105 protein-coding genes, 3 tRNA genes, 1 pseudogene and 1 riboswitch (1 of these 110 only partly in view) are annotated in these 110,672 nt (G+C 71.3%); of the genes and pseudogenes, 42 read left to right on the plus strand and 67 right to left on the minus strand.

The window, feature by feature from the left end; translation table 11 throughout:
* Positions 1 to 562, minus strand: partial view of an McrB family protein gene (locus NR112_RS16380; protein ID WP_256795376.1) — the beginning only. The gene continues 2,255 nt to the left of window position 1, outside the view; the window shows 562 of its 2,817 coding nt (coding positions 1-562); the start codon lies at positions 560 to 562; its stop codon lies off the left edge, out of view.
* A 557-nt stretch (positions 563 to 1,119) separates the two neighbouring features.
* Between NR112_RS16380 and NR112_RS16385 the strand changes: the two genes are divergently transcribed.
* Positions 1,120 to 1,542 carry a DUF6318 family protein gene (locus tag NR112_RS16385; RefSeq protein WP_256795377.1) on the plus strand — a complete coding sequence of 141 codons (423 nt, stop codon included), beginning with the start codon at positions 1,120 to 1,122 and terminating at the stop codon, positions 1,540 to 1,542.
* Positions 1,543 to 2,003: 461 nt separating this feature from the next.
* Entirely contained in the window at positions 2,004 to 2,456 is a 453-nt protein-coding gene (locus tag NR112_RS16390) for a hypothetical protein (RefSeq protein WP_256795378.1), read from the plus strand.
* A 97-nt stretch (positions 2,457 to 2,553) separates the two neighbouring features.
* Here NR112_RS16390 and NR112_RS16395 read toward each other — a convergent pair whose 3' ends face one another.
* The 3 genes from NR112_RS16395 to NR112_RS16405 form a co-directional block, all read right to left on the minus strand.
* Entirely contained in the window at positions 2,554 to 3,429 is an 876-nt protein-coding gene (locus NR112_RS16395; protein ID WP_256795379.1) for a hypothetical protein, read from the minus strand.
* Positions 3,426 to 3,665, minus strand: coding sequence for a hypothetical protein (locus tag NR112_RS16400; protein ID WP_256795380.1), 240 nt, complete (start codon positions 3,663 to 3,665; stop codon positions 3,426 to 3,428). The genes NR112_RS16395 and NR112_RS16400 overlap by 4 nt, the downstream gene beginning before the upstream one ends.
* A 158-nt stretch (positions 3,666 to 3,823) precedes the next feature.
* The gene (locus NR112_RS16405) at positions 3,824 to 4,258 is read right to left on the minus strand and encodes a hypothetical protein (RefSeq protein WP_256795381.1); all 435 of its coding nucleotides are present in this window, start codon (positions 4,256 to 4,258) and stop codon (positions 3,824 to 3,826) included.
* Between the two features lie 156 nt (positions 4,259 to 4,414).
* On the opposite strand from NR112_RS16405, the gene NR112_RS16410 reads away from it, so the two are divergent.
* Positions 4,415 to 5,845: an amidase gene (locus NR112_RS16410; RefSeq protein ID WP_256795382.1), complete on the plus strand. Its 1,431-nt coding sequence runs from the start codon at positions 4,415 to 4,417 to the stop codon at positions 5,843 to 5,845.
* A 103-nt stretch (positions 5,846 to 5,948) separates the two neighbouring features.
* Positions 5,949 to 8,327: a Tex family protein gene (locus tag NR112_RS16415; protein ID WP_256795383.1), complete on the plus strand. Its 2,379-nt coding sequence runs from the start codon at positions 5,949 to 5,951 to the stop codon at positions 8,325 to 8,327.
* An 18-nt stretch (positions 8,328 to 8,345) separates the two neighbouring features.
* Here NR112_RS16415 and NR112_RS16420 read toward each other — a convergent pair whose 3' ends face one another.
* The gene (locus NR112_RS16420; protein WP_256795384.1) at positions 8,346 to 8,726 is read right to left on the minus strand and encodes a VOC family protein; all 381 of its coding nucleotides are present in this window, start codon (positions 8,724 to 8,726) and stop codon (positions 8,346 to 8,348) included.
* A 140-nt stretch (positions 8,727 to 8,866) separates the two neighbouring features.
* On the opposite strand from NR112_RS16420, the gene NR112_RS16425 reads away from it, so the two are divergent.
* On the plus strand, positions 8,867 to 9,301 hold the full coding sequence (locus NR112_RS16425) for an SRPBCC domain-containing protein (protein ID WP_256795385.1): 435 nt from the start codon (positions 8,867 to 8,869) through the stop codon (positions 9,299 to 9,301).
* A 59-nt stretch (positions 9,302 to 9,360) separates the two neighbouring features.
* On the opposite strand, the gene NR112_RS16430 is transcribed toward NR112_RS16425, so the two are convergent.
* From NR112_RS16430 to NR112_RS16440, 3 genes are all read right to left on the minus strand, one after another.
* Positions 9,361 to 10,284: a universal stress protein gene (locus tag NR112_RS16430; RefSeq protein WP_256795386.1), complete on the minus strand. Its 924-nt coding sequence runs from the start codon at positions 10,282 to 10,284 to the stop codon at positions 9,361 to 9,363.
* Positions 10,285 to 10,458: 174 nt separating this feature from the next.
* The gene (locus NR112_RS16435) at positions 10,459 to 12,006 is read right to left on the minus strand and encodes a S8 family serine peptidase (RefSeq protein ID WP_256795387.1); all 1,548 of its coding nucleotides are present in this window, start codon (positions 12,004 to 12,006) and stop codon (positions 10,459 to 10,461) included.
* Positions 12,007 to 12,214: 208 nt separating this feature from the next.
* The gene (locus NR112_RS16440) at positions 12,215 to 12,652 is read right to left on the minus strand and encodes a ChaB family protein (RefSeq protein ID WP_256795388.1); all 438 of its coding nucleotides are present in this window, start codon (positions 12,650 to 12,652) and stop codon (positions 12,215 to 12,217) included.
* A gap of 235 nt (positions 12,653 to 12,887) precedes the next feature.
* On the opposite strand from NR112_RS16440, the gene NR112_RS16445 reads away from it, so the two are divergent.
* From NR112_RS16445 to NR112_RS23015, 4 genes and pseudogenes are all read left to right on the plus strand, one after another.
* Positions 12,888 to 14,351 (plus strand): MFS transporter, encoded by a 1,464-nt coding sequence (locus tag NR112_RS16445; RefSeq protein ID WP_256795389.1) that lies wholly within the window; start codon positions 12,888 to 12,890, stop codon positions 14,349 to 14,351.
* Positions 14,348 to 14,902 (plus strand): universal stress protein, encoded by a 555-nt coding sequence (locus NR112_RS16450; RefSeq protein ID WP_256795390.1) that lies wholly within the window; start codon positions 14,348 to 14,350, stop codon positions 14,900 to 14,902. The genes NR112_RS16445 and NR112_RS16450 overlap by 4 nt, the downstream gene beginning before the upstream one ends.
* Positions 14,903 to 15,043: 141 nt before the next feature.
* Positions 15,044 to 15,448 (plus strand): annotated as a pseudogene (locus NR112_RS23010) (nuclease-related domain-containing protein); the annotation flags it as partial.
* A gap of 528 nt (positions 15,449 to 15,976) precedes the next feature.
* Positions 15,977 to 16,372 (plus strand): hypothetical protein, encoded by a 396-nt coding sequence (locus tag NR112_RS23015; protein WP_256795476.1) that lies wholly within the window; start codon positions 15,977 to 15,979, stop codon positions 16,370 to 16,372.
* Between the two features lie 26 nt (positions 16,373 to 16,398).
* Here NR112_RS23015 and NR112_RS16465 read toward each other — a convergent pair whose 3' ends face one another.
* From NR112_RS16465 to NR112_RS16485, 5 genes are all read right to left on the minus strand, one after another.
* Positions 16,399 to 16,575 carry a universal stress protein gene (locus tag NR112_RS16465; RefSeq protein ID WP_256795391.1) on the minus strand — a complete coding sequence of 59 codons (177 nt, stop codon included), beginning with the start codon at positions 16,573 to 16,575 and terminating at the stop codon, positions 16,399 to 16,401.
* Positions 16,576 to 17,320: 745 nt separating this feature from the next.
* On the minus strand, positions 17,321 to 18,262 hold the full coding sequence (locus tag NR112_RS16470) for a universal stress protein (protein WP_256795392.1): 942 nt from the start codon (positions 18,260 to 18,262) through the stop codon (positions 17,321 to 17,323).
* Entirely contained in the window at positions 18,259 to 18,576 is a 318-nt protein-coding gene (locus NR112_RS16475) for a hypothetical protein (RefSeq protein ID WP_256795393.1), read from the minus strand. The genes NR112_RS16470 and NR112_RS16475 overlap by 4 nt, the downstream gene beginning before the upstream one ends.
* A 54-nt stretch (positions 18,577 to 18,630) precedes the next feature.
* On the minus strand, positions 18,631 to 20,088 hold the full coding sequence (locus tag NR112_RS16480; protein WP_256795394.1) for an aminotransferase class V-fold PLP-dependent enzyme: 1,458 nt from the start codon (positions 20,086 to 20,088) through the stop codon (positions 18,631 to 18,633).
* A 207-nt stretch (positions 20,089 to 20,295) separates the two neighbouring features.
* Entirely contained in the window at positions 20,296 to 20,460 is a 165-nt protein-coding gene (locus NR112_RS16485; protein ID WP_256795395.1) for a hypothetical protein, read from the minus strand.
* Positions 20,461 to 20,553: 93 nt separating this feature from the next.
* Here NR112_RS16485 and NR112_RS16490 point away from each other — a divergent pair, with 93 nt between their 5' ends.
* A complete protein-coding gene (locus tag NR112_RS16490) occupies positions 20,554 to 21,903 on the plus strand; it encodes an HNH endonuclease signature motif containing protein (RefSeq protein WP_256795396.1) in 1,350 nt (449 codons plus the stop codon).
* Between the two features lie 45 nt (positions 21,904 to 21,948).
* Here the strand turns inward: NR112_RS16490 and NR112_RS16495 are convergent, their stop codons facing one another.
* The 3 genes from NR112_RS16495 to NR112_RS16505 all read right to left on the minus strand — a co-directional run bounded on the left by NR112_RS16495 (position 21,949) and on the right by NR112_RS16505 (position 25,241).
* Positions 21,949 to 22,377, minus strand: coding sequence for a hypothetical protein (locus NR112_RS16495; RefSeq protein ID WP_256795397.1), 429 nt, complete (start codon positions 22,375 to 22,377; stop codon positions 21,949 to 21,951).
* A gap of 73 nt (positions 22,378 to 22,450) precedes the next feature.
* A complete protein-coding gene (locus NR112_RS16500) occupies positions 22,451 to 24,115 on the minus strand; it encodes a nuclease-related domain-containing DEAD/DEAH box helicase (RefSeq protein WP_256795398.1) in 1,665 nt (554 codons plus the stop codon).
* Between the two features lie 115 nt (positions 24,116 to 24,230).
* A complete protein-coding gene (locus tag NR112_RS16505) occupies positions 24,231 to 25,241 on the minus strand; it encodes an aldo/keto reductase family protein (RefSeq protein WP_256795399.1) in 1,011 nt (336 codons plus the stop codon).
* Between the two features lie 74 nt (positions 25,242 to 25,315).
* Between NR112_RS16505 and NR112_RS16510 the strand changes: the two genes are divergently transcribed.
* The 3 genes from NR112_RS16510 to NR112_RS16520 all read left to right on the plus strand — a co-directional run bounded on the left by NR112_RS16510 (position 25,316) and on the right by NR112_RS16520 (position 29,002).
* Positions 25,316 to 27,973 carry a LuxR family transcriptional regulator gene (locus tag NR112_RS16510; protein WP_256795400.1) on the plus strand — a complete coding sequence of 886 codons (2,658 nt, stop codon included), beginning with the start codon at positions 25,316 to 25,318 and terminating at the stop codon, positions 27,971 to 27,973.
* An 85-nt stretch (positions 27,974 to 28,058) separates the two neighbouring features.
* Positions 28,059 to 28,310, plus strand: coding sequence for a DUF4242 domain-containing protein (locus tag NR112_RS16515; protein WP_020144600.1), 252 nt, complete (start codon positions 28,059 to 28,061; stop codon positions 28,308 to 28,310).
* A 284-nt stretch (positions 28,311 to 28,594) separates the two neighbouring features.
* On the plus strand, positions 28,595 to 29,002 hold the full coding sequence (locus NR112_RS16520; protein WP_256795401.1) for a transferase: 408 nt from the start codon (positions 28,595 to 28,597) through the stop codon (positions 29,000 to 29,002).
* A gap of 12 nt (positions 29,003 to 29,014) precedes the next feature.
* On the opposite strand, the gene NR112_RS16525 is transcribed toward NR112_RS16520, so the two are convergent.
* Positions 29,015 to 30,400 (minus strand): NAD-dependent malic enzyme, encoded by a 1,386-nt coding sequence (locus NR112_RS16525; protein WP_256795402.1) that lies wholly within the window; start codon positions 30,398 to 30,400, stop codon positions 29,015 to 29,017.
* A 197-nt stretch (positions 30,401 to 30,597) separates the two neighbouring features.
* On the opposite strand from NR112_RS16525, the gene NR112_RS16530 reads away from it, so the two are divergent.
* Positions 30,598 to 30,942, plus strand: coding sequence for a hypothetical protein (locus NR112_RS16530; protein ID WP_256795403.1), 345 nt, complete (start codon positions 30,598 to 30,600; stop codon positions 30,940 to 30,942).
* 274 nt (positions 30,943 to 31,216) lie between these two features.
* Here NR112_RS16530 and NR112_RS16535 read toward each other — a convergent pair whose 3' ends face one another.
* From NR112_RS16535 to NR112_RS16550, 4 genes are all read right to left on the minus strand, one after another.
* Positions 31,217 to 34,144 (minus strand): vitamin B12-dependent ribonucleotide reductase, encoded by a 2,928-nt coding sequence (locus NR112_RS16535; RefSeq protein WP_256795404.1) that lies wholly within the window; start codon positions 34,142 to 34,144, stop codon positions 31,217 to 31,219.
* Between the two features lie 94 nt (positions 34,145 to 34,238).
* Positions 34,239 to 34,736, minus strand: a complete 498-nt coding sequence (nrdR, locus tag NR112_RS16540; RefSeq protein ID WP_020144585.1) for a transcriptional regulator NrdR — start codon at positions 34,734 to 34,736, stop codon at positions 34,239 to 34,241.
* Positions 34,737 to 35,230: 494 nt separating this feature from the next.
* Positions 35,231 to 35,659, minus strand: coding sequence for a Crp/Fnr family transcriptional regulator (locus tag NR112_RS16545; RefSeq protein ID WP_056776055.1), 429 nt, complete (start codon positions 35,657 to 35,659; stop codon positions 35,231 to 35,233).
* A 130-nt stretch (positions 35,660 to 35,789) separates the two neighbouring features.
* Entirely contained in the window at positions 35,790 to 36,548 is a 759-nt protein-coding gene (locus NR112_RS16550; RefSeq protein ID WP_256795405.1) for a hypothetical protein, read from the minus strand.
* 127 nt (positions 36,549 to 36,675) lie between these two features.
* Between NR112_RS16550 and NR112_RS16555 the strand changes: the two genes are divergently transcribed.
* On the plus strand, positions 36,676 to 37,953 hold the full coding sequence (locus tag NR112_RS16555) for a GAF domain-containing sensor histidine kinase (protein WP_256795406.1): 1,278 nt from the start codon (positions 36,676 to 36,678) through the stop codon (positions 37,951 to 37,953).
* Here the strand turns inward: NR112_RS16555 and NR112_RS16560 are convergent.
* From NR112_RS16560 to NR112_RS16575, 4 genes are all read right to left on the minus strand, one after another.
* Positions 37,850 to 38,542, minus strand: coding sequence for a hypothetical protein (locus NR112_RS16560; protein ID WP_256795407.1), 693 nt, complete (start codon positions 38,540 to 38,542; stop codon positions 37,850 to 37,852). The genes NR112_RS16555 and NR112_RS16560 overlap by 104 nt on opposite strands.
* Positions 38,539 to 40,284 (minus strand): alpha/beta hydrolase, encoded by a 1,746-nt coding sequence (locus NR112_RS16565; protein WP_256795408.1) that lies wholly within the window; start codon positions 40,282 to 40,284, stop codon positions 38,539 to 38,541. Before NR112_RS16565 ends, NR112_RS16560 begins: the two co-directional genes overlap by 4 nt.
* A gap of 29 nt (positions 40,285 to 40,313) precedes the next feature.
* Complete coding sequence (locus NR112_RS16570) at positions 40,314 to 40,616, minus strand: hypothetical protein (protein WP_256795409.1); 303 nt, start codon at positions 40,614 to 40,616, stop codon at positions 40,314 to 40,316.
* 262 nt (positions 40,617 to 40,878) lie between these two features.
* Entirely contained in the window at positions 40,879 to 41,283 is a 405-nt protein-coding gene (locus NR112_RS16575) for a LysM peptidoglycan-binding domain-containing protein (protein ID WP_256795410.1), read from the minus strand.
* A gap of 228 nt (positions 41,284 to 41,511) precedes the next feature.
* On the opposite strand from NR112_RS16575, the gene lexA reads away from it, so the two are divergent.
* Together lexA and NR112_RS16585 are read left to right on the plus strand one after the other, a co-directional pair.
* Positions 41,512 to 42,237 carry a transcriptional repressor LexA gene (lexA, locus tag NR112_RS16580; protein ID WP_256795411.1) on the plus strand — a complete coding sequence of 242 codons (726 nt, stop codon included), beginning with the start codon at positions 41,512 to 41,514 and terminating at the stop codon, positions 42,235 to 42,237.
* Positions 42,238 to 42,343: 106 nt separating this feature from the next.
* Positions 42,344 to 43,279: a hypothetical protein gene (locus NR112_RS16585; RefSeq protein WP_256795412.1), complete on the plus strand. Its 936-nt coding sequence runs from the start codon at positions 42,344 to 42,346 to the stop codon at positions 43,277 to 43,279.
* Positions 43,280 to 43,282: 3 nt separating this feature from the next.
* Here the strand turns inward: NR112_RS16585 and NR112_RS16590 are convergent, their stop codons facing one another.
* Positions 43,283 to 44,326: a phosphotransferase gene (locus NR112_RS16590; RefSeq protein ID WP_256795413.1), complete on the minus strand. Its 1,044-nt coding sequence runs from the start codon at positions 44,324 to 44,326 to the stop codon at positions 43,283 to 43,285.
* Positions 44,310 to 45,272, minus strand: a complete 963-nt coding sequence (locus NR112_RS16595) for a Sir2 family NAD-dependent protein deacetylase (RefSeq protein ID WP_256795414.1) — start codon at positions 45,270 to 45,272, stop codon at positions 44,310 to 44,312. Before NR112_RS16595 ends, NR112_RS16590 begins: the two co-directional genes overlap by 17 nt.
* 84 nt (positions 45,273 to 45,356) lie before the next feature.
* Here NR112_RS16595 and NR112_RS16600 point away from each other — a divergent pair, with 84 nt between their 5' ends.
* The 7 genes from NR112_RS16600 to NR112_RS16630 all read left to right on the plus strand — a co-directional run bounded on the left by NR112_RS16600 (position 45,357) and on the right by NR112_RS16630 (position 52,122).
* Complete coding sequence (locus tag NR112_RS16600; protein ID WP_256795415.1) at positions 45,357 to 46,304, plus strand: LysR family transcriptional regulator; 948 nt, start codon at positions 45,357 to 45,359, stop codon at positions 46,302 to 46,304.
* Positions 46,305 to 46,370: 66 nt separating this feature from the next.
* A complete protein-coding gene (locus NR112_RS16605) occupies positions 46,371 to 46,952 on the plus strand; it encodes a peroxidase-related enzyme (RefSeq protein WP_256795416.1) in 582 nt (193 codons plus the stop codon).
* On the plus strand, positions 46,949 to 48,472 hold the full coding sequence (locus tag NR112_RS16610; protein ID WP_256795417.1) for a gamma-glutamyltransferase: 1,524 nt from the start codon (positions 46,949 to 46,951) through the stop codon (positions 48,470 to 48,472). Before NR112_RS16605 ends, NR112_RS16610 begins: the two co-directional genes overlap by 4 nt.
* Before the next feature lie 304 nt (positions 48,473 to 48,776).
* Positions 48,777 to 49,019, plus strand: coding sequence for a hypothetical protein (locus tag NR112_RS16615; RefSeq protein WP_256795418.1), 243 nt, complete (start codon positions 48,777 to 48,779; stop codon positions 49,017 to 49,019).
* Positions 49,020 to 49,303: 284 nt separating this feature from the next.
* Positions 49,304 to 50,629, plus strand: coding sequence for a class I SAM-dependent methyltransferase (locus tag NR112_RS16620; protein ID WP_374512744.1), 1,326 nt, complete (start codon positions 49,304 to 49,306; stop codon positions 50,627 to 50,629).
* Positions 50,630 to 50,634: 5 nt separating this feature from the next.
* Complete coding sequence (locus NR112_RS16625; RefSeq protein WP_308337288.1) at positions 50,635 to 51,510, plus strand: DUF1295 domain-containing protein; 876 nt, start codon at positions 50,635 to 50,637, stop codon at positions 51,508 to 51,510.
* A gap of 9 nt (positions 51,511 to 51,519) precedes the next feature.
* Positions 51,520 to 52,122, plus strand: coding sequence for a cupin domain-containing protein (locus tag NR112_RS16630; RefSeq protein WP_256795421.1), 603 nt, complete (start codon positions 51,520 to 51,522; stop codon positions 52,120 to 52,122).
* 35 nt (positions 52,123 to 52,157) lie between these two features.
* Here NR112_RS16630 and NR112_RS16635 read toward each other — a convergent pair whose 3' ends face one another.
* Positions 52,158 to 54,641, minus strand: a complete 2,484-nt coding sequence (locus NR112_RS16635; protein WP_256795422.1) for a ComEC/Rec2 family competence protein — start codon at positions 54,639 to 54,641, stop codon at positions 52,158 to 52,160.
* Complete coding sequence (locus NR112_RS22685) at positions 54,638 to 55,675, minus strand: ComEA family DNA-binding protein (RefSeq protein ID WP_306217323.1); 1,038 nt, start codon at positions 55,673 to 55,675, stop codon at positions 54,638 to 54,640. The genes NR112_RS16635 and NR112_RS22685 overlap by 4 nt, the downstream gene beginning before the upstream one ends.
* A gap of 155 nt (positions 55,676 to 55,830) precedes the next feature.
* On the opposite strand from NR112_RS22685, the gene purU reads away from it, so the two are divergent.
* Both purU and NR112_RS16655 read left to right on the plus strand, forming a co-directional pair.
* A complete protein-coding gene (gene purU, locus NR112_RS16650) occupies positions 55,831 to 56,673 on the plus strand; it encodes a formyltetrahydrofolate deformylase (protein WP_256795423.1) in 843 nt (280 codons plus the stop codon).
* 72 nt (positions 56,674 to 56,745) lie between these two features.
* Positions 56,746 to 57,297, plus strand: coding sequence for a tetratricopeptide repeat protein (locus NR112_RS16655; protein ID WP_256795424.1), 552 nt, complete (start codon positions 56,746 to 56,748; stop codon positions 57,295 to 57,297).
* Positions 57,298 to 57,442: 145 nt separating this feature from the next.
* Here the strand turns inward: NR112_RS16655 and plsY are convergent, their stop codons facing one another.
* From plsY to NR112_RS16675, 4 genes are all read right to left on the minus strand, one after another.
* Positions 57,443 to 58,045 carry a glycerol-3-phosphate 1-O-acyltransferase PlsY gene (plsY, locus tag NR112_RS16660; protein ID WP_256795425.1) on the minus strand — a complete coding sequence of 201 codons (603 nt, stop codon included), beginning with the start codon at positions 58,043 to 58,045 and terminating at the stop codon, positions 57,443 to 57,445.
* The gene (locus NR112_RS16665) at positions 58,042 to 58,938 is read right to left on the minus strand and encodes a DegV family protein (protein WP_256795426.1); all 897 of its coding nucleotides are present in this window, start codon (positions 58,936 to 58,938) and stop codon (positions 58,042 to 58,044) included. Before NR112_RS16665 ends, plsY begins: the two co-directional genes overlap by 4 nt.
* Positions 58,939 to 58,971: 33 nt before the next feature.
* Positions 58,972 to 61,911 carry a leucine--tRNA ligase gene (gene leuS, locus NR112_RS16670; RefSeq protein ID WP_256795427.1) on the minus strand — a complete coding sequence of 980 codons (2,940 nt, stop codon included), beginning with the start codon at positions 61,909 to 61,911 and terminating at the stop codon, positions 58,972 to 58,974.
* A 208-nt stretch (positions 61,912 to 62,119) separates the two neighbouring features.
* Positions 62,120 to 62,767 carry a lysoplasmalogenase gene (locus NR112_RS16675; RefSeq protein ID WP_256795428.1) on the minus strand — a complete coding sequence of 216 codons (648 nt, stop codon included), beginning with the start codon at positions 62,765 to 62,767 and terminating at the stop codon, positions 62,120 to 62,122.
* Between the two features lie 110 nt (positions 62,768 to 62,877).
* Here NR112_RS16675 and NR112_RS16680 point away from each other — a divergent pair, with 110 nt between their 5' ends.
* Positions 62,878 to 63,252 (plus strand): thioesterase family protein, encoded by a 375-nt coding sequence (locus tag NR112_RS16680; protein ID WP_256795429.1) that lies wholly within the window; start codon positions 62,878 to 62,880, stop codon positions 63,250 to 63,252.
* A gap of 40 nt (positions 63,253 to 63,292) precedes the next feature.
* Positions 63,293 to 64,258 carry a hypothetical protein gene (locus NR112_RS16685; protein WP_256795430.1) on the plus strand — a complete coding sequence of 322 codons (966 nt, stop codon included), beginning with the start codon at positions 63,293 to 63,295 and terminating at the stop codon, positions 64,256 to 64,258.
* Here NR112_RS16685 and NR112_RS16690 read toward each other — a convergent pair.
* The 4 genes from NR112_RS16690 to NR112_RS16705 all read right to left on the minus strand — a co-directional run bounded on the left by NR112_RS16690 (position 64,246) and on the right by NR112_RS16705 (position 66,989).
* Positions 64,246 to 64,857: a hypothetical protein gene (locus tag NR112_RS16690; protein WP_256795431.1), complete on the minus strand. Its 612-nt coding sequence runs from the start codon at positions 64,855 to 64,857 to the stop codon at positions 64,246 to 64,248. The genes NR112_RS16685 and NR112_RS16690 overlap by 13 nt on opposite strands.
* 98 nt (positions 64,858 to 64,955) lie before the next feature.
* On the minus strand, positions 64,956 to 66,194 hold the full coding sequence (locus NR112_RS16695) for a neutral zinc metallopeptidase (protein WP_256795432.1): 1,239 nt from the start codon (positions 66,192 to 66,194) through the stop codon (positions 64,956 to 64,958).
* A 121-nt stretch (positions 66,195 to 66,315) separates the two neighbouring features.
* A complete protein-coding gene (locus NR112_RS16700; protein WP_256795433.1) occupies positions 66,316 to 66,675 on the minus strand; it encodes a multidrug efflux SMR transporter in 360 nt (119 codons plus the stop codon).
* Positions 66,675 to 66,989, minus strand: coding sequence for a multidrug efflux SMR transporter (locus tag NR112_RS16705; protein ID WP_256795434.1), 315 nt, complete (start codon positions 66,987 to 66,989; stop codon positions 66,675 to 66,677). Before NR112_RS16705 ends, NR112_RS16700 begins: the two co-directional genes overlap by 1 nt.
* 11 nt (positions 66,990 to 67,000) lie before the next feature.
* Positions 67,001 to 67,065, minus strand: a riboswitch (guanidine-III (ykkC-III) riboswitch).
* Between the two features lie 104 nt (positions 67,066 to 67,169).
* Here NR112_RS16705 and NR112_RS16710 point away from each other — a divergent pair.
* Both NR112_RS16710 and NR112_RS16715 read left to right on the plus strand, forming a co-directional pair.
* The gene (locus NR112_RS16710) at positions 67,170 to 69,470 is read left to right on the plus strand and encodes a CHAT domain-containing protein (RefSeq protein ID WP_256795435.1); all 2,301 of its coding nucleotides are present in this window, start codon (positions 67,170 to 67,172) and stop codon (positions 69,468 to 69,470) included.
* A gap of 14 nt (positions 69,471 to 69,484) precedes the next feature.
* Entirely contained in the window at positions 69,485 to 71,428 is a 1,944-nt protein-coding gene (locus NR112_RS16715) for a caspase family protein (protein WP_256795436.1), read from the plus strand.
* A gap of 57 nt (positions 71,429 to 71,485) precedes the next feature.
* On the opposite strand, the gene NR112_RS16720 is transcribed toward NR112_RS16715, so the two are convergent.
* From NR112_RS16720 to NR112_RS16745, 6 genes are all read right to left on the minus strand, one after another.
* Positions 71,486 to 71,558 (minus strand) — tRNA-Ala (locus tag NR112_RS16720).
* Positions 71,559 to 71,641: 83 nt separating this feature from the next.
* Positions 71,642 to 72,307 carry a histidine phosphatase family protein gene (locus tag NR112_RS16725; protein ID WP_256795437.1) on the minus strand — a complete coding sequence of 222 codons (666 nt, stop codon included), beginning with the start codon at positions 72,305 to 72,307 and terminating at the stop codon, positions 71,642 to 71,644.
* Positions 72,304 to 72,708, minus strand: coding sequence for a ribosome silencing factor (rsfS, locus tag NR112_RS16730; RefSeq protein WP_256795438.1), 405 nt, complete (start codon positions 72,706 to 72,708; stop codon positions 72,304 to 72,306). The genes NR112_RS16725 and rsfS overlap by 4 nt, the downstream gene beginning before the upstream one ends.
* On the minus strand, positions 72,705 to 73,331 hold the full coding sequence (gene nadD, locus NR112_RS16735; RefSeq protein ID WP_374512789.1) for a nicotinate-nucleotide adenylyltransferase: 627 nt from the start codon (positions 73,329 to 73,331) through the stop codon (positions 72,705 to 72,707). Before nadD ends, rsfS begins: the two co-directional genes overlap by 4 nt.
* Before the next feature lie 17 nt (positions 73,332 to 73,348).
* On the minus strand, positions 73,349 to 73,567 hold the full coding sequence (locus NR112_RS16740; protein WP_156023241.1) for a hypothetical protein: 219 nt from the start codon (positions 73,565 to 73,567) through the stop codon (positions 73,349 to 73,351).
* A gap of 74 nt (positions 73,568 to 73,641) precedes the next feature.
* On the minus strand, positions 73,642 to 74,250 hold the full coding sequence (locus tag NR112_RS16745; protein WP_256795440.1) for a DUF402 domain-containing protein: 609 nt from the start codon (positions 74,248 to 74,250) through the stop codon (positions 73,642 to 73,644).
* A gap of 108 nt (positions 74,251 to 74,358) precedes the next feature.
* Here NR112_RS16745 and NR112_RS16750 point away from each other — a divergent pair, with 108 nt between their 5' ends.
* The gene (locus tag NR112_RS16750; protein ID WP_256795441.1) at positions 74,359 to 75,507 is read left to right on the plus strand and encodes a glycosyltransferase family 2 protein; all 1,149 of its coding nucleotides are present in this window, start codon (positions 74,359 to 74,361) and stop codon (positions 75,505 to 75,507) included.
* Here the strand turns inward: NR112_RS16750 and NR112_RS16755 are convergent.
* Together NR112_RS16755 and NR112_RS16760 are read right to left on the minus strand one after the other, a co-directional pair.
* Positions 75,492 to 76,187 carry a class I SAM-dependent methyltransferase gene (locus NR112_RS16755; RefSeq protein ID WP_256795442.1) on the minus strand — a complete coding sequence of 232 codons (696 nt, stop codon included), beginning with the start codon at positions 76,185 to 76,187 and terminating at the stop codon, positions 75,492 to 75,494. The two genes, NR112_RS16750 and NR112_RS16755, sit on opposite strands and share 16 nt — an antisense overlap.
* Positions 76,188 to 76,234: 47 nt before the next feature.
* On the minus strand, positions 76,235 to 77,518 hold the full coding sequence (locus tag NR112_RS16760; RefSeq protein WP_256795443.1) for a glutamate-5-semialdehyde dehydrogenase: 1,284 nt from the start codon (positions 77,516 to 77,518) through the stop codon (positions 76,235 to 76,237).
* Between the two features lie 114 nt (positions 77,519 to 77,632).
* Here NR112_RS16760 and proB point away from each other — a divergent pair, with 114 nt between their 5' ends.
* Positions 77,633 to 78,745, plus strand: coding sequence for a glutamate 5-kinase (gene proB, locus NR112_RS16765; RefSeq protein ID WP_256795444.1), 1,113 nt, complete (start codon positions 77,633 to 77,635; stop codon positions 78,743 to 78,745).
* A 247-nt stretch (positions 78,746 to 78,992) separates the two neighbouring features.
* Here proB and NR112_RS16770 read toward each other — a convergent pair whose 3' ends face one another.
* From NR112_RS16770 to NR112_RS16825, 12 genes are all read right to left on the minus strand, one after another.
* Positions 78,993 to 80,639, minus strand: coding sequence for a cation acetate symporter (locus tag NR112_RS16770; RefSeq protein WP_256795445.1), 1,647 nt, complete (start codon positions 80,637 to 80,639; stop codon positions 78,993 to 78,995).
* Positions 80,636 to 80,923, minus strand: coding sequence for a DUF485 domain-containing protein (locus NR112_RS16775; RefSeq protein WP_256795475.1), 288 nt, complete (start codon positions 80,921 to 80,923; stop codon positions 80,636 to 80,638). Before NR112_RS16775 ends, NR112_RS16770 begins: the two co-directional genes overlap by 4 nt.
* A 275-nt stretch (positions 80,924 to 81,198) precedes the next feature.
* Positions 81,199 to 82,830 carry a cation acetate symporter gene (locus NR112_RS16780; protein WP_256795446.1) on the minus strand — a complete coding sequence of 544 codons (1,632 nt, stop codon included), beginning with the start codon at positions 82,828 to 82,830 and terminating at the stop codon, positions 81,199 to 81,201.
* 16 nt (positions 82,831 to 82,846) lie between these two features.
* Positions 82,847 to 83,224 (minus strand): hypothetical protein, encoded by a 378-nt coding sequence (locus NR112_RS16785; protein ID WP_256795447.1) that lies wholly within the window; start codon positions 83,222 to 83,224, stop codon positions 82,847 to 82,849.
* The gene (locus NR112_RS16790; protein WP_256795448.1) at positions 83,221 to 83,994 is read right to left on the minus strand and encodes a LytTR family DNA-binding domain-containing protein; all 774 of its coding nucleotides are present in this window, start codon (positions 83,992 to 83,994) and stop codon (positions 83,221 to 83,223) included. Before NR112_RS16790 ends, NR112_RS16785 begins: the two co-directional genes overlap by 4 nt.
* Positions 83,991 to 85,115 (minus strand): sensor histidine kinase, encoded by a 1,125-nt coding sequence (locus NR112_RS16795; protein WP_256795449.1) that lies wholly within the window; start codon positions 85,113 to 85,115, stop codon positions 83,991 to 83,993. The genes NR112_RS16790 and NR112_RS16795 overlap by 4 nt, the downstream gene beginning before the upstream one ends.
* Positions 85,116 to 85,280: 165 nt before the next feature.
* The gene (gene obgE, locus NR112_RS16800; protein WP_256795450.1) at positions 85,281 to 86,813 is read right to left on the minus strand and encodes a GTPase ObgE; all 1,533 of its coding nucleotides are present in this window, start codon (positions 86,811 to 86,813) and stop codon (positions 85,281 to 85,283) included.
* Between the two features lie 183 nt (positions 86,814 to 86,996).
* A complete protein-coding gene (gene rpmA, locus NR112_RS16805; RefSeq protein WP_045190101.1) occupies positions 86,997 to 87,266 on the minus strand; it encodes a 50S ribosomal protein L27 in 270 nt (89 codons plus the stop codon).
* Between the two features lie 39 nt (positions 87,267 to 87,305).
* The gene (gene rplU, locus NR112_RS16810) at positions 87,306 to 87,614 is read right to left on the minus strand and encodes a 50S ribosomal protein L21 (RefSeq protein WP_028785644.1); all 309 of its coding nucleotides are present in this window, start codon (positions 87,612 to 87,614) and stop codon (positions 87,306 to 87,308) included.
* Between the two features lie 125 nt (positions 87,615 to 87,739).
* Positions 87,740 to 91,090, minus strand: coding sequence for an Rne/Rng family ribonuclease (locus tag NR112_RS16815; RefSeq protein WP_256795451.1), 3,351 nt, complete (start codon positions 91,088 to 91,090; stop codon positions 87,740 to 87,742).
* Positions 91,091 to 91,299: 209 nt separating this feature from the next.
* Positions 91,300 to 92,073: a TIGR03936 family radical SAM-associated protein gene (locus NR112_RS16820; RefSeq protein ID WP_256795452.1), complete on the minus strand. Its 774-nt coding sequence runs from the start codon at positions 92,071 to 92,073 to the stop codon at positions 91,300 to 91,302.
* A gap of 57 nt (positions 92,074 to 92,130) precedes the next feature.
* Positions 92,131 to 92,904, minus strand: a complete 774-nt coding sequence (locus NR112_RS16825) for a 1-acyl-sn-glycerol-3-phosphate acyltransferase (RefSeq protein ID WP_256795453.1) — start codon at positions 92,902 to 92,904, stop codon at positions 92,131 to 92,133.
* A 252-nt stretch (positions 92,905 to 93,156) separates the two neighbouring features.
* On the opposite strand from NR112_RS16825, the gene valS reads away from it, so the two are divergent.
* The 8 genes from valS (at position 93,157) to NR112_RS16865 (ending at position 102,646) form a co-directional block, all read left to right on the plus strand.
* Positions 93,157 to 95,823 carry a valine--tRNA ligase gene (gene valS, locus NR112_RS16830; protein WP_256795454.1) on the plus strand — a complete coding sequence of 889 codons (2,667 nt, stop codon included), beginning with the start codon at positions 93,157 to 93,159 and terminating at the stop codon, positions 95,821 to 95,823.
* A 104-nt stretch (positions 95,824 to 95,927) separates the two neighbouring features.
* Positions 95,928 to 96,662, plus strand: a complete 735-nt coding sequence (locus tag NR112_RS16835; RefSeq protein ID WP_256795455.1) for a DUF4129 domain-containing protein — start codon at positions 95,928 to 95,930, stop codon at positions 96,660 to 96,662.
* Positions 96,659 to 97,321: a hypothetical protein gene (locus NR112_RS16840; protein WP_256795456.1), complete on the plus strand. Its 663-nt coding sequence runs from the start codon at positions 96,659 to 96,661 to the stop codon at positions 97,319 to 97,321. Before NR112_RS16835 ends, NR112_RS16840 begins: the two co-directional genes overlap by 4 nt.
* A gap of 3 nt (positions 97,322 to 97,324) precedes the next feature.
* Positions 97,325 to 98,341: a MoxR family ATPase gene (locus NR112_RS16845; RefSeq protein WP_256795457.1), complete on the plus strand. Its 1,017-nt coding sequence runs from the start codon at positions 97,325 to 97,327 to the stop codon at positions 98,339 to 98,341.
* A 5-nt stretch (positions 98,342 to 98,346) separates the two neighbouring features.
* Positions 98,347 to 99,660, plus strand: coding sequence for a DUF58 domain-containing protein (locus tag NR112_RS16850; RefSeq protein WP_256795458.1), 1,314 nt, complete (start codon positions 98,347 to 98,349; stop codon positions 99,658 to 99,660).
* Positions 99,661 to 99,662: 2 nt separating this feature from the next.
* The gene (locus NR112_RS16855; RefSeq protein WP_256795459.1) at positions 99,663 to 100,283 is read left to right on the plus strand and encodes a hypothetical protein; all 621 of its coding nucleotides are present in this window, start codon (positions 99,663 to 99,665) and stop codon (positions 100,281 to 100,283) included.
* 119 nt (positions 100,284 to 100,402) lie between these two features.
* Positions 100,403 to 101,041 carry a TetR/AcrR family transcriptional regulator gene (locus NR112_RS16860; protein WP_256795460.1) on the plus strand — a complete coding sequence of 213 codons (639 nt, stop codon included), beginning with the start codon at positions 100,403 to 100,405 and terminating at the stop codon, positions 101,039 to 101,041.
* A gap of 57 nt (positions 101,042 to 101,098) precedes the next feature.
* Positions 101,099 to 102,646, plus strand: a complete 1,548-nt coding sequence (locus NR112_RS16865) for a DHA2 family efflux MFS transporter permease subunit (protein WP_256795461.1) — start codon at positions 101,099 to 101,101, stop codon at positions 102,644 to 102,646.
* A gap of 56 nt (positions 102,647 to 102,702) precedes the next feature.
* On the opposite strand, the gene NR112_RS16870 is transcribed toward NR112_RS16865, so the two are convergent.
* The 8 genes from NR112_RS16870 to tig form a co-directional block, all read right to left on the minus strand.
* A complete protein-coding gene (locus NR112_RS16870) occupies positions 102,703 to 103,338 on the minus strand; it encodes a hypothetical protein (protein ID WP_256795462.1) in 636 nt (211 codons plus the stop codon).
* 46 nt (positions 103,339 to 103,384) lie between these two features.
* The gene (gene clpX / locus NR112_RS16875; RefSeq protein ID WP_256795463.1) at positions 103,385 to 104,662 is read right to left on the minus strand and encodes an ATP-dependent Clp protease ATP-binding subunit ClpX; all 1,278 of its coding nucleotides are present in this window, start codon (positions 104,660 to 104,662) and stop codon (positions 103,385 to 103,387) included.
* Between the two features lie 149 nt (positions 104,663 to 104,811).
* A complete protein-coding gene (locus tag NR112_RS16880; RefSeq protein WP_256795464.1) occupies positions 104,812 to 105,465 on the minus strand; it encodes a hypothetical protein in 654 nt (217 codons plus the stop codon).
* 91 nt (positions 105,466 to 105,556) lie between these two features.
* Entirely contained in the window at positions 105,557 to 105,811 is a 255-nt protein-coding gene (locus tag NR112_RS16885) for an acyl-CoA-binding protein (RefSeq protein WP_256795465.1), read from the minus strand.
* 113 nt (positions 105,812 to 105,924) lie between these two features.
* Positions 105,925 to 106,578, minus strand: a complete 654-nt coding sequence (locus NR112_RS16890; protein WP_020144514.1) for an ATP-dependent Clp protease proteolytic subunit — start codon at positions 106,576 to 106,578, stop codon at positions 105,925 to 105,927.
* Between the two features lie 34 nt (positions 106,579 to 106,612).
* Positions 106,613 to 107,215 carry an ATP-dependent Clp protease proteolytic subunit gene (locus NR112_RS16895; protein ID WP_056777619.1) on the minus strand — a complete coding sequence of 201 codons (603 nt, stop codon included), beginning with the start codon at positions 107,213 to 107,215 and terminating at the stop codon, positions 106,613 to 106,615.
* Between the two features lie 247 nt (positions 107,216 to 107,462).
* Positions 107,463 to 107,765: a hypothetical protein gene (locus tag NR112_RS16900; RefSeq protein ID WP_256795466.1), complete on the minus strand. Its 303-nt coding sequence runs from the start codon at positions 107,763 to 107,765 to the stop codon at positions 107,463 to 107,465.
* 166 nt (positions 107,766 to 107,931) lie between these two features.
* Positions 107,932 to 109,287, minus strand: coding sequence for a trigger factor (gene tig, locus NR112_RS16905; protein ID WP_256795467.1), 1,356 nt, complete (start codon positions 109,285 to 109,287; stop codon positions 107,932 to 107,934).
* Between the two features lie 141 nt (positions 109,288 to 109,428).
* Here tig and NR112_RS16910 point away from each other — a divergent pair, with 141 nt between their 5' ends.
* Complete coding sequence (locus tag NR112_RS16910; protein WP_256795468.1) at positions 109,429 to 109,944, plus strand: hypothetical protein; 516 nt, start codon at positions 109,429 to 109,431, stop codon at positions 109,942 to 109,944.
* 46 nt (positions 109,945 to 109,990) lie between these two features.
* Here the strand turns inward: NR112_RS16910 and NR112_RS16915 are convergent, their stop codons facing one another.
* Both NR112_RS16915 and NR112_RS16920 read right to left on the minus strand, forming a co-directional pair.
* Complete coding sequence (locus tag NR112_RS16915; protein ID WP_256795469.1) at positions 109,991 to 110,287, minus strand: DUF2087 domain-containing protein; 297 nt, start codon at positions 110,285 to 110,287, stop codon at positions 109,991 to 109,993.
* A 45-nt stretch (positions 110,288 to 110,332) separates the two neighbouring features.
* Positions 110,333 to 110,406: transfer RNA gene (locus tag NR112_RS16920), tRNA-Gly, on the minus strand.
* Between the two features lie 134 nt (positions 110,407 to 110,540).
* On the opposite strand from NR112_RS16920, the gene NR112_RS16925 reads away from it, so the two are divergent.
* A tRNA-Pro gene (locus tag NR112_RS16925) sits at positions 110,541 to 110,614 on the plus strand.
* Positions 110,615 to 110,672 lie beyond the last annotated feature (58 nt).

The raw sequence follows: 110,672 nt of genomic DNA on the forward strand, positions 1-110,672 counted from the left end.
GCTCCGCGTGGCTCAGGCCGCGCTCGAGCCAGCCGAGCCGCTGGAGCATGTGCGGGGCGTTCTCCCACATGAGCGGCCACTCGCCGCCGTCGTCGGTGGACCAGAACAGCGAGAGCACGTATGCCGTGTGGCCCGGTCCGGGGGCGCGCTGTCCGCGCGAGCCACCGCGGGCGAGGAAGGCCTCCATGGCCTGGAGCTTGTCGCCGGCGTCCTGCGGGGAGGCCGGGGTCTGGAGGGTGAGCTTGAGCAGGCCGACGACCTCGGCGTACTCCTCCTCGGAGCGGCGCATGAGCGAGGCGAGCCACGGGCCGCCGATGGGGCCGAAGCCGACGTAGGGACCGTCCTTGCGGGTCCACTGGTTCATCGCCTCCTTGAAGGCGACGAGGTCGCTGGAGGCCACGAGGTCGGCGAGGATCTCGCGCAGCTCGCCGTTGCGGGCAGCCCGTTCGGAGTCGAGCTCGGCGAAGAGGGCCTGGGCGTCCTTGTCCGCCTCGGCAGCGCGCTCGATGAGGCCGTACTTGGCGCGCCAACGCTTGACGTCGACGGTGTCGGTGCGAGACATGGGGCTCCCTTGCACGCCCACTTCCAGGGCGCATAGCTACTGCGCACGTGGAGGTGCGCGCAGGACCGCGAAAAGGTTACCTGCCGGTCGCCCATGCTCCGAACTCGTGGGTGTGTCGCCGGTGAGACCCAAGTAATCGCAGCGTCGAGCGGCCCCTGACGGCAGCGAATCGCCACCATTGTCACCCGAGCACCCCGGCGCTGCGCACCCGGGGTGCCTGTGGATGACGGACGGGCCTCGGCGTGCGGGTGCGGGACGATCGTCGTAGGTTGCCGTCGTGGAACACCGGGTGCACAACGCACCTCAGACGACGCAACCGCACGATGATCGACGATCGACAGGGGACGCCGATGACCGCCGCCGCACGCCCGCACCGACACCGCCCGCTCCTTGCGTATGCCGTCGTCCCCGTCGCGCTCGCTGTCCTGGGTGCGTGCACGGGCAGCGACCCTGGTCCTGCGGTGACGACTCCCTCGTCGAGTTCGGCCGTCACCAGCTCCCCCACCCCCACGGCCACCACCACGTCCGCCTCGAGCCCCACGGCGACGGTCGACCCCGTGATCGCCAAGATCCCCGCCGCCGCCCGCGCGAATGACAAATCGGGCGGAGTGGCCTTCAGTCGCTTCTACTTCGGCACCCTCAACAGTGCTTTCAAAACGGGCGACAGTGAACTGCTTGCCGCGCTTGCCTCACCACGCTGTCCGACTTGCATGGCGTTCGTAGACGGGGTCGAGCAACTGAACGAACAGGAACGAAGGTACGGCGGGGACCTGGTGAGTGTGACGAGCGCAAGCGCGCTCAACTTCAGCACCAACAACAAGCAGGTGTTGTTGGAAATTGATCAGAAGTCCGTGCCTGTGTTGAACGAGGTGAACGACCATGTCGGCACGACACCCGCAGGAAAAGCCTCCTTCATCGCCACGCTCGGATTTAAAGCGGGACGGTGGAGCATCGAGCGGCTGCAAAAGGTCGCATCGTGATGGGTACCAAGGCCGCGGCCACCCTTGGCGTGAGCCTAGCGATGTTCACGGCCTTAACCGCAGATGCCACGGACGCGAAACCCGGCGGACCGTGTGGCCTAGTGGTTCAGTGCGACATAGACAACACCTCCGCAAATGCAGAGCTCATGCCGCGATCCGAGGTTCTCGCACTCGAGAAGTTTCCGGGAGATCAAGGCGGACAGGTCGTAAAGGACCGCCCCGCGAACGCGCCTGTGTATGACTACATGTCGTTGAACGACTGCGCGCCAGCGCGGCCCGGAACGTCCACCGAGCAGGTCACGTGCAGCCACGCGCTCCGTGACTGCCCGCCAGACGAACTCGGTCCGCTTCTGCGCATCTGGCGCCGCACGTTGCAGGGCGCCAAAGTTATAGAGCCATGGGCCACCCGGGGTCTCACGTGCGCCTCCGATGTAGCGCCAGGATCCAGGCCGACGTTGACGATGGCGGACGTCAAGGCGGCGTTCATGCGGACGCCGTGGTCGAAGCCGCAGATCTCCAGCCAGCCGGCTGGCAACACGACGCTCGTCAACCTCCGCACCTTCTACAAGGTCAACTGGACGATGCAGGGCTTTCAGCCCGGGGAGGTCGACCGGTCCGTCCTGCGCGGCATCCCGGTCCAGATCCGTCCGAAGCTGGTCGGTTTCACCTACGTGTTCGGCGACGGCTCGAGCACAGGCCCCACCACGTCGACCGGGGGCGTCTACCCGGACGGGGACGTCACGCACCTCTACCGCGCCACGGGCGAGTACCCGGTTCGCGTCGACACCACGTTCGGTGCCGACTTCAGCCTCGATGGTTCGATGTGGGACGAGATCCCTTCGACCGTCACCGTGCCCGGCCCCTCCACGACGGTGACGGTCCGTGAGGCGAAGGGTGTGCTCGTCAACCACTGACGTGAGGCCGGAGATCACGCCCCGACGGTGTGTGCAGCGAGCGTTGCCAGGGCGCCGTTCAGTGCACACAGGGTCCTGGGACGAGGGTGGGCCCGGGTCAGGGCTTCTCCTCCGGAGGGACGGAGTCATCGGGCTCGTCGAAGGTGAGCTCGCCCTGTGTCGGCCGTTCCCCGGGTCCACCGACCCCGGCCACGTCGCCCGTCGGAGTGGCGTCGGCGACATGCGCGACGTTGACGGCCGGCTCCTCCGACACGTCCGCGTCGAGGTCGTCCTCCGGGCTCGGCTCGACGTCCGGCACCTCGGCCGCCCACGACGCCGCGTCGTCGGCCTCGACCGCCTCGTCGAGTGCTGCCACCACGACCGGCTCACCGACGCCGGCCACGTCGCCGTTCGGGGTCGCGTCGACGACCGGCGCGACGTCTGCGACCCCATCGCGGTGCGGGGTCGCGTCGACACCAGGCGCGGAGTCGTCCAGCTCCGTCGAAGACTCGGTCAGCAGCGCGTCCTCGTCCTCGGCATCTCGGTCCCACGACTCCGCCGCACCCCGAGGCACGGAGAGCGGCGTTTGGGCCCCACCGAATCCGGTCCCGTCCGCGTCCTCCGCCTCGTCGACGTCCGCCCTGGCGGCCGCGTCGACGTCGTCCGCCTCGTCCTGCGAACCAGCATCCGGAGCGGCTTCAGCCGTCTCGGCGCCCAGGGCCCCTGCACCCGCCGCGGCGGCGAGATCGGCGCCTCCGGCAATGCCCACGGCACCCGCCACCGGCTCGCCCGCCGAGACCACGGGCGTGAGCTCGGGCCCCGTGGGGTCGGCGTCAGCCTCCACGCCGGAGCCGGCCTGCTCGCTCGCCGCAGCGGCAGGCGATGCACCCGCGCGCGCGCCTGCCTGGACCGTCCGGCTCGCGCGCCTGACGGTGAGGAACCACGTGATCGCCGCGCCGAGGACGAACGCCAGCACGAGGAGCAGCCACGTCATCGCGTGACCTCCGAACCGCTCGCCGCGCCGAGATCGGCGAACGCCTCGTCCTCGGAGCGCGCCGGCACGAGCCGTCCGGCCACCGCGATGGCGACGAGCGAGCCAACGACGAAACCGACGATGCTCCACAGGAAGCCGCTCCAGAAGCCGCTGTCGCTACGACCGAGGAAGCCGAGCAGCACCGTCACGACGACGAGAGCCGTCCACCAGGTGCCACCGACACCGGTGCGGTACAAACGGGTTACGGTGTTCCCACTGCTGTGGGCCTGCTGGGCCATCGGTCCTCCACGGGTCGGGCGTCGCGCGGTCGCGACGACGCTACCTCGCCGGCGCCCGAGGACGCAGGGAACGCCTCGGCGTCCTTCACCACTCCGTGGCTGCCCGACGGTCCGTCTCAGGCCGCGGCGCAGCCACCCTCCGCCGGCAGCACCGCGACGGCGTCCGGAGCAGCGATCGCGACGGCGTGCAGGGTGAACCCAGCCGTCCGGCAGGCACCTTCGAAAGCCGCACGCAGGTCGAGATCGCGAGGGGTGGGTGCCGCCCGGCCGGGCCGGGCGATCACCATGACGACGTCGTGCACCTCGTGCCGCGCCATCTCGGAGAGCAGCATCCCGACGCCCTCGAGGACCTGGCCTACATCGACGCGCCGTGGCTCGTCGGGCAGGCAGATCGGCTGGAGCAGGCGGCCGTTGTCGTGCATGAGCAACAGGTAGGTCGCTCCATCGGATCTCGTCTGCTCGGTGACGATGAGGTCGACCACCCCCTCGAAGACGTCGGGGTCGGTGATCGGTCGCTGGGCCCAGTCTCGAGGAAGCTCGTCGAAGCGCATGACAAGAGCATGGCGGCCACCGGTGACAGTCGGCCGGCGTTGTCCACACGCCCGGACGACGCCTCGCCGCGAGAGGTAGCGTTCTGACACCAGGTCCGATGCCACGATCTCCTCGCCAGCAGGCGGCGCGAGGTCGACCGCCGCGGAAGGACGCCCATGCCGCACACGTCTGGTCGACCGGCCAGCCTCACCGCCACCGAGCTCGTCGCTGCGTACGCCTCGGGAGACCTCTCGCCCGTCGACGTGCTGCACGATGTCGCCGACGTCATCGAGACCCGTGAGCCTCTGCTCAACGCGTTCTGGCGGCTCGACCTCGAGGGGGCCGAGGCCGCCGCCCGCGACAGCGAGGCCCGTTGGCGCAGGAGTGAACCCGCGGGGCCGATCGACGGCGTCCCGGTGACGGTCAAGGAGAACCTCGGTCGCGCCGGCATCCCGATGCCCTTCGGCAACGCCGGCGTCGAGCCCCTCGTCCCGACACGGGACAGCCCGGTCGTCGAGCGGATCGAGGAGTCCGGCGGCGTCGTGCTCGGTTCCACGGTGATGCCCGACTGGGGCATGCTCAGCTCGGGCGTCTCGAGCCTGCACGGCATCACCCGTTCGCCGTGGGACCCCTCCCTGACGACGGGGGGCTCGTCCTCGGGCGCCGGTGCCGCCGCCGCCGGCGGCTACGGGCCGCTGCACGTCGGTACCGACATCGGCGGCTCGATCCGCCTGCCGGGCACCTGGCTCGGCCTGACGACCCTCAAGCCGAGCGCCGGACGCGTCCCGCTCGACGCCCCGTACCTCGGTCGAGTGGCCGGCCCGCTCGTCCGGTCGGCCGCAGACGCGGCGCTGCTGCTCTCGGTGATCAGCCGCCCCGACCCCCGCGACTGGACGAGCCTGCCGCCGGCCGACCTCGCCGCCGTGCTGCCCCACGACCCTCTCGACGTCTCCCGTCTGCGCATCGGCGTGCTGCTCGATGCCGGGTGCGGGCTGCCGGTGGACCCTGTCGTGGCGCACGCGGTCGAGGCTGCTGCCGCTCTCTTCGCCCACTCCGGGGCGGAGGTGGTGCCCGTGGCCCCGTTCATGACGCCGATGATGCTGCGGGACCTCGACGAGTTCTGGCGGATGCGTTCGCTCACCGACTTCCAGGCCCTGACGCCGGAGGCCCGCGATCGAGTGCTCCCGTTCATCCGGCGGTGGGTGCTCGCCGTACGCGATGTGGACGGCCCGTCCGTCATGCGCGACTACGCGAGCATCATGTCCCTCCAGCAGGCCACGATCGCCGCCACCGAGCCTTTCGACCTCGTGCTCTCCCCCGTCGCGCCGATGACAGCATTTCCTGCCGCGTGGCCGATGCCGTGGGGCGACGACGACGAAGGCATGGCCCACATCGGCTTCACCGCGCCCTACAACACGTCCGGTCAGCCCGCGGCATCGGTGAACTGCGGGTTCACCCCCGACGGGCGCACCATCGGGCTGCAGGTGTCCGGCCGACGCTTCGACGACCTCGGGGTGCTCCGCGCCGTCGACTGGTACGAGCGCCACCGGGACAGCTCGGCAACGCCTCGCTGGCCCATCCCGGAGCGAGGGACGAGGGGCGCCTGACACCCCACAACCCGGAACGAGCAGGGCCGCCCGAGGGGCGACCGCGCTCGCACGGCAGAATGCGTGATCTCGGTGTTCGTCGACGTCAAGGAGTTCAGCCCCCGTGAACGTGCAGGTGAAGGTGCCGTCCATCGAACGTCGCATCGCAGAGGAGCTCGGCGTCCGCGATGGACAGGTGACCGCGGCCGTGGGCCTGCTCGACGGCGGCTCGACCGTCCCCTTCGTGGCGCGCTACCGCAAGGAGGTGACGGGCGGCCTCGACGACACCCAGCTGCGCACGCTCGAGGAGCGTCTCGGCTACCTCCGCGAGCTCGAGGAGCGCCGCGCTGCCGTGCTCGCCTCCGTCGAGGAGCAGGGCAAGCTCGACGAGACCCTGCGCGCGCAGATCCTCGCCGCGGAGACCAAGGCGCGCCTCGAGGACATCTATCTCCCGTTCAAGCCGAAGCGCCGCACCAAGGCGCAGATCGCCCGCGAGGCAGGACTCGAGCCCCTCGCCGAGCTGCTGCTCGGCGACCCCGGCACCGATCCCGCCACCGCTGCAACGCGTTTCGTCGACGCCGAGCGTGAGGTCGCCGACGCCGCGGCCGCCCTCGACGGCGCCCGCGCCATCCTCGTCGAGCGCTTCGCCGAGGATGCAGACCTGATCGGTGACCTGCGCGAGCGCGTCTGGAAGCAGGGCCACCTCGGCTCGCGCGTACGCTCCGGCAAGGAGGAGGAGGGCGCGAAGTTCTCCGACTACTTCGACTTCACCGAGCCCCTCGCCAAGCTCCCCTCGCACCGCATCCTCGCCCTCTTCCGCGGCGAGAAGGAGGACGTTCTCTCGCTCGAGATCAACCCCGAGGACCCAGCGGCCGAGCAGCAGCCCGGCCCGACGGCATACGAACGCGCCATTGCTCGGCGGTTCGGCATCGAGAACACCGGGCGCCCCGCCGACCAGTGGCTCGCCGACACCGTCCGTTGGGCCTGGCGCACGAAGATCCTCGTCCACCTCGGCATCGACGCCCGGATGCAGCTGCGCCGGGCCGCCGAGGAGGAGGCCGTACGCGTGTTCGCGGCCAACCTGCGCGACCTGCTGCTCGCCGCTCCCGCCGGAGCGCGCGCGACCATGGGCCTCGACCCGGGCTTCCGCACGGGCGTCAAGGTCGCCGTCGTCGACGGCACCGGCCGGGTCGTCGCGACTGAGGTCATCTACCCGCACGTCCCACAGCACCAGTGGGACCGCTCGCTCGCGACCCTCGCACGGCTCGCCGAGGAGCACTCGGTCGACCTCATCGCCATCGGCAACGGCACCGCGTCGCGCGAGACCGACCGCCTCGCCGGCGACCTCATCAAGGCACACCCCGAGCTGAAGCTGACGTCGGCCGTCGTCTCCGAGGCCGGCGCCTCGGTCTACTCCGCGTCGGCGTTCGCGTCGCAGGAGCTGCCCGGCATGGACGTCTCGCTGCGCGGCGCCGTCTCGATCGCCCGCCGCCTGCAGGACCCGCTCGCCGAGCTCGTCAAGATCGACCCGAAGTCGATCGGCGTCGGTCAGTACCAGCACGACATCAGCCAGACGGCACTCTCGCGCTCGCTCGACGCGGTCGTCGAGGACTGCGTCAACGCCGTCGGCGTCGACGTCAACACGGCGTCGGCTCCCCTGCTCACCCGCGTCTCGGGCATCACCCCCGGTCTCGCCGAGAGCATCGTCGCGCACCGCGACGCGACTGGCCCGTTCCGCACGCGCAAGGCCCTCAAGGACGTGCCGCGCCTCGGGCCGAAGGCGTTCGAGCAGGCGGCCGGCTTCCTCCGGATCCCAGGAGGGGACGACCCGCTGGATGCGTCGGCCGTTCACCCCGAGGCCTATCCCGTCGTCCGGCGCATGCTCGAGTCGACCGGGCAGAAGCTGACCTCCCTCATCGGCAACACCGTTGCGCTGCAGTCGATCCGGCCCGCCGACTACGTCGACGACAGCTTCGGCCTGCCGACCGTCACCGACATCATCAGCGAGCTCGACAAGCCCGGGCGCGACCCGCGACCGACCTTCAAGACGGCGACCTTCAAGGACGGCGTCGAGGAGATCAAGCACCTCAAGCCGGGGATGACGCTCGAGGGCGTCGTGACGAACGTCGCGGCGTTCGGTGCGTTCATCGACATCGGCGTCCACCAGGACGGCCTGGCCCACGTCTCGGCGCTCTCCAGGAGCTTCGTGCGCGACCCGCACGACGTCGTGAAGTCCGGCGACGTCGTCATGGTCAAGGTCCTCGAGGTCGACGTGCCCCGCAAGCGGATCTCGCTGACCCTGCGCCTCGACGACGAGGTGACCCCCGGCGCCCCGAAGGAGCGAACGGGTCAGGGGCAGGGAGGCCAGCAGCGCGGTGGTCAGGGCCGCGGCGGCCAGGGCCGTGGTCAGAGCCAGATGGGCCACGGCAACCGCCCCCGGAAAGAGGCTCCTGCCGACAGCGCCATGGCCGACGCCCTGCGCCGCGCCGGTTTCACCGGCTGATCGCGCGGTGACGGCGCCTCAGGCGTCGGGCGCGGCTCCGTGGAAGACCGCCTCGACGTTGTTGCCGTCGGGGTCGCGCACGAACGCGCCGTAGTAGCCGGGGTGGTACTCCGGCCACAGGCGCGGCTCGTGCAGCGACTCGGCGCCGAGCTCGAGCGCCGTGGCGTGGAAGGCGCGCACCGCGTCGACGCCGTCCGCCTGGAACGCGCAGTGCATCTCGCGGTTGGGCTCGGTCCCCTGCCATCGGCTGATCCAGAAGTCGGGGTGCCCCACGGTGCCGTAGCCGATGGCCACGCCGACGTCCATCTGTCGGCTGTAGCCGAGGACGCCGAGCACCGCGTCGTAGAAGCGGGCGCTGGCCTCGAGGTCGGAGCAGTTGATGCCGAAGTGGTCGATCATGCACCGAGGCTAGGACGGATGCTCGTCGAGCGGCGCCGAAGAGCCGGCCCGACCCATTGTCTTCCGGGCCAGTCTTTGGTCGACTGTCTGTGGTGGGTCCGGCCCATCAGGAGGCCGGTCCGAACGATCCGGAGGTGCCCATGAGCAGTTCAACGCAGTCGATCCCCGAGAACGCAGAGGATGCCGAGCTCGAAGGATCTCCCGCGGGCGTGCACTCGAGCCTCACCGTCGGCGCGCCCGTCGACCGGGTGTGGCAGCACCTCATCAGCGCCCGCGGCACCGAGGCGCTTTTCGGCCCCGGCGTCACGCTCGGCAACAAGGGCGAGTCGTGGCACAGCTCCGAGGGCCCGCACGGCGTCGTGCGCAGCTACCACCCGATGGAGCAGGTACGCGTGTCGTGGCACCCCCATGCGGATGGCCCCCTCAGCATCGTCGACCTCCAGCTGAAGCCGGACGGTGACGGCACGCGCGTCGACCTCTACCACGAGGGCCAGGGCATCGCCGATGACGGCGCCGGCGACAAGTCCCGCTGGGACCACGCCCTCGACCGCTTCGCGCAGGCCCTCGACGCCTGAGCCCAACACCCGGCCCGGAGAGCCCCGGGACCTCACGCGGACGACGCCGTCTCGGCCGTTCAGCGGACGACCATGACGGGGCAGGCCGCGTCGTGGATGGCGCGGTGGCTGACCGACCCGAGCAGCATGCCCGCGAACCCGCCGTGGCCCCGCGAGCCGACGACGATCATCCCTGCCGTCGCGCCCAGGTCGGCGAGCGACTGGCCCGGGTCTCCGTAGAGCACCTCCGTCGTGACGATGACCTTCGGGTGCCGCGCCCGCACACGCTCGGCCGCCCGCAGCACCGACTGCTCGGCGTTGTCGCGGATGGCGTGCGTCTCCTCCGTCCCGCCCTTGGCGGTCTCGACGTACGTCCACGCCTCCATCGACAGCGAGTGCGCGACGCGCACGATGTGGAGCACGGCACCCTCGCGCTCGGCGACCTCGACGGCCGTCTCGACGGCCCGCATCGCGGCGTCCGAGTCGTCGATGCCGACGACGACGTCGTGCCCGCGCCCGGGACGGGGTGGCATCGGCACGTCGTCGGAGGTCTTGCCCTCCGGCCCGCGCACGACGACGACGGGGCAGTGTGCGTGCGCCGCGACGGCATACGAGGTCGAGCCGAGCAGCCCGGCCAGGATGCGTCCGCGCCCACGGCTGCCGACGACGACGAGGTCGGCGTCCTTCGACATGTCCACGAGCTGCGCCGCGGGGCTGCCGAGCCAGTACTGCGTCGTCACCTGGGAGGCGTCGAGCGTGGCGCCGGCGCGGACCGCACCTTCGTCGACGATCGCCTTGGCGGCGTGCTCGAGCGAGGGCTCGATCTCGGAGAGGTCCATCGCCGGGAACGCGGGGGTGGCGGCCAGGTTGACGCTGTGCACCAGGGTCAGGTGCTTGCCCTGCTGGCGAGCCGTCTCCGCGGCCCACTCGAGCGCGAGCTGTGATGATGCCGAACCGTCGTAGGCGACGACGATCCCGTTCGCCGTCCGCACCTGGCCGTTCATGATGCTCCCCTTCTCTCGTTCGCCTGGCCGGGCGTCTGCTCCGTCCACCTCCATCGTCCCGCCGGCCCCGGGCTGCGCTGCTCCTTTGTGACCACTCAGACAGCGCCGGGGTCCCCGATGGCGTATGCCGCCGGGCCGGGTCGCGAGACCCGGCCCGGCGGCCTGTGGGGTGGGTCAGCCGACGGCCTTGAGCGCGTCCACTTCCCCAGAGCCGAACCAGCCGTTCTGGCCGCGGCCGCCCTGGCACCGCTGCGCTGCGCCGTCGTCGACGCCCGGGAAGAAGGCGTACGGCGAGACGTCGGCCGGGCACGGCATCGGGTTGACGGCGTTCTGCAGGGCCGCCGAGAGCGCCCCTCCCGTCTTGCCGGTCACACTGGCGATGAGGGCTGCGACGCCTGCTGCGTGCGGCGAGGCCATCGAGGTGCCCTGCTGGTAGCAGTACGTCGCTCCGCTCGCGTCGACGACCCGGCGTGAGGCGAGGCACGTCACCGCGAGCAGGGACGCGGGCCAGGTCGAGAGCACCCGTCCGTTGGCGGCGGCTGCGGTCAGCTGGAGGACGGAGTCGCCTCCCGGCGCGGCGACGTCGACGGCGGAGATGCCGTAGGACGAGTAGAACGACTTCATCTCCTTGTTGCCGGTGGCGCTGACCCCGACGACGCCCGGGACCTCGGTCGGCACGACGGCACATGCGTTGCTGATCGCCCGGAGCACCGGGTTCGTGTCGTCGGGACTCGTCGCGTCCAGGGTCGGGTGCGACAGGTCGTCGGCCTGGTTGCCCTCGGCTGCGACGACGAGCACACCCTTGTTCTGGGCGTACCTGATGGCGCGACGCTCGGCGGTCCAGATGGCTCGCTGCTCGGCGTCGTTGCGGCAGTTGAAGAGCCACGGGTCGGCGAAGTAGCTGTTGTTCGTCACGTCGACGCCGTGGTCGGCCGCCCACATGAACGAGCAGACGACGGCCTCGGGGAAGAAGAAGCCGTCAGCGTTGCCGGCCTTGATGCCGGCGATCTTCACGTTCGGCGCGACCCCGACGATGCCGATGCCGTTCGCGGCTGCGGCGATCGTGCCGGCCGTGTGGGTGCCGTGGCCGTTGTCGTCGGCCGCGGCTGCCGCGCCGGGCACAGCCACGCCGCTGACGCAGTTCGCGCTCGCGCCGGAGTCGACGTTCGGGGCGAGGTCCGGGTGCGTGTAGTCGAGGCCGGTGTCGATGTCTCCCACGAGGATCGAGGGGTCACCGGTGCTGATGGCGTGTGCCTCGCCGACCTTGATCTGGGTCATGTCCCACTGCAGCCCCGACAGCGAGTCGTTGAGGCCCGGGAGTGCTGCCCCGTTCGCGGTGGTCTGGGTCGTGGTCGCGTCGGCAGCGGTGTCGGCCGAGACCGCTCCGTCGTCGACGGCGCTGGCGAACCTCGTCGTGGCGACGGCGCCCTCGACACCCGTGACCTGACGCATCTTGGTGGCGAAGTCGGGGCTGGCCGACCGCGCGACGACGACGCTGATGGGCGCGTAGGTCGCGACGACGTGACCGCCCGCTGCGGCGACGGCACCACCCGCGCCGCTCGTGGAGGTCTTCTCCTTGTAGACGACCAGATAGGTCGAGCTCGCGCTGGTCGTGGAGGCGTCGGCCGACGCCACCCCGGTCGCGAGTGCGGCGGCCGCGACGACCGCGACCGCCCCGATGACTGCAGTCCCCCGAGATCCACCCCTTCGTGACACGGACATGGTTCTCTCCTCCGCGGTGGCGGCGTGGGCGTCCCACCGCTCCGGGCCGACTCCTGTGGCGGCCCAGTTGTCCACGCTAGGGCTGTCGGCACCGGCCTTCTCGGGAGCCTGAGAGTCGGCTCGACGATCGCTTGGAGCGATTCAGGCGTTTGGGGCGCGCGCGAGCGAATTCTCCCGTGCCAGTACGGGACTCGGAGTTGTGGACTCGTCAGCTCGAGTCCCGCGCGGCGGCCGTCGCACGGTCGTTGGCGCGCTGGATCGCCTCGACGAGCTCGGCCTTGCTCATGCTGGAGCGTCCCGACACCTCGAGTCGCTTGGCGATGTCGTAGAGGTGCCGCTTCGAGGCGTTGGCGTCGACCCCGCCGGCTGAGTCCCCGTCGTCGCGGTGCGCCCTGGCCTCGGCACCGCGGCGTTCGGCCTGGCGGTCGCTCGGCCCCTTCTCGGCCTTCTCCTCCCAGTGGTCCCCGACCTTCTCGAAGGAGTGCTTGAGCGAGGCGAACGCCGTGCGGTGGGCACGCTCGCCCTCGCCGTACTGCTCGACCGCAGCGTCGTGCGTCGCGAGCCACGTCTCCTGCGCCTTCTTCGACGACCGCTGGAGGGTCGAGGGCAGGTCCGTGGTTCCGCGCGTTGGCTTCTTGGCCGGCATGTCGTTCCTCCTGCGCTGTCGAGGGAGGGCGCCTGTGCCCTCACACCACCCTGACGTACCCAGCGGGACGGGATGGGGGCACCCGACGGCATACGCACTCGCGAGGGCGCTAGGACAAAGCGGCTCGAAGCACGTTCGTCGCGCCCGGCCATGGGGTACGGATTCCGGCGGTGAGGACGCGGCGCCGCGCGCCCTGACCCGACGGTTCACTGCGATTCGGATCGAAGGAGATGGGATGAGCGAGGCTGTCGCACAACGCACGGACGGTGCCATCAGGAGTCTGGTGCCCGCCCGCATGGACCGGCTCCCGTGGACGAAGTTCCACTGGTCGGTCGTTCTCGGGCTCGGGGTGTCGTGGATCCTCGACGGACTCGAGATCCAGATCGTGTCCGAGTCGGGCTTCCAGAAGACGCTTGGCATGTCCGCGACGCAAGTGGGGCTGACGGGCACGGTCTACCTCGTCGGCCAGGTCGTCGGAGCGCTGACGTTCGGTCGCCTGACCGACCGGCTCGGCCGCCGCAAGCTGTTCATCATGACGCTCGTCATCTACCTGATCGGGTCGGGCCTCGCCGGCCTCTCCCCGAACATGTGGTTCCTGTGGGTGTGCCGGTTCGTCGCCGGCATGGGCATCGGCGGTGAGTACACCGCGATCAACTCGGCCATCGACGAGCTGATCCCAGCGCGCTTCCGCGGTCGCGTCGACATCGCGATCAACGGGACGTACTGGTTCGGCGCCTTCGTCGGGGCGCTCGCGAACCTCTACCTGCTCAACCCCGACAACGTCGCCGAAAACCTCGGCTGGCGCCTGGCGTTCTTCATCGGCCCGATCCTCGGTCTGTCGATCATCTGGCTGCGCCGGCACATCCCGGAGAGCCCGCGCTGGCTGCTCACCCACGGTCGCGCGGAGGAGGCCGAGCGCACGGTCGACGAGATCGAGGAGCGGGTTCGCCGTGAGGGCGGCGAGATCCCGGAGGTCGACGACAGCAAGGCCATCCTCGTCAAGCCCGAGGACCGCATGGGGCCGAAGGTGCTGTGGGACGTGTTCGTGCGGCGCTACGGACGACGCACGGTGCTCGGCCTGACGATGATGGTGACGCAGAGCTTCCTCTACAACGCCATCTTCTTCACGTACGCGTTGGTGCTGACGAACTTCTACGGGATCAGCAAGGCCCAGACCTCGCTCTACTTCCTGCCGTTCGCGGCCGGCAACCTGATGGGCCCGCTGCTCCTCGGTCATCTCTTCGACACCATCGGGCGTCGCAAGATGATCTTCAGCACCTACACGATCGCGGGGCTCGTCCTGCTCGTGTCGGCCTGGGCCTTCCACGCCGAGATCCTCACCGCGACGACGCACACGATCTTCTGGTGCGTCTCGTTCTTCTTCGCCTCGGCTGGAGCCTCCGCTGCCTACCTCACCGTGAGCGAGATCTTCCCGATCGAGGTGCGCGGCCAGGCGATCAGCTACTTCTTCGTCGTCGCGCAGTGCGCCGGCGCCGTCGCACCGGTGCTCTACGGCGCACTCATCGGCGACGGCAAGGACCGCGGCCCGCTCACGTGGGGCTACGTCGCCGGTGCGGTCATCATGATCATCGGCGGGGTCGTGGCCCTGGCGATCGGGATCGACGCGGAGCGGAAGTCCCTCGAGGACGTGGCCGACCCGCTGAGCAAGGTCTCGGAGGAGTCGGGGGCCAAGGCATGAACGTCGCGGACCTCGGACGCCAGCACACGATCGTCGTCGGCGTGAGCCCGACGAGCGGCTCCCCCGGCGCCCTCCGCTGGGCCGTCGAGGAGGCCGCGATGAGGGGTGGTCGGGTCGTGGCAGTCCGTGCCTGGCGCCCGCACGCACCCGAGACCGCGACCGGCGGGCGCGTGCCGTCGGTCGTCTCCGACGACAGCGCCCTCTCTGCGGAGCAGTCGCGCCTGGCCGAGGACGTCGCGCACGTCCTCGGCCGCGACCACCTCGTCGAGACGCGCGTGGTGGCAGGCAAGCGGCGCTCGGTCCTCGTCGAGGAGAGCCGCGGCGCGGACCTCGTCGTCATCGACGCCGGTCACTCCACCGAGGTCGGCGCGCGCTGGCTCGGGAGCCGTCTCGTGCGCGCAGCGCACTGCCCTGTCGTCGTCGTGCCACCCGCCCTCGGCGACCGCGGGTCGAGCCCGCTCGGGGCGGCCGCCAGCAGCCTCGGCCGCTCGATCGAACGTGCCGCCGGAACCGCCGGGCGGCCGGGCTTCCAGCGCCCGCCATCGGGCTGACGACCTCGGCGCCTCTCACGCGGGCGTATGCCGTGTCCCCCGGTCCCGGGACCCGAATCCTCTGCGAGTTGAACCGATTCGGGCCCGGGACCCACCACGCCGTGCCTAGAGTCACGGGCGACAGGGGCACAGGGGGCTCGGATGGCAGCAGGTGGGTCGGCGCAGTCTCGCGCCGAAGAACTCAGGACTCAGGCGGCGCAGGCGCGCGCCCACGCAGACGCGCTCGAGGCCCAGGCCGGGGCTTGGGCAGCCGGCGCGGACGGTGAGCGTCGGGTAGCCGCCACATTGCAGGCCCTACCGACCGGGTGGCACGTCCATCACGACCGTCTATTGCGACCGGGTCGCTCGCAGACGAACCTCGACCACGTCGTCATCGGGCCGTCCGGTGTCTACCTCGTGGACACGAAGAACTGGGCGGGTGGCACCAGCGTCCACGATGGGAACCTGTGGCAACACACGAGCAGCAGCTCACCCAAGGGACGCGAACTCGACGCCGTGGCTCGCTTCGCCGGTGAGATGGAGAAGACGCTCGGCCTTCCCGTCGTCCCAGTCATCGCCCTGGCCGGTGGGCACTCCACGTCCTTCGCGAGGCAACGCGTGCGGGGGGTCGAGATCATCCCCCTCGAGAGCCTCGCTGCCTGGCTCCTCGCCCAGCCCCAGGCCCCAGGGACCGAGGGCACGGACCTGCTGTCCCGCAGAGTCGCCCACACCTATCCGTCGGCATCGACGGAAGCTGCGCGCGCAGACACGGACCTGCTGACGGTCGCCGACGTCCTCGGGGCCGAACGCTCGACGGCTCGTCGTACGCCGTCACCGGTCATGCTCCGCGACACCTCCCGACCGCGACACCGCGGAAGTGCTCCACGCCGGCCACGCCGTCGCGGATCGGTGGTCTCCGCGCTCGTCGGCCTGGTTGCCCTGTGGGCGTTCAGCCACGCTGGTGCGCACCTCTCCAGCAACCTCGGAGCTAGACTCGGGTCCGTCGTCTCCCATGCTGCCACGGGGTCCTACCCGCAGGACGCACCCAGTCCCGCCAAGGCCTGCCAGTCCTTGGGCCGGATCACAGTCCAGACGGTGACGGGAGCACAGTCGGCGCTGGTGGTTCCGACGCCCGACGAGGACACCTGTTCGTGGTGGCTGACAAAGCCGCGATACGCCTTTCAGAGCCCGGACGTGATGGTCAGGACAGGGGGCTCAGTCGACCGCCGGTTCGCGGCCAACGGAACCACTGGGGCGCGGGTCGACATGACACCGGGCGAGGTCTCCGCCTGGATTCCCGTGAACACGAGGCTCGACGGATGGCGGGCCGGCACACGCGCGCGGCAGCCGTTCATGATCTCTCTCCGCTTCAGCTACCCCGAGGGGGCGAGCGATGCCAAGGCCCGGGCTGTCGAAGCTGCGGCCGAGAAGAAGGTGACGCGGTTGGCCGAGGAGCTCGCGAAGGCTCTGCCCGCACGGCCGAGCACCTGACCGGCATCGGCTGGAGACGCATCCCATCAGGGCACGAGCATGACCGGGCAGGTCGCGTCGCGGATGAGCCGGTAGGAAGCCTCCCCGGACAGCACGGCAGTGGCCCCACCTCGGAGTGGCGCACCGACGACGAGCAGTGCGGAATGCTGCGTGGCCTCCGCCAGGGCTACGACCGGGTCGCCGTGGATCTCGGCGGTGACCACGAGGGCAGGGTGCTGTGACGCTCAGGGAGGCGACGGCATACGGAATCCTCTGTCTCGCAGCGTCACTGACGCCTCCACGTGTGACGGTGCGAATCACGGCGACGCACTGCATGCGACAGCGATGCGAACCGCGGCGGACACGGTCCCCTCCACGCGCGCATCAAGCTCCGTCCCTGTCCCCGCCGGCGATGGCGCAGACGACCTCGCCGCGCGGATCCGGGACCCGGGCGTCACCGGTCGCGCCGGACGAGAAGCGGCCGAGGTCATGCAGGACGACGACGGGGCAGTACTCATGGGCGACGACCGCGTAGGAGACGGAGCCGATGAGCGCGGTGCGGGCACGTCCCCGGCCGCGGGTCCCAGCACGCCGACCTCGGCGAACATCGACGCGTCGACCAGAGCGGGGGCCGGCCCACCGACGGCATGGACCGCACGCACCGCCCTCGGGCAAGCCCTGGCCCGGGCCAGGTCGACGGACCGCCGACGATCGTCTGGGCCACCATCTCAAGGGAGGCGCTCAGCGGGCGCAACGCGTAGCCGCGCCGGCTCGGCACCAGGTCGAGCTCGACGGCGTTGGACGATCTTCAGGCTGTCGTCGAGAGGGCGGGAGACCGCCGCAGCCCAGACCAGGGCACACTGCGAGGCCGGGGACCCGTCGTAGCCCACGACGAACTGGCGGCAGGCTGGTCCGACGTCCTGGGTGCGAGTTCCCTTGAGCACCAGCGACGTCGAGTCTTCGACATCGTCAGCGAATCACCATGACGGGGCAAGGGGCGTCGTGGACGACCCGGTGACTGACCGAGCCGAGCAGCATTCCGGTTAAGCCCCCGTGCCCGCGAGACCCCATGACGATGAGCCCGGCCCTCACGTCCACGGCGTAGGCGGCGACCGCAGCACCGGCCCCTCCACCCAGGACGGTGGTCTGCACGTCGAGTCCCGGGTGGGCTCGTCGCGCGTCCTCCGCCACGTCGCGCAGCACCTGGCCGACGTGGAGGTGCATCTGGTCGATCATCTCCTCGCGACCCAAGATCGTGTCGGTCTCCGGCCACGCCTCGAGGCCACCGACGTTGTCGACGGCGACGACGTGCAGCGACGCCTCTGCTGCCGTGGCGACGTGGACGGCGGTCTCGAGCGCCTTCTGGGAGTTCTTGGAGTCGTCGAAGGCGACGACGACAGGGTGGGACGGACCCGCATGGATCACGGAGGACCCCCGGACCACGACCGCGGGGCAGTGGGCGTGGGCCGTGACGGCATAGGCAGTCGAGCCCAGCAGGCCACCGGAGACCGCCCCGTGACCGCGCGACCCGGTGACGACGAGGTCGGCTCGGGACGAGACGCCGACGAGCTCGGCGGCGGCACCGCCGATGACGCTCAGCGGGTGGACGTCCTTGCGGTCCATCGTCTTCGTGGCGATGTCGATGGCCTCCGCCAGCACTCCGCGCGACATCTCGTCGTACGCGTGCGCCTGGACCCCGGGATCGTAGGCCCGGAAGGTCGGCGTCATGGTCAGGCCGACGCAGTGCAGCAGCGTCAGCTGGCGGTCGTCACGGTTCGCGGTCTCGACGGCCCAGTCGAGGGCGAGCCGCGCCCCCGGTGACCCGTCGTAGCCTACGACGATGCCGAGGTCGGTCGTCTCGTCGGTCGACTCGTGGGTCGACTCCTTCGTCGAGCTGACTGCGGCGCTCATCGCTCTCCCCTTCCACGGCGGTCGGGGCCGGATGCTCCGGCCACTTCCATCGTCCCTCGTCGTGCGGGCGTCGGCAGGGAGTTGTGACTGCTCAGACAGGTGCAGTCGGGGATATCGCGGATGACCCAGCGGCCGCGGAGCCCGTTGCCGTTGAAGTTGGACTCGGCGTCCCGTTCCTCCACCTCACCCTGGGACGCCGAGCACCCACGGGTCGAGTAGGCGGTCTGCATGTCGGCGAGCCTCTGCGTGAACGGCTTGGGCGACACCGCGGTGGCGATCGTGCGAACGCCGCTGTGGGCGACGATGCCCGTCACGACGTACCCCTCCGGCACGGCCGCGCTCCCAGGCAACGACGCCGGCACCGTTCGTCACTCTCGCACCCGGCGAGGACGAGCGCCGTCAGGAGGCCAAGAGGTGCTGGGCTTCTGCTGGCCGCCTGCTGGGGACACGGCTCCGGCGGCACGCAGGATGGCGGCGGCGGAGATGTCGATGTCGTGCTCGCGGGTCGTGGCATTGGACACCGAGACGCGGATGAGCCGCTGACCGTGCCACGTCGTGGCGCCGACCCAGCACGTGCCGTCGCGCTGCACGGCGTCGACGATCGCGTCCGTGCGTCCGGGATCCCCGATGCTGACGAGGACCTGGTTGAGCACGACGTCGTTGTGGATGGTGGCGCCGCCGGCCGCGAGACGCTCGGCCATGCGCTGCGCCAGGGCACAGGATCGGTCGACGAGCTGGGCCACACCCTCGGTGCCGAGCTCGCGCAGGGCGGCCCAGACCGCGAAACCCCTTGCCCGTCTGGATGACTCGGGAGTCAGGTCGCCGAGGACGTGGTCGGACTCCGAGCCCGACCCGGTGAGGTATGCCGCCGCGTAGGACATCGTGGCTGCGTGCAGGTCGGCGTCGGCACAGAAGGCGAGTCCGCAGTCATAGGGGACGTTGAGCCACTTGTGGGCGTCCGTGCCCCACGAGTCGGCCAGCTCGACCCCGTCGACGAGAGGGGCGGTCCGGGGGCTCGCGGCCGCCCAGAGCCCGAAGGCGCCGTCGACGTGGACCCACGCGCCGTGCTCGTGCGCCACAGTCGTCCCGGTCCTGAGGTCATCGCACGCCCCGGTGTTGACGTTGCCGGCCTGGAGGCAGACGATCACCGGCCGCTCGCACACGGTGTCGAGGGTGGTCCGGAGATGGTCGAGGTCGATGGCGCCCTGCGGGGTCACGGCGACGGGCTCGATGCTGCCCGTGCCGAACCCGAGCAGCCGGGCGGCCCGGTCGATCGTGGCGTGCCGCTCCTCGCTCGCGACGATGGCCACCCGGGGAGCACCGAAGAGACCGTCCCGCGCGACGTCCCACCCGACGTCGGCGAGCACCCGCTGTCGTCCGACCGCGAGGCCCACGGTGTTCGCTGCCTGAGCGCCCGTGACGAAACCGACCGAGACGGACGAGGGCAGGCCCAGCAGCTGCTTGGCCCAGGCTCCGGCCGCCCGTTCGGCGGCCGCCGCGGCCGGCGAGAGGACCTCGTTGTAGGCGCACTGGTCCCAGCCTGCAGTGAGCAGGTCGGCGGCCGTGGCCGCCGGCGAGGCGCCCCCGATGACGAAACCGAAGAAGCGCGGACCGACGGTGCCGACGAGGCCGGGGAGCGCGGCCGCGATCAGCTCGTCGACGACGGCGCTCGGGTCGGTTCGCGTCACGGCCAGTGGCCCGCCGAACGCCGTTGCCAGTGCCCCACGGTCGGGTGCTGTCGCCACGGGCAGGTCCGCGACGGTGGTGCGGTGCCGAGCCCCTTCGGCAGCAGCGCGGGCGTAGAGCTGGTGCAGGTCGACGTCCATCCCCCGCACGGTCCTCCGCGACACGGGTGGTGCGCAAGAGTCGGGCCCGAAGCCGGAGGACGCGATCCGTCAGCGCAGGGCCACGCGATGCCCTCCGACCCGGATGGGACTGTCACACAGAGAAACTCGTGCGCCAATACCTCTTGACCATTGTTCGAACACCTGTTCTACTGGAGTATGGACGGGGCGATGGCTGTAGGGAGTCATTCATGGCCCGCTGCTGCCGAGGACGCCGATGCCGTTGTCGACCTCGACCACCTCGCCGACCTTTATCGATCGCGGGTCGAGACCCGCGTTCCAGTCCGGCAGCGCGACCTGCCACTTCTCGAGCGCACCCTTCGCCACCACCTGGCCGAGGCGGCCCTCACCCATGTGCTGCCGACACTCGTGACCGAGCTGGTCGAGGCGGTGGCAGACGATCTCCTGGCGGCGCAGCCCGATGAGGCACGGACGGAGCTGGAGTCGATGGCCGACGCAGACCTCAGGGTGGTCGAGTCCGTCGAGCGCTGCAAGGCGATCCTCGACGCCGTGGGCCTGGAGGCCCTGGCTCGGCTCCGCTCGACGATTGAGGCAGGTGAGCTGGCGCGCTTCGCCGACCTCGGCCGCCCTCGTCCTGCGGGCTGGATCGATGCCGACCACCTGACCGCGATGGAGGTGTCCACCGCCACCGGCCTCGGCGCCCACGAGGTGAGCTCCCGACTCGACCTCGCGACCGCCCGCACACCGGGAGCCGCTGCGCTCCGCGGTCGCCTGCAGCGCGGCGCGGTCACGCTCTACCGTGCATGCACGATCCAGGCTGCGATCGCCGCGCTGCCGTCCGAGTGCGGGCCGCGCATCGTCGACTCCGCGCTCCGGCCGAAGGACGGCGCTCCGCCATCACCGAGCCTCTTCCGCCAGCGGCTCACGCGCGCGTGCCTCGCGGCCGACCGCGAGGCCGCCGAGCGGCGTCGTGCAGCCCGACGGCGTCGCGGCGCCTACGCGCAGATCGACCACGAGGGCCTCGGCGTGCTCACCGTCGTCAATGACGCCGACAAGATCATCGCCGCGATGGAGCGAGCGGACGCCGTCGCTCGGGCCGCTCGGGCTCAGGGCGACCCCCGCGATCTCGACTCACTGCGTGCCGACGTCATCACCGACATCCTGATGTTCGGCTGGCCCGAGCCCGTCGGTGCCGACGTGTCGCCGTCCGGCTCGACCGCGGCCGGTGAGGGCGTATGCCGTTCCGCCAGTGAGTGGTTCACGCGTATGGGGCGGCGGCCGGCAGCGACAGTGACCCTCGTGATCCCGTTCACGACGGCGGTCGGACTCACCGACGCGCCGTGCGAGGTCCCGGGTCATGGCTGGGTGACGGCCGAGCACGCCCGCCGGATCATGCTCAACGACGGCTCGACGTGGCGCCGACTGGCCGTCGACGCCGACAGCGGTGCCGCCGCTCACCTCGAGACGCACGCCTATCGGCCGACGCCGGCGATGCGAGCCCACGTCGAGGCCGTCGACGGGACGTGCCTGGCGCCGGGGTGCACCGTGCCTGCCGCACGGTGCGACCTCGACCACGACATACCGTGGCCGCACGGCCCGACCGAGGTCACGAACCTCACGAGCAAGCACCGTCCCCACCACAACCTGCACACCAATGGCCACTGGCTCGTGCGCCGAGACGGCGACCGAGTTCGATGGCGCACCAAGGCCGGTCGCGTCTACGACACCTACCCCAAGGACTGGCTCGACGGCGTCCGGGACACGTCGCTCGCACCGCCATCTCGAGATCAGTCGACCGGCCGTCGCGCAACCGATCTCGAGCCGCCACCCTTCTGAACGTGCGGTGATGCCGAACGTGCGGTCGCGCCCTGTCAGCCGCCCTCACGACGCGGCGGTGAGCGGCTCGGGCAGCCTGAAGATGCCGTCACGCGTGGCGAGGTAGAAGCCGAGCAGGTCGACCTCGTGCTCGGCGCACCGGTCGATCGCCAGCTGGTGCCAGACCCGGTCGACGTCGTCGGGCGCCGTTCCCCGCGGCCGGCCCCGACCGATGAGAATGGACCCGTCGTTGTCGGCCACGAGCGGCAGGAGCATCCCGAGCAGCTGGGCCAGGCTGTTGGCCTCGGCATCCGGCGGCACGTCGTGCAGCAGGATCGGTTGGATGCCCCGGTCCTCGGCGTCGCAGATCATCAGGGCGACACACCCGGCGGCGCGGTCGGTGTCGCCGATGATGAGGTCGATGACGTCGGCGGCGACGCGACGGTTGGTCAGGGGGATCTCACTCGCCCGTGGGGGCAGGTCTTTGAAGGTCATGCCCGCCATCGTCATCCGCACGCGCGGCAGCGCGCTGAGGTTGTCCCCAGCCCCCGCCGGCGTCCCCGCGGCGTCAGCCGATGCCGAGACGGTGAGCCACCTGGGCGCCACCGATCTCGCGGATGAAGTCCGGGTCCCCCACGACGACGAGCTCGTCGGTGGCGCGCGACATGCCCACGTAGAGCATCTCGCGGGCGCGCTCGGTGTTCTTCGCGTTGACACAGAGGACGACCGCGCGGCGTTCGAGTCCCTTGCAGCCGAGGACGTGTCCGTAGAAGACGTCGTCGTTGTCCCAGAAGGACCGCCAGTAGCCGACGTGACCGTCCGCCTCCTGACGCTCGACCTGGGCCGGGTGCCGTGACCCCATTGTCAGGAGGGCAACGTGCTGCGGTTGCCATCCCTGCTCCAGGAGCAGGTCGACCTGGTCGTCGGCGCTGCCGATCGCCTTGTCACGAGGACAGGCGACGAAGCGGACGTCGGCACCGACCCCTCCACGGAGGTGCATCCGCATCGGTGCGAGCGGCCCGAAGGCCCGGGCGATCTGCTGCGTGTTGCGCAGGTTGTGGTCGAGGACGAGTGGGACGAGCGGCACCGGGGGCTGGCCGAAGCGGGCGAAGATCCGCTGGTTCTCGTCGGAGTAGACGTAGAGACCGCCCTCGTCCTCGTCGCGCAGCGCCTTCATGAGGGGGTACCACCAGTGGTCGGCGAAGTCCTGGGCCTCGTCGACGATGACGGCGTCGAACTTCTTGCCGTCCGGGAGTGCTGCAGCGATCTCGGTCATCCGGGCGGCCAGGTCTCGCTCCCAGAAGGCTGCGTCGTTGCGGTCGTGCGACGCGGTGTCGATCCCCCACTCGTTGGCGAGGTCCTCGAAGGAACCGACGAAAGCCGGCCGATGGTGTCGCGGCACTCCGGCGAGCTGCCGTTTGAAGTACTGGGAGAGACCGATCGAGTAACAGACGAGGGCCACGCGCTGCGCCTTGCGGTCGCCCTGGCCACGGGTGATGTCCTTGGCCTGGGTGAGGGCCAGGATCGTCTTGCCGCTGCCAGCACCTCCCCGGATCTCCATCCGCCTGATCATCCGTGTCACCGACAGCAGCGTTGCCTGCTCCTGAGTGAGGCGGTCCGCCGTGGCCTCGCGCTCATCCGCCTCGCTCGTGATGTCAGGGACCGGGAAGCTGCGTCCCGTGAGGATCTCGAGGATGAGCTCGACGTCGTCCGCGTTCGGCACGCGTTGGGAGTGCTCCTGGAGCTCGCAGACGTCGTGCAGACGTCCGGCAAGGTCGTCGAGGTCACCGCGCCCACTGATCATCCAGCGAGGGCAGTCGGGCGTCGCGAAGTCGTCGGCGACGTCGGTGTAGGGCACCACGATGGCGTGTCCCCAGCGCACCCTGCTGTGCCTGCCCTTCCACCGCGGGTCGTCCTCGACGAAGGTGCGCAGGGCGTACTTGCCGTCACGGCACTGGTCGACCGGTCGGACCCGGCTGCGCCGCGCGCCACCGCCGGACCACCACTGACCCTGGTGATCGACCGAGACGCTGCCCCCCTTGACCTCGACGACGACGATCCCGACCTGGGGCATGATGACGACGACGTCGAGCTCGTGGTCCTTGAGCACCGAGGTCAGTCGCATGTTGGGGATCAGCACCGTGTCGTCGGCCGCTGTGCGACAGAGCCGCTCCCAGACCAACCGTTCGGACTCGTGCGCGAAGCGCGGCGTCTCCCCCACCACCCTGACCATTCCGCGACGGTAGCGGCTGAGGGTGACAGGCAGGGCGTATGCCGTCCGGCGCGTCTCTCGGGGACGCGGCGGACGGCATACGCCCTCTGTGGTGGTGCCCAGCGAGTGCCGGGTGTCAGGCGACGCGCTGCTGCGGCGCCGTCTCCTTGGTCTTGCCCGGGTCCTTCTCGACGATGTCGCCGAGGACGTCGTCGATCTTCGCCATGAGCTCGGGCTCGAGCTTCACACCGGCCGCCTTGACGTTCTCGGCGACCTGCTCGGGACGCGAGGCGCCGACGAGGGCAGCCGCGACGTTGGGGTTCTGGAGCACCCAGGCGACGGCGAGCTGTGCCATCGTCAGCCCGGCCTCGTCGGCGATCGGCTTGAGGTTCTGCACGCGGGTCAGCACATCGTCGTTCATGAAGCGCTTGATCATGTCGGCGCCGCCCTTCTCGTCGGCGGCACGCGAGCCCTCGGGCGGCTGCTGGCCGGGCTGGTACTTGCCCGTCAGCACGCCCTGGGCGATGGGGCTCCACACGATCTGGCTGACGCCGAGCTCCTCGCACGTCGGGACGACCTCGCCCTCGATGACGCGCCACAGCATGGAGTACTGCGGCTGGCTCGAGATGAGCTGGAAGCCGAGCTCCTTTGCGAGAGTGACGCCTTCGCGGATCTGGTCGGCGGTCCACTCGCTGACGCCGATGTAGAGCGCCTTGCCCTGACGGACGACGTCGGCAAAGGCCTGCATCGTCTCCTCGAGCGGAGTCTCGGTGTCGTAGCGGTGCGCCTGGTAGAGGTCGACGTAGTCGGTCTGGAGCCGCTCGAGCGAGCCGTTGACCGACTCCATGATGTGCTTGCGGGACAGCCCGGTGTCGTTCTTGCCGCCCGGTCCGGTGGGCCAGTAGACCTTCGTGAAGATCTCGAGGCTCTCGCGCCGCTCACCCTTGAGGGCGTCGCCGAGGACGCTCTCGGCCTTGGTGTTGGCGTAGACGTCCGCCGTGTCGAAGGTGCTGATGCCGGCGTCGAGCGCGGCCCGCACACACTGGGTGGCGACGTCGTTCTCGACCTGCGAGCCGTGGGTCAGCCAGTTGCCGTAGGTGATCTCGGAGATCTTGAGTCCACTGTTGCCGAGGTATCGGAAGTTCATTCCTCCACCGTATGCCGCCCCCGATGTTGCTCGGACCCCGCTCCCCGTCGAGGGGACGCACGTACGATCGCCACGTGACGCTTCTCGAGCGCGTCGAGCACCTGCGCGCTGTCGCTGGCTACCTGGACGACGCCCGCACCGGGCACGGGCGACTGGTCTACGTCTCGGGCGAGGCCGGCATCGGCAAGACCACCTTCGTCTCCGCCGCGGCCTCCGAGCTCGAGCCCGGCGCACGCGTCGCCATCGGCAGCTGCGACGGATCCGCCACCCCTGCACCGCTCGGTCCGCTGCGCGACATGGTGCCCTCCCTCCCGGCGGGCCTGTGGCCGGAGGAGGCGAGTCGGCAGGATGTCTTCACGCGCCTCGTCGACACCCTCCGAGACGCGCCGCCCGACCGGCCCTATCTCCTCGTCGTCGAGGACGCGCACTGGGCCGACGAAGCCACCTTGGACCTCCTGCGCCACGTGGCCCGGCGCGTCCACGGGTGCCATGCCCTCGTGCTCGTCACCTACCGCCCCGAGGACGCGAGTGCGGGAAGCGCCCTGCGAATCCTCCTGGGGGACACGGCATCCGCCAGCGGGACCCGGCGGATCGACCTGCCGCCGCTCAGCCCACGGGCCGTGGCGACCCTCGTCGCCGAACGCTCGCGCGACCGTCTGTCTCAGACCGGGATCGACGTGGAGCGACTGCACGACGTCACGGGCGGCAACGCGTTCTTCGTCACTGAAGTGCTCTCCGGTGACACGGTCGGCGTGCCCCCGACCGTGCGCGACGCGGTGCTCGCCCGCGTCGCTCGCCTCCACGAGTCGTCACAGCGAGCCCTCGAGGTGGTCGCGCTGACCGGGTCGAGAGCCGAGACCGACCTGCTCGAAGGACTCCTGAGCGAGGGTCTGGCCGTCCTCGACGAGCCGCTCGCTCGGGGACTGGTCGTCATGTCGGGCCGGGAGGTGACGTTCCGTCACGAGCTGGGCAGGCTCGCCGTCGCCGACGAGGTTCCTGCCGGACGACGGCTCCACATCCACCGCCGACTCCTCGCGGCGCTCCAGAGTCGGGGGGCCGACCCGGCGCGGCTGGCGCACCACGCCGACGCTGCCGGGGACAGCCGGGCGGTGCTGGCCCATGCACCCGAGGCCGGGGCGCGGGCCGCTCGCCTCGGCGCCCACCGGGAGGCCGTGGACCAGTACCGCCGCGCCCTGCAGCACGCGGAATCCCTGCCGGACACCGAGGTGCCCGCCCGCCGCCGGGCCGACCTGCTCTGGGCCCTCGGCTACGAGCTCTATCTCACCGACCGCATCGAGGGCGCCATCGAGGCGGTCGACGAGGCCCGCCGGATCTGGGACGCCGCCGACGACGCCACACGGGTCGGCGACGCGTGGCGGTGCCTGTCACGGCTCAGCTGGTTCGCGGGGCGAAAGGCCGAGGCCGAGACGCAGGCCGCTGTCGCCGTCGACGTGCTCGAGGGGAGCTCGTCCTTCGAGCTGGCGTTGGCCTACAGCAACCTCGCGCAGCTCCGCATGCTGGCCACCGACCTGGCCGGCACCCGGGAATGGGCGCATCGCACGCTGGACCTCGCCGACTCCCTCGACGACCTGGCGCAGCAGACCGAGGTGCGCGTGCACGCCCTCAACAACCTCGGCACGATCGAGATCGCGGCCGGTGACTTCGCGTCCGGGGCCGCGATGCTCGACGACAGCCTCCAGCAGGCACGCGCCGCCGACCTCCACGAGCACGCGGCTCGCGCGTACTGCAACCTCGCGTCGAGCGCCGTGCTGCAGCGACGGCACGAGGACGCACGGCGCTACTTCCTCGAGGGCATCGAGTACTGCTCAGAGCGCGATCTCGACTCGTGGACCCTCTATCTGGAGGGCTGGGAGTCACAGCTGCACCTCGACCGGGGTGACCTCGGCGCGGCGCGCGCCCGGGCCGAGTCCCTGCTCCGCCATCCCGACATCGCGAGCGTCGGCGAGATCGAGCCGCTCGTCACCCTCGCCCACGTGCGCGGTCGCGTGGGCGAGGGTGGCGCCGACGAGCTGATGGACCGGGCGTGGTCGCTGGCCTCGGGGATGCGGGAGCTGCAGCGCGTGGCACCCGTCGTCGCCGTTCGCTGTGAGGCCGCCTGGCTTGCCGGCGACGTGGGTGCAGCCGCACGCGTGGCGGCAGAGGCCTGGCCGCTCGCCGTCTCGGCCGACTGCCCGTGGAACCGCGGGGCGGTCGCACGGTGGCTCGTCGGCGACGGCATCGACGCGCTCGTCGAGCCCCACGGGTCGCTCACCGTGCTCGCGTCGGCCGGGCCACTCGCTCCCCCGTTCGCTGCGGAGGTGGCCGGTGCGTGGCGTGAGGCCGCTGACATCTGGAGGTCACTCGGGTGCCCGTTCGACGAGGCGCTCGCACTGGCGCGCAGCAGCGACCGCGAGGCCCTCAGTGAGTCGATCGCGATCTTCGAGCGCGTCGGTGCCCACGCTGCGGCGGCGCGATCGCGCGCCGAGCTGCGCGCCCGTGGCTGGCCCGCGCCTCGCGCCCCGAGAGCCACGACACGCGAGCACCCCTCGGGCCTGACTCCGCGCGAGACCGAGGTGATGGAGCTGTTGACGCTGGGCTACACGGACGCCGGGATCGCCGAGCGCCTCGTCATCTCCCGGCGCACCGCCGAGCACCACGTCTCCTCGGTCCTGACCAAGCTCGGGCTCGACAGCCGGCGAGAGCTGCTCAAGGTGGGTGGAGCGAGCGCGTGAGTGGGTAGTCGGCACCCATGACCTTCGGGGCGGCGGGAGCGACGCTGGAGACACCCAGCTCTCCCATCCCGAAAGGACCACGAGCATGCCGCTCTTCATGGACGTCCACTCCCTCGGCGACGGGGTCACGATGGACGCGGTCGCCCAGGCGCACCGGGCCGACCTCGCCACGCAGGACCCCCACGGCGTCAACTACCTGCGCTACTGGGTCGACGAGCACCGGGGCCAGATCTTCTGCCTCGTCGAGGCTCCCGACGCCGAGGCCGCCAACACCGTGCACCGCGACGCCCACGGGCTCGTCGCCGACGCCATCTACGAGGTGCAGGAGGGCGTCTGACCGCCCCACCCGCGCCACTGCCAACCGCCTGACGACCCCAGCCGGATGCCGCCACCCCGAGGTGACGGCATACGGCCACGTCGTCCTGCGCCCACGCGGTCGCCAACCTGTCATCCCCGGTCGTCCCGGCACCGTCCCAGCCGATGGAACCGCGCGGTTGGCCCGCGCGTTGGGCGGGTAGAAACCACTCATCACCTCGCGGAATCTTCATGTTCACTTGAACGTTTACCTCCGTGAGGCACGCGTGGACAGACGGTCCACGCACGACCCGAAGGGGGTGCACCATGAGGCGAAGGAAGTACGAGGAGTTCGAAGAGGACAACGGAACCGTGCTGCGCTACGCCCGCCACGACAACGGGGGCGGTTTCGTCGAGTCGCACGCCCGTGTCGACCCGGCGGCCTACGTCGCCGAGAACGCCTACGTCGACCGCGGCGCGGTCGTCGGCGCAGGAGCCCGCATCGCGACGGGCGCCTGGATCGACCGCGGTGCGGTCGTCCACGCCGGAGCCAGCATCGGCACCACGGCACACGTGGCCGCCGGCGCCGTCGTCGGGCGCGATGCCCGGATCGGCGCACGCGCCAAGATCGGCGCCCACGCCCACGTCTGGGACGGCGTCCGCGTCGACAGCGACGACGTCATCCCCGAGGGCTCTGTCGTCCGCGCCGGCTCGCAGCGGCGACGCGCCGCCTGACGACCGGTCAGCTCAGCGGGTGCCGGCCACCCGGGACACCGCTGCGGCAACCGCCGGCGCGACGCTCGGGTCGAAGACGCTGGGGATGATGAAGCTCGGGTTGATCTCGCCCGGCTCGACCGAGTCGGCGATGGCGGTCGCAGCCGCGACCATCATGTCGTCCGTGATGTGAGAGACGCCGGCGTCGAGCAGTCCGCGGAAGAAGCCCGGGAAGACGAGGACGTTGTTGATCTGGTTCGGGTGGTCGGAGCGGCCGGTCGCGACGACGGCGGCGTGCTGGCTCGCGGCGATCGGGTCGACCTCGGGCACGGGATTGGCGAGGGCGAAGACGATCGCGTCGGGAGCCATGGTCGCGATGTCGTCACCCGTCAGCAGGTCCGGCGCCGAGACGCCGACGAACACGTCCGCACCGACGAGGACCTCCTGGAGGGTGCCGCTCTGGTGACCGGTGTTCGTGTGGTCGGCGATCCACTGGCGGAAGGGCTCCATGCCCTCGTTGCCGTTGTGGACAGCACCCGTGCGACCGCAGGCGACGATGTTGCGGGCACCCTGGGTGAGCAGCAGACGGATGATCGCGTGACCCGCGGCGCCGACGCCGGAGACGACGATGTGCACGTCGTCGATGGACTTGTTGACGACGCGCAGCGCGTTCTTCAGCGCGGCGAGGACGACGATCGCGGTGCCGTGCTGGTCATCGTGGAAGACGGGGATGTCGAGGAGCTCACGCAGGCGTGACTCGATCTCGAAACACCGTGGGGCAGAGATGTCCTCGAGATTGATGCCGCCGTAGACGGGGGCGATCGCGCGCACGATCTCGACGATCGCATCAGGGTCCTGGGTGTCGAGGCAGACCGGCCAGGCGTCGACTCCACCGAACTGCTTGAAGAGCGCGGCCTTGCCCTCCATCACGGGGAGGGCCGCGAGCGGGCCGATGTTGCCCAGCCCCAGGACAGCCGAGCCGTCGGTGACGACGGCGACGGTGTTGCGCTTGATGGTGAGACGGCGGGCGTCCTCCGGGTGCTCGACGATCGCCTGACAGATGCGAGCGACTCCCGGCGTGTACGCGCGTGACAGGTCGTCGCGGTGCTTGAGGGGCACCTTCGGGTTCACCTCGATCTTGCCGCCGAGGTGGAGCAGGAACGTCTGGTCGCTGACCTTGCGCACGACCGCACCGGGGATCGCGGCGATCGCGTCGGTGATGAGGTGACCATGCGCCTCGTCCCGCGTGTCGCACGTGACGTCGACGACGAGCCGGTCGGTGCGGCTCTCGGCGACGTCGAGCGCCGTGAGGGCTCCACCCGTGGACGAGACGGCGGTCGTGAGGGCCGCGGTCGCGTTGGCTGCGGCCGGCACCTCGACCCGGACGGTGATCGAGTACCCAGGACTCGGGATGGCCATGACAGTCCTCTCGCGCGGAGCATCGGTGTCGGACCACCCCATCTTTCACCTGACCACGGCGTATCGCACGGAGGCGCCTGTCGCCAGTTCGCGCAGCCCGGGCCACTGCGATCCCCCGGCGTGTCGGCTGAACCATCGACGCCTTCGGGCCGCGGGTTGGAAGGTTGGTTCCGGTCACCGTCACCGTCACCGTCACCATGGCGGGGTACCTGACGACGAGTGCTACCTCTGAGCCGACCAGCAAGGTCCTGGCCGGAGCCCTCGTTCCCTCACCGACGCCGACGCTCTCGGGCACCGCCAAGGTCGGCAACGCCCTCACCGCAACGCCCGGCACCTGGGGACCCGCACCAGTCGTGCTCACCTACAGGTGGTACCGGGTGTCCTCGACGGGTGTGGTCACCGCGATCACCGGAGCGACCGCCTCGAAGTACGTGATGACCGCCTCGGACGAGGCCTACCGGGTCAAGGTGACCGTGACCGGGTCGAAGGCCGGCTACACCAGCGTCGCCCGAACCTCGGTCGTCACCGCCTCCGTGACGTAGGTAGAGCGCCCAGGAGGCCGGTCGCCACCAGCTCGACACGTTCACCGACTCGAACGTGGGAATGGCCTTGCGCGGTTGGCGGACTCCCTCATCACCTAGGGCAGCGTGCTTCCACACTGCCCTCGAGCAGGGACGCCGGCCCGGCCCCCGTGGAGGGGCCGGGCCGGCGTCGTTTGCCGCTCAGCCAATGTCACCTGACGAAACTGGTGACATTGCTGACCAACGGCATGTCCCTCGTGACCGAGGCCTTCATGACAATGCCTGACCGTCGACGTCAGCTGCAGCCGCTGGTGCTTCCGCAGCCCTCGCAGACGTAGCAGGAGCCGGCGGGACGCATCTTCGTGCCGCAGGTCATGCAGATCGGCGCGTCGGCGGTGATGCCGCCGAACTTCTCGAGCAGCTCGGCCGAGCTGTGCACGTCGCTCGAGATCTCACGGGCGGAGGCAGCGCCCGCACCCGACTTGACCTCGGCGGCTGCGGCCGGAGCGTCAGCCTGGGCCTCCTCGGCCTTGTGCTCGGCCTTCTTGGAGACCGGGGCCGACTGCTGGAGCGACTCGAGCTCGTCCTCGAGGTCCTCGTCGGACTCGTCCGACTCGATGGCCTCGTAGGAGCCGGTCTCCACCTGGCGGGCCCGCTCGGACGCCGTGTGGATGCCCATGAAGGAGCGGGTGTCGAAGTCGAGGTAGTCGAGCGCGAGACGGCGGAAGACGTAGTCCATGATCGACTGCGCCATGCGCACGTCCGGGTCGTCCGTCAGGCCGGCCGGCTCGAAGCGGAGGTTCGTGAACTTCTCCACGAACGTCTCGAGGGGCACGCCGTACTGCAGACCGATGGACACGGCGATCGAGAAGGCGTCCATGACGCCGGCCAGGGTCGAGCCCTGCTTGCCGAACTTGAGGAAGATCTCGCCGAGCTGCTGGTCGTCGTACGTACCAGCCGTGAGGTAGCCCTCGGCCCCGCCGACGGCGAACGACGTCGTCTGCGAGGTGCGGCGCTTCGGCAGACGGCGACGGACCGGGCGGTACTCGATGACCTTCTCGACCTTGACCTCGGCAGCAGCAGCGTCGGCGGCGGCCTTGTTGTCCTTGGCCGTCGAGCCACCGTCGGACAGCGGCTGACCGACCTTGCAGTTGTCGCGGTAGATCGCGAGGGCCTTGATGCCGAGCTTCCAGCCCTGCATGTAGACGTCCTGGATCTCCTCGACCGTGGCCGTCTCGGGCAGGTTGACCGTCTTGGAGATGGCACCGGAGAGGAACGGCTGCGTCGCGGCCATCATGCGCACGTGGCCCATGGCCGAGATCGAGCGCGCACCCATCGCGGTGTCGAAGACCTCGTAGTGCTCGGGCTTGAGCCCGGGGGCGTCGATGACGTGACCCTTGTCGGCGATGTACTCGACGATCGCCTCGACGGTCTCGCCGGTGTAGCCCATCTTGCGCAGCGCCCGCGGGATCGTCAGGTTGACGATCTGCATCGAGCCGCCACCGACGAGCTTCTTGAACTTCACGAGCGAGAAGTCCGGCTCGATGCCGGTCGTGTCGCAGTCCATCATGAAGCCGATGGTGCCCGTCGGGGCGAGCACCGACGCCTGGGCGTTGCGGTAGCCGTGCTTCTCACCGAGCTTGACGACGTCGTCCCACGCCTTCGTCGCGAGCTTGTGGACGTCGGAGTCCATCGCGTCGAGCGTCTTGATGTTGTCGTTGGCGGCCTGGTGCTTGCGCATGACCCTCTTGTGGGCGTCCGCGTTGCGGGCGTAGCCGGCGTACGCGCCGACGACCGAGGCCATCTCGGCCGAACGCTTGTAGGCCGCACCCGTGAGCAGCGAGGTGATCGACGCGGCGAGCGCGCGGCCACCCTCGGAGTCGTAGCCGTGGCCGGTCGCCATGAGGAGCGCACCGAGGTTGGCGTAGCCGATACCGAGCTGGCGGTAGTTGCGGGTCGTCTCGCCGATCGGCTCGGTCGGGAAGTCCGCGAAGCAGATCGAGATGTCCATCGCCGTGATGACGAGCTCGACGACCTTCTGGAAGGTGACGGCGTCGAACGTGTCGTCGTCGCGCAGGAACTTCAGCAGGTTGAGCGAGGCGAGGTTGCACGAGGAGTTGTCGAGCGACATGTACTCCGAGCACGGGTTGGACGCCGTGATGCGGCCGGTCTCTGGGTTGGTGTGCCAGGCGTTGATCGTGTCGTCGTACTGGATGCCCGGGTCAGCGCACTCCCACGCGGCCTTGGCGATCTTGCCGAAGAGCTCTCGGGCGTCGACGGTGTCGATGACGGAGCCGTCGCTGCGCGAGCGCAGACCGAACTCCGTGCCGTCCTCGACGGCCTTCATGAACTCGTCGTTGACGCGGACCGAGTTGTTGGCGTTCTGGTACTGGACGGAGACGATGTCCTTGCCGCCGAGGTCCATGTCGAAGCCGGCGTCGCGCAGGGCACGGATCTTGTCCTCCTCGCGCGCCTTCGTCTCGACGAACTCCTCGATGTCGGGGTGGTCGACGTCGAGGACGACCATCTTGGCCGCACGACGCGTGGCGCCGCCCGACTTGATGGTGCCGGCGGACGCGTCGGCGCCGCGCATGAAGGAGACCGGACCGGAGGCCGTGCCACCGGAGGAGAGCAGCTCCTTGGAGGAACGGATGCGGGAGAGGTTGAGGCCGGCCCCGGAGCCGCCCTGGAAGATCTTGCCCTCCTCCTTGTACCAGTTGAGGATCGAGTCCATCGAGTCGTCGACGGCGAGGATGAAGCAGGCGGAGACCTGCTGCGGGCTCTTGGTGCCGACGTTGAACCACACGGGCGAGTTGAACGAGAAGACCTGGTGCAGCAGGGCGTGGGTCAGCTCGTGCTCGAAGATCTCGGCGTCGTCGGGCGAGGCGAAGTAGCCGTTGCTCTTGCCGGCGGCGACGTAGGTCAGCACGACGCGGTCGATGAGCTGCTTGAGCGAGACCTCGCGGGCGGCCGTGCCGACGGCACCGCGGAAGTACTTGGTGGTGACGATGGTGCTGGCGTTGACCGACCAGAAGTCGGGGAACTCGACCCCGCGCTGCTCGAAGATCGTCTCGCCCGTCTTCCAGTTCTGCTGGACGACGTCGCGCTTCTCCCACGTGACCTCGTCGTACGGGTGCACACCGGGCGTGCTGTAGATGCGCTCGATCTTGACGCCCTTGGCGCCTGCCTTCGAGCGTGAGCTGCGGTTACCGATCTCCGTCATGTCGTGCGGCCTCCCTGACCGAATCTGCTGCTGGTTTCAAGTGTTGCGTGGGGCACCGACAGGGCGGGTGTCCCGGACGTGCTGTGGAGGGTGGTTACCGCTGGACGTCGAGCCGGGACGGAGCCGTGGGCTCCTCCCCCAGCGCTTCGTGCTCGGCTCGAAGGAGCGCGATGGCTCCCTCGAAGTCCTCGAGGCTCTCCCACGCCTGGTAGACGCTGGCGAACCTGAGGTACGCGACTTCGTCGAGCTCGCGGAGCGGTTCGAGGACGGCCATGCCGACCTCGTGCGCCTCGATCTCGGCGTTTCCCTGCGACCGGATGGCCTCCTCGACCTTCTGGGCGAGAAGGGCCAGGTCGTCCTCGCTGACGGGCCGCCCCTGGCATGACTTGCGCACGCCCGAGAGGACCTTGGCCCGGCTGAACGGCTCGGAGGCCCCGGACCGCTTGATCACGTTGAGGCTCGAGGTCTCGAGCGTCGTGAAGCGGCGGTTGCACTCGGGGCACTGGCGCCGACGCCTGATGCAGGCGCCGTCGTCGGTGGTGCGCGAGTCGATGACCCGCGAGTCGGTGTGGCGACAGAACGGACAGTGCACGTCTGGTCACCTTTCCTTCCCCGAGACCCAGTCGTTCAACGGTGTGGCGTCGTCCCGTATGCCGGCCCAGATCCGTCCCGAGCCCCGCCCGGTGTTCGTGGGACCGGTCGCGCCTGGGGATGGATCTGGGGATGACGTGGGGATGACCTGTGCGTAACCCCCGTTTGCCTGGGGACTACATGTGGACGTCTTACATCTGTGTAACTACTACATGTAGGGGTAACTGTAGGCATGGTGTGACCCCGATCGCAAGCAGGTGGTCGCGGTCCGGCGCGCCGCGCCCCTGACCTGCACAAACGTCACTCCAGTCCCAGGCGTCCCGGCGTGTCGCGAAGCATCCATCCCCAACATCTAGGGGTGGCCGGCGCCACCCACTCCCCCATCTACGGGTCCACGAGGGTATGCCGCCCGGCCGCGACCGCGACGATCGGGCCCTCCGGGCACCACGGCCGTCAGACCCGGCCCCGGTGCGCGGGGTCGGGTGGCGCCGCCGGTCAGCGGGCCGCGGCCTCGCCGAGCTGCACCTCGAGCTGGCGCACGCGGGTGACGAGCCCCTTCAGCAGCAGGACGGCGGTGTGCGGGTGCTGGTCGATGAGGTCGGTGAACGCGGCGGGCGAGAGCCGGAAGGCACTGAGTCCGTCGGGGCCACTCGTGACCGTGGCCGTGCGCCCTGACCCGTCGATGAGCGACATCTCACCGAAGTAGTCACCCTTCGACAGCGAGCCGACTCCTCGGCCGTCGACGTCGACGTCGGCCGTCCCCTCGAGCAGCATCACCATGCCGGCACCGCGGTCGCCCTGCTTGACGACGGGGACGCCGGGGCCCACCTTCACCGTGGATCCGCGCGCGATCACCTCTTCGACGAGGTCGTCGGGCAGCTCGCAGAAGAGCTCGACGGCGCAGAGCGAGTCCTTCAGGCTCATGAAGTGCCTCCCACCTCGTTGGCCCACTCGCGGGCCGGCCCTTCGACGGTAGCCCTCCTCGGAGCAAGCGGGTAGGCATTCACCCAAGACGAGGAGGGGTGGTCCGGGAGGCCCTCCACGACCCCATCGCTCAGCGCAGCCGCGCGATGGCGGGCCGGGTCGCGAACCACAGGCAGAGCACCGACATCGCTGCGCCGTAGACGACAGCGGCCAGGAGGACCGAGGTGCCGGCGGCGAGCGCCCCGAAGGCCGGGATCGCGAGCGGCACCAGCGCCATGTCACCGAGGCTCGAGACCGACGAGACGCGTCCGAGGTGGCTCGGCGCGATGGTGCGCTGGTACGTCCCCGAGAGCCACACCGACGCTGCACCCGCCGCGACGCCGATGAGGAGCATCGACGCCGACAGGACGGCACGTGAGCCGACGCCGGTGCCCGCGATGCAGACACCCTGACCGACGAGCGCGGCGAAGCCGGCGCGAGCCGGCTGGGCCACTCGCCAACGGATGCCGACGGCGCTGCCGGAGATCGCCCCCACGGCGAACGCCGCCTCGGCGGCGCCGAGCCAGCCCGGCCCCCAGCCGGAGCTGCTGACCCGCAGGGCGATCCCGAGGGCGATGACCGGCGAGACGAAGACGTTGAGGGCCGCGAGCCCGAGGACGAGCAGTCGGGCCGACTCGTCCCCGCGCAGGTATGCCGCCCCGTCCTTCAGGCTGGCCGTCCACGACGCGTGAGGCCCCTCGACGGCCAGCAGCTCGCACAGCCAGCGACGGGTCGGATGGTGGAAGGCGGTGAGGACGTCGAGGAGGGCGTTGCCCGTCTCACTGCCGAGCGTGTCGACGGAGGCGGGGCTCGTGGCGGCATGGCGCTCGGAGGCGGGACGTCGTGGCATGCGCCCAGCCTCGGGTGCGCGCCTGATGTTTCACAAGCGCTCTTGTATGACTCCCGCGATGTCGCCGACGTGGCGGGGCAGGCCCGGGTGCTTGCCCCGCACGCCGTCATGACAGAGTCTGCCTACTGTGACAAACCGGACATCGTCAGCAGACGTCCTCGACCCGGCTCAGCGACGCGAGGACGCGTTGGCCGGCTACGACGTGCTCGGCAACGCTCCCCAGCGCGAGCTGCAGGCCCTCGTCGACATCGCGGCGCAGGTGTGCGCCGTGCCCCGCGCGGCGATCAACCTCATCACGGCCTCGCACCAGCACCAGATCGCCACCACCGGTTTCGACGCCTCCATCTGCGCCCGCGAGGACTCGATGTGTGCCGCCGTGCTCCAGCACACCCACCGCGTCGTCGTGCCCGATGCGAGCCTCGACGTCCGGTTCCGCGAGAACCCTTTCGTGACGGGCGTCCTCGGAACCGTCCGTTTCTACGCATCGGCGCCACTGACGACGCCGGACGGCGTCATCATCGGTCGTCTCTGCGTCTTCGACTCCCAGCCGCGCGCGCTCGACGAGGCGCAGGAGCAGGCTCTCGTCGCCATCGCCGAACGCGTCGTCGACGTTCTCGAGCTCCGTCTGCGCACCCACGAGCTGGAGGACTCGCTCGCGGCGCTCACCGAGACGAGGGACGAGCTCCACCGGTCCAACGAGGCCCTGTCGGTCTTCGCAGGACAGGTCAGCCACGACCTGCGCACGCCGCTCACCGCGATCATGGCGAGCACCGAGATGCTCGGCCAGCAGCCCGCAGTGGCCGGGGACGAGTGGTCCGAACGGCTCGTCGCCACGGCTTTCCGCTCCGCCACGCGCATGGCCGGGATGATCGAGCAGATCCTCGCCCATGCCCGCGTCGGTGCCGAGCTGCACCGCAGCGACACCGACCTCGACGAGGTGCTCTCCTCGGTGCTCGAGGACCTCGACCCGACGCTGACCGCCCGGTCGGCGACGGTCACGACGGGGGCGCTGCCGACCCTGCCCGCAGACGCGCAGCAGCTCTACTCGGTGCTGCTCAACCTCGTCTCCAACGCGGTGAAGTACGCCCGTCCCGGCGTCGCGCCTGTCATCGAGATCTCGGCGGTGCGGGTCAGCGACTCGTGGCGCATCTCGGTGCGCGACAACGGGATCGGCATCTCCACCGCGGACCGCGAGCGCGTCTTCGGCCTCTTCAACCGCGTCGAGACGTCTGTCGACGGCAGCGGGATCGGCTTGGCCACGGTCAAGCGGATCATCGAGGCGCACGGAGGCTCGATCGGGATCAGCTCGGTGGACGGTCCCGGCACGGACGTGTGGTTCGAGCTGCCGGCGCGGCTGCCCGACCACGACGAGCACGACGGGTACGACGGGCTCGGAGCGGACTGACCGGACGTCGAGCGCGGACGAGCACGACGAACGCGACGACGCCGGCCGTCGGTGCCCCGACATCCATGAGGATCACCTGACAGACCGTGCCGATGTAGGCCCAGAGGACGGATCCGTCGTCGAGGGCATGGCCGGCGGCGGAGGCGCCCGAGCTCGCGGCGCTCTCGAGCAGGGCGGCTCCGGCGACGGTCGCCGCCTCGGCGAGGGCCGTGAGCGCTGCCCACCGCAGTCGCGCCAGGACGGCCCCGGTCGTCACCGTGGGTGGCGTCGGCCAGGTCGGCAGCCGCGCGACCGCGGGACCGTCGACGGCCGAACCCGTGCGGACGACCGGCTCCATGCCCGGCCGGGAAAGGGCGACCGCGAGGACGACCCCGAAGCCGACGACGCCCAGCAGAGAGGTGGGTGCCAGCGCATGGAGGGCGCCATCGCCCGCGGCGGTCCCGCCGTCGGTGATCCAGCCGACCGCGACGTAGGGCAGCGCCTGGAGCACGACGAGGCACAGGCACGCCCGGGCGACGAGACGATCGCGTCGATCGCACTCTGCCCTCCGTTCGAGATGCCCGGTCGGCTCGTCGTCGAACGAGATCACGGGACGAGCCTCGGCCAGCGCATGGGGTCGGTCCCCAGGCTCGGTCCGGTCGTCGTGCAGGCCCTCTCGTCGGCGCCCTGGAAGACCCGCAGGTCGGGACGGCCGGCCGCCACGGCGACGAGGTTGCGCGCACTGTCGGTGCCGGCCCGGAGGTAGTCGGAGTGACCCGTGGAGGTGCGACGGACATCGACGAAGTCGGATCGCGGGTGGAGCCAGTGGTTGCATCCGGTCCCCGTCTGCTTGAGCGCGAACGTCGAGAGCCGGCTCGCGCCCACGACGTCAGCCGGCGCCGTGCCGTGCACCATCCAGCCGTAGCCGAAGACGTCGTCGCCCACCGCGCCGAGGACGTTGAGGGAGCCTGGCTTGAGGGCCGTGTGCGCCATGTCAGAGAACGGCAGTCCAGGCGCCCCGAAGACGGCGACGTCGTCGATGGCACTCGTGTGAAGCGAGGCGTAGCCGGCGAGCGTGGCGCCGTACGAGTGGGCCCAGACCGTCTGGTGAGCCGGACGGTCCCGCGCGGCCTCGACACCGGTCACGAAGTCGGCCAGCGAGCCGGCGCCGTCGCGGGCGAGCTTGCCGTTGAGGACGTTCCGGTCCACGGACGTGACGATCTCGTGGACCTGCGGGGCGTCGTACCCCATCCAGGTCACGACTGCGACGTCCTCACCGCGCGCCACCGCCCTGGCCTCCGAACGCATCCGCCTGAAGCTGTCGTCGTAGCGGCGGAGATCGGCACCCACCATGGTCGACAACCCACCGACGAACGTGACGACGTGGTCGGCCCGGTCGACGTCGCCGATCGCGACGACCGCCTTGACGTCGAGCCCGGTGGGGTCGACGAGGAGCAGACGCCGGGGTCCACCGTCGCGACGTCCGAGCACGTCGCGCACCGCCTGCAGGGCCGCCACGTGCTCGGCCGCACGGGTGCGCTCGGCGGCATTGCTCGCAGACGCCGACCGCTGCGCCTCCCGTTCGCGGGTCCAGGCCGCCTGTTCCGCTCGGCCCAGCAGGGCGAGGTTGGCCTCGTGGCGAGCGGCGGCGGGCACCCCGTCGCGGGGACCCACCCAGTCCGGACGCTCGCGGATGGCGCGGCGTCGTTCCTCATCGGTCAGGGACCGCCACCAGGCGGCGGAGGCGAACACGTGACCGCCGACCCCGGCACTCGTCGAGGACACCGCAGGCGGAGGTGGCAGCTGCCGGGGGAACGGCTGCGCAGGATTCCCCAGAGACGCCGTCGCCCCACGAGCGGCGGTCAGCAGCGCCCTCCAGAGCTCGTCGTCGGTCTGGCTCGCGGCCTGTCGGGCCTGCATGAGGCAGGCGTGCACCTCGACCCTCAACAGGTCGTCGAGCCGTGCCCGGTGCGCCTCGCCGGCAAGGTCTCCGAGCGACGCGCGCACGGGAAGGAAGAGCCGACCCTCGCCGTCGACCCAGGCGCCTTCGTCGGCCGCCCGACGGTCGGCGCGACCGACGAGGTCGAGCGCCGACTGCAGACGTGCCGCGGCGTGCCCGACCGCGTGACCGGTCACCGCGATGCTCCCCGCGAGTCGGCCGAGGCCGACGACGACGAGGCCGTAGCGGTCGGCGGCCGCCGAGGAGGCCGCGCCCGACCAGCGCGGCGCGGCAGAGCGACGCCACAGCACGATCTCTGCGAGGCCGAGGACCCGGAGGCGATGCTCCTCGAGGCGGCGGCCCACCTCGAGCAGCGACTGAGGTCGGCAGCCCCGGACGTCTGCGACGGTCATGGTCAGCGCGGCACCGGCACCACCCGACCTCATCTGGTGTCACCGAGCGACGACCGAAGGGCGCGCTGGGACGTCTGCTCGACGGCGTCGTAGGTGTCGGCCGCCGCGACGAGGCAACGCCCCAGCTCGCGCAGCTCCCAGCGGGTCCCGGCCAACCGCGCCTGCCATGCCGCGGCGACCTGGCCGAGCCCGCCCGCGACACGGCCACCGGGGATCGCCCCTGCGAGTGGTCGCAGCTCGTCAGCGATCCTCAGCCGGTGCACCCGCTCCAGCACCTCGCCGACCGAGGCGGCGTCGTCGCGCAGCGCGCCGGTGTCCACGTCGTAGCGCATCCCCTGCTCCCTTCCGAGGACAGCCACGCTAGGTACGGAGGCCGAGGACCCGGGCTCGTCGTCCACAGGGTCGGGAACCGCAACGTGCGGGAACAGCAGGACGCCGCACCCCGGTCAGGGGTGCGGCGTCCGGGGCAGGAACGGCGGGGTCGAAGCGCCGCTACCGCCAGCCGCTGAAGGTGGAGCCAACGCGGCGGATCGGAAGGCCGGAACGGGCAGCCGGACACACGGCATACGCCCCGGCCGGCGTGGGAGGGCCGGGTCAGCGACTCGGGACGACGATCTGCTGGCCGGCGTGGATCGAGGTGGTGCTGAGCGCGTTGGCGATCTGCAGCTCGACGACACCCTGGGCCGGGGTCAGCTCGGGCAGCTCGCGGGCGGCGATGCCCGAGAGCGTCTGCCCGGCCTGGACCGTGACGGTGCGAGGCTCCCCCGTGGCCGACGCGAGCTGGCCGGCAAGGCCGACGCCGAGGACGGAGACGACTCCCGCGACGAGGAGGGTCACGACGAGGCGACCGAAACGCGTCAGGCGCATCGGCGGCCTCGCGGCGCGAGCCGCCTCGGGCCCGGTGGGGACGAGGACGAGACGGGGCCGACCGGTCGGCCGCGATCGCGCGGGCTCCTCGGTGTGCGGCTGACGAACGGCCTCGAGGACGATGGCGCTCATGGTGACCTCCCCTTGCTCCTGATCTGGCGAACACGTGTTCGATAGAACGTCTGTACGAGTTGTAGCACGTATGTTCGATGAAGTCGAGACACGCCTCGAACAGGTGTTTGGCAACTGTGTTCGAACTGCGTAGTCTTTCCTCACACCACAGACCTCACCAGCCACCACTGACACTGGCCCCACATCCAGCGTCACGAAGCGGACTGACGAGCCGACGAAGGGGACACCATGGGCGTGACCGAGCTTCCCGATCGCGAGACCGGTGACGGTCTCACCGTCCGCCAGCGGCGGGTGCTCGAGGTCATCCGCAACTCCGTCGACCGGCGCGGCTACCCGCCGAGCATGCGCGAGATCGGTGACGCCGTCGGCCTGGCCAGCCCCTCGAGCGTCTCCCACCAGCTCAACGCCCTCGTCGCCAAGGGCTACCTCCGACGCGACCCCAACCGGCCCCGGGCCCTCGAGGTCGTCTCGCCCGACGCGAAGGCCGAGGAGCTCGGCTACCGCGGAGGCGACCCGACCGTGCCACGTCCACGGGGCGACCACTACGACACCGAGACCGACTCGGGCGACGCGCGCCCCGAGGCCTCCTACGTCCCGGTGCTCGGCCAGATCGCGGCCGGCGTGCCGATCACGGCCGAGGAGGTCGTCGAGGACGTCTTCCCGCTGCCCAAGCAGCTCGTGGGCGAGGGCGATCTCTTCCTGCTCAAGGTCACCGGCGACTCGATGGTCGAGGCCGCCATCTGCGACGGCGACTGGGTCGTCGTGCGCCAGCAGCAGCACGCCGAGAACGGCGACGTCGTGGCCGCGATGCTCGACAACGAGGCCACGGTGAAGACGTTCAAGCGCACCGACGGGCACGTGTGGCTCATGCCGCACAACCCCGACTTCTCGCCCATCGACGGCGACCACGCGACGATCCTCGGCAAGGTCACGGCGGTCCTGCGCCGGCTCTGACAGCGCGCGCTCCCACCGACCACGTATGCCGTCGGCGCCCTCCGCGCCGGCGGCATCGTCGCGTCCGGGAGGCGTATCGGACGCGGCGACGCGAGACTCTGGTGTCGTGAGTCCTGCGAAGGAGACCGCCATGGCACCCGGCCGCACCCGCGACGTCGTCTTCACCTACCGCTACCTGCGTGGCGCGATGATCGCCCTGCTCCTCATGCTGCTGCTCTCGGTCGGCTACCAGTGGTGGTGGGAGACCGACCACTCGTGCTGGCTCGGCTCGATCAGCGCGTACTACTACACGCCGGCGCGGACCGTCTTCGTCGGCTCGTTGTGCGCGCTCGGGGCCAGCCTCATCGCCTACAAGGGCCACTCGCCCGAGGAGGACGTGCTGCTCAACTTCTCGGGGTTCATGGCCTTCGTCGTGGCCATGGTCCCGACGGTGCCGGACGGCCGGTGCGGGCCCAACGCGTACTCCCAGACCCCGGCCGAGATCGCCGCGGCCGTGCGCAACAACATCTGGTCCCTCGTGGTGGTCGGGGTCCTCGCTGCCGTCGTGGCCGCCGGGCTCAAGCGCGGCGCGATGACACGCGACCCGTCCGACGGGCCCACCGTGCGCTCGGTGCTCGTCACCGTCGCGTGCGGGTTCGTGCTGCTCGCCGAGCTGGCCCTCTTCCTCTTCCTGCGCGACCGGTTCATCGCACTGAGCCACGGCATCGCCGCAGGCACCATGGTGGCGGGGGTGATCGCCGTCATGGTCTTCAGCGCGATGCGGGCCGAGGAGCGGCACCAGGGGAGCACAGCGAGCCCCGGCACGAGCGGGACCACCTACAAGCGCATCTACATCGCGATCGCGGTCGCCCTGGCCGTCGCCCTCGGGGTGACGGTGCTGACGGCCGTGACGGTGCTCGGCTTCGACCACCTCGTCCTCATCGCCGAGGTCATCATCATCGTGCTCTTCGCCGCCTACTGGGCCGTGCAGACCAAGGAGCTGTGGGACCTGCGCGAGGCCGATGGCGCCGAGGCACGCTCGGCTCGGTCGGTGGCCGAATAGCCTTCAGGACAGGGGCGGTTCGTCGCCGATGGCACCGAGCCACCACGTGCCGGAGTCGCCGTACTCGGCCGCCTCGTCCGGCGTCAGCGTCGCCGTGACGCGGAGCCACGACTCGGCACGCCCGAGCCGACCCAGCCGCAGCGCGGACGGCAGGGCCGCTCGCAGCTCGCCGACCGGGACGACGTCACCCCAGACGTCGATCGCGGCGTCCGCCACCCGCCTGAGCCGCGGGTCGTCCGGGGTGGCGCCGAAGCGGTGGAGCAGCACGTTGAGCGGGACGAAGAGCGCCGACAGCGGGTGCGCGAGCAGGGCGTCACCGAAGTCGAAGAAGCGCATTCCGTCCGCCGTCGCGAAGACGTTGTTCGCGTGGAGATCGTTGTGCACGAGGCTGTCCGGCAGGCCGAGGCTCTCCACGTCGTCGGCCCACGCCGTGACCGCCGGCAGCAGCGCACGCAACCGTAGCGCGACGTCGGCAGCCATGTGGCGCGGGTCATCCGGGGCCAGGGCCGACAGGGACGCGACCCTCGCCTCGAGGTAGGCCGCCGACTCGGCCGGAGGCAGTGCCGACATGCCGGCGCGGACGAGGTCCTCCTCGTGGCCGACGAGCTCGCGCTGGAGGTGCATCGCCTCGGCGGCGACCCGGCACCAGGCGTCGACGTCGTCGTCCGCGACCGACAGGGCGAAGACCGGCCCCTGGTCGGGGACGAGGTGCAGGCCACGCTCGGGGTCGGCCGCGACGATCGGGACGACCCGGTGTGGTGACAGGCGGTCGAGCACGACGAGCAGTGCCGCCTCGAACGACTGGTGCGCGCAGTTCTGCTTGGCCCAGTAGATGCCGCCGTCGGATGCGACACCGCGCCACACCGTCGACCAGGGGCGCTGGTGCACCGCTTCGAGGGACACGAGGTCGCTGCCGAGGTCGCCCAGGACTCCGCCGACCCACTCGCGCAGCTCGGTCTCGAACGCGCTCGACGACCAGTGGACGGACGGACCCTCGCCGGACTCCGGGAGGGCGGCATACCAAGGCTGCTCAGTGCCCGAGGGCATGGCGCAGCTCCGTCAGGGTCGGACCGAGGGGCGCGTGGAGGCGCAGGGTCGCCTCGGCGTCGCCGCGCGTCGCGGAGCGCGTGACGATCGCGACGGGCACGTCGCGCTGGTGGGCGCGACGGACGAAGCGGTAGCCGCTCATGACGGACAACGAGGACCCGAGGACGAGGACGGCGCCGGCACCCTCGACGAGGGAGAAGCACTGCTCCACGACGGCCTTGGGCACCGACTCGCCGAAGAAGACGACGTCGGGCTTGACGGTGTCGTGGCCGCAGACGAGGCAACGCGGGGCGTGGAAGGACCCGACGAGCGCGTCGGCGAGCACGATGTCTCCGTCGGGGCGCACCTGGTCACCCCACTGCAACCCCACCGCGTGCGCCGCCTCGGCGAAGCGGTCCATGAAGCCCGGGTTTGCCTCGGTCATCCTCTCGTGCAAGCCGATCCGCGAGGTGTACTCACCGCACGTGAGACAGACCGCACGGTCGAGCGACCCGTGCAGCTCGATGACGTGCGTCGCGCCCGACGCCTGGTGCAGGCCGTCGACGTTCTGGGTGATGATCGGTCCGACGTAACCCGCTCGTTGCAGGTCGGTGACGACGCGGTGCCCCTCGTTGGGCGCGGCGGCGTTGAAGCGCTGCCAGCCGATGTAGCTGCGGGCCCAGTACCGCCGACGGGCCTCGCTCGACCCGGCGAACTCGCCGTACGTCATCGGCTCGACCCGACGTGTCCCGTCGGGCCCGCGGTAGTCGGGGATCCCCGACTCGGTCGAGAGCCCCGCACCCGAGAGCACGACGACCCCGCCGCCACTGACGAGGTCGACGAGATCGTCGAAGGTGCCGAGGTCGTGCGTCTGGAGCGGCAGGGTGCGCGACGTGGCGAGCCGGGTCGTCGCCGTGGTGACCGTCGCGGCCGTCGTCTCCGGGGGTATGCCGTTCGGCTGCTGCACCCGGCAAGCCTACGTGCCGCTCCGGGACCATTCTCGACCGACTGGATACGGCAGGATTCCATAATCACCGGTTATGATGAGGTCATGATCGATGCTGCCGGCCTGCGGGTCATGAAGGCCATTGCCGACGAGGGAAGCTTCACGAGCGCTGCCAACGCCTTGGGCTTCACCCAGCCGGCCATCTCGCAGATGGTCCGTCGCCTCGAGCAGCGCACCGGGACCGTCCTCGTCGAGCGCTACGGCCGTCAGGTCCGCCTCACCGAGGCCGGTCAGGTGCTCGCCCGCCACGCCGTCGGTGTCCTCGCCGCCCTCGACGCGGCCGAGGAGGAGATCACCGCGATCGCCGGCCTGCGCGCCGGACGGGTCCGCCTCCAGGCCTTCCCCAGCTCGTCGGCCACACTCGTGCCCCGGACCCTCGCCATCCTCAAGGCCCGTCACCCCGACATCACCGTCACCTTCACCGAGGCCGAGCCGCCCGAGTCGCTCGCGGCCCTGCGCAACGGCGACTGTGATGTCGCTGTCGCCTTCGCCTACGAGGGCGGCGACCTCGGGGAGCTGGAGGAGGACCTCTCGCTCCTCGTGACCCGCCGGCTCATGGACGACGAGGTGCGTCTCGTCGTCCCCGGCACGCACCCGCACGCCGGCGACGGGGCCGCCTCGCTCGCCGACTTCTCGGGCGAGGAGTGGATCGCGGGCTGCCCCCGCTGTCGCGGCCACCTCCTGTCGCTCGCCGACACCGCCGGCTTCCGGCCCAACGTGGCCTTCGAGACCGAGGACTACGTCGCGCAGCTCGGGCTCGTCACGGCCGGGCTGGGGGTGGCCCTCGTGCCCGACCTCATCCTCAACGCCGCCAAGCACGACGAGGTCGCGACCCTGCCGCTCTCCCCTGCGTCGCGCCGCCAGATCCTCGCCGTGACGACTCCCGACCTGCAGCGCGTGCCTGCCGTCGCCGCTGCCCTCGACGCGCTGTGCGAGGCCGCCGGCGCCGACCCGAAGGCCTCCACCGCCGAGCTCGTCGGCGCCAAGGCCTGACGGCCAGGACGGCGCGTGAGGGCGCGCCACGGGCGCTCGGCCCCCACGCGGCATACGGTGGGCCTCATGGGTGACCGCGAGCGCATCTCGTACCTGGCCGTGCCCGAGCGCGACGACGTCCCGGAGGGCGTGAGCCGCCTCTGGGACAAGGCACAGGAGACCGTCGGCTTCGTGCCCAACGTCTTTCGCGCCCAGGCGGTCAACGGCGAACAGTTCCTCGCGTGGTGGGGCTACTTCAACCTCCTCGTGAACAAGGAGGGGCACCTGAGCAACGCCGACCGCGAGCTGCTGGCCGTCGTCGTCAGCAGCGTCAACCGGTGCACGTACTGCGAGGTGAGCCACGGCGCAGCCCTCCGTGAGCACACCGGAGACCCTGTGACCGCCGACCTCGTCGCCTCGAACTGGCGGCAGGCGGGGCTTCCCCACCGTGAGTACGCGATGGCCTCCTACGCCGAGAAGCTGACTCTCCATCCCGCCGAGGTCACCGAGGCCGACCTCGCCCCACTGCGGGCCGTGGGACTCGACGACCACGAGGTGGTCGAGCTCGTCCAGGTCGTCGGGATGTTCAACCTCACCAACCGGGTGTCGACGGCGTTGGGGCTCGTGCCGAACGCGGAGTACCACTCGAGCGGCAGAGCGACCTCATGAGCCGGGTGGCGCTCGCCGCTCCGGGTCCGGCGGCTCTGCAGGCCGGGCTCGAGGTGGCAGCCGAGGGCGGAAACGCCGTCGATGCGGCCATCGCCGCGTCCCTGGCGGCCATGAGCACCGAGCCCGGGGTCGTCAGCCTGATGGGTGGCGCGTTCGTCAACGTGTGGCTCGCCGGCGACGACCCCGTCCTCATCGACGGCAACGTCGAGATGCCCGGCCGGGGACTGGACCGGTCGGCCTTCGGCCACGGCGTTCGGCAGGTCCCCACCGACTACGGCGGCGGGGTGACGATCGGTGCGGGACACGCTGCGGTCGCGAACTCCGGTGCCGTACAGGCACTCTCAGCCGCCAGGGACCGCTTCGGGAAGGTGCCGTGGCGGCGGCTGGTGGAGCCGTCCGCCCGGACCTGTCGCGACGGGTACCGGGTCGGCGCGGCCGCCGCCCTCTACCTCGGCATCGTCCGCGACACGCTCTTCGGCCACGACCCCGAGGCCCACGCCCTTGTGACAGGAGCCGACGGCGGACCGCTCGAGCCGGGCGAGACATCCCTCAACGTCGACCTCGCCGACATCTTGGACCTACTTGCGGCACAAGGGGCCTCGCTCTTCACGACCGGCGCCGTCGGGCGCGTTCTCGTCGAGGACATGGCCGCGAACGGTGGGTTGATCACGATGGCCGACCTCACGGCATACGAGGCCCTGGTGCGTGCACCCACGATGCGGACCGTCGGCTCCTGGCACACTGCCCTCAACCCGCCGCCCTCCGTGGGCGGCCCGATGCTCGCGGCCATGCTCGGCCAGCTGGCGCGGCACGAGGACTGGACGTGGGCCGAGGTCATCGACATCCAGCGCCGGGTCCTCGCCTACCGTCTCTCCGTCCACGACAGGTCCCGCGACCTCGACGCCGACGGCCACGCCCTCCTCGAGACGGTGGAGCGACACGGGCTGGCGGGGCTTCCCACCTCGGCGTCCACCGCTCACGTCTCCGCCGTGGACGAGCACGGGAACGCGTGTGCCATCACGATGTCGTGCGGATACGGCGCCGGCATGGTGATCCCCGGCACCGGCATCCTGCTCAACAACGCCCTGGGCGAGCCGGAGCTCAACCGGCTCGGCATCCACGCCGTGTCCCCCGGCACGCGGCTCGCCTCGAACATGGCCCCGACCACCGGCCGCAGCTCCTCGGGCACGGCGCTCGCCGTCGGCTCACCCGGGGCGGACCGGATCACGACGGCGCTCATGCAGGTGCTCGGACGCGGACTCCTTCGCGGCGACGACCTCCAGCGCTCGATCGACGCCCCGCGCTTGCACGTGCGGTTCATGGACGATGGGTCCCCACGCGTCGAGCACGAGCCGTCGGACGACATCGCGGCTGCGGTCGAGGCGAGCGGACTCCCCTCGCACCGCTTCCCAGGTCCGCACATGTACTTCGGTGGGGTGGGCGCAGCGGTGCTGGGTCCGGACGGGCTGGTGGCCGCCGGGGACGCGAGACGGGACGGGTCGGTGGGGGTCTCCTCCTGACCGGTGCGGTCGCCATCGCCGCCAAGCTCGGTGCGGCCGTGGGCGTGTCGTGCGGTCCTCGTCGCATCCGGACGGTCGGAGGGCCGCCGCAGACTCGGGGGCACGGCCATGCAGCGACGGCGACGAACCAGCTGGCTCCGAAGGCCGCTCGACTGGGTGCTGGGCGGTGTCCTCCTGCTGTCCGTCGCGACCCCGCCTCGGCTCACACCCGGCTGGAGGAGCGACACCGATGCCGTCTCGGGCACGTTCACCTTCTCGGTGGGATCACCGAGCACGGCGAGCGGCGCGGCTCCGTCCGCACAGAATGGCCCGGCCGCTGGCCTTCACCGTCACCGCGACCGGGCGGGGCGGCACGAGCACGGCGAAGGTGACGGTCACCCAGCTCGTGGACCGTGTCGCCGTCACGCAGGCGACCTATCGCACCTCGACCCGCGAGTGGCGCGTCGTCGGGACAGCTACCGAGCCGCCGCCCGATCTCGTGACCGTGCGCCCCGGGGCAGCCGACACCCTCATCGGGTCGGCCGCCGGCGACACCACGGGCGCATGATCCGTGCGCGTCAAGGGTTCACCCGCCGGAGCCGACGCGTCGGGCACGGTGACCGCGACATCGACACGAGCTGCCACGGTCAGGGCCGTCCCCGTGCAGGTCACCCCCCTGACCGTCCGCCCCGAGCTCCACGTTCTGCCCTGCTCGTGGCCCGACGGCTGCTGGGGCAGGCGCGGGACGCGAGGGCGCGATCCGGGTATCTCCATGACGGGCGCCGCGCCGCCCCATCCGCCGCGCGCCCGGCACCGAATCATCTCGAGTCGACCCAACGAGAGGCCACCCCGATGACCATGACCGACGACCGCCCCGACGCTCCCGCCCCCTCCGCGGCGTCCTCCCGTCCGAACGGCATCGCCGCCCGGCTGGCGACCGTCATCGAGCCCCTCTTCGGTGGCCAGCTCCCCGTTCGCCTCAAGGCGTGGGACGGCAGCGTCGCCGGACCCGCCGACGCCCCGACCGTCGTCCTGCGCGACCCCGCGGCGCTGCGCCGTCTCGTGCGCCACCCGGGCGAGCTCGGCCTCGCCCAGGCGTACGTCACGGGCGAGCTCGACGTCGAGGGTGACCTGCTCGACGGCTTCCGGCGCGTCTGGTCGACGGCCCGCACGCTCGCGGGCGGCCGTCCCTCGGCCGGCACCGTCGCCGCCGTCGCGAAGAACGGCATCAGGACGGCGTTCGACCTCGGTGTCGTCGGGCTGCCGCCCGAGCCGCCCGTCTCGCAGGCCCGCCTCCGCGGGCGCCTGCACACCAAGACCCGCGACCGCAGTGCCATCGAGCACCACTACAACCTCTCCAACGAGTTCTACTCGCTCATCCTCGACCCGCACATGGCCTACTCGTGCGGGTACTGGACGAGCACCGAGCCCGGCTACACCGTCGAGGACTCGCAGCGCGACAAGCTCGACCTGGTGTGCCGCAAGCTCGGTATCGAGCCCGGCAGCCGACACCTCGACATCGGCTGCGGCTGGGGGTCCCTCTCGCTGCACGCGGCCGAGAAGTTCGGCGCGCACGTCGTCGGCGTGACGATCTCGAGCGAGCAGAAGGCCTTCATCGACGAGCGGATCCGCGAGCGCGGCCTGCAGGATCGCGTCGAGATCCGGCTCCAGGACTACCGCGAGGTGCCGGACGGCCCCTTCGACACCATCTCCTCGATCGAGATGGGCGAGCACGTAGGGCAGAAGAACTACCCGACGTTCACGGGGCAGATCCACCGCCTCCTGCGCCCGGGCGGCCGCGCGCTGATCCAGCAGATGTCGCGCACGACCCGTCCGGGCGGCGGTCCCTTCATCGAGGCCTTCATCGCGCCCGACATGCACATGCGCCCGGTCGGGGAGACGGTCGACCTCATCGAGCAGGCCGGCCTCGAGGTCCGTGACGTCCACGCCCTGCGCGAGCACTACGTGTGGACCGTCAACGCCTGGTACGACACGTTCGAGGCCAACTGGGACCGCGTCGTCGCCATGGTCGGCGATGAGGTCGGCCGCGTCTGGCGCCTCTACCTCGTCGGTGGCGCCCTCGCGTTCGAGGAGGGTCGCATGGGCGTCGACCAGATCCTCGCCGTCAAGCCGACGGCCGACGGCCGCAGCGGTATGCCGCCCGTCCGGGCCTGGTGACCGCCGTGCAGTCGGTCTGGACGACCGCCGCCCCCATCGCGGCCCCGGCGGCCGAGGCTGCCGGTTTCGACGGCGGCGCCTTCGGGCGCACGCTGCTGCTCACCGCGCTCGCCGTCGTCGTCGTTCTCGGCATCACGTTCGCCGTGGCGCTGCGCGTCGGCAAGCAGGCCGTCATCGACGTCACCTGGGGCCTCGGCTTCGTGGCCATCGCCCTCACGGCGTTCGTCACGAGCGGCGGCCACGGCGACGCACTGCGCCGCTGGCTGGCCCTGGTCCTCACGGGCTTGTGGGGGCTTCGCCTGGCCGCCCACATCTTCAACCGGTCGCGAGGCAAGGGTGAGGACCCGCGCTACGAGGAGATGCTGAAGCGAGCCGACGGCAACCCGAACGCGTACGCGCTGTTGCACATCTATCTCCCGCAGGGCGTCATCATGTGGTTCGTCTCGCTGCCGGTCCAGATCGCGATGTTCGTCGAGGGCGGCATCGGCGCGGTGCTGTGGCTGGGCGTCGTCGTCTGGGCCGTCGGCTTCTTCTTCGAGTCGGTGGGCGACCTGCAGCTGACGCGCTTCCGCAACGACCCGGCCAACAAGGGGACGGTGCTCGACACCGGCCTCTGGCGCTACACCCGGCACCCGAACTACTTCGGCGACGCGAGCGTCTGGACGGGACTCTTCGTCGTCGCGGCGAGCGCCTGGCCCGGCGTGCTGACGATCCTGTCGCCGGCCGTCATGGTGTGGAACCTCTACGGCGGCACCGGCAAGAAGCTGCTCGAGAAGGACATCGGCGACCGCCGCCCCGACTACGCCGACTACGTGCGCCGCACGAGCGGCTTCTTCCCGTGGCCGCCCAAGCCCGCCGACCCGTCGCTGAAGCACGGCTGAGCAGGCACCATGACCATCGGCGCGAGGGGCGGGATGATGGACGGCATGCGCCCGCCCCTCGCCGACGTCCTGGACCTCGAGCCGCACCCGGAAGGCGGGTGGTTCCGGCAGACCTGGGCCTCCCCCGACACCGTGACGCTGCCGGACGGCCGCGTGCGGGCGACTGCCACCCTCATCCACTTCTTCCTCCCGGCCGGAGAGTCCTCGGCCTGGCACCGGGTGGCCTCGGACGAGGTGTGGCTCGCCCACACCGGCACGGTCGTGCTCGAGCTCGGCGGGACCGGGGCACAGCCGCCGTCCGGCGGTGACGTGGCGTGGGTCGTGCTCGGCCTCGACCTCGCGGCCGGCGAGGTGGCCCAGGCAGTCGTCCCCGCGCACGTCTGGCAGCGCACCGTGCCGGGAGGCGCCGACGCCCTCGTCAGCTGTCTCGTGTCCCCCGGCTTCGACTTCGCGGATTTCGACCTCGCCGGGCCTCCCGCCGAGGTCGCCGACGAGGTCGCCGACGAGGTCACCGACGAGGTCACCGACGAGACCGGCGACGCCGTCCCTCGCGCGCCGGCCGGCCCGGAGGACGCGCCGGTCGACCCGTCGACACCGACGAACCCCGCCTGACCGAATGTCGCGAGGATCGTGACCGGCGACCGCCGTCATCCCGACACGGCGCGGACGCCGTCGGTGTCGCTGACGATCGCGACGTCGCCCTCGAGGTCGGTGCGGTGCACCTCGAACCCCCGCCCCTCCAGCGCCTGCACGGTCGCCGGCGCCGGGTGGCCGTAGTCGTTGCCGGCGCCGACGCTGATCAACGCGAGCCGCCCGTCGACGTGGTCGAGGATGCGGTCATCGCGGTTGCTCGACCCGTGGTGCGCGACCTTGAGCACATCGACGCGCCCCCAGCGCTGCGGGTCGAGCTGAGACTCGTGGATCACCTGCGCTGCCGCCTCGCGCTCGATGTCGCCGGCGAGCAGAACGGTGAGTCCACGGACGTGCATCGTCATCACGACCGAGCCGTTGTTGGGCACCGATCCCGCGTCGATGCGCCGGGCGGGCCACCAGACGTCGGCACCGACCTCGCCGACGGTGAGGCGCTCCCCGGTCCGCAGTGCGCCCAGCGGTATGCGGCGGGCCTGCGCGAGCCGGGCGACACGGGCCGCCTCGGCGGGCGGGTCGAGCACGGGCGAGGCCCGGATCTCGGCGACCGGGCGCTCGAGCACCGCAGCCAGTCCGCCGACGTGGTCGGCGTGGTAGTGGGTCAGCACCACGAGGTCGACGGCCGTCGCGCCGATGCGGTCGAGGCAGGCCCCCATCGGCTCGGGATCGGGCCCGGTGTCGACCACGACGACGTGACCGCCGCCGTTGTCGACGACGAGCCCGTCGCCCTGACCGACGTCGCAGGCGATGAGGGCCCAGCCGGGCGGCGGCCAGGCGATCGGGGCTGTCGGCGCGGCGAACCCCGCGGCGAGCACGACCACGGCGACGGCCACCGTCGGTCGGTGCCTCGTGCGGAACCACGCCCAGGGCACCGTTGCGAGGACGCCGACGGTGACGACCGCGAGCAGGACCGCCGCGCCGGCCGAGTCACCCCAGGCGACGCTGCCGAAGGGCAGGTCGGCGCACCACCGGGCCACGGCCGCGATGGCCTGGGCCGGGATCGCCGCCACCCACGCCAGGGCGGCCGCACCCGTGACCCAGACGACCGAGACGAGCGCGACGACGACACCGACGACCGTGGTCGGCGCGACGAAGGGCGCCGCGAGGAGGTTGGCGAGCACGGCGACGACCGAGACGCTTCCCTGCAGGGGCACGACGACCGGCGCACAGACGGCTTGGGCCGCGACCGGGATCGCGAGGACGGGGCCCAACGGCTTGAGCGGACCGGGGAGCCTCCGGGAGATGACGCGTCCCCACGGCCGGGCGAGGACCAGCAGCCCGAGGGTGGCGATGCTCGACAGGGCGAAACCGTAGGAGCGCGACAGCCACGGGTCCCACACGAGCAGCGCGACGATCGCACCGGCGAGCGCCGGGATCCCCGCGCGGCGGCGCGACGTCGAGAGGGCGAGCAGCCCGACGAGCCCCATGACGGCGGCACGCACGACGCTGGGTTCGGGGCGGGCGAGGACGACGAAGCCGAGCAGTCCGAGCGCAGCCGCCGGCGGGCGCCAGCGTCGACGGATGCCGACGAGCCCGCAGAGCCACACGACGGTGGCGAGCACGAACGTGACGTTGCTGCCGGATACCGCGCTGAGGTGGCTGAGACCCGTCTCGAGCATCGCCGCCGTGAGGTCGGGGGGCGTCTGTGAGGTGTCGCCGACGACGAGCGCCGGGACGAGACCGCGGGCGTCGGCCCAGAGGCCGGCGGTGGCCGCTCGGAGGCGCGCACGCACCGCATCGGCTGCCGCGAAGACCCCACCGGCGGACTCGACGACCTCGACGGCGCCCTTCGGGGTCGCCGTCGCGACGACGTCGTCACCGGGCTCGGCCGGTCCGAGCCGCACGACGGCCTCGACCTCGTCGTGCCACCGCAGCATCGACCACTGTGTGCCCCGTGCGATGACGAGCACGGGGGCGCTCACCGTCGTGGTGCGACCCCGCCCCGCGACCTGGGTCACGTCGAGGCGCAGGACACTGACGACCGGGGCGTCGGGTCGGTCCGCCCCCGCGCCGGTCCCGCTGCTCACCGCTCGGGGGTCGGCGGCCACCGTGGCCCGCACCGTGACCACGGCTCGCTCGGCGGCCAGTCCTTCGACCGGGCCTGCGGTCCGCACGGCTCGGTGACCGACGCCGGCGCCGAGCAGCAGGGCGAGCACGGCACACAGCGCCGCGACCCCGCGCAGGACGGATCGACCGAGCACGGCGCCCCGCCACCTCGTCGCCCGGGCCGTCGCGCCTGCCGCGACACCGGTGGCGAGCGCTGCGAACGCGACCGTGGCCACGAGCCAGACGGGGGCGAGGAGGCCCCAGAAGGCCAGAGCAGGCCACGTGACCGCCACGGGCAGCAGGAGCCGCAGGTCGAGGTGTCGCGACGTGCGGGGCCGGACCCGGCGCACCGTGTCGCGTCCGGTCAGCACGACGAGGGAGGGACCCCGGGGCGCCTGCTCGCGCTCCCTCGGGGCGTCCGGTGCCCACGACGTCACAGCGTCACCTTGGGGCGTAGCTGGGCCATGAGCTTGTCGCCGATGCCGCTCACCTCACCGAGCTCGTCGATCGACGTGAAGCGACCGTGCTCCGTGCGCCAGTCGATGATCCGCTGGGCGAGCACCGGCCCCACGCCGGGCAGGGTGTCGAGGGCTGCGGCGTCGGCCGAGTTGAGGCTCACCGGGCCGTTCGAGCCACCGGACGAGCCCGACGTGCCGGAGCCACCGGCGCCGACGGCCCCGCCATCCCCGGCCACTCCGGCTCCAGGAGCCACTGCCGGCGACTCCCCCGGCCTCAGCACCCGGATCTGCTCGCCGTCCACGACGAGCCGCGCGAGGTTGAGGGCCGCGACGTCCGCGCCCGCGCGGGTGCCCCCGGCCGCCGAGATGGCATCTGCTACGCGGGCCCCCGGGCGGAGCCGCACGAGGCCAGGACGCACGACCTGCCCGACGACGTGCACGACGAGCTGCGCGCCGGACGTCGGGCCACCCATTGGGCCACCCGCCGGGCCACCCGACGCCGCGCCGACCGACGGGCCCGTCGTCGCCCGGGCCGCCGCCGTCGCCGTCCCACCCACGATCTGGACCGATCTCGACGGTCCGGGCGCGACGTCCGGAGCGGACGCCGACCGTTCGGCCCACAGCACACGCAACACGAAGACACACCCCACGGCCACGACGAGAGCAAGCATCGAGACGACGGCCGCGCTGCTCACCCCACGCCTCCCGGTGCGCAGCTCGTCCGGGACCGTGAGAACGCCCGGCCGCCGCGCCCGACGAAGGTCGGCGTCGAGCCGCTCCACCTCGTCGTCGTCCGTGGCCCGCTGGGTCAACCTCCGAACCGCCGACGCCACCGGGTTCTCGCCGACGGCCGCTCCGGGAGCACGAGGCACCCAGCCGCCGACCTCCTCCGACGCCGCCGCCGGAGCAGCGCGGGCACCGTCTTCCCCCGGCCCGGCCCGCGCCGCATCCACGCCGAGGATCCGGGCCACCCGCTCGAGGTCCGGCGGTCTCTGGGCGGGTCGGAACGGCATACCCCGACGCTAGGAAGCCGGCCGCCCACCCGCCGCCGCCCCGGCACCTACTGGGGACAAGCCGACCCGGGCCCCAAGGGGTGTGGACGGCCACGGCCCGAGACGGCCCGCGCGTCGATTCACGCCCTCGCGCCCGGCTGGTCCAGACTGCTCCAATGGCTCGGCACATCATGACCCTCACCTGCGACGACCGACCCGGGATCGTGGCGGCCGTCTCCGCGGCGCTGCTCGCCGTCTCGGCCAACATCGTCGAGAACCAGCAGTACTCCGACGAGGACACCGACCTCTTCTTCATGCGCACCGTCTTCGACGCCGAGGCCCACGAGGTCGAGCAGGTCCTGGCCGCGATCCGCGAGAGCCCGGCCATCGCGCACCACCACCTCGCAGCACGGCCCGAGGACGAGCACTGCCGCACCGTCATCCTCGTCAGCAAGTTCGACCACTGCCTGCTCGACCTGCTCTACCGCTGGAAGTCGGGGGACCTGCCCATCGACATCGTCGGGGTCGTCGGCAACCACGAGGACTGCCGCGGGCTGGTCGAGTACTACGGCCTGCCCTTCACGGTCATCCCCGTCACGAAGGACAGCAAGGCCGACGCCGAGGCCGAGCTCCTCCGTCTCGTCCAGGCGGAGGACGTCGGCCTCGTGGTCCTCGCGCGCTACATGCAGATCCTCAGCGACGGGCTGTGCCGCGCGCTCGAGGGCCGGGCCATCAACATCCACCACTCCTTCCTGCCGGGCTTCAAGGGCGCCAAGCCCTACCACCAGGCGCACGACCGGGGGGTCAAGCTCATCGGCGCCTCGGCCCACTACGTCACGGCCGACCTCGACGAAGGCCCGATCATCGAGCAGGACGTCGTCCGCGTCACGCACGCCGAGTCCCCCGAGCGGCTCGTCGCCATCGGCCGCGACGTCGAACGCCGGGTGCTCTCCCGCGCGGTCCGCGACCACGCCGAGTCCCGCGTCTTCCTCTCGGGCCGCCGCACCATCGTCTTCTGAGCGTCGGGCCGGACTCCGTATGCCGTGTGCCCGGCCACGCGGACGCCTGACCACGCTCGCTAGCGTGCTCCCATGACTGGGTCCACGTTCGTCGTCGGTGAGCCGCACTTCGGTCGGTTCACCCGGACGGCGGAGGAGAACGAGGACGCCGTCGAGGCTGCTCGCACCGACCTCGCGTCCGCCGTGGAGGCAGCGCCCGGCGACGGCGCGGGCGGTGCGGTGCTCGATGCCGCCGTCGACCTCGCCGAGGCGCTCACGATCGCCGGGCGGGAGCAGGAGGCCGTCGCGCTGGCTCGCCCGGCGGTCCACGTCGCCCGGGACACCGGACGGAGCGAGACGCTGCGCTGGGCGCTCCTCGTGCTCGCGACGGCCGAGCACTACGCCGACGAGGCCGCCGCCGCCGAGGAGGACTTCCGTGAGGCGCTCGAGCTCGCCCGCTCGTCGGGCGACCGGGTCCTCGAGCACTACACGTTGCACCACCTGGGCCGGTTCCTCGTCGATGCTGGGCGCACCGACGAGGCTGTCGTGTGCTTCGAGGCGTGCCTCGTGATCCGCGAGGAGCAGGGCGAGCCCCGCGCGACGTCGACCCGCGCGGCGCTCGCAGCCCTGACCGCCAAGCCTTGACGCGCCCACCAGGCACCTGTCCCCGCCATGGTGACCCCCGAGTGGAGTCTCCGAACGCAGACCCGAGGAGTCGGCGTCGTCTGCCGACCGCGCCAGACTGCCGTCAGACTCGTGGGACGCAGCGGTCGAAGTGGGACGAAGCCACTCAGGGCAGGTGCCGCTGACGCCACCAGCCGATGACGTTGTTCTTGTGTCGAGCCAGGACGAGCAGCCCGATCGCCATGAGCCACAAGCCAGTCCACACGTCGCCAGGTGCGTGGCCCGTCCAGATGAGGACGGCGACGACGAGCATCGCGAGGGCGCCGAAGATCGATCCGGCCGCCACCCAGCGGGTGAGGGCGACGGCGACGGCGAAGACCACGACGACGACGAGTGCCACCCAGGGGTGCACTCCGAGGATCGCTCCGAGCGTCGTCGCGACACCCTTGCCACCGCGTCCCTTGAGGAAGGGTGACCAGATGTGTCCGAGCACCGCGGCGATGCCGACGGCGTAGGCCGCGTGGGGGCCGAAGAGGTGGCCGGCGACGAAGGTCGGGACGAGACCCTTGAGGACGTCGAGCACGCCGACGACGACACCCCACTTGCGGCCGAGCACCCGGCCGGCGTTCGTCGCGCCCGGGTTGCCCGACCCGGACGAGGCGAGGTCCGTGCCGAGGAGGCGGGCGATCATCGTCGCCGGGTTGAGCGAGCCGACGAGGAAGGCGGCGACCACTCCTCCCGCCCAGGCGAGAACCGTGCCGACGTTCACGACCCGGAGACCTCGCCGGGTGACGGACGGTCCGGCAGCGGGTCGCCGGGACGTGGGCTGACGGCGATCGCCACGGTGCCGGGCCCCACGTGGGCGCCGACGACGGCGCCGAGCTCGACGACGAGCACCGTGGGCGAGCCCGGGACCATCGTGCGCAGCTGTGACGCGATCTGGTCGGCGCGGACGGGTGCGTCGAGATGGTGCACGGCGATGTCGACCGCGAGGCCGCCCTGCTCGACCTGCTCGACGACCATCGCCTCGATGCGGGCCACCGCACGCGCCGACGTGCGGACCTTCTCGACCGGCACGATGCGGCCACCACGCACGGCGAGGATCGGCTTGATGGCGAGGGCCGACCCGAGCAGGGCCGACGCGGCGCCGATCCGGCCGCCACGCCGGAGGTGCTCGAGCGTGTCGACGTAGAAGAGGACGCCCGAGGACTGGAGCCGCGAGCGCACGGCGTCGAGGATGGCCGTCACGTCGGCGCCCCCGGCGGCCGCCTCGGCCGCGGCCACGACGGCGAATCCCATGGCCATGCCGATGGTCTCGCTGTCGACGACCTCGACCGGGACCGGGGCCTCGGCCGCCGCGAGCCGGGCCGCCTCGACGGTGCCCGACATCTGCGACGACAGGTGGATCGACACGATCGCGGTCGCGCCCTCGTCCGCGAGCCGTTGGTACGTCTCGGCGAACACCTGCGGCGTCGGGCGCGACGTCGTGACGATGGTGTACTCGCGCAAGGCCGCCGCGACCCGCTCGGCCGAGACGTCCCGGCCTTCGACGTGGTCGCGACCCCCGACGACGACGTGGAGCGGGACGACCTCGATGCCGTGCTCCTCGAGGACCTCACCGGGCAGGTAGGCCGTCGAGTCGGTGACGATCCTCGTGGTCACGTCCCGCTCCCTCCGTCGTCGGTCAGCAGCTCGTCACATCGGGACGACGTTGACGAGCTTCGGCGCCCGCACGATGACGGTGCGGATGCCGCCCTCCGTCGCCGCCCTCACCTTGTCACGACCCAGCGCCAGCTCGCGCAGGTCGTCCTCGGATATGTCGGGGCTCACCTCGACGCGGTCGCGCACCTTGCCCTTGATCTGGATGACGCAGGTGACCTGGTCCTCGACGATCTTCGTGGGGTCGCTGACGGGGAACGCGGCATACGCCACCCCACCGCCGTGACCGAGGCGCTGCCACATCTCCTCCGCGATGTGCGGGGCCACGGGAGCGAGCATGAGCACCATCGCCTCGACGACCTCGCGCGGCGGGGCGTCGAGCTTCGTCACCGCGTTGTTGAGCTCGATGAGCTTGGCGATGGCCGTGTTGAAGCGCAGTCCCTCGAAGTCCTCGCGGACCCCGGCGATCGCCTGGTGCAGCTGCGTCGTCAGGGCTTGGTCGAGCGGCGCGTCGACGACCCGCACCTCGCCCGTCGACTCGTCGATGACGTTGCGCCACAGGCGCTGCAGGAAGCGCTGGCTGCCGACGACGGCGCGGATCTCCCACGGCTTGCTCAGCTCGAGCGGGCCCATCGACATCTCGTAGACGCGGAAGGTGTCGGCGCCGTACGCGTCGTACATCTCGTCGGGGCTGACGGAGTTCTTCAGCGACTTGCCGATCTTGCCGTACTCGCGAAAGACCTGCTGCCCCTGCCACGTGAACGTCGGCTCGGCGCCGTGGCTGCCCGGGTGCTCCTCGACCTCGGACGCGGTGACGTACTGCCCGCGGCTGTCGGTGTAGGCGTACGCCTGGATGTACCCCTGCGAGAAGTACTTCCGGAAGGGCTCCTCGCTGTGCACGTGGCCGAGGTCGAAGAGCACCTTGTGCCAGAAGCGGGCGTAGAGCAGGTGCAGCACGGCGTGCTCGACGCCGCCGACGTAGAGGTCGACGCCGCCGGGGTCGCGGGTGCCGGCCGGGGCGCCCTCCACCGGGGTGTCGTGGCGGCCCATCCAGTACGCCTCGTTGGCCGGGTCGACGAACGTGTCGTGGTTGGCCGGGTCGAGGTAGCGCAGGTAGTACCAGCACGAGCCGGCCCAGTTGGGCATGGTGTTCGTCTCGCGGCGGAACGTCCGCAGGCCGCGGCCGTCGCCGAGGTCCTGCTCGACCTCGACCCACTCGGGCACGCGCGACAGCGGCGGCTCGGGGCTGCTCTGCGAGTCGTCGGGGTCGAACGTCTTGGGGCTGTAGTCCGGCACGTCCGGGAGGGTCAGCGGCAGCTCGTCGTCGGGGACGGCATACGCGACGCCGTCCTCGTCGAACATGATCGGGAAGGGCTCGCCCCAGTAGCGCTGGCGGCTGAAGAGCCAGTCGCGGATCCGGTAGCTGATGGTGCCCTGGCCGATGCCCTCGTCCTCGAGGAACGCGATGATGCGCGCCTTGGCCTCGGCGACGTGCAGCCCGTCCAGCGAGATGCGGTCGTTGGCGGAGTTGATCGCCACGCCGTCGCCGAGGAACGGCTCGTCGTCGGGGTGGCCCTCGGTGGGCTGGACGGTGCGGATGATCGGGATGTCGAACTTCTCGGCGAACTCCCAGTCGCGGGTGTCCTGCCCGGGCACGGCCATGATGGCCCCGGTGCCGTAGCCCATCAGGACGTAGTCGGCGACGAAGATCGGGATGCGCTCTCCCGTCAAGGGATTCGTAGCCCACGACCCGGTGAAGACACCGGTCTTGTCCTTGCCCTCGGTCTGGCGTTCGACGTCACCCTTGCGAGACGCGGCGAGCTGGTATGCCGTCACGGCCTCCTTCGGGCTCGCGCTCGCGTCGGCGTCCGCGCCGGTCCAGGCGTCGTTGGTGCCCTCTGGCCAGCCGCCGGCCGGCACGAGCGCGTCGACGAGCGGGTGCTCCGGCGCGATGACCATGAAGGTCGCGCCGAAGATCGTGTCGGGGCGCGTCGTGAAGACGTCGATGCCGTCCGCCTCGCCCGTGCCGGTGACGACGGGGAAGGTGACGCGGGCGCCCTTGGACCGACCGATCCAGTTGCGCTGCATGAGCTTGACCTTCTCGGGCCAGTCGACGCCGTCGAGGTCGTCGGCCAGACGGTCGGCGTACGCGGTGATGCGCATCTTCCACTGTGTGAGGTTGCGGCGGAACACGGGGTAGTTGCCGCGCTCGGAGCGCCCCTCGTTCGTGACCTCCTCGTTGGAGAGCACCGTGCCGAGGCCCGGGCACCAGTTGACCGGGGCCTCGTCGGTGTAGGCGAGGCGGTGGCCCTCGAGGACCTTGGCGCGCTCGGTCGCGGACAGGTCGGCCCAGCCGCGACCGTCGGCGTCGACGACCGCGCGACGGCCGGACTCGAACTCCTCGACCAGCTCGCTGATGGGGCGAGCCTTGCCGCGGCCACCGTCCTCGCGCACGGCGTCGGCGTCGTACCACGCGTCCCAGATCTGCAGAAAGATCCACTGCGTCCAGCGGTAGTAGTCGTCGTCGATCGTCGCGAAGGTGCGGCGGTTGTCGAAGCCCAGCCCGAGTCGGCGCAGCTGGCGTTTCATGTTCGTCATGTTCTCCTCGGTGGTCTTCCGAGGGTGCTGCCCGGTCTGGACGGCGTACTGCTCGGCGGGCAGGCCGAACGCGTCGTAGCCGAGGGCGTGCAGGACGTTCTTGCCGAGCATCCGGTGGAAGCGGCTGTAGACGTCGGTCGCGATGTAGCCGAGCGGGTGGCCGACGTGCAGGCCGACACCCGAGGGGTAGGGGAACATGTCGAGGACGACGAGCTTCTCACCGCGCGCCGCGACCTTCTCCGGCTCGGCCCAGGGGCCGGCGGGGTTGGGGGCGTTGAACGTGCCCTCCTCCTCCCACCGGTCCTGCCAGGAGGTCTCGATCTGCTGCGCCATCGCCGCGGTGTACCGGAACGGGTTCTCGGATGTCTGCTCGCTCATGTCTTCTCTTTCGTCGCTGCTCGGTCTGGGCAAAAGAAAACCCCTCGCACAGGAGGGGAAGCCGCGTTGATGTCGGGAGTCCCGACCTTCGTCAACGCGGCTGCGGAAGGAGCAGCAGGCCAGCCATGCGCCCAAGGTTAGCGCAGCCCCACTCCCCAACTCCTCCCTGCTCGCGTGAGCGTGCCACCCCACACGAGTCAGGGCGGTCTCAGCGGTAGAGGGCTACGACGATGAGGGTCTGGGCGACGTGGTAGGTCACGATGACCGTGAGCGGCGCCCAGCGGCGCTCGTGGACGAAGCGGTCGTGCCCGAGCACGGTGTCCGAGACGACGAAGACGAGACACCCCAGGAGCAGCAGCCAGTCACCCGTGCCTGCCGCCACGAGCACGAGCACGAAGAGGACGAGCTGGTAGACGAACACCGGCCCCCTCTGCGGCCCGGAGTGGCGCACGATGTCCCGCCCGGCCTTCGCGTGGAGTACCGCCAGGAAGGGCACGGCCACGAGGAGCGGCCACGGGAAGCCCTCGGCACGCACCGTCTCCAGGATCGCCCAGACGTAGGCCAGGTGGCCCACGAGGAAGGCTCCCAGGCCGACGAGGAAGCGGGTCTCCGTCGCGTGCAGCAGCGCGACGTCGCCGACGAGGCAGAAGGCGAGCGCCACGATGACGGTCACCAGCGGCGGCGAGCCGGGCACCCGCCCTTCCCAGTAGAGCGACCACGCCAGACCCATGAGGAGCAGCACGACGAGCGGTTTGGTGATGCGCTCGACGAGGTGGTCGCCGCGCAGGACGGAGCCCCAGTTGATGAGCGCCGTCACCCCGAGCGCCACGCTGGTAACCCACAGATGGGTGGTCACGTGCCCACATTCCCAGCCGCGGCTCAGGTTCGCCGCGCAGACACGCTGCGGACGTCCACCACCTGTCGAGACGAATCGGCGTACGTCCAGTTCTCTGCCAGACTCGTCCAATGCCCATGCGCAAGTTCCAGCACACGGTGACCGCCGACGACACGTCCGCCCAGGTCGGCAGCGGTGACCTCGACGTCCTCGCCACCCCGCGTCTGATCACGTGGTGCGAGAACGCCGCGTTCCAGGTCTGCAAGCAGAACATCGACGCCGACCACACGACCGTCGGCACCATGGTCAGGCTCGAGCACGTGAGGGGCAGCGCGGTCGGCTCCGCGATCACCGTGCTCTGCGCCGAGCCGATCAACGACGGACGGCGCCTCGTCTGCCACGTCACCGTCAAGGACTCCGACGGCGAGGAGATCGCCAAGGGCGAGTTCCACCGTGCCGTCGTCGACCCGGACCGCTTCATGAGCAAGTGCCAGCGGGTCCTCTGACCCGCAGCCACCTCCCAGCCGCGGTTGCCACGATGACCGCGTGACGCTCGGACTGCTCGGTGCGCTCCTCGCAGCGCTCGCGTACGGCGCGGCCACCGTGCTCCAGGCCGTGGGCGTACGCCGTGTCTCCGCGTTGCCCCCCGGCACCTCCCTGCGCGACCGGGTCCGGACCGGTTGGCCGTATGCCGTGGGCCTCGCCCTCGACGGGGTCGGCTTCCTCGCGTCCGTGGCCGCCTTGCGCACGCTGCCGCTCTTCCTCGTCGAGTCCGCGGTCGCATCGTCGGTCGCCGTCACGGCGGTGCTCTCGGTCGTCGTGCTCGGCGTCCGGCTGGGGCGGGCCGAGGTCGTCGCGCTGCTCGTCGTCGTCGCCGGGCTCACCGGCCTCGCCCTGACCGCATCGGCCGGACCGGCCGTGAACCCCGGGCCCGGGGCGACCTGGTGGCTCCTCGCTGCGGCCGCCGTCGTCGCCCTGCTGCTCGTCGTCGGGACCGTCGACCACGACCGACGGCGTGGGGCCGTCGTGCTCAGCGTCGGAGCGGGCCTCGGCTTCGGGGGCGTCGGCGTGGCGGCCCGTCTGCTCGAGGTGCCGTCACCCGTGTGGGGCCTCGCCACCGACGGTGTCGCCTGGGCCCTCGTCGCCCACGGCGTGCTGGCGACCGTCGCCTACGGTCTGGCCCTGGCTCGCGGCCGGGTGACGACCGTCGCGGCCCTCACCTTCGCCACCGAGACGGTCGTGCCCGCCCTCCTCGGGGTGCTCGTCCTCGGCGACCGGGTCGCGCCCGGGCATGGTCCCGCGGCCGCGCTGGCCTTCGTCGCCACGCTCGGCGGCTGCATCGCGCTCGCCGGTCGCGCCGAACCCACCCACCCCACCAGGGTCACCACCGTCACCGAGCCGACCGAACCGACCGAGCCGACCGAGCCGACCGAGCCGACCAAGCCGACCAAGCCGACCGAGCCGACCGAGCCGAGCCAGGCCGCGCCCGAGGACGTACGTCAGAGCACGTAGGCGTCGCCGTCGCGATGGAAGCCGAGGCTCTCGTAGTACGGCTCCACCATGTCCGGGGGTGTCACCACCCGTCGGAACCCGCGCCGTCGGAACGGGCCCTCAGGACCGAAGACGAACTCTCCCGGCGTGACGTCGCGGTGGCGCGGCGTCACCCAGTCGAGCAGCAGCTGCGCCGTGTGCTGGCCGGCGTCACGCATGAGGACGACCCCGACCGCCTCGTCCCCGCGGAGCACGAGGTAGGAGGGGTCCCCCGCAAACGGGTCGTGCACGAACGCCGGGTTGTAGCGCCGGATGTCACCCTCGTGCACCCGCAGCACGTGCCGCAGGTAGGTGTCGTCGCCGGCGACCTCGAGCACCTCGTAGACGGCGGCGTCGTGCTTCTCACGTGACATGCGCGCCAGGTAGTAGACGTTGATGCCGGCGAGCACGACGTTGAGTCCGACCATCGGCCAGACGTGGTTGACCGCGTTGTAGGCGATGAGGACGACGCAGCCGACGAGGTTGATGATCCTGAGCCGGCGCAGCTGCGTCTGCAGCAGCGACCAGACGAGGATCGCCGACCCGATCCAGCCGACGGCCTCGAGCCACCAGGTACCCATGGGCGCGACCCTAGCGCCCGGGGCGACCCGGCTCGCCGGGATTCGGGGTGGTCCGCGTCGCCCGGACGCCGACCACCCCGGCCACCCGTCGCCCCGGCTCAGGCGTCGGGCGCGACGAACTGCGGCAGGACTGCCTCGAACCGGGAGTCGAGGGTGAGCGACGGCAGGACCTGGCCCTGCTTCTGCGCATCGGCCGCGACCGACGCGCCCCACGACGAGGCCCTCAGCCGCTGGTCGGGCGTGCCGTGGTGGCCCGTGCTCGTGAAGGCGCAGTCACCCACCTGGTAGAAGGACTGCTCGGCCTCGAGGACGCGCTTGGTGTTGAGGGCCAGGCCCCGCTTGTGCGTGACGAAATACGTCCCGAAGGCATCGGCCATGAGCTCGGTGCGACGGGTCGCCTCCGCGCCGGTGAGCGGCGAGGCGACGAGGTTCTTGTCGTACTGCACGTGGTGGCCGTACTCGTGGCCGAGGACGGCGCGCGGCCCGACGTCGCCGACACCGATGGCGCCGAGCGCGTCGAGCATCCCGTCGCCGAGGATGAGCTTGTCCGGCAGCGATGAGATGACCGGGTCGGGGTCGCCCACCCCGCTGAACGCGAAGGCGTTGAGGGTGAAGATCGGGCTGGCGCCGCCGTCGAGGCCGGGGTCGGACGTCACGACGTCGACGACGATCGCTGCGAGCTCGGCCGCGTCAGTCTCGGAGACGCCGTAGAGCACGCCGACCAGACGGGCGAGCCGGTCGGGGTCACGCATGACGTCGCCGTGCATCGCCATGAGCTCGATGTCCGTGCCGTCGGTGTCCCAGAACTTCTGGGCCGCCCGGAACGCGCTCGTCAGCTCGTTGCGCGAGCCCTTGGTCAGGGCGTACGCCGGGTCGCCCGTCGACCCGAAGAGCAGGGCGTCGTAGGTCGGGAAGTCGAGGCCGCCGAGGACCGACAGCACGAACAGGCTCGAGGGGTCGATGCGGGCGACGACCCCGTCGACGTACGCGTCGAGCCGGGTCGGCGCGCACTGGTACTGCGTCGGGTCGATGGCGCGCCCCAGGGCGTCCCGGGCCGCGGACGGCTCGACGCCGAACCTCTCGAGGGCGCTCGCCTCGCGGGCCCGCCAGTCGGCGGGCAGGTGCGCCCGTGCCGCGGCGAGCAGCGCGGACGCCCTCGGGTCGGTCGTCGTACCCGAGACGTAGTCGTAGGTCTGGCCGTCGGCAGCGACGGACACCGAGACGCTCCGGCTCTGGGCCCGGGCAACGGGAGCCGCCGTGGCGACCGCCGCCCCAGTGGCCCCCGAGATGGCCAGCGACGTGACGAGAGCGATCGTCCTGGTCGTGGTCCTGCGCACGTGAGAGCTCCTTCGTGTCGTGCCCCGGCCCGCTGCCAAAGGCGACGCGCCCATCATCACCCGCCAGGGGTGACACCCTCCCCCGAAACACCGCACATCAGGGTGAACGGCGCGATGCGTCTCAACCCGCGGGAGCGTCGTCCGAGCTCGGGGACGCGGCCGGCTCGTGCCCGACGAGCTTGAGTCCGACGACGGCAGCGACGATCCCGGCGAGCAGGACGACCTTGACGGCGGAGAACGCCTCACCGCCCGTCGTCATCGCCCACGTCACGGTGAGTGCGGCCCCGAGACCCGTCCACACGGCATACGCCGTCCCGATGGGGATCGTGCGCACGGCGTGCGCGAGCCCGACCATGCTGAACGCGCCCGCCACGAGGAAGACGACCGCCGGGATGGGGCGCGAGAGTCCCTCGGACGCGGCGAGCGCCGAGGCCCACACCGCCTCGAGGACGGCGCTGAGGAGCAGGACGACCCACGGCATCACGCCACCGCCTTGAGGCCGGCGACGCACGCGACGAGCACGACCAGGAGGACGGCCCGGGCGCCACCGAGGCGCTCCTCCCCGCGGGCGACCGCGAGCAGGACGGTGCCGACGGCGCCGATCCCGACCCACACGGCATACGCCGTGCCGGTGGGCAGGGCGGTCATGGCCCACGCGAGGCCGACCATGCTGAGCAGGAGGGAGACGGCGAAGAGGACGGTCGGCCGCGGACGGCTGAAGCCGCCGGACGCGGCGAGCGCGGTGGCCCAGACGGCCTCCAGCGCGCCGGACAGGATGAGGACGAGCCAGTGCACGGGCGTTCCGATCCGGCCGTCTTGTCGCTGTGCGGGTACGGCTCCCTCGTCCGCGAGCGCGGCTCGCGCGCTCAAGGGTGATTCTACCGAAGGGGCGCGTCGGGGTCTAAACGACGTATCAGGAGCAGCCGCCCGGCGTACTGTCGAGTGCAGGCGCGCTCCTGCGAACAGAGGATCGCCATGAGCCGTGACTATCTCGACTTCGACGTCGCCGTCACCCGTGAGGGCCAGGGGTATGCCGCTCACGTGCTCGCCTCGCCCGCGGGCGAGGCGTCGGCACCGTTCACCCTGCCGTTCGCCGCCACGGACCTCGCCCAGTTCATGATCGCGGTGGGTCCCCCGCGGGTGTCCTCGAGACGCCTCGTGCCGGCCGAGGCACGCGTCGTCGACGTCAAGGAGTACGGCCGCCGTCTCGGCGACGCGCTGCTGTCGGGCGATGTCGGGCGGGCCTTCCGGGAGAGCCTGACGACCGCCACCGGCCAGGGCCGGGACCTGCGGCTGCGGCTGCGGCTCGACGCCGTGCCGGACCTCGACCCGGTGCCGTGGGAGTACCTCTACGACTCGAGGCTCGGTCGCTTCCTCACGCTCTCGCAGGAGACGCCGATCGTCCGTCTGCTCGACTCGCTCGAGCGCCCACCGGTGGTCCACGTCGACGCGCCCCTGCGCGTCCTCGTCATGATCTCGAGCCCGAGCGACATGCCCGAGCTCGCCGTGGACCGCGAGCGAGAGCTGCTCACGGCGACGACCGGCGACCTCGTCAAGAGCGGCCGCCTCAGCGTGACGGTCCTCGAGGACGCGACCCTGACCGGCCTCCAGCGCGCCCTGCTCGACGACTACCACGTCTTCCACTTCATCGGCCACGGCGGCTTCGACCAGCAGGCCCAGGAGGGCGTCCTCGTCCTCGAGCGCGAGGACGGCACGGCGCACCGGGTGTCCGGAGCGCGGCTCGGGACGCTGCTCCACGATGCCCGGACCATGCAGCTGGCCGTCCTCAACGCGTGCGAGGGTGCACGGACGTCGGGACGGGACGCGTTCTCCGGCGTCGGCCAGGCCCTCGTGCGCCAGGGTCTGCCGGCGGTCGTCGCGATGCAGACCGAGATCTCCGACCGCGCCGCCCTCGTCTTCAGCCACGAGTTCTACTACTTCCTGACCCGCGGACTGGGCATCGACGCCGCGATCTGCGAGGTGCGCAAGGCGATGGCCGTCTCCGACGAGGCCTCGGAGTGGGGCACCGCCGTGCTGCTGCGGTCGGGCGCCGACCAGCCCTTCTCGTTCACGACGAGCGCCACCGCCGCGAACGAGCAGCCCGAGAGCCGGCTCGAGTCCCTCTACGACGCCGCGAAGGGCGCGTTGCTGGCCCGCGCTCCGGCGACAGCGCTCCCGCTGCTCGAGCAGATCGCCGCCGAACATCCTGACTACGAGGACGTCACCCAGCTGCTCGAGCGGGTCCGACCGGAGACAGCGCCCGCCGACGACGGCCCGACGCCGCGGCCACGCCGCGACCCCATGACGCTCACCCAGCCGATCCCGCAGCCGGACACCGCGCCGGACACGCGACCGGTGGGCCGCCCCGAGCCGCAGCCGGACCCACCCCCGGACCGCCGGGGCGAGGACGCTCCCCCACCGCCGGACCCGCACCCGCGCCGTAGGGGCCACGGCTTCGTCCGCACTCTCGTCGGGCTCGTCGTCCTCTTCGGGCTCTTCTGGCTCGGCGCGACCCAGGTCCCGAAGTGGTTCAAGGGGTCCACGGCCGACGTCACGAGCGCCTGTGGGCCTGCCCCCGCGGCCGCGAGCGCCCCGGCGACGACGTTCGTCGCCGGGTGCGCCACGACGACACCGGCCATCGACGGTGACTTCGCCGACTGGGACGGCGTGCCCACGGCCTCGATCCCCCACGTCATCGCGCAGGTGGGCACGCCCCAGCCCGAGTTCGGCGGTGACTGGCAGGTCGTCTGGGACAGCGGCGCGCTCTACCTGCGCGTGCACGTCGTCGACCCGGACGTCCGCAGCGTCAACGTCGCCACCCCCGGTGCCTGGTTCAACGGCGACGGCTTCTCCTTCGAGTTCGGACCGGACGCCCGGAGCCTCGACCCCGCGGCGACGACCCGGCGCGGGCGCGACGTGCACGTCATGGTGGGGCTGTCCCGTGACGCCCCGACGTCCGGCGTCGCCTCGATCAACCCGGCCGGGCGCGGCACCTTCACCACTGGCACGCGCCACCCCGAGATCACCGTCGGGCGCTCCGACACGCTGACCGGCTACGACCTCGAGGCCCGGGTGCCGTGGTCGGCCCTCCAGCTCAGGAAGGCTCCGGTCCGCGGCTCCGTCTTCTCGATGAACGTCAACCTCAGCGACGCGACGAGCGCCCCGGCTACCTGGAGGCTGCGCACCATGAAGAGCACGAATGCCGCTCGCACCGCCGACACGCAGGGTTTCCCGCACGGCTGGCAGACGATCACCCTCGCCGACGCGGCCTCCTGAGACGGCCGCCTCAGATGGCCGGACGCCTCCTCGCCCTCCTCGTCGGGATCGACGCCTACCCGACCCCGATCCCGCCCCTGTCGGGCTGCGTCAACGACGTCACCGGATTCGCCGACGTCCTGCGCGACCGTGTCGGCGAGGACGCGCTCGACCTCGTCGTGCTCACCGACGGCCAGGCCACGCGGGCGGCCGTGACCAGCCGGCTCAGCGAGCACCTCGGCCGCGCGGGCGCCCAGGACGTCGCGCTCTTCTACTACAGCGGGCACGGTTCGCAGCAGACGACCCCCGAGGAGCTCTGGTCCATCGAGCCCGACCACCGCAACGAGACCCTCGTGTGCGTCGACAGCCGCTCTCCCGGCAGCTGGGACCTCGCCGACAAGGAGCTCGCGGCGCTGCTCGACTCGATCTCGGCGACGGGCTGCCACACGCTCGTCGTGCTCGACTGCTGCCACTCGGGTGACGGCACCCGGGACGCCGACGAGGTGGTGCGCCTCGCGCCCCCTGACCCGCGACCCCGACCCGCGTCGACGTTCGTGGGGCTCGGCGACGCGACGGCTGGTGCACCCGCCCGGGGTGCTGCGCGCTGGACACCGGCCGGCCGTCACGTCCTGCTCGCGGCCTGCCGGTCGTCCGAGAAGGCGAAGGAGGTCACCGTGCTCGGCCGCCAGCGCGGCGCCCTGTCGGCGGCGCTCGAGGCCGCCCTGCTCGGCAGCGACGGACGCCCCTCCTACCGCGACGTCCTGCGGATGGTGACCGCCGACGTGACGAACCGCGTCACCGACCAGCACCCGCAGGTCGAGACCGCGGATGCGACCGAGCTCGACCGGCCGTTCCTCGGCGGCACGATCCCGGCCACCCCGAGGGCGCTCACCCTGAGCCGGCTGCCTGACGGCTGGTCCATCGACTCGGGCGCCGTCCACGGCGTGCCGGAGCCCGTCGGTGACGACACGACCGAGCTGGCCGTCTATCCCCTGACCGGGGAGACGTCCGGCTCGCCTCTCGCCACCGCGCTCGTCACGAGGGTCCTGCCCGACCGCAGTCTCGTCCACCTGACGCCCGAGCTCGACGAGGCCTACGTCTACCGCGCCGTCGTCACGTCGATCCCACTGGCGCCGCTGCGCGTCGGGGTCGTCGGCGACGCCGCCGGGACGACGGCGCTCCGGGCCGCGGCCGACGCCGCGGACGAGACGCTCGTCGACCTCGTCGAGGGAGCGGAGGACGGTGACGGCACCGCGGACCTCCTCGTCGAAGCCACCCGCGAGGGCTTCGTCATCACCCGTCCCGGCGTCACGCGCCCCCTCGTGCCGGTCGTCGCGGGCGAGGCTCGCGAGGAGCGCACCATCCTCGCCCTCGAGCGCGTGGCCCGCTGGCTGCGCCTCTCCGCGCTCACCAACCCCGCCACCCGCCTGCCCGACGGGGCCGTCCGCGTCGAGGTGGACGCGGGCGCCGGGCCGGCCGGTGCGGGCGGCACCCTGCCGATCGCGTATGCCGGCACGGACGCCCCCCGCTTCACCGTCCGTCTCGCGAACACCACGTCCACCCCCCTCTGGGCAGCGCTCCTCGACCTCACCGAGACCTACGGCATCTTCACCGACGCGTTCCCGGCCGGATCGGTGGCGCTCGGCCCCGGCGAGGCGACGAGCGTCGACCTCGTCGGCCAGGTCGACGACGCGCTGTGGGAGGCGGGCACCGTGTCGCTGCGCGACCAGCTCATGGTCGTGACGAGCACGCTCGAGTTCGACCCGAGGTCGCTCGAGCAGGAGGAGCTCGACGTCAGCGCCGTGCCGGCCACGGGGACGACGAGGAGCGCCGGCGAGCCAGCGGCTCTGCGCACCAACCTCGAGCGCGTGCTCGGCGGCACCCGGACGCGGCGCCTGGGGCCGCGCACGCCATCAGCGGCGGTGGCCGACTGGCGCACGGACTCGGTCTTCGTCGTCACGACCCGCCCACGAACCTGACCTCGCACCCGGGACGGAAGAAGGCCGGACACGACGTGTCCGGCCTTCTTCGTTCGGTGGAGCTGAGGGGACTCGAACCCCTGACCCCCTGCATGCCATGCAGGTGCGCTACCAGCTGCGCCACAGCCCCGTGCGGGTGTCACCTCCTCGAAGCGACTGCGTAACCATAGCGGGTCTCCGGCCGAGAGCCAAAATCGGGGGCGGCCTTTCGGGTCAGACGTTCCAGGGCCCGAGGTTCCAGCCGCTGATGCGCCACCGGGTCGCCTCGGAGAAGCTCTTGCCGGCCTCGACGAGCTCGATCCAGTGGCAGTTGTCGAGCCCGCGGAACACCGCGTCCGACACGTCCTGGTCGAGCCCCACGAGGGCGCTCGCCGCGACGCGTGCGGAGACGCCGTGCGCCACGACGACGGCGGTCTCGCCGGGGAGCAGCTCCCGGGCGACGTCGCGCACCGCCGCACCGGCGCGATCGGCCACCTGCGCCCGGGTCTCCCCCGTGACCCCGCGCGGGGTGTCCTCGCCACGGTCGAGGGCGGCGATGACGTCCGGGTAGCGCTCACGCACCTCGTCAGCGTGCAGCCCCTGCCACTCACCGACGTGCACCTCGCGCAAGCGGGCGTCGAGCCGCACCTCCAGGCCCGTGAGGCCCGCGATGGCATCGGCCGTCGAGGCAGCACGCCGGAGGTCGCTCGAGACGATGAGGGCCGGTGCGTAGGCGGCGAGGTGCGGCGCCGCGGCCTCCACCTGCTCGTGGCCGTGGTCGGACAGCTCGGTGTCCTTGTGGCCCTGCCAGACGCGGGCCGCGTTGTCGACCGTCTCGGCGTGCCGGACGATGACGATCCGGCGCGGTCCGACGGGCGACACGGACCCGGCTGCGGTCACGCCTCGTCGACCTCGTCGACGGCGCCCGGACGGGCCGGCGCCTGGACGGCGCTGAGGTCGATCTCGGGGCAGTCCTTCCAGAGGCGCTCGAGCGCGTAGTACTCGCGCTCCTCCTCGTGCTGGACGTGGACGATGATGTCGCCGAAGTCGATGAGGACCCAGCGGCCCTCACGCTCGCCCTCACGGCGGATCGGCTTGCTGCCCAGCTCACGCAACCGGTCCTCGACCTCGTCGACGATGGCGCCGACCTGCCGCTCGGACGGTGCGGAGGCGATGACGAACACGTCGGTGAGCGGCATCTGCTCGCTCACGTCGATGGCCATCACCTTCTCGGCGAGCTTCTCCTCGGAGGCCAGCGCGGCCACCTTCGCGAGCTGGATCGAGTGGTCTGCTGCGGTCACGAATCTCCTCGGGGTGGTGCCGGCGACAGGTGTGTCGGCACGGTGCCTGCGCTCGCCAGGTCGGCGGCATACAAGCGGTACTTGTTGATGTACTGGACGACCCCGTCGGGCACGAGGTACCAGACCGGGGCGCCGTCGGCGACGCGCGCCCGGCAGTCGGTGGAGCTGATCGCCATGGCCGGCACCTCCTGCAGCGTGACCCGGTCCTCGGGCAGCCCCTTGTCGGACAGCTCGTGGCCGGGACGGGTGACGCCGATGAAGTGGGCCAGCTCGAAGAGGTGCTCGGCGTCCTTCCACGACAGGATCTCGGCCAGGGCGTCGGCGCCGGTGATGAAGAACAGCTCGTCGTCGGGCCGCTCGGCCCTGATGTCGCGCAGGGTGTCGATCGTGAACGTCGGCCCGGGCCGGTCGATGTCGACCCTGCTGACGGTGAAGCGCGGGTTGGAGGCCGTCGCGATGACGGTCATGAGGTAGCGGTCCTCGGCCGGCGAGACGTGACGGTCCGCCTTCTGCCACGGCTGACCCGTGGGGACGAAGACGACCTCGTCGAGGTCGAAGCGCGACTGGACCTCACTGGCGGCCACGAGGTGGCCGTGGTGGATCGGGTCGAACGTCCCGCCCATGACGCCGAGGCGCATGGTCAGTGGTGGGCCCCGTCGGATCCGCTCGTGCTGCCGTGCGTGCCCTCACCCCGGCGCGGGGACTGCACCTTGTAGGCGGTGTTGCGGAAGCTCCACGTGACGGCGAGCGCCACGAGGAACAGCGCGAAGGTGATGAAGAAGTAGGCGATCACCGGCATCGGAAGCTCGCGGGCGGCTTCCTCCCCCTCGGTGACGAGTGCGAGGACACGATCAGACATGCGCCCAGCCTAGCGCCCGCACGCCCCGACCGACGCAGCGCGTGCCCACCGGGGCCGTTTGCCGTCCGGCGCGCTCAGCCACCACCTCTGCCCTCCCCCGGGTCCGCGTGCCGCAGCCACGCCTGGCCCACGGTCGTGAACGGCTCGTCGCCGGCCGCGACGGCCGCGTGGACACGGTCGCGCCACCGTTCGGCGAGGGCGACGACCTCCTCCGGGTAGTCGAGCTCGACCTGGTGCTGCGCGAACTCGTCCTCGTCGTCCACATAGAGGTGACCGTCGCGGGTCAGCACGACGTCGAGGTCGAGGTCCACCATCGTCACCTCCCACTCCGGTCCGCCGTCGGCGGCCTCGCGGCGCCGCCAGACCGGCTCGGTGGTCATGTCGACGTAGACGCTGATCTCGCGGTGGGCCGGGTAGAAGCCCACGACGAAAGCCCCCTCGTGCGGCACGAGGGACACCCAGCCACTGGACTCGACGAACTCGACACCGGGACGCACGCACCGGGTGCCGACCGGCGCGAACCACCAGTGACCGTGCTCGTCGGACCCGAGGTACCGACCGTCCCACTCCCAGTGTCGGCCGCCGCCCCACTTCGTGAAGCGCCCGGCGACCGGGGTGCCGGGCGCGAGGCCACCCGGCGGCATACCTCCTCGGGACGGACGGTCGGCAGCGGCAGAGCTCACGCCCGGCACGCTACCGGCGCCACGGCGGGCGCGCAGGGACGTGCGAGGTACAGCACGCCCACAGCGAGGTGACAGGCACAGCCCATCCGCGGCCGTACCCTAGAACCCATGGTTCCCGAGTTGTCCGTGGTCATCCCGATGTACAACGAGGAGGAGGTGCTCCCCCTCCTCGTCGAGCGGCTCCGACCGCTCCTCGACGGCATGGGCACCACCTACGAGGTCGTCGCCGTCGACGACGGCAGCGCGGACCTGACGGCCGCGCTGCTCCAGCGCTACCACCGCGAGTGGTCCCAGCTGCGCGTCGTGCGCCTGCGCGCCAACGCCGGGCACCAGGCCGCGATCTCCGCCGGTCTCGTCAGCGCCCTCGGCGACTACGTCGTCACGATCGACGCCGACCTGCAGGACCCGCCCGAGATCATCCCGCAGATGCTCGCGGCCGCGAAGGACGACGGCGTCGACGTCGTCTACGGCGTGCGCAACGACCGCACGACCGACACGTGGTTCAAGCGGGCCTCGGCCCAGGCGTTCTACAAGCTCATCGGTCTCATGTCGCAGACCTCGGCCCACGCCGACGCCGGCGACTACCGCCTCATGTCGCGCGCCACCGTCGACGCGATCAACAGCCTCCCCGAGCACAACCGCGTCCTGCGCTTCATCGTGCCGGCCCTCAACTTCCCGTCCGACACGGTCGAGTACAAGCGCGAGGAGCGTGCGGCCGGGGACTCGAAGTACCCGCTGCTCAAGATGATCAAGCTCTCGCTCGACTCGCTGACCGGCTTCTCGACGGCGCCGCTGCGGCTCGCGACGTTCGCCGGCTTCGGTGGTGCCGTCCTCGCCGTGCTGCTCGTCCTCTACACGCTGATCTCCCGGTCGCAGGGCCACACCGTCGCCGGCTGGACCTCGACCGTCGCCATCGTCGCGGGCGTCGGGGCCGTCCAGCTCGTCTGCGTCGGCATCCTCGGCGAGTACATCGGCCGGATGTACGGCCACATGCAGGGCCGCCCGACCTACTTCATCGCCTACGACTCGATGACGGCCGACACCGGCGAGCACGGTCCGACGGACACTCCGCTGCCGGCTCAGCCCAGCGAGGAGCACATCCTCACGACGACGGACGAGTCGGAGCCCGACACCGTGACGCTGCTCCACCCGACGGTCGAAGCCACGCCCCAGGCTGCGCCCCAGCCGGAGCGCACTCAGCCGGAGCGCACTCAGCCGGAGCGCACTCAGCCGGAGCGCACTCAGCTGCGCGGCTGAGCCCGCACGAGCAGGCTGACGCCGGGCAGGCCGCCGACGGGCAGGTAGCGCTCGGCGGTGATGATCGTGCGCAGCCCGAGATTGACGACCGGGTGGAGGTTCTCGAGGTCCGAGCCAGAGCTCGTCCGTCGGCGCATCGCCACGACGGGGCGCAGCAGCACGTTCCACGACCGCACGTCGGTGACCTCGAAGCCGCCGCGCTGGAGCAGGTCGAGCAGGCCCTCGCGCGTGTAGCGGCGCACGTGGTCGACGGCCTCGTCGTGCTGAGACCACAGCCTCGGGTCGGCCGGAACGGCCACCAGGTAGGTGCCGGTCGGCTTGAGCACACGGTGCACCTCGGCCACCGCGGCGTCGTCGTCGTCGAGGTGCTCGAGCAGGTCGAAGGCCATGACGAGGTCGAGCGAGTCGTCCGCGACGGGCAGGCGGGTCGCGTCGCCGCGGAGCGTCGGGAGCCCGCGACCGTGCGCCACCTCCGCGCCGTCCGAGCCGTACTCGAGCGCGACGGCGTCCCAGCCGTGCTCGCGCAGGACCCGGGTGTTGCCCCCGCCCGCGGCGCCGATGTCGAGGGCGCGTCCGGGCGCCAGCCCCGAGATGGCCTTGGCCAGGAGGTGACGCCGCTCGCGGTACCACCAGTGGTCGTCCTCCAGCTCAGCGAGCTTGCGGACCTCGGTGCCTTCCATGGTGCGACATCATGCCACCCGGGGAGGGGGTGCTGCGCCGGCACCCGTCAGCGCGTGTGGCCGTCGCCCTCGACGATCCACTTCGTCGTCGTCAGCTCGGGCAGGGCCATCGGCCCGCGGGCGTGCAGCTTCTGCGTCGAGATGCCGATCTCGGCGCCGAAACCGAACTCCCCGCCGTCGGTGAAGCGGGTGCTGGCGTTGACCATGACCGCCGCCGCGTCGACCTCCGCGGTGAAGCGCCGGGCTGCCGCCCGGTCCTCCGTGACGATCGCCTCGGTGTGCCCGGTCCCGAACCGACGGATCCGGTCCATCGCCTCGTCGAGGTCGTCGACGACGGCCACGCTCATCTCCAGGCCGTGCCACTCGGTCCCGAAGTCGGCTTCGCTCGCGAGGGCGTATGCCGCCCCGGCCGCTTCGGCGTACGGCGTGACCTCGGGTGCCACGTGCAGTCGCACGCCGGCACCGGCGAGGTCGGTGAGCGCCTTGGGCAGGAAGTCGGCGGCGACGTCACGGTGGACGAGGAGCGACTCGGCGGCGTTGCAGACGCTGGGCCGGTGGGTCTTGGCGTTGAGCGTGATGGCCCGGGCCTGGTCGAGGTCGGCGGCCCGGTCGACGTAGACGTGGCACACACCGACGCCGGTCTCGATGACGGGGACGGTCGACTCGCGGACCACCGTCTCGATGAGGTCGGCCCCCCCGCGCGGGATGACGAGGTCGACGTGGCCGCGGGCCGTCATGAGGGCCCGAGCCGCGTCGCGGCCCCCCTCCTCGAGGAGGGTCACGGCGTCGACCGGGAGGCCCTGCTGGGCCAGCGATCCGCGCATCGCCTCGACGAGGGCGTGGTTGCTGCTCGCCGCGGCCGACCCCCCGCGCAGGAGGACAGCGTTGCCGGACTTGAGGGCGAGGCCGGCCGCGTCGACGGTGACGTTGGGCCGCGCCTCGTAGATCATCCCGATGACGCCCATGGGCACGCGCACCTGGCGGATCTGCAGACCGTTGGCGAGGGTCGACCCGCGGACGATCTCGCCGACCGGGTCGGGCAGGGCCGCGACGTCGCGCAGGGCCTGGGCGACGGCGGCCACGCGGGCCCCGTCGAGACGTAGCCGGTCCTGGAGGCTCTCGCTCATCCCCGTGGCTCGACCGCGCTCGATGTCCTCCGCGTTGGCCTCGATGACCGTTGGAGCAGCGGCGTCGACGGCGTCCGCGAGCAGCAGCAGGGCCGCGTCCTTCTCGGCACGGGACATGAGGGCGAGCCGACGTGAGGCGGTGCGGGCGCGCTCTGCCAGGGCCGTCACGTGCTCGACGACGGCGGGGTCGATCGTCTGGGACATGCCTCCAGCGTAGGTCGTCACGCACCCGGGCGACCGCGGGTTTCCGGGGGCTGGACCAGAGGCCGCGACGGACGGCCCTGCGTGGCCCCGCGGCCCGTCACTAGAGTTCGAGGTGTGTCGCCCCACTCCGTCATCAGCACCGCCCGACGGCTCGTCGTCAAGGTCGGCTCCAGCTCGCTGACCGGGGTGGACGGCGGCATCGACCACGGCCGACTCGTGGCCCTGGCGAATGCCTTGGCGCACAAGCACCTCGACGGCACGCAGATCGTCCTCGTCAGCTCCGGTGCCATCGCCGCCGGCATCCACCCGCTCCGCCTCAACGCCCGACCCCGTGACCTCGCGACCCAGCAGGCAGCAGCCTCGGTCGGCCAGGGCGCCCTGCTCGCCGGCTACACGCAGGCGTTCGCCGGACACGACATCACCGTCGGGCAGGTGTTGCTCACCGCCGACGACGTCACGCGACGCACGCACTACGCGAACGCCCGACGCACCCTCGAGCGGCTGCTCGACCTCGGCGTGCTGCCGATCGTCAACGAGAACGACACCGTCGCCACGAGCGAGATCCGCTTCGGCGACAACGACCGGCTCGCCGCCCTCGTCGCCCATCTCATCGACGCCGACGCGCTCGTGCTCCTCTCCGACGTCGACGCCCTCTACGACGGACCCCCGAGCCGCCCCGGGGCCCAGCGCATCCCGGTCGTCCGAGGACCGCAGGACCTCGTCGGCGTCGAGATCGGCGGCAGCGGCTCGAAGGTGGGCACGGGTGGCATGACGACGAAGATCGAGGCGGCCCGGATCGCGACCGCGGCCGGCGTCGTCACCACGGTGACGGCCGCGGACCGGGTCACCCAGGTGCTCGACGGCGAGGACGTCGGCACGGTGTTCCTGCCGGTCGGGGTGCGCGGACGGTCCAGACGGCTCTGGCTCGAGCACGCGACGACCGCGCGGGGGCGGCTCATCATCGACGACGGCGCCGTCACGGCGCTGGTCCAGCGCAAGAAGTCGCTGCTCCCCGCCGGGATCACGGCCGTCGAGGGCACGTTCCACGACGGAGACCCCGTCGACGTGTGCTCTCCCGACGGCACCACGATCGCCCGCGGCCTCGTCAACTACAGCTCGTCCGAGCTCCCGTCCTTGCTGGGACGGTCGACGAGGGAGCTCGCCCGCGAGCTCGGCCCGGAGTACGAGCGGGAGGTCATCCACCGCGACGATCTCGTCGTCATCTGAGGACGACCACCCGACCGCTTCGTCACGGTCCGCCCGAGAGGTAGCGACCGGCCGGCGCGGGAGCGGCCGACGGTCCCGGGACGCCCCCCACCGGTCGGCGTCCGCCCGGGCGGTGTCGCAGTCGCCCCCCGTCCGGAAGGTTGCCCGTCCACCGGATCGACCTCGGACGCGCGAGTGGCCGCGCACACCCCTGGTGTACGCGGCCACTCCCCGTCCCCCCGTCGACCCGGCAGGGGGACGCATCGACTCAGTGCTGGGTCGCCGTCTCGGCGCCGTGACCGGTGAGCGAGCGCACCTCCATCTCGGCGTACTTCGCCGCGTTGTACTCGCGGCTCGTGACGGTGCCGATGTAGCCGAGGACGAAGCCGAGCGGAATCGAGATGATGCCCGGGTTGTCGAGCGGGAACCAGTGGAAGTCGACCCCCTGGAGCATCGACGGGCTCTTCTTGGTCAACGGGTCGATCGGCTTGCCGGAGACCACGGGGCTGAAGATGATCAGCGTGATGGCGCTGATGAGGCCGCCGTAGATGCTCCACAGCGCGCCCCTGGTGTTGAACCGCTTCCAGAAGAGCGAGTAGAGGATCGTCGGCAGGTTCGCGCTCGCGGCGATGGCGAAGGCCAGCGCCACGAGGAAGGCGATGTTCTGACCGAGGGCGAAGATGCCGCCGATGATGGCGATGGCGCCGAGGACGAGCGCTGCGATGCGCGCGACCTTGACCTCCTCCTCGGGGGTGGCGGTGCCCTTCTTGACGACCGTGTTGTAGATGTCGTGCGACAGGGACGCGCTCGCCGTGATGGTCAGGCCGGCGACGACCGCGAGGATCGTCGCGAAGGCGACCGCCGAGATGATCCCGAGCAGGATCTCGCCGCCGAGCTCGAAGGCGAGCAGCGGGGCCGCCGAGTTGACGCCACCCGGTGCCGCCTTGATGGCCGCCGCCCCTACGAGCTCCGCCGCCCCGAAGCCGAGGATGAGGGTGAAGATGTAGAAGATGCCGATGAGCCAGATGGCCCACACGACGGACCGACGGGCCTCACGCGAGGTCGGCACCGTGTAGAAGCGCATGAGCACGTGCGGCAGGCCGGCCGTGCCGAGGACGAGAGCCATCGACAGGGAGATGAAGTCGACGGGGTTCTTGTACTGCAGTCCCGGCTGGAGCAGGTCCTTCCCGCCCGCCTCCTGCGAGGCGGCCGTGGCCTCGCCGAGCAGGTTCGAGAGGCTGAGGCCGAACTTGGCGAGGACCCAGACGGTCATGATCGCCGCGCCGATGATGAGCAGCACGGCCTTGATGATCTGCACCCACGTCGTGCCCTTCATGCCGCCGAAGATGACGTAGAAGATCATGAGGATGCCGACGACGACGATGACGAGCCGCTGACCGACAGCGCCCTCGATGCCGAGCAGGAGGGCGACGAGTCCGCCGGCGCCGGCCATCTGGGCCAGCAGGTAGAAGAACGACACGACGAGCGTCGAGATGGCCGCGGCGATACGGACCGGTCGCTGGCGCAGCCGGAAGCTGAGCACGTCGGCCATCGTGTACTTGCCGACGTTGCGGAGCAGCTCGGCCACGAGCAGCAGGGCGACGAGCCAGGCCACGAGGAAGCCGATGGAGTAGAGGAACCCGTCGTAGCCGTTGATGGCGATGGCGCCCGCGATGCCGAGGAACGAGGCCGCCGACAGGTAGTCACCGGCGATCGCGATGCCGTTCTGCCGGCCGGTGAAGGCACGTCCACCCGCGTAGTACTCCGCGGCGCTGCGGTTGTTGCGCGACGCCCGGATGACGATGGCGAGGGTGACGACGACGAAGAGGGCGAAGATGCCGATGTTGATCGCCGGGTTGCCGACCGTGGTCGCCGCAGGGACGAGGGACGGGGCCGAGCCGAGGAGGGCGCTCACTGCTTGACCCCCATCTTCTGCGCGAGGGCTTCGGCCTCGGGGTCGAAGACGCGGTCGGCCCAGCGGGCGTAGACCATCGTGATCGTGAAGGTCGAGACGAACTGGAGGAGGCCGAGGATCAGGCCCCACGTGATGTTGCCGAGGACCCGCGTCCCCATGAAGTCCTTCGCGAAGACGGACAGCAGGACGTAGAGGAAGTACCACGCGAGGAACAGCGCGGTCAGCGGGAAGACGAACCTGCGGAACTTGCTGCGCAGCTGGGCGAACTCGGGCGAGTTCTGCATGGCGACGTTGGGATCGTCGACCACGCGCTCTGGAGCCTCTTTGCTCACTGGGCCACCTCCGGGGCGGTTGGGTCGTGCCTGGGTGCAGGGCGTTCGGCGCGGTCCTGTCGTCGCCGACGCTTCCCCGGACGGTCCCGTGGTGGCGTCGACGCCCCTGTCGCTCCGCGCTGCCGGCACACGGCCGGCGAGAGCCAAGGTAGAGCGCGCGCGGTGCCCCGGCAGGCGCAGCGTGGGGGCCATCGCCCAGCGGCGCCGATGGTTCGCCGTGCGCGGGATCAGCTGCGACGAGCGGTCGTCCCGGGGCGACGAACGGTCTCCCCCGTGCTTGGGTATGCCGGGTGCGGCGTCCCGTCGGACGCCGCCTCCACGGTCGGCGGGCGGCGGTACCAGCGCTCGGGGTGGAACGAGCCCCGGTTGAGGTCGATGTGCTCGGGGGCGTGCAGCCGGACCATGGTCTGCGCGACGTGCTCGGGGGTGCTCGATCGGGTGGCGAGCGACACGAGCACCATCGTCGCGAAGGCCAACGGCACGCTCACGGCCGCGGGCTGGGTCAGGACGACGCCGAACCAGCCGCCGGTGGTGATGCCGAACGTCGTCGTGACGACGGCTCCCATCGACAGGGCGCCCCCGACGACGAGGCCGGAGATCGCCCCACGCGACGTCAGCCCCCGCCACCAGATCCCGAGCAGGAGCATCGGGCAGAACGTCGACGCGGCCACCGCGAAGGTCAGCTCGACCGCGTGGGCCACGGGGACTCCGGCCGAGACGACGGTGAGCAGGAGCGCGCCGGCCACGACGACGACCGTCGTGAGGCGGAAGGTGCGGATGCCCTGGCGGTGCCCGGCGCCCCAGCGCACGAGGTCCTGGCTCACGACGCCGGCGACCGACACGACGAGGCCGGTCGACGTCGACAGGAACGCGGCGAACGCCCCGGCGGCGAGGACGGCGGTGAGCCCCTCGGCGACCGGACCCTCGAAGAGCCGGCTCGGCAGCTCGAGCACGACCGAGTCGGCTCGGCCGGCGGCGACGAGGTCCGGCGCGACGTAGCGCCCGATGACGCCGTAGACGACGGGCAGCAGGTAGAAGCCGGAGAGGAGCACGAGGACCGCGAGCGTCGTCCGACGGGCGGCGCGGCCGTCGGGGTTGGTGTAGAAGCGGACGACGACGTGGGGCAGGCCCATCGTCCCGAAGAAGGTCGCCAGGACGAGGGAGTACGTCAGGTAGAGGGCGTGCTCGCCGTGGAGCGGCTCGACCCAGTCGGTGACGAACACGGAGCCGACGGCTGGGTCGTCACTGCGTCCGCCCACCGCACCGAGCAGGAGGAAGAGGGGCGTCAGCAGCGCGAGCAGCTTGAGCCAGTAGTGGAAGGCCTGCACGAGGGTGACGCTCCGCATGCCGCCGGGCAGGACGTTGAGACAGACGACGACGGCGACGGCCAGCTGCCCCACCCACGACGGGGCCCCGGTCAGGGTGCGCAGGGTCAGGCCCGCGCCCTGGAACTGGGGGATGAGGTACAGCAGGCCGATCGCGACGACGAGCAGGCTCGACGCGCGGCGGGCGACGACGGACTCGAGGCGCAGCTGGGCGAAGTCGGGCAGGGTGTAGGCCCCCGACCGGCGCAGGGGCGCCGCGACGAACACCAGGAGCAGCAGGTAGCCCGCGGTCCAGCCGATCGGCAGCCAGAGCATGTCGACGCCGCGCGCGAGGATCAGCCCGGCGACCCCGAGGAACGATGCGGCAGAGAGGTACTCACCGCTGATGGCCGAGGCGTTGAGCACCGGGCTGACGCCGCGGGAGGCGACGTAGAAGTCGCTCATGGTCCGCGAGAGCCGCAGCCCGAAGGCGCCGACGGCGAGGGATGCGATCGAGACGAGGACGACGGCGACGATGCTCGCGGCGTTGTTCACCGGTGACGCACCCGGGTCACCGACCGTCGAGCAGGTCGCTGAAGGTGGCCTCGTTGCGCTCGGACCTCCGCACGTAGAACGCGCCGAGGCCGATGATCTCGGCGAACGCGACCACGGTGAGCAGGATCCACGGCAGCGGCACCCCGAGCAGGTGGATCCCGGCAAGCCCGGGGACGGCCACGAAGAGCAGGGGCAGCACTCCTAGCGTCGAGGCGAGCACGAGGAGGACCCCGAGGGCGAGGCGCAGCTGGCTGCGCATCAGCGAGGTGATGTAGACCTCGCCGAGCCGGGTCTGCTCGTCGATCTCGGAGGCGATCGAGACGTTCCGGGTGCGCGCGGCCGACGTGCGGGGGCTCGTGACGCGGACCCGTGCTCGGGGCGCCTCGGGCGTCATGACCCACCTCGCCCGAGGGGCTGGGCACGTCGCACGAGCAGGTCGCGCAGCGCGCGCGTGTGGCGTCGGCTCACGACGAGCTCGTGCCCGCCGACGACGACAGTCGTGCGCCCGCCCTCGGTGCGCCATTCGGTGATGTGGCCGAGCGCGACGAGCGAGGACCGGTGGATGCGCACGAACCCCGCCTCGCGCCACTGGTCGGCGAGGGTCGTGAGCGGCACGCGGACGAGGTGGCTCTCGCCCGCCGTGTGCAGGCGCGCGTAGTCGCCCTGCGCCTCGACGTAGAGGACGTCGGAACGCGGCACGAGCCGGCTCACCCCGGCCAGCTCGACGACGATGGTCTCGTCACCGGCCGACGCGGACGTCTCACGCCCGTGGATCTGCCGGACGACGCGGCGTACCGCCTGGTCGAGCCGCTCGTCGCGCACCGGCTTGAGGACGTAGTCGACGACGTTGAGCTCGAACGCGTCGACCGCATGCTGCTCGTGGGCCGTGACGAAGACGATCGGGGGCTGGGTCGTGAAGCGCGACAGCACCCGCGCGAGGTCGAGGCCGCTGAGGCCCGGCATCTGCACGTCCATGAAGATGGCATCGACCTGCTCCTCGTGCAGCACGCGCAGCGCCGCCTCCCCCGACCCCGCCGGGACGACCTGGCCCACGCACTCGTGGCGGCCGAGCATCCACGTGAGCTCGTCGAGGGCCGGTGCCTCGTCGTCGACGGCCAGCACCCGCAGCAGCGGCGCCGACTCGGTGTCCGGGGTCGTGGTCACACGTGCACCCCCGGACGGAACTTCGGCAGGCGCACGACGACCTTCGTGCCCGCGCCGGGTGCGGTCTCGACGACGAGACCGTAGTCGTCGCCGAAGGCGGTGCGCAGGCGCTCGTCGACGTTGGCCAGGCCCACGGAGTCGCTGCCCGGGTCGCCCGCGAGGACCCGGCGTACCCGCTCAGGGTCCTCGCCGACGCCGTTGTCCTCGATCGTCACGACGCACTCGTGGTCCGCGTCCTGCGCCAGGATGCTGATCTCACCGCTGCCCGCCCGGCCCTCGATGCCGTGCTGCACGGCGTTCTCGACGAGCGGCTGGAGGCACAGGAACGGCACGACGACGGGGAGCACCTCGGGCGCGACGCGGACCGTCACGGTGAGCCGCTCACCGAAGCGGGCCTTCTCGATGACGAGGTAGGCCTCGATGGACCGGAGCTCCTCTGCCAGCGTCGTGAACTCGCCGTGCCGCCGGAAGGAGTAGCGGGTGAACTCCGCGAGGTCGACGAGCAGCTCCCGGGCCCGCTCGGGGTCGGTGCGCGTGAACGACGCGATGGCGGTCAGCGAGTTGTAGATGAAGTGCGGACTGATCTGCGCCCGGAGGGCGCGCACCTCGGCCTCCATGAGCCGGGTGCGCGAGGCGTCGAGCTCGGCCAGCTCGAGCTGGCCGGAGACCCAGCGCGCCACCTCGTTCGTGGCCCGGACGAGACCCGCCGACGCCCGTCCGGTGAAGACCTGGAGCGTCCCGACGACCTTCTCGTCGACGTCGAGCGGGGCGACGATCGCCTGGCGCACGATGCACGAGGGCTCGGCGCACGCGACGTCCGCACCGTCGACGACGGTCGTCCGCCCGTGGCCGAGCGTCCCCGCGGAGATGACGCCGGGCTGGTGGGCGTGGTGCGAGCGACCACCCTCCCAGGCGAGCAACGCGCTCGTGTCGGTCATCGCGACCGCCGGTGCTCCGAGGAGCGACCGGAGGTGCTTGAGCGATCGCTCGGCGGCTGCGGGCGTCAGGCCCATCCGCAGCGGGGGTGAGGCCAGCAGCGCCGTGTGCAGGGTGCGGTACGTCGCGCGGTCGGCCTCGGTGCCGAGGTGACCGCGACGCAGCAGCGCGCCCCACGAGCTCATGCCGACACTGTAGGCGGTCACCCCTTGCGAGAGGCGCGGTCCTCGCGGACCCGGAACCAACCTCAGCCCCAGCGCAACACACCGTGCAGGTCGCAACTCACCGAGATCGGATTCTGGTGAGTCGTGACCTACTCTGTGTGTTGCCGCAGGGTGGGTGCGGTGGACTCAGGCGTCGTCGCCCTCGTCGGCGGCGACGTGCCAGAGGCCGGAGCGACGCTCGGCCTCGAGCTCCTCCTGCGTGGCGGCGCGGGCCGCGTAGCGGTCCTTCTGGGCCTCGCGCTTCTCGTCGCGGGTGGGCCGCGCGGACTCCGCGAGACGCAGGTCGGTGCCACGGGAGCCGAGCAGCTCGGCGCCGGCCTGGAGGGTCGGCTCCCAGTCGAAGACGACGGCGTCCTCGGCCGTGCCGATGACGACCGTGTCGCCGGCCAGGGCGCCGACCTTGTAGAGCTCCTCCTCGACACCGAGACGGCCGAGGCGGTCGGCGAGGTAGCCGACGGCCTCGTCGTTGGAGAAGTCGGTCTGGCGCACCCAGCGGTAGGGGCGCTCACCGGCGACCCGGAAGATCGGCCCGTCCGGGCCGTTCTCCTTGACGATGGTGAAGCCCTTGTCGTCGACGGACTTCGGACGCAGCACGACGCGCTTCGGCACGGCGGCCTCGGCCTCGATCTCGGCGCGGGCGGCGTCGACGTGGCGAGCCATCGCGAAGCTCAGCTCGCGCAGGCCCTGGTGGGCCACCGCGGAGACGATGAAGACCTCGATGCCACGCGCCTCGAGGTCCGGCTTGACCATCTCGGCCAGCTCCCGGGCCTCGGGCACGTCAGCCTTGTTGAGCACGACGATGCGGGTGCGGTCGGCGAGCGGCTTGCCGCCGAGGTCGGCGTCGGGCACGTAGAGCGAGAGCTCGTTCTCGATGACGTCGAGGTCACTCATCGGGTCGCGGTCGGGCTCGAGGGTCGCGCAGTCGATGACGTGGACGAGGACCGAGCAGCGCTCGACGTGGCGCAGGAACTCGAGCCCCAGGCCCTTGCCCTCGTGCGCGCCGGGGATGAGGCCCGGGACGTCGGCGACGGTGAATCGGGCCGAGCCCGCCGTGACGACGCCGAGGTTGGGCACGAGCGTCGTGAAGGGGTAGTCGGCGATCTTGGGCTTCGCGGCCGACAGCACCGAGACGAGCGAGGACTTGCCGGCGCTCGGGAAGCCGATGAGGGCGACGTCGGCGAGCGTCTTGAGCTCGAGCACGACGTCGACCTCCTCGCCGGGCTCGCCGAGGAGCGCGAAGCCGGGCGCCTTGCGACGGGCCGACGACAGCGCCTTGTTGCCGAGACCGCCGCGGCCACCGCGGGCGATGATGTGCTCGGTGCCCATGCCGACGAGGTCCATGATGATGCGCCCGTCGCCGTCCTTGACGACCGTTCCCTCCGGAACCGACAGGACGAGGTCGTCGCCGTCGGCGCCGTTCTTCTCGTCGCCGGCACCGGGCAGGCCGTTGACCGCCTTGCGGTGCGGGTGGCGGTGGTAGTCGAGCAGGGTCGTCGCCTGGGGATCGACCCTCAGGATGACGGAGCCGCCGTGCCCGCCGTTGCCGCCGTCAGGACCGCCGAGCGGCTTGAACTTCTCGCGCTTGACGGAGGCGACGCCGTGCCCCCCGGCGCCGGCGCTGAGGTGCAGCACGACGCGGTCGACGAAGGTCACTGCCATGGGGGTCACTCTTCCAGATCAGGGTGGGCGTACGGCATACGGAGGGGTGGGGCCGGGGAGGTGGAACTCGCGAGCTCGCGAGGGACTTCCACCTCATTCCGGAATGCCGTGTGCCCGGGAAAGGCGGAAGGGCGGGCCACGCGGGCCCGCCCTTCCGGTACAAACTCAGTGGTGATCAGCAGATCACTCGGCAGCTGCGGTCTCGACCTGCTCGATGTTGACCGTCTTGCGGCCGCGCTTGGTACCGAACTTCACGGCGCCGGCGACGAGGGCGAAGAGCGTGTCGTCGCCACCGCGACCGACACCCTCGCCCGGGTGGAAGTGCGTGCCGCGCTGACGGACGAGGATCTCGCCCGCGTTGACCTTCTGGCCACCGAAACGCTTGACGCCGAGGAACTGTGCGTTCGAGTCGCGACCGTTGCGGGTCGAGGACGCACCCTTCTTGTGTGCCATGTCAGTCCTTCTCTCGTGAGTCTCTGGGTTCCGGGTGGATCACGCGTTGATGGCGGTGATCTTGACCTGGGTCAGCGGCTGACGGTGGCCCTGACGCTTGCGGTAGCCGGTCTTGTTCTTGTACTTCATGATGACGATCTTGGGGCCCTTGGCGGCCTTGACGACCTCGGCCTTCACCGACACCTTGGACAGCTTGTCGGCATCGGACGTGACCGTGGTCCCGTCCACGAGGAGCAGCGGCGTGAGCTCGATGGCATCGCCGGGCTGACCCGTCACCTTGTCGACGAGCAGGACATCGCCCACCGACACCTTCTCCTGGCGACCGCCAGCGCGAACAATCGCGTACACAGTGAAACTCACTCTCTCATCAAGGGTTGGTATCGCCGCTTTCGGCACCGGCCCGTCAACACGGGCCCGGTGGGCGCACCAAGGGAAAAGATTACCGGCTGGAAGGTCCGACCTCCAAACCGAGGTCAGGCCCCGCCGGCGCTGCCCGACTCGCCCCCCGCGTCGCCACTGGCACGAGGCGGGCCGGCTGGGGCGACGACCCGACCGCGACGACGCCGACCCCGAGCTGCGGGCTGCACCTCGACGGCCGCCTCGACCGGGGCAGGGCCGCTGGTCTCGGCGCTGACCTCGGGCGGAGCGGGCGCCACCTCGGCCGCTGCTGCGTGACCCGCACCTCGGCCGCTACCGGTCTCGTCCGAGACGTCGGACTCCAGCTCGACGTGGGCTCCACCCTGGGTCGCCTGCTCGTCGGCGGGGTCGACGTCGTGCGCGTCGTCTCCCGACCACGGGCCGTCGTCCTGGGGGAAGGCCTTCCCGTCGTGGAGCTCGGCGCTCATCTCGGCACTCATCTCGGCACTCATCTCGGCGACGGCCTCAGCGGCCGCCTCCCCCGCGGGCTGGCCAGAGGCGCTCTTCAGCGCTGCCGCGTGGGCCGCTGCGGCGATCTGGGCTGCCGTGGGGCCGTTGCTCTTGGACTCCGCCTGCGGTGCCTGCTGGGACTGCTGGCTCGCCTGCTGTCCGCCGTTGCCCTGGTTGCCGCCCTGACCCGAGGCCTGGGCGGCGCCCTGACCACGGCCACGACGACGGCTGGTGCCGCCACCTGCGCCGTTGTCGCCCTGGCTCTGCTCGTGCGCGTGGGCGCCCTTGTCGACGGGGTCGGTGTGGATGATGAAGCCCCGGCCGTTGCAGTGGTCGCACGTCTCGGAGAAGACCTCGATGAGCCCCGACCCGACGCGCTTGCGGGTCATCTGGACGAGGCCGAGCGAGGTGACCTCGGCGACCTGGTGCTTCGTGCGGTCCCGGCCGAGGCACTCGAGCAGGCGACGCACGACGAGGTCGCGGTTGCTCTCGAGGACCATGTCGATGAAGTCGATGACGATGATGCCGCCGATGTCGCGCAGCCGGAGCTGGCGCACGATCTCCTCGGCCGCCTCGATGTTGTTCTTGGTGACCGTCTCCTCGAGGTTGCCGCCCGACCCGACGAACTTGCCGGTGTTGACGTCGACGACCGTCATCGCCTCGGTGCGGTCGATGACGAGGGAGCCGCCGCTCGGCAGCCAGACCTTGCGGTCCATCGCCTTGGAGAGCTGCTCGTCGACCCGGTGGTGCGTGAAGAGGTCCTCCTCGGAGGTCCACTTCGTGACGCGGTCGGCGAGGTCGGGCGCGACGGAGGAGATGTAGGGGTGGATCTCGTTCCACGCCTGGTCGCCTGCGACGACGAGCTGCTTGAAGTCCTCGTTGAAGACGTCGCGGATGACGCGGACCGTGAGGTCGGGCTCACCGTGCAGGAGCATCGGGGCCTGACCGCCGGTGACCGAACCCGGCGCACCGTTCTTCTTCTTGCCCTTGCTCTTGCCGGCGCGGGGGGTGGACGCCGCCTCGGCCTTGGCCTGGATGTCCTCCCACGTGCGCGTCAGTCGCTCGACGTCGGCACGCAGCTCCTCCTCGCTGGCGCCCTCGGCCGCGGTGCGCACGATGACGCCGGCCGAGTCCGGCACGACGTCGCGCAGGATCTTCTTGAGGCGCGCGCGCTCGGTGTCGGGCAGCTTGCGGCTGATCCCGGTCATCGAGCTGTTGGGGACGTAGACGAGGTAGCGACCCGGCAGGGAGATCTGCGAGGTGAGACGGGCGCCCTTGTGGCCGATCGGGTCCTTGGTGACCTGGACGAGCACCGTCTGGCCCGAGCCGAGGGCGTTCTCGATGCGCTTGGGCTGGTTGGCCTCGAGGCCGGCGGCGTCCCAGTTGACCTCACCGGCGTAGAGCACGGCGTTGCGGCCCTTGCCGATGTCGACGAAGGCGGCCTCCATCGAGGGCAGGACGTTCTGCACGCGACCGAGGTAGATGTTGCCGGCCATCGAGACGTTCGTGGCCTGGTCGATGTAGTGCTCGACGAGGACGCCGTCCTCGAGCACGCCCATCTGGGTGCGTCCCTCCTTGTTGCGCACGACCATGACCCGGTCGACGGCCTCGCGGCGGGCGAGGAACTCGGCCTCGGTGATGATGGTGCGGCGGCGCCCGGCCTCACGGCCTTCGCGACGGCGCTGCTTCTTGGCCTCGAGGCGGGTCGAGCCCTTGACCGCGACCGGCTCGTCGCTCTGGCTGCGCGGCTGGCGCACCCGGGTCGAGACGTTGGGGGTGTCCTCACCGGAGTCGGGGGCCGAGCCGGCCCGGCGACGACGGCGACGACGACGGCTCGAGCCGCCCTCGTCGTCGGAGTCGCCCTCGGAGTCGGCGTCGCCCTCGGAGTCGGCGTCGTGCGGGCCCTCGGCGACCTCACCGCGAGCGTCGCTCGAGCGCCGTGCGTCGCGCTCGTCGGTCTCGGACTGCTGGTCCTGCGCGTCGTCGTCGTCGGTGGAGCGGCCCCGGCGGCCCTTCCCGCCGCGCCGGCGTCGCGAGCGACGCGGGCTGCTCTCCTCGTCGGTCTGCTCGGTCTGCTCGTCGACGTCGGTCTGGTCCTCGTCTACGACGATGGGCTCGTCGTCCTCGACGTCGGGGGTCGGCTCCTCCGCCTCGGGCGGGGGCGTGCCACGGCGCCGGCGCGTCGGCACGGCCTGGCTCGCGTCCGGAGCCTGGAAGAGGACGCTGAAGCTGGGGACGACGGCGCCCTGGCGGTCGTCGTCGGAGTCCTCGACGGAGGCAGCCGCGTCGATGTCCTCGGACTCGTCGAGGGCGTCGACGTCGACGAGGGCGGAGGGGTCGATCGCGCCGGGGTCGGCGGCCGTGTAGGTCTCCGTGCTCGCGTCTGCGGGGCGCTCCGTGGTCGCGTCGTCGCCCGAGAGCGCGCCGGCGACGAGCTCCTCCACGGCAGCGCTGGCGCGGTCGGCCTTGGTGCGCGATCCACGCTTCGTGCTCCGAGCGGCTCGCGGTGCCCGCTCCGCCTTGGGGGCCTTCTCGGCGGGGGCGGCCTGGGTGGACTCCTCGGTGGACTCTTCGGCGACCGGGCTCTGCCGGTCGGTGTCGGTGTCGGTGTCGGTGTCGGTGTCGGTGTCGGTGGCAGGCTCGACCGGCGGGGCGACCGTCGCCTTCTTGCGCGTCGCGCGCTTGCGGGCCGGACGCTTGGTCTCGGGGGCGACCTCGGCCGGGGCCTCGCCGGTGGAGATTTCCCCGGACGCTGCGGCCACCGCGGGCTCGTCGGCGGAGGCCTCGACGGGGACTGCGCCCGGAGCCTCTGCAGAGGGCACGATCGTCGTGGCCTTCTTCGTCGTGCGACGCGTGGCGCGGCGCCGCGGCGCCGGCGCGTCCGTGCTCTGCTCGTTGCTCTGCTCCGAGGGGAACAGCGTGGCTTCGTCGCCGGTGGTGGTGTCGTTGGGTGCCATCAGGCAGCCTCCCGTCAGGTGCGGTGTGACCCACACGCGGCCGGGGCCGTCGACACCGCACGAGTGCGGTTGCAGTCGTCGCGCCGCGTCTGCGACGGGACGGAAGTCGTCTCGCTACACCCGAAAACGGTTCGCGCTGGGCGCGGCCCCGTGATCGAATGCCGTCGGCGTCCTGGTCGGCAACCATTTCGCTGTCATGACCTGGCAGGTCATTCCAGCGGGTCGGTCACCCGCACGTTTGCGGTGTCGAGCGGTCCCTGCGCCAGTCGCGTCACCAGTGGGGGGCGCGGAGGCTGCAGGTCGGCGATCTCACGCAGCGCGGTCAGGATGTCGTCGGGGCGTACAGCAGGTGTGGTGTGCCGTACGACCATGCGCAGTATCGCACAGTCGGTCCCGACTTCGTGAGTCGTGACCGTGTCGTCGAGCGCGTCGCGCGGGCCGAGGACGCGCGCGGCCACGATCGAGCCACGCACGTCGAAGGTGCGCGGACCGGACTTCGTCAGTCGGGTCACCTCGGCCGTGTCGCGCTCCATGAGGGCCGCGACGGCCGCCTCGAGAACCTCGAGCGGCACGCCGGCGAACTCGAGCAGCCAGTCGCTGGCCTCGAGACGGTCGGCGAGCGCCCCCGGGGCGGCCTCGACGACCTGGAGGATGTCGATCCCCTCGGGCAGTGCCTCGTCGAGCGCGGCGCGGACCGACTCGGGCTCGACGCGCTGGGTCACCGAGATCTCGAAGTACTCCGCCTCGCTGCCGGTGCCCGTGGCCGCAGCGTTGGCGTAGCTGATCTTCGGGTGCGGGTGGAAGCCGGCCGAGAACGCCATCGGCACGTCCGCCCGGCGTAGCGCCCGCTCGAGCGCGCGCTGGAAGTCGCGGCTCGAGGTGAACCGCAGCCGCCCCCGCTTCGTGTAGCGGATCCGGAGCTTCTGGACCGCGGGGTCCGGGGCCGGACCCTCGGGGACGCGCTGACGTGCCTGACGAGCCATGCCCGGAAGGCTACCGGCGTCGGCTCCTCGCCCCGGACGTCCTCACCTCGGACCAGGTCACTCGGGCGTGAAGCCCCGCTGCTCGTCGGCGCGTCGCTGCCGCTCCCGCATGTCGGCCTCGTCGAGGCGGGTCGCCTCGGCAAGGGACGGCGCGGTGCCGCCCATGCTCGCGGGGAGGAACTTGAGGTCGGGTCCGGTCAGGGGCTCGTAGGCCGCCCGGGCGACCGCCAGCAGGTCGGCCATCACGGCCTTGTACTGCTCGGTGACGGTCACGGGATCGGCGTCGGGCGCGACGGCGATCGGCTCCCCGACGTTGATGAGGATCGGGACGTTGGTGCGGCCGAGCCGCTTGGGGTGGCCCTTGGTCCAGACCCGCTGCGAGCCCCAGATCACGACCGGCAGGATCGGGACGCCGGCCTCGACGGCCATCCGGGCCGCGCCGGTCTTGAACTCCTTGAGCTCGAAGGAGCGCGAGATCGTCGCCTCCGGGAAGACGCCGACGATCTCTCCGGAGCGGAGCGCGTCGACGGCGGCGGCGTAGGACGCCGCACCAGCCGTCCGGTCGACCGGGATGTGCTTCATGCCGCGCATCAGCGGACCGCTGACGGCATGCGAGAAGACCCCGTCCTTGGCCATGAACCGCACGAGTCGGTCGGACTTCTGCGCGGCGAGCCCGGCATACGCGAAATCCATGTAACCGGTGTGGTTGATCGTCATCACCGCTCCCCCGACGCGCGGGACGTTGTCGTCGCCGAGGACGGTGAACTTCAGCCCCTGCATCGCGAACACCCCGCGGGCGAAACCGATGACGGACGAGTAGACGGGCTCCATGGGGACACTCTGCCCTGCTCCGCTCCAGTTCGGCACGCCGATGGGCCGGTCGCTGCTGCCGACGAACGCGGGATGACCATGATGGCGAGCGCGGCCGTGACAGACACCACGCCGGTCCCGGCGCTCGCCGTGCGGACCGGCTGGGGTGACGCGCGGACCGCGCCGGACGGCATACGGGCGCGGTCCGACCGTGCCGGACGCCCGGGGAAAGCCGGTCGAAGGCACCCCGGCGCGCATGGAAGGATTGGGCGCATGACTGACACACCTGCACCCACGACCTCGCGGATCCCCGAGCGACCCACGCTCGACGGGCTCGAGGAGAAGTGGATGCAGGTATGGGCCGACGAGGGCACCTACGCCTTCGACCGCGAGAAGGCGCTCTCGCTCCCCCGCGACCAGGTCTTCGCCATCGACACCCCGCCGCCCACGGCGAGCGGCAGCCTGCACGTCGGCCACGTCTTCAGCTACACCCACACCGACTGCATGGCGCGCTACAAGCGGATGCAGGGCCTCGAGGTCTTCTACCCGATCGGCTGGGACGACAACGGCCTGCCGACCGAGCGCCGGGTCCAGAACTACTACGGCGTGCGCGGCGACGCGAGCCTGCCCTACGAGGAGGGCTTCGCGCCGCCCTTCGAGGAAGGCGTCGACGCCAAGGGAAAGGCCATCAAGGCCGCCGACCAGCGCCCGATCAGCCGCAAGAACTTCATCGAGCTGTGTGACGTCCTCACCGTCAAGGACGAGGTGACCTTCGAGTCGCTCTTCCGTCGCCTCGGCTTCAGCCTCGACTGGAACATCTCCTACCGCACCATCGACGAGCGCTCGCGCGCCGTGGCGCAGCAGGCCTTCCTGCACAACCTCGAGCGCGGCGAGGCCTACCAGAGCGAGGCCCCGGGCCTGTGGGACGTGACGTTCCAGACCGCCGTGGCGCAGGCCGAGCTCGAGGCACGCGACTACCCCGGCGCGTACCACCGGGTCGCCTTCCACCGGGACGGCGGCGAGCCGGTCTTCATCGAGACGACCCGGCCCGAGCTCATCCCGTCGGTCGTGGCGCTCATCGCCCACCCCGACGACGAGCGCTACCAGACGCTCTTCGGCACGACGGTCACCTCCCCGCTCTTCGGCGTCGAGGTGCCGGTGGTCGCGCACCGCGCCGCCGAGATGGACAAGGGCGCGGGCATCGCCATGTGCTGCACCTTCGGCGACCTCACCGACGTCATGTGGTGGCGCGAGCTGCAGCTGCCGATCCGGTCACTCATCACCCGCAACGGCCGCCTCCAGGCCGAGACGCCCGAGTGGCTCGCCGGCGGGCCGGGCGAGGCGCTCTACGCCGAGTCGCTCGCGACGAAGACGACGTTCAGCGCGCGCGAGGCCGTCGTGGCCGCCCTGCGCGAGTCCGGCGACCTCGACGGCGAGCCGCAGAAGACCCAGCGCAAGGCCAACTTCTACGAGAAGGGCGACAAGCCGCTCGAGATCGTCACCTCCCGCCAGTGGTACATCCGCAACGGCGGCCGCGAGGAGGCACTGCGCTCCAAGCTCGTCGGCATGGGTGACGAGGTCGACTTCCACCCCGCCTTCATGCGCTCGCGCTACAAGAACTGGGTCGAGGGCCTCAACGGCGACTGGCTCATCTCGCGCCAGCGGTTCTTCGGCGTGCCGTTCCCCGTCTGGTACCCCGTCGACGCCGCGGGAGAGGTCGACCACGACCACCCGCTGACGCCGCCGGCCTCAGCACTGCCCGTCGACCCGCAGATCGACGTGCCCGAGGGCTACGAGGAGTCCCAGCGCGGCCAGGCGGGGGGCTTCGTCGCCGACCCCGACATCATGGACACGTGGGCCACGTCGTCGCTGACGCCGCAGATCGCGGCCGGCTGGCCGGTCCGTGAAGGTGCCGCCGACGGCAACCGCCTCGGGTCGGACGAGGCGCTCTTCGCGAGCGTCTTCCCCTACGACCTGCGCCCCCAGGGGCACGACATCATCCGCACGTGGCTCTTCGCCACGGTGACGCGCTCGTACTTCGAGCACGGTGTGCCGCCGTGGAAGCACGCCGCGATCAGCGGCTGGATCCTCGACCCCGACCGCAAGAAGATGAGCAAGTCCAAGGGCAACGCCGAGACGCCCGAGGACGTCGTCAAGGCCAACGGCGCCGACGCGGTGCGCTACTGGGCGGCCTCCGGGCGCCTCGGCACCGACGCCGCCTACGACACCGGGCAGATGAAGGTCGGGCGCCGGCTCGCCATCAAGGTGCTCAACGCGAGCAAGTTCGCCCTGGGCTTCGGTGACGTCGACGGCGACCTGCGGGCCGCCGTGACCCACCCCCTCGATCTCTCGATGCTCGCGGCCCTCGCCGACGTCGTCGACAAGGCCACCCAGGGATTCGAGGGCTGGGACTACACCCGGTCGCTCGAGGCCACCGAGACCTTCTTCTGGACGTTCTGCGACGACTACCTCGAGCTCGTCAAGGACCGCGCCTACGGCGGCCAGGGCGACGCGGCCGCCGCGAGCGCCCGTGCCGCGCTTCGCCTCGCGCTCGAGACGCTGCTGCGCCTGCTCGCGCCGTTCATCCCCTACGCCACGGCGGAGGTGTGGTCGTGGTTCGGCGAGGGCTCGGTGCACCGCCAGCCGTGGCCGACCCGCGACGAGCTGCCCTCCGGTGGCCAGCCCGCGCTCCTGACGTCCGTCGGCGCCGCCCTCGCGGGCGTGCGCAAGGTCAAGTCCGAGGCCAAGGTCGGCATGCGCGCCGAGGTGCGCACCATGACCCTCGTCGCCCCCGCCGCGTCGGTCGCCCACGTGCGGGCGGCCGAGTCCGACCTGCGCGCCAGCGGCCGCATCAGTGAGCTGGCGTATGCCGAGGGCGAGGTCGTCGAGGTGCGTGACGCCGAGCTCGTCCCCGTCGAGAAGCCGGCCGCCCGGGGCTGACCCACGGGGCGATCCGTCGGTCGTCGCCGTCCGGACCTATCGGGACGGCAACGATCGGTCGGCTCGGCGACCGTCGACGAGCGCGCTGGCATAGGGTCACTCGCATGTCGAGGCGGGGGGCTGAGGTCACCATCGTGGGTGGCGCCGTCGTCATGGCCGCTCTGGTCGTGGCCGCGCTGGGCCAACCCGTGCCGTTGCTCTCCCGCCCGCTCGACACGGAGACGTTCACGCCGCTGCCGACCTTCACGTCCCTGCCTCCCTCCGCGACGCCGTCCCGGCCGACGTCGACGTCGACGGCGATGCCCTTCGACCCTTCTCCGGTGCTCGTCACCCTCGTCCAGATCGTGCTCGTGCTGGCGGCCCTCGTGGTGCTCGTCGTCCTCGCGCAGCTGGTCCGATCGCTGCTGCGCCGACGCCCGCACCTCGAGCTGCACGAAGAGCCGGACTTCGCGATCCCGCTCGTGCCGACCGAGCTCCTCGAGGAGGCACGGGACCGGCTGCGGGGCCTGGAGAGCGGCGAGCCACGCAACGCCATCGTCGCAGCCTGGCTCGGCCTCGAGACCTCCGCCGCCGCGACCGGCCTGCCCCGCCTGCCCGCCGAGACGTCGACGGAGTACACCGAGCGCGTCATCGGCGTCTGGCCCGTCGACTCTGCTCGGCTCGGCGACCTCGCCGCTCTCTACCGCGAGGCACGCTTCTCGGTCCACGACCTCGGCGAGAGGCACCGTGACCGCGCGATCGCCGATCTTCGCGTCCTCATCGCCGACCTCGAGCAGGTGGCCTCGCGGCAGGCTGCCGACCGAGGGGCGTCGGCGGCCGCGCAGGAGGACGGGCCGTGAGCAGCCAGCCGGACGGCACACCTCCTCGGACCCGGCGCGAGGCCCGTGAGATGCGTGAGACGCGTGAGACGCGTGAGCGAGCAGCGGCCTCGGCCGTGCGGCCCCTCCCCCGCGGCGCGGTCCGCCGGGCGCCGTCGCGGACCCGGGAGCTCGCCCGGGCGTTGCGCCCGTGGCGTCGTCGACTCGTCGGACTGCTCCTGACATGGGTGGTCCTCGCGGCACTCACGGCGGCGCTCGGCCTCGCACCGGACGTGCCGGTGCTCCTCGCGATCCTGCTCGCCGCAGCACTGCTGGTCTGGCACGTCGTCGACCACACCGCGCCACAGCACCTGACGGTCTGGCCCCTCGTCGACGGCGACCTCGGGGGCCACTCGCGCGGCAACGACTTCCGCGTCACCAACCTCGCCGGGCGGCTCGAGGCGGCCAACACCCGCCGTGAGGGACGCGAGACCATCGTGCGCGACCTGCACCTGCAGCTGCAGGTGCTCATCCGCGAACGCCTCTACGCCCGGCACGGCATCGTCGCCGAGGATGAGCCGAAGTGGGCCCAGGGCGTGACGCCGCCCGAGCTGTGGGACCTGCTCGTCGGTCTGCCCCCGCCCGACCTGTACCGCCCCCAGCGCCTGGACCCCATCCTCCGACGAATCGAGCAGTGGTAGCGCATGACCGAGATGAACCTGACGCGCGTCAGTGAGCTGAGCGGCGCCGTCCTCGACGAGGTCGACCGGGCCGTCGTCGGCAAGCGCGAGTCGCTGCGGCTCGTCCTGTCCGGCATCCTCGCCGGCGGGCACGTCCTCATGGAGGACTTCCCCGGCCTCGGCAAGACCCTGGCGGCACGCAGCTTCGCGCAGACCCTGGGGCTCGACTTCAAGCGGGCCCAGTTCACACCCGACCTCCTGCCCGGAGACATCACCGGCTCGTTCATCTACGACCAGCGGTCGGGCGACTTCGAGTTCCGCGCGGGGCCGCTCTTCGCAGGGCTGCTCCTCGCCGACGAGATCAACCGCACGCCGCCCAAGACGCAGGCGGCGCTCCTCGAGGCGATGCAGGAGAAGCAGGTGACGGTCGAGGGCCGCACCTTCCAGCTCCCACGCCCCTTCCACGTCCTCGCGACGGCGAATCCCGTTGAGTACGAAGGGACCTACCCGCTCCCGGAGGCACAGCTCGACCGCTTCCTCATGCGCATCTCGTTCGGCTACCCGACCCTCGACGAGGAGTGGGAGATCCTCTCGAACCGCATGGCCCGCCAGCGCGAGGAGCAGGAGCTGCGCCGCATCGTCGACGCGGAGCAGCTGCTCGCCATGCAGGCGGCCATCGAGGCGACGGCCGTCGACGAGTCGGTCGGGCGCTACTGCGTCGCGCTGACCGCGGCCAGCCGCACCCACGCCGACGTCCTCATGGGCGCCTCCCCCCGTGGCGCCCTCGGCCTGCTCCTGTGCGCCCGGGCGTATGCCGTCGTCGACGGTCGCGACTACGTGACCCCCGAGGACGTCAAGGCCGTCGCCGTGCCGGTCCTCGCGCACCGCATCACCGTCAAGCCGGAGCTGTGGATGAGCAACGCGTCGGGGCGCAGCATCGTCGAGAGCCTCCTCCGCACGGTCGCGACCCCGTCGGCCCGGGAGCACCTCGCTCCGGGACCGGCCGCCGACTCGGCAGCGGGTCCGGTGGCGGGCGGCTGACAGCCGTGCAGCCCTGGCGCCCCCACCGGACCGCCACCCGCCGACTCGGCGGGTGGGAGCCGACCGCGGCCCACCAGCGGGCGATCCTCCTCGCCGCCGGCGGCGCGATCGTCGCCGTCGTCGGTCGACGGGCCGACCTGCTCGTCATCGTGGCGCCGCTCGTCGTCGCCGCGCTGTGGGGCCACCTCGTGCGGCCACGCACCGAGGTCACCGCGACGGCGCGACTCGGCGAATCGACGCTGCGCGAGGGGTCGGCGACCGGGGTCTACGTGACCACCGAGCCGGCGCTGCACGACGTCCACGGCGTCGTCACCCTGGCCCAGGCCCCGTGGGTCGAGCGCAAGCCGTCGAGCGGGATCGCCGAGCTCGAGGACGGGGCCGCGACGCTCGGGCTGCGGTCCACGCGCTGGGGACGTCGTCGCGTCGGCACCGTCAGCGTCGCGCTCGTCAGCACGTGGGGGGCCTTCCGCGCCGGCCCCGTCGACCTGCCCGACCTCGACTCCGCCACCCTCCCCGTGCCGGCCTCCTTCGACGCGAGCGCCCCCACACCGCACCCGCGCGGCATCGTCGGGCTGAACCGGTCGAACCGACCGGGCTCCGGCTCGGAGTTCAACACGATCCGCGGCTTCCACCCGGGCGACCGGCTGCGACGGATCCACTGGCCCGTCTCGACGCGGACGGGGGCCCTGCACGTCACGTCGACGTTCACCGACGAGGACGCCCACGTCTTCCTGCTCGTCGACTGCTTCAGCGACGTCGGCCCTCGCGAAGGCATCGACGGCCGGCCGACCAGCCTCGACGTCACGGTGCGGGCGGCCGGCGCGATCAGCGAGCACTTCCTTAGGAGCAACGACCGGCTCACCCTGCGCACGGTCGGCGCGGCCGAGGTCCCGACCCTCGGCGTCGGCTCGGGCACGAACCACCTCCGGCGCGTGCTCGACACCCTCGCCGCGATCTCCCCGGCCACGGAGCGACGCGACACCGGCGAGCACGCGATCCGCGGCGTCGACCCCAACGCCCTGTGCCTCGTCCTCTCACCCCTCATCGAGCCGACGATGGTGACGCTGGCCCACACGCTCGCGGCGCGCGGCATGACCGTGGTCGTCGTCGACACGTTCCCCGAGCACCTCGTCGCCGACCCGTCGAACGTCTACCAGGCGCTCGCCTGGCGGATCCGGCTGCTGTCGCGCGACGCCGAGGTGCACAACCTCCGACTGCGGGGTGTCCCGGTCGTGCCCTGGCGCGGCGCGGGGTCTCTCGACCAGGTCCTGCGCGACATCGCGCGCCGGGCCTCCGCGCCGCGGATGGCGAGGCGGTGACCGTGAGCGCACGTGCTGAGGACCCGCTGGCCGGGGACCCGCCGAGGTCGACCCGTACGTCGTGGGTGGCCCGCCGCGTCCGGTTGCGCCGGACCGTACGGTTCGGTGCCGGTCCCGAGTGGTCACTGAGCCAGCTCGGCGCGACCGGCGCGGCGATGGGAGGTGTGGCCGTCTACCTCGGGAGCCTCTCGCTCGCGGTCGGCGGGTTCGACCACCTCTGGTGGGCGCTCGTGCTGCTGCCGCTGGTCACGATGGCCTGGGCCGGCTCCGCGGCGCCTGTCGTCTACTGGACCCTGCTGCTCTACGGGTGGTTCACGCTGACCCCCGCGGGGAGCTTCTCCTGGTGGTCACTGCCGGCCGCCGCCGGCTGCATCGTCGGCCACGCGGCGACCGCGCTCTCCGCGTCGTCCCCACCGGCCGGGTCGTTCACGGCCGCCACCACACGCCGCTGGGTGCGCCACACGGCGGTCGCCTTCGCGGCTGCCGTGCCCCTCGCCATCCTCGCGGGGCTGCTCGTCGGACGTTCGCCGGGACTCGTCACGGCGGCATACGTCATCGGGCTCGGCGGCGTGGCCGCCGGCCTGTGGTTCGTGCGCACGAGCCCACCCGTCGAACGCACGTGAGCCGTCCGTCCGGGGCGTCAGGCCACGACTCGGCGCCGCGTTTGCCAAACGCCGTCGACGAGATCTAGTCTTGATGAAACGAAACAGTTTCGTTTCATCGGAGCGGGACCGGGGTGAGCATGAGCACGACCAGCGCGAGCGCGACGGACGCTGCCCACGCGAGCCGTCCGCGGGTCGCCGGTGACCGCGAGGTCGAGATCCTCGAGGCCGCGATCGACGTCCTGCGCGAGAGCGGCTACGACCGCCTCACGTTCGACGCCGTCGCCACGGCCGCCCGAGCGTCCAAGGCGACGCTCTACCGACGCTGGCCGCACAAGCGCGACCTCGTCATCGACGCCGTCGGGCTCTTCATCGACTGCCCCGCCGAGCAGGACCCCGACACCGGGAGCCTGCGCGGTGACCTGCTCGCCCAGGCCTGCGCCGACGGAGGCCTCGACGACGAGGTCGTCATCGGCACGTGGGGGGCGCTGCTCCCCGTCATTCACCGCGAGCCAGAGCTGGCACGCGGCATCCACGAGCGGTTCCTGGCCCCGAAGATCGAGGCCACCCGCACGATCTTCGAGCACGCCCGAAAGCGGGGTGAGGTCGGCGCCGACGCGGACCTCGACACCCTGCTGATGATCCTCCCGTCCCTGTCGATCCACGAGGCACTGCTCTCCGGACGTCGACCCGGGCCGGACCGCATCGCCGAGTTCGTGGACAGCGTCGTCCTCCCGGCCTGCGCCGCCACCCTCGCACCTGCGCCCAGCACTCGCTGAGCAGGACCGCGACGGGGGGCGACCCCGCCATTCCTGCATGTCTTCGAGAGGACACCCATGTCTGCCACCACGGTCGAACAGGTGGACGAGCCCCAGGGCGAGTTCACCTCCCACGACGCACCGCCGAAGCGCCTCGGCCTGGCGCTCCTGGTCATCTGCGCCGCCCAGCTCATGATCGTGCTCGACGGCACCATCGTGAACATCGCCCTCCCCCACATCGAGACCGACCTCGGCTTCAGCCAGGCGAACCTCCAGTGGGTCATCACCATCTACACCCTCGCCTTCGGTGGCGTGCTGCTGCTCGGCGGTCGCCTCGGCGACCTCTACGGTCGGCGTCGGCTCTTCTTCTGGGGCATCGTGCTCTTCACGCTGGCCTCGCTCGTCGCCGGCGTGGCCCAGAACGAGGCGATGATGCTCGCCGCCCGGGCCGTCCAGGGTCTCGGTGGCGCCCTCGCCGCCCCCAACGCGCTCGCGCTCATCACGACGACCTTCCCGGCCGGCAGGGAGCGCAACCGCGCCATGGGCGTCTTCGCCGCCATGTCCGGCGCCGGCGCCGCCATCGGCCTCATCCTCGGCGGTGTGCTGACCGAGATCGACTGGCGCTGGAACTTCTTCATCAACCTGCCGATCGGCATCGTCGTCGCGATCCTCGCCCTGCGGATCCTCACCGAGTCCGAGGACGGCGGCGGCACGCTCGACATCCCCGGCGCCATCACCTCCATCGCGGGTCTCTCCTCGCTCGTCTACGGCCTGACCCACGCCGCGAGCACCTCGTGGGGTGACGCCACGACGATCACCTACCTCGCCATCGGTGTCGTCCTGCTCGTCGCGTTCGTCGTCATCGAGACGCGGGTCAAGCACCCGCTCCTGCCGATGCGCATCCCCGGCGACCGGACGCGCGGCACGTCCTACTTCGTCATGCTCATCGTCGGCGCCGGCATGTTCGCGATGTTCTACTTCCTGGGCATCTACATCCAGACGATCCTCGGCTACTCGCCGCTCAAGACGGGCCTCGCCTTCCTGCCCTTCTCGGTCGGCATCGTCGTGGCCGCGCAGCTCGCGTCGTTCCTCGTCGCCAAGGTCGACCCACGCTGGATCTCCGGTGCGGGCGCCGGCTTCGCGGCGCTCGGCATGTGGGGCTTCACCCACCTGACGCCGCAGAGCACGTATGCCGCCGACCTGCTGCCGTGGATCGTCGTCCTCGCCTTCGGCCTGGGTCTCATCTTCGTGCCGCTCACCCTGACGGCCGTCCACGGCGTCGCCCACGAGGACTCCTCGGTGGCCTCGGCCGTGCTCAACACGATGCAACAGGTCGGCGGCACGCTCGGCCTCGCGACGCTGAGCACGATCTTCGTCAACAACATGGGCGACAAGGTCGCCGAGCTGACCGCGAAGCTGCCGCAGGGCGGCCCGGCGCCGTCACAGGACCAGCTGGCCGCCGCCCAGAAGATGATCGCCGACGAAGCGTTCACCTACGGCGCCAGCCGCGCCTACCTCGTCGCCGCCATCATGATCGCCGTCGCCGGCGTCGTCACGCTCGTCGCGCTGCACGTGCGGCACGAGGAGCTCGCGACCGACGGGGCGGCCCCGGCCCACATGGGCTGACCCTGCTCGACCGCCGAGAGGCCACCGTTCATCGTGAGCGGTGGTCTCTCGCCCTGTCAGGTGGGATCGGCCCAGACCGCCGCCCAGGGCACGTCCCAGCCGGCGATGGCGAGACGGCGCTCGACGAACGCGTGCTCCGGCAGGTCGAGGACGCGACCCACCGACGGCTCGTAGACGTCGAGCTCCTGCTCACCCGTCGGCGGCAGGACGAGCACGACGTGCCGCGGCGCCCAGGCGCTGCCGACGTAGAGGAGTGCGGGACGGCCGGGACGCACCCGCGCGCGGAGGGCGGCATACGTGTGCTGGAGCCCGGCGCGTCCGCGCTGGCGAAACCACGCGAGGTCGTAGTCGGCGTCGGGATCGGCGGCGCCGTACTCGAGCTCGTTGAGCGCGCCCCACGGGGGCGTGCCGAGCGCCCGCGGCCACGGCAGCTGCAGCCGGCGCCCCGCGCCGACCATGGCATTGGTGCGGGACGCGACGACCTGCTCGTAGGCGGCGAAGCGCTGGGCCTCGGTGCCGCTGTCCGGCACGTCCCCGTCACCCGCATCCTTGCGTATGCCGTCCCGGACCCACTGCGCGAACGCCGGGTTGGCGAGCATGCGGGCGACGGTCAACGAGGCCGACCCGCACGTCGTGCTCGTCTGCTGCACGGGCGCGTGGTCCCCGGCCACGAGCCGGAAGGGAGCGACCACGGATCAGCCTTCCTTCACGCGGACGCTGCCCGGGCGACCATGAGGATCAGGCGGATTCCTTGCGCGGACGCTTGGCCCGCGGCTCGGCCTCACGGCGCACGATCGTCGGGTTGACGTTGTCGAGCACGACCTCGCGGGTCACGACGACCTTGGCGATCTCGTCGTCGCTCGGCACGTCGAACATGACGGGGAGGAGGACCTCCTCCATGATCGCGCGCAGGCCGCGGGCACCCGTGCCGCGCAGCAGCGCCTGGTCGGCGACCGACGCGATGGCGTCCTCCGTGAACTCGAGGTCGACACCGTCGATCTCGAACATCTTCTGGTACTGCTTGACGAGCGCGTTGCGCGGCACCGTGAGGATGTTGACGAGGGCCTGCTGGTCGAGCGGCGCGAGCGTCGTCAGGACGGGCAGCCGGCCGATGAACTCGGGGATGAGACCGAACTTGAGCAGGTCCTCGGGCATGACGTCCTGGAAGCTGTCGCCGAGGTCCTTGGGGTTGTGCAGCGGCTGGCCGAAGCCGAGGCCCTTGCGACCCGAGCGCGACTCGATGATCTTCTCGAGGCCGGCGAAGGCGCCGCCGACGATGAAGAGCACGTTCGTCGTGTCGATCTGGATGAACTCCTGGTGCGGGTGCTTGCGGCCGCCCTGCGGAGGCACCGACGCGGTCGTGCCCTCGAGGATCTTAAGCAGCGCCTGCTGGACGCCCTCGCCGGACACGTCGCGCGTGATCGACGGGTTCTCGCTCTTGCGGGCGATCTTGTCGACCTCGTCGATGTAGATGATGCCCGTCTCGGCCTTCTTGACGTCGTAGTCGGCCGCCTGGATGAGCTTGAGGAGGATGTTCTCGACGTCCTCGCCGACATAGCCGGCCTCGGTCAGGGCCGTCGCGTCGGCGATGGCGAACGGGACGTTGAGCATCTTGGCGAGCGTCTGCGCGAGGTACGTCTTGCCCGAGCCCGTGGGGCCGATGAGCAGGATGTTCGACTTCGCGATGTCGATGTGGTCGTCGTCGCGCTTGACGCCCTCACCGGCCTGGATGCGCTTGTAGTGGTTGTAGACGGCGACGGCGAGCGACTTCTTGGCGACGTCCTGGCCGATGACGTAGTTCTCGAGGAAGTCGAAGATCTCGCGCGGCTTCGGCAGGTGGTCGAGTCCCAGCTCGCTGCTCTCGGCGAGCTCTTCCTCGATGATCTCGTTGCAGAGGTCGATGCACTCGTCGCAGATGTACACACCGGGACCGGCGATGAGCTTCTTGACCTGCTTCTGGCTCTTTCCGCAGAAAGAGCACTTGAGGAGGTCTCCGCCTTCTCCGATGCGTGCCACCGATTCGCTCCTGGTTCGTCGGCGCCGAACGCTGGGGTGCACCCGGCAGGCCCCAACCTAGGGGGCCGACTCCTATTAGACGACGAGGTGCCCCCCTCCCGCTCGCGCAACGCCGCTTGTCCGCTGATGGCGGACAAACGACGAGGCTGTCACTTGAACGGCGTTCCATTCGAATCGCGCTGTGTCGCATCGTCGCCGGTGTCGGTCCGGACACCCCGACGACGGGTGAGGAGCCCGAGTCCGACCGCCAGCGCGAGTCCCCCGAACGTCACGACGAGCAGCCCCACGAGACCGATGGCGACCATCGTCGTCAGCGACATCCCTTCCCCACTGCCCAGGTCGAGCTCGACCGACCTTGGCACCGAGGTGCCCTCCCCCGTCGGCGCGTGCGCGGGTCCGGCGGCGTCGGTCAGGGCGGTGGACCCCGGCGTGCCCTCGGGCACGACGTCCTGGCAGCCACTGGCCGTGAGCTCGCTGCCTGACACGACGAGGGCGAAGACGTAGCTGCCGCCGGGGCTCACGAGGTCGGGGCTCTCGGTCAGGGCGCGGACGTGCGTGATGTGCGACGCGGTGCCTCGGTGCACCGCGCTGACCGCGATGGTCCACGCGACCGGCCGTGGGTTGTAGCGGCCACCCGGGTCGTTTACGGCCGTGACACGCCCCGTGAGCACGACATCCGAGTCGGCGACGACCTGCGCCGCTTCGCGGCCGGCGCACGACGCGAGCGCCGCGGTCGGCGCACCAAGCAGCCCGATGACGAGCAGACCCAGCACCGCGAGGACGCGGGCGACCTGTGACCTCATGCGCTGCAGCGTACGACGCGCAGCAACCCACCACGTGGCGCAGCGACGTGAATGGATGCCGTGGTCACCCGGGGAGGCGCGCCTGCATCGGTCAGGCGGAGGTGAGGTCGCGGACGATCGCGACGTACTGCTCCTGCGCCGCCTCCGGGGCCGTGCCCGAGAGCCTGGCCCACGCGTCGTACTTCGCGCGCCCGACCGGGTTGGTGAAGCCGGGACGCGACCCGCTCACGTCGCCGGACGTCGCCTGCTTGAAGAGGCCGTAGAGCCGCAGCTTGACCTCGCTGCCGGGGTCGGTCGTCAGGCCCTTGACCGACTCGACCGCCTGCTCGAACTCCGCACTCGCCATGACCGGACCTCCATGCTCGACAGCAGCTTCACCGCCCATCCAAGCAGGTACGCCGAGGGCCGGGTCCCAGCGGAACCCGGCCCAGCGGCATACGTGCTCGCGACGAGCGGAGATCAGTCCTCGAGCGAGGCCTTGCGCGAGGCGAGGACCTCGTCGATGAGGCCGTAGGTCTTGGCGTCCTCGGACGACAGGATCTTGTCGCGCTCGATGTCGCTGCGGACCTGCTCGGACGTGCGACCCGTGTGGTGCGCGAGGGTGTCCTCGAGCCACGTCCGCATGCGCAGCACCTCGTTGGCCTGGATCTCGATGTCCGAGGCCTGGCCGTAGTCGCCGCCCGAGAGCGCCGGCTGGTGGATGAGGATGCGGGCGTTCGGCAGGGCGAAACGCTTGCCCGGCGCACCGGCGCCGAGGAGCACGGCGGCCGCCGAGGCCGCCTGGCCGATGACGAACGTCTGGATGTCGGGACGGACGAACTGCATCGTGTCGTAGATGGCCGTCATCGCCGTGAAGGAGCCACCCGGGCTGTTGATGTACATGAGGATGTCGCGGTCGGGATCGAGCGACTCCAGCACGAGCAGCTGGGCGATGATGTCGTCGGCCGACGCGTCGTCGACCTGCACGCCGAGGAAGATGATGCGGTCCTCGAAGAGCTTGTTGTAGGGGTCGGACCGCTTCATGCCGTAGGAGGTGCGCTCCTCGAACTGCGGCAGGATGTAGCGGCTCGACGGAGCGGCGACCGCGAGGCGGTTGGTGGGTTCGATGTTCATGCGTGTGGTCTCCAAGTCCTGTGTCAGGCCGCGGTCAGTTCTCGGCCTTGGCGTCGGCCTGGCCGACACCCTTGCCCTCGACGGCCTGGTCGGAGCGGCTGAACACGTGGTCGACGAAGCCGTACTCCTTGGCCTCCTCGGCGCTGAACCAGCGGTCGCGGTCGGAGTCCTTCTCGATCTGCTCGACCGTCTGGCCCGTGTGCTCGGCGATGAGCTGCGCCATCTGCTTCTTGACGTAGAGCATCTGCTCGGCCTGGATCTTGATGTCGGTGGCGGTGCCGCCGATGCCGCCCGAGGGCTGGTGCATCATGACGCGGGCGTGGGGCGTGGCGTAGCGCTTGCCCTGGGTGCCGGCCGACAGCAGGAACTGGCCCATCGAGGCGGCCATGCCCATCGCGACGGTGGCGACGTCGTTGGGGATCCAGTTCATCGTGTCGAAGATGGCCATGCCGGCGGAGATCGAGCCGCCAGGGCTGTTGATGTAGAGCCAGATGTCCTTCTCAGGGTCCTCGGCCGAGAGCAGCAGCAGCTGCGCCGCGATGGCGTTCGCGTTGTCGTCGCGCACGTCGGACCCGAGGAAGATGATCCGCTCCTTGAGCAGGCGGTTGTAGATGTGGTCGTCCAGACCACCCGGCATGCCGTTGCCGTTGGCGGAGGTCTCCGAAATCACCGTGTCTCCATCGTCGAAGTGGTCCAGCCTCTCGCCACGGGATGTGGCGCCTGGCTGGCTCGTCACTGACCCTAACGCCCGACCCCTCGGCCAGATTTCCCGAACCGCGCCGTGTTCGCCGTGAGCGCACAAACCTGAGCGGGAGTGGCGCAACCACGCGCACGGACCCCACCGGGTCGTATGCCGTCCGGCGGGGTCCGTGGGCCGAGCGCGCTCAGTTGCTCAGGCCGTTGTCCTGCCCCGAGTCGCCGAGGTCGGCGGCGTCGCTCTCGGTGCCGGTCTGCTGCGACGCGTCGTCGAAGGACCCGTTGCCGCCGGCCTGGTCGAGCGAGCGGTCCCGCGGCTCGTCGACGGCGTTGCTGCCGTCGAGGTTGCCGCGGTCGGCGTCGTCGCCCTGGCCCTGCGGCGCGGCCCTGTCACTGCCGTCGTCGTGCCCGGGGACGTTGGTGCCGTCGGCGTCGGTGCTGTTGATGTCGGTGTCCGCCATGCCGGCGCCCGACTCGTCGGTGCTGCTCATCTCTGGCTCCCTCGTCGAGGTGCGTGCCGCCGGACGGCGACCGTAGGCGACGTACCCGGGCCGAAGGGTGGACAACCGCGGCCAGGAGCCGTCAGTGGGACCCGGGGACGCCGTGAGGCCGACTCCCGAACGGGAGCCGGCCTCGCGGCGTTGCTGGTGGTGACGGTCAGGCGTCGGCCTTCTCGGCGCTCGCCTCGTCGGTGGTCTCGTCGGTGGCCTCGTCAGCGTCGACAACCTCGTCCTCGTCGCCCTCGGTGCCGGGGACGGCCTCGTTGAGGTCGATGACGTTGCCGGCGGTGTCCTTGACGGAGACCTTCTCGAGGACCGTGGCGAGCGCCTTGCGGCGGGCGACCTCGGCGACCATGGCGGGGATCTGACCCTCCTGGTCGAGCGACTGGGCGAACTGGTTCGGGTCCATGCCGTACTGCTGCGAGCTCATGACGAGGAACTCGATGAGCTCCTGCTGCTCGACCTTGACCTCTTCCTTCTCGGCGATGGCGTCGAGGACGAGCTGGGTCTTGAGGCCCTTGCGGGTGCTCTCGCCGACCTCGGCACGGTGCTCGTCGTCCTCGAGGCGACCCTCGCCCTCGAGGTGGCTGTGCACCTCGGCCTCGACGATGCTCTCGGGGATCGGGACCTCGATCTTCTCGAGAATGGCCTCGAGGAGCTGGTCGCGGGCCGCGACGCCCTGGGCGAACTTGGCGTCGACCTCGGCCTTGGCCGTGAGGTCGGCCTTGAGCTCGTCGAGCGTGTCGAACTCCGAGGCCAGCTGGGCGAACTCGTCGTCGAGCTCGGGCAGCTCGCGCTCCTTGACCGCGGTGACGGTCACGGTGCAGCTGGCGTCCTGGCCCTCCTGGTCGCCACCGGCGAGGGGGGCGGTGAACTGCTTGGTCTCGTCGGCCGCCATGCCGACGAGCGCCTCGTCGAGGCCCTCGAGCATGTTCTTGCTGCCGACCTCGTAGGAGACACCCGTGACGGAGTCGATCTGCTCGCCGTCGATCTCGGCGGACAGGTCGATGGAGACGAAGTCGCCGTCCTGCACGGCACGGTCGACGCCCTTGAGGGTGCCGAATCGGGCCCGGAGGTCGGTGAGGCGCTGCTCGACGGCCTCGTCCTCGACCGTGGCCTCGTCGACGGTCAGCTCGATGTCGCTGAAGTCGGGCAGGTCGATCTCGGGACGCTTGTCGACCTCGGCCGTGAAGACGAAGTCCTCGCCGTCGGTCGCGGGCACCTGGAGGTCGGTGATCTCGGGCTGGCCGAGCGGGCGGACCTCGTTCTCCTCGAGGGCCTGGCCGTAGAACGTCGGGAGGGCGTTGTTGACGGCCTCCTCGAGGACGGCCGCGCGGCCGACGCGCTGCTCGATGATGCGGGCCGGCACCTTGCCCTTGCGGAAGCCGGGCACCTGGATGTGCTCACCGATGTGCTTGATGGCCGCGTCGAGGCTCGGCTTGAGCTCCTCGAACGGGACCTCGACGGTCATCTTGACCCGGGTCGGGCTGAGGGTCTCGAGCGCACTCTTCACTGCGGGGTACTCCATAGGGGCTGGTGCCGACGTGGTCGTCGACGGTGAACGGACGGGCCAGCGCACCATGCTATAGGCCGCGCGGCCGATGGCTAAATGCGCGGATCGTCCGCGGGGCGCACGCACCTATGCTCGGGAGCCATGAGCACCCCTCCCGGCCCCTTCGCGTCCCCCGAGAGCGCGGCCCTGCGCCCGATCCAGATGGTGTCGGTGGCGGTGGGCATGGGAGCGCTCATGCTCAGCGCCGTACGCATCCTCGTCGACCCGTCCGCTCCCCTGCCGTCCCCGTGGGCCGTCGGCATCGTGCTGGCGACGCTCGTCGGCTCGGCCACCCTGATCCGCTACGTCGGGTATGCCGTTCCGGCCCTCCCGCACGGCCTGCCCCGCGAGAACGCCGAGGCGACGAGCCTGCGCTACTTCACGTCGACGACGACGCTGCGCACCGCGCTCGCGGAGGCGCCCGTGCTCGTGGCGTTCGCGTGCTCGTTCGTCTTCACACCGCACTCGTGGCTGACCCTGCTCATCGCGCTGCCCGGCGGCCTTGCCCTCTACTGGGTGCACGGCTGGCCGTCGCCGCGCACGGCTGCCGCCGTCGAGGCCGGCCTCGAGGCCGACGGCGCGGAGAGCTGGCTCAGCGAGGCGCTCGGCTTCCGCTGAGCCCGACCTGACGTCTGCCGTGTGGCGCGAGCAGCGGGCCGGCGGGTCAGTCGACGGTCCCGCCACTGCGCCAGTAGAACCCGTCGGCCCGGTCGAGGAAGCCCTCCTCGACGAGGTAGCGGCGCAGGGCCGCGACATCGGGGTGGAAGGCGCGCAGGCGGTTGTTGACCTGGGTCTCGTCGTACCGCTCCCCGGGCTCGAACTGCTGCGACAGCAGGTCGAGGACAACGAGTCGCTTGCGGATCTTGGTGGGAATGCTCGTCAGGGTGCCGTCGGCGGCGAGGAACGATCGGAGGACGGCGTCGCGGTCGCGAAGGGCGTCCTGCAGGTCTGGGCGGAACATGCGACCAACGCTAGGAAGCGGGGCGTGCCGACGCCAAGGGAGTTTTGGAGCGGGCGACGAGAATCGAACTCGCGTGATCAGTTTGGAAGACTGAGGCTCTACCATTGAGCTACGCCCGCGGGGCACCGGTCAGGCCGGCGATCCGAGGCGTCAGCCTACTGGTTCACTCCCGATCCGCAGAAATCGACCCGCCCGCGCCGCGGTGGAAAGAGGTCGGCTCGGCCCCCGGTTGTCGGCTACGATTCCGACGCCACGGGGTGTGGCGCAGCTTGGTAGCGCATTGCGTTTGGGACGCAAGGGCCGCAGGTTCAAATCCTGTCACCCCGACTTTGTGATGTCTCAGGACATCGGAATGAGCTGGACCTACGGAATGTAGGTCCAGCTC

This window comes from Terrabacter sp. Ter38 (assembly GCF_024519435.1).
Classification (GTDB): Bacteria; Actinomycetota; Actinomycetes; order Actinomycetales; family Dermatophilaceae; genus Terrabacter.

Excerpts from the sequence above, each read along its gene's own strand:
- NR112_RS16885 (WP_256795465.1), bottom strand. The coding sequence starts at position 105,811 with ATGGCGAGTGCGGAGTTCGAGCAGGCGGTCGAGTCGGTCAAGGGCCTG.
- NR112_RS16530 (WP_256795403.1), top strand. The coding sequence starts at position 30,598 with ATGGCGGGGTACCTGACGACGAGTGCTACCTCTGAGCCGACCAGCAAG.
- NR112_RS16860 (WP_256795460.1), top strand. The coding sequence starts at position 100,403 with ATGAGCACGACCAGCGCGAGCGCGACGGACGCTGCCCACGCGAGCCGT.
- NR112_RS16680 (WP_256795429.1), top strand. The coding sequence starts at position 62,878 with ATGCCCATGCGCAAGTTCCAGCACACGGTGACCGCCGACGACACGTCC.
- NR112_RS16865 (WP_256795461.1), top strand. The coding sequence starts at position 101,099 with ATGTCTGCCACCACGGTCGAACAGGTGGACGAGCCCCAGGGCGAGTTC.
- NR112_RS22685 (WP_306217323.1), bottom strand. The coding sequence starts at position 55,675 with ATGCCGTTCCGACCCGCCCAGAGACCGCCGGACCTCGAGCGGGTGGCC.
- NR112_RS16785 (WP_256795447.1), bottom strand. The coding sequence starts at position 83,224 with ATGACGCCCGAGGCGCCCCGAGCACGGGTCCGCGTCACGAGCCCCCGC.
- purU (WP_256795423.1), top strand. The coding sequence starts at position 55,831 with ATGGCTCGGCACATCATGACCCTCACCTGCGACGACCGACCCGGGATC.
- NR112_RS16755 (WP_256795442.1), bottom strand. The coding sequence starts at position 76,187 with ATGGAAGGCACCGAGGTCCGCAAGCTCGCTGAGCTGGAGGACGACCAC.
- NR112_RS16775 (WP_256795475.1), bottom strand. The coding sequence starts at position 80,923 with ATGCAGAACTCGCCCGAGTTCGCCCAGCTGCGCAGCAAGTTCCGCAGG.
- NR112_RS16565 (WP_256795408.1), bottom strand. The coding sequence starts at position 40,284 with ATGACCGTCGCAGACGTCCGGGGCTGCCGACCTCAGTCGCTGCTCGAG.
- NR112_RS16750 (WP_256795441.1), top strand. The coding sequence starts at position 74,359 with ATGGTTCCCGAGTTGTCCGTGGTCATCCCGATGTACAACGAGGAGGAG.
- NR112_RS16655 (WP_256795424.1), top strand. The coding sequence starts at position 56,746 with ATGACTGGGTCCACGTTCGTCGTCGGTGAGCCGCACTTCGGTCGGTTC.
- NR112_RS16575 (WP_256795410.1), bottom strand. The coding sequence starts at position 41,283 with ATGAGCGCCATCGTCCTCGAGGCCGTTCGTCAGCCGCACACCGAGGAG.
- NR112_RS16610 (WP_256795417.1), top strand. The coding sequence starts at position 46,949 with ATGAGCCGGGTGGCGCTCGCCGCTCCGGGTCCGGCGGCTCTGCAGGCC.
- rpmA (WP_045190101.1), bottom strand. The coding sequence starts at position 87,266 with ATGGCACACAAGAAGGGTGCGTCCTCGACCCGCAACGGTCGCGACTCG.
- NR112_RS16430 (WP_256795386.1), bottom strand. The coding sequence starts at position 10,284 with ATGAACGGCCAGGTGCGGACGGCGAACGGGATCGTCGTCGCCTACGAC.
- nadD (WP_374512789.1), bottom strand. The coding sequence starts at position 73,331 with ATGGGCGGGACGTTCGACCCGATCCACCACGGCCACCTCGTGGCCGCC.
- NR112_RS16590 (WP_256795413.1), bottom strand. The coding sequence starts at position 44,326 with ATGCCCTCGGGCACTGAGCAGCCTTGGTATGCCGCCCTCCCGGAGTCC.
- NR112_RS16500 (WP_256795398.1), bottom strand. The coding sequence starts at position 24,115 with ATGGTCAGGGTGGTGGGGGAGACGCCGCGCTTCGCGCACGAGTCCGAA.
- NR112_RS16470 (WP_256795392.1), bottom strand. The coding sequence starts at position 18,262 with ATGAGCGCCGCAGTCAGCTCGACGAAGGAGTCGACCCACGAGTCGACC.
- NR112_RS16820 (WP_256795452.1), bottom strand. The coding sequence starts at position 92,073 with ATGGCTCGTCAGGCACGTCAGCGCGTCCCCGAGGGTCCGGCCCCGGAC.
- NR112_RS16630 (WP_256795421.1), top strand. The coding sequence starts at position 51,520 with ATGACCATCGGCGCGAGGGGCGGGATGATGGACGGCATGCGCCCGCCC.
- NR112_RS16410 (WP_256795382.1), top strand. The coding sequence starts at position 4,415 with ATGCCGCACACGTCTGGTCGACCGGCCAGCCTCACCGCCACCGAGCTC.
- NR112_RS16815 (WP_256795451.1), bottom strand. The coding sequence starts at position 91,090 with ATGGCACCCAACGACACCACCACCGGCGACGAAGCCACGCTGTTCCCC.
- NR112_RS16495 (WP_256795397.1), bottom strand. The coding sequence starts at position 22,377 with ATGACCTTCAAAGACCTGCCCCCACGGGCGAGTGAGATCCCCCTGACC.
- NR112_RS16915 (WP_256795469.1), bottom strand. The coding sequence starts at position 110,287 with ATGTTCCGCCCAGACCTGCAGGACGCCCTTCGCGACCGCGACGCCGTC.
- NR112_RS16445 (WP_256795389.1), top strand. The coding sequence starts at position 12,888 with ATGAGCGAGGCTGTCGCACAACGCACGGACGGTGCCATCAGGAGTCTG.
- NR112_RS16550 (WP_256795405.1), bottom strand. The coding sequence starts at position 36,548 with ATGCCACGACGTCCCGCCTCCGAGCGCCATGCCGCCACGAGCCCCGCC.
- NR112_RS16505 (WP_256795399.1), bottom strand. The coding sequence starts at position 25,241 with ATGAACTTCCGATACCTCGGCAACAGTGGACTCAAGATCTCCGAGATC.
- NR112_RS16450 (WP_256795390.1), top strand. The coding sequence starts at position 14,348 with ATGAACGTCGCGGACCTCGGACGCCAGCACACGATCGTCGTCGGCGTG.
- NR112_RS16420 (WP_256795384.1), bottom strand. The coding sequence starts at position 8,726 with ATGATCGACCACTTCGGCATCAACTGCTCCGACCTCGAGGCCAGCGCC.
- valS (WP_256795454.1), top strand. The coding sequence starts at position 93,157 with ATGACTGACACACCTGCACCCACGACCTCGCGGATCCCCGAGCGACCC.
- NR112_RS16700 (WP_256795433.1), bottom strand. The coding sequence starts at position 66,675 with ATGCCGTGGGTCGTCCTGCTCCTCAGCGCCGTCCTCGAGGCGGTGTGG.
- leuS (WP_256795427.1), bottom strand. The coding sequence starts at position 61,911 with ATGAGCGAGCAGACATCCGAGAACCCGTTCCGGTACACCGCGGCGATG.
- NR112_RS16845 (WP_256795457.1), top strand. The coding sequence starts at position 97,325 with ATGACCGAGATGAACCTGACGCGCGTCAGTGAGCTGAGCGGCGCCGTC.
- NR112_RS16435 (WP_256795387.1), bottom strand. The coding sequence starts at position 12,006 with ATGTCCGTGTCACGAAGGGGTGGATCTCGGGGGACTGCAGTCATCGGG.
- NR112_RS16525 (WP_256795402.1), bottom strand. The coding sequence starts at position 30,400 with ATGGCCATCCCGAGTCCTGGGTACTCGATCACCGTCCGGGTCGAGGTG.
- NR112_RS16600 (WP_256795415.1), top strand. The coding sequence starts at position 45,357 with ATGATCGATGCTGCCGGCCTGCGGGTCATGAAGGCCATTGCCGACGAG.
- NR112_RS16760 (WP_256795443.1), bottom strand. The coding sequence starts at position 77,518 with ATGTCCCAGACGATCGACCCCGCCGTCGTCGAGCACGTGACGGCCCTG.
- NR112_RS16425 (WP_256795385.1), top strand. The coding sequence starts at position 8,867 with ATGAGCAGTTCAACGCAGTCGATCCCCGAGAACGCAGAGGATGCCGAG.
- NR112_RS16880 (WP_256795464.1), bottom strand. The coding sequence starts at position 105,465 with ATGAGGTCACAGGTCGCCCGCGTCCTCGCGGTGCTGGGTCTGCTCGTC.
- NR112_RS16910 (WP_256795468.1), top strand. The coding sequence starts at position 109,429 with ATGAGCACCCCTCCCGGCCCCTTCGCGTCCCCCGAGAGCGCGGCCCTG.
- NR112_RS16490 (WP_256795396.1), top strand. The coding sequence starts at position 20,554 with ATGGCCGACGCAGACCTCAGGGTGGTCGAGTCCGTCGAGCGCTGCAAG.
- NR112_RS16900 (WP_256795466.1), bottom strand. The coding sequence starts at position 107,765 with ATGAGCAGCACCGACGAGTCGGGCGCCGGCATGGCGGACACCGACATC.
- NR112_RS16890 (WP_020144514.1), bottom strand. The coding sequence starts at position 106,578 with ATGAACATCGAACCCACCAACCGCCTCGCGGTCGCCGCTCCGTCGAGC.
- NR112_RS16795 (WP_256795449.1), bottom strand. The coding sequence starts at position 85,115 with ATGAGCTCGTGGGGCGCGCTGCTGCGTCGCGGTCACCTCGGCACCGAG.
- NR112_RS16715 (WP_256795436.1), top strand. The coding sequence starts at position 69,485 with ATGGCCGGACGCCTCCTCGCCCTCCTCGTCGGGATCGACGCCTACCCG.
- NR112_RS16390 (WP_256795378.1), top strand. The coding sequence starts at position 2,004 with ATGGCGGACGTCAAGGCGGCGTTCATGCGGACGCCGTGGTCGAAGCCG.
- NR112_RS16545 (WP_056776055.1), bottom strand. The coding sequence starts at position 35,659 with ATGAGCCTGAAGGACTCGCTCTGCGCCGTCGAGCTCTTCTGCGAGCTG.
- NR112_RS16480 (WP_256795394.1), bottom strand. The coding sequence starts at position 20,088 with ATGGACGTCGACCTGCACCAGCTCTACGCCCGCGCTGCTGCCGAAGGG.
- NR112_RS16395 (WP_256795379.1), bottom strand. The coding sequence starts at position 3,429 with ATGACGTGGCTGCTCCTCGTGCTGGCGTTCGTCCTCGGCGCGGCGATC.
- obgE (WP_256795450.1), bottom strand. The coding sequence starts at position 86,813 with ATGGCAGTGACCTTCGTCGACCGCGTCGTGCTGCACCTCAGCGCCGGC.
- NR112_RS16895 (WP_056777619.1), bottom strand. The coding sequence starts at position 107,215 with ATGCCGGGTGGTCTGGACGACCACATCTACAACCGCCTGCTCAAGGAG.
- NR112_RS16520 (WP_256795401.1), top strand. The coding sequence starts at position 28,595 with ATGAGGCGAAGGAAGTACGAGGAGTTCGAAGAGGACAACGGAACCGTG.
- NR112_RS16710 (WP_256795435.1), top strand. The coding sequence starts at position 67,170 with ATGAGCCGTGACTATCTCGACTTCGACGTCGCCGTCACCCGTGAGGGC.
- NR112_RS16605 (WP_256795416.1), top strand. The coding sequence starts at position 46,371 with ATGGGTGACCGCGAGCGCATCTCGTACCTGGCCGTGCCCGAGCGCGAC.
- NR112_RS16690 (WP_256795431.1), bottom strand. The coding sequence starts at position 64,857 with ATGGGTACCTGGTGGCTCGAGGCCGTCGGCTGGATCGGGTCGGCGATC.
- NR112_RS16405 (WP_256795381.1), bottom strand. The coding sequence starts at position 4,258 with ATGCGCTTCGACGAGCTTCCTCGAGACTGGGCCCAGCGACCGATCACC.
- NR112_RS16615 (WP_256795418.1), top strand. The coding sequence starts at position 48,777 with ATGGCCCGGCCGCTGGCCTTCACCGTCACCGCGACCGGGCGGGGCGGC.
- NR112_RS16740 (WP_156023241.1), bottom strand. The coding sequence starts at position 73,567 with ATGTCTGATCGTGTCCTCGCACTCGTCACCGAGGGGGAGGAAGCCGCC.
- NR112_RS16535 (WP_256795404.1), bottom strand. The coding sequence starts at position 34,144 with ATGACGGAGATCGGTAACCGCAGCTCACGCTCGAAGGCAGGCGCCAAG.
- NR112_RS16620 (WP_374512744.1), top strand. The coding sequence starts at position 49,304 with ATGACCATGACCGACGACCGCCCCGACGCTCCCGCCCCCTCCGCGGCG.
- NR112_RS16835 (WP_256795455.1), top strand. The coding sequence starts at position 95,928 with ATGTCGAGGCGGGGGGCTGAGGTCACCATCGTGGGTGGCGCCGTCGTC.
- lexA (WP_256795411.1), top strand. The coding sequence starts at position 41,512 with ATGGGCGTGACCGAGCTTCCCGATCGCGAGACCGGTGACGGTCTCACC.
- NR112_RS16515 (WP_020144600.1), top strand. The coding sequence starts at position 28,059 with ATGCCGCTCTTCATGGACGTCCACTCCCTCGGCGACGGGGTCACGATG.
- NR112_RS16440 (WP_256795388.1), bottom strand. The coding sequence starts at position 12,652 with ATGCCGGCCAAGAAGCCAACGCGCGGAACCACGGACCTGCCCTCGACC.
- NR112_RS16485 (WP_256795395.1), bottom strand. The coding sequence starts at position 20,460 with ATGGGTGAGGGCCGCCTCGGCCAGGTGGTGGCGAAGGGTGCGCTCGAG.
- NR112_RS16570 (WP_256795409.1), bottom strand. The coding sequence starts at position 40,616 with ATGCGCTACGACGTGGACACCGGCGCGCTGCGCGACGACGCCGCCTCG.
- NR112_RS16825 (WP_256795453.1), bottom strand. The coding sequence starts at position 92,904 with ATGGAGCCCGTCTACTCGTCCGTCATCGGTTTCGCCCGCGGGGTGTTC.